This is a genomic window from Chryseobacterium sp. AG363, assembly GCF_003610675.1.
Taxonomy (GTDB): Bacteria; Bacteroidota; Bacteroidia; order Flavobacteriales; family Weeksellaceae; genus Chryseobacterium; species Chryseobacterium cucumeris.
Genome location: NZ_RAQF01000002.1, coordinates 2,402,256 through 2,517,598, shown reverse-complemented (window position 1 = coordinate 2,517,598; position 115,343 = coordinate 2,402,256). Strand labels below are relative to the sequence as shown.

95 protein-coding genes, 2 tRNA genes and 1 pseudogene (2 of these 98 cut by a window edge) are annotated in these 115,343 nt (G+C 36.1%); 69 read left to right on the top strand and 29 right to left on the bottom strand.

Features of this window, described 5'->3' with window-relative positions; translation table 11 throughout:
• Both DEU39_RS11395 and DEU39_RS11390 read left to right on the top strand, forming a co-directional pair.
• Nucleotides 1-1,693: the 3' portion of a TonB-dependent receptor plug domain-containing protein gene (locus tag DEU39_RS11395; RefSeq protein WP_120231998.1), read on the top strand. Its footprint begins 134 nt before the window's first position; 1,693 of the gene's 1,827 nt are visible here — the last part of the coding sequence; its start codon lies beyond the left edge, outside the window; it ends in the stop codon at nucleotides 1,691-1,693.
• Between the two features lie 19 nt (nucleotides 1,694-1,712).
• On the top strand, nucleotides 1,713-2,768 hold the full coding sequence (locus DEU39_RS11390; RefSeq protein ID WP_062674200.1) for a DUF5074 domain-containing protein: 1,056 nt from the start codon (nucleotides 1,713-1,715) through the stop codon (nucleotides 2,766-2,768).
• Between the two features lie 158 nt (nucleotides 2,769-2,926).
• Here the strand turns inward: DEU39_RS11390 and DEU39_RS11385 are convergent, their stop codons facing one another.
• From DEU39_RS11385 to DEU39_RS11335, 11 genes are all read right to left on the bottom strand, one after another.
• Nucleotides 2,927-4,345 (bottom strand): CCA tRNA nucleotidyltransferase, encoded by a 1,419-nt coding sequence (locus DEU39_RS11385; RefSeq protein ID WP_120231997.1) that lies wholly within the window; start codon nucleotides 4,343-4,345, stop codon nucleotides 2,927-2,929.
• 37 nt (nucleotides 4,346-4,382) lie between these two features.
• Nucleotides 4,383-4,727 carry a nuclear transport factor 2 family protein gene (locus DEU39_RS11380; RefSeq protein ID WP_120231996.1) on the bottom strand — a complete coding sequence of 115 codons (345 nt, stop codon included), beginning with the start codon at nucleotides 4,725-4,727 and terminating at the stop codon, nucleotides 4,383-4,385.
• A gap of 107 nt (nucleotides 4,728-4,834) precedes the next feature.
• A complete protein-coding gene (locus DEU39_RS11375) occupies nucleotides 4,835-5,383 on the bottom strand; it encodes an L-threonylcarbamoyladenylate synthase (RefSeq protein ID WP_047378653.1) in 549 nt (182 codons plus the stop codon).
• Between the two features lie 295 nt (nucleotides 5,384-5,678).
• Nucleotides 5,679-6,110, bottom strand: a complete 432-nt coding sequence (gene tnpA, locus DEU39_RS11370; RefSeq protein WP_228436745.1) for an IS200/IS605 family transposase — start codon at nucleotides 6,108-6,110, stop codon at nucleotides 5,679-5,681.
• A 241-nt stretch (nucleotides 6,111-6,351) separates the two neighbouring features.
• Complete coding sequence (locus DEU39_RS11365; RefSeq protein WP_062674210.1) at nucleotides 6,352-6,864, bottom strand: DinB family protein; 513 nt, start codon at nucleotides 6,862-6,864, stop codon at nucleotides 6,352-6,354.
• A gap of 77 nt (nucleotides 6,865-6,941) precedes the next feature.
• Nucleotides 6,942-7,394 carry a GNAT family N-acetyltransferase gene (locus DEU39_RS11360; RefSeq protein WP_120231995.1) on the bottom strand — a complete coding sequence of 151 codons (453 nt, stop codon included), beginning with the start codon at nucleotides 7,392-7,394 and terminating at the stop codon, nucleotides 6,942-6,944.
• A 67-nt stretch (nucleotides 7,395-7,461) separates the two neighbouring features.
• Entirely contained in the window at nucleotides 7,462-8,601 is a 1,140-nt protein-coding gene (locus DEU39_RS11355) for a cystathionine gamma-synthase (RefSeq protein ID WP_062674213.1), read from the bottom strand.
• A gap of 129 nt (nucleotides 8,602-8,730) precedes the next feature.
• Entirely contained in the window at nucleotides 8,731-9,054 is a 324-nt protein-coding gene (gldC, locus tag DEU39_RS11350; protein ID WP_034695059.1) for a gliding motility protein GldC, read from the bottom strand.
• 31 nt (nucleotides 9,055-9,085) lie between these two features.
• Nucleotides 9,086-11,287 carry a thioredoxin-like domain-containing protein gene (locus DEU39_RS11345; RefSeq protein WP_120231994.1) on the bottom strand — a complete coding sequence of 734 codons (2,202 nt, stop codon included), beginning with the start codon at nucleotides 11,285-11,287 and terminating at the stop codon, nucleotides 9,086-9,088.
• A gap of 9 nt (nucleotides 11,288-11,296) precedes the next feature.
• The gene (locus DEU39_RS11340; protein ID WP_062674217.1) at nucleotides 11,297-12,199 is read right to left on the bottom strand and encodes an ABC transporter ATP-binding protein; all 903 of its coding nucleotides are present in this window, start codon (nucleotides 12,197-12,199) and stop codon (nucleotides 11,297-11,299) included.
• Nucleotides 12,200-12,332: 133 nt separating this feature from the next.
• Nucleotides 12,333-13,316, bottom strand: a complete 984-nt coding sequence (locus DEU39_RS11335) for a gliding motility protein GldB (RefSeq protein ID WP_183037404.1) — start codon at nucleotides 13,314-13,316, stop codon at nucleotides 12,333-12,335.
• Between the two features lie 52 nt (nucleotides 13,317-13,368).
• On the opposite strand from DEU39_RS11335, the gene DEU39_RS11330 reads away from it, so the two are divergent.
• From DEU39_RS11330 to DEU39_RS11300, 7 genes are read left to right on the top strand one after another with little or no spacing between them, the layout of a single operon-like run.
• The gene (locus DEU39_RS11330; protein WP_120231992.1) at nucleotides 13,369-14,007 is read left to right on the top strand and encodes a leucine-rich repeat domain-containing protein; all 639 of its coding nucleotides are present in this window, start codon (nucleotides 13,369-13,371) and stop codon (nucleotides 14,005-14,007) included.
• 10 nt (nucleotides 14,008-14,017) lie between these two features.
• Nucleotides 14,018-14,545, top strand: coding sequence for a GNAT family N-acetyltransferase (locus DEU39_RS11325; protein ID WP_183037403.1), 528 nt, complete (start codon nucleotides 14,018-14,020; stop codon nucleotides 14,543-14,545).
• Nucleotides 14,542-15,075: a GNAT family N-acetyltransferase gene (locus tag DEU39_RS11320; protein WP_120231991.1), complete on the top strand. Its 534-nt coding sequence runs from the start codon at nucleotides 14,542-14,544 to the stop codon at nucleotides 15,073-15,075. The genes DEU39_RS11325 and DEU39_RS11320 overlap by 4 nt, the downstream gene beginning before the upstream one ends.
• A gap of 12 nt (nucleotides 15,076-15,087) precedes the next feature.
• Nucleotides 15,088-15,879 carry an NAD(+) synthase gene (gene nadE, locus DEU39_RS11315; RefSeq protein WP_062674224.1) on the top strand — a complete coding sequence of 264 codons (792 nt, stop codon included), beginning with the start codon at nucleotides 15,088-15,090 and terminating at the stop codon, nucleotides 15,877-15,879.
• A gap of 25 nt (nucleotides 15,880-15,904) precedes the next feature.
• On the top strand, nucleotides 15,905-16,408 hold the full coding sequence (locus DEU39_RS11310; protein ID WP_062674226.1) for a ribonuclease domain-containing protein: 504 nt from the start codon (nucleotides 15,905-15,907) through the stop codon (nucleotides 16,406-16,408).
• Between the two features lie 41 nt (nucleotides 16,409-16,449).
• The gene (locus tag DEU39_RS11305) at nucleotides 16,450-17,073 is read left to right on the top strand and encodes a Zn-dependent protease (RefSeq protein WP_228436743.1); all 624 of its coding nucleotides are present in this window, start codon (nucleotides 16,450-16,452) and stop codon (nucleotides 17,071-17,073) included.
• Nucleotides 17,070-17,378: a barstar family protein gene (locus DEU39_RS11300; RefSeq protein WP_062674228.1), complete on the top strand. Its 309-nt coding sequence runs from the start codon at nucleotides 17,070-17,072 to the stop codon at nucleotides 17,376-17,378. Before DEU39_RS11305 ends, DEU39_RS11300 begins: the two co-directional genes overlap by 4 nt.
• A gap of 220 nt (nucleotides 17,379-17,598) precedes the next feature.
• On the opposite strand, the gene DEU39_RS11295 is transcribed toward DEU39_RS11300, so the two are convergent.
• Entirely contained in the window at nucleotides 17,599-18,081 is a 483-nt protein-coding gene (locus DEU39_RS11295; protein ID WP_120231990.1) for a cytidine deaminase, read from the bottom strand.
• 100 nt (nucleotides 18,082-18,181) lie between these two features.
• On the opposite strand from DEU39_RS11295, the gene namA reads away from it, so the two are divergent.
• The 17 genes from namA (at nucleotide 18,182) to DEU39_RS11215 (ending at nucleotide 34,032) form a co-directional block, all read left to right on the top strand.
• On the top strand, nucleotides 18,182-19,234 hold the full coding sequence (gene namA, locus DEU39_RS11290; protein ID WP_062674232.1) for an NADPH dehydrogenase NamA: 1,053 nt from the start codon (nucleotides 18,182-18,184) through the stop codon (nucleotides 19,232-19,234).
• Nucleotides 19,235-19,264: 30 nt separating this feature from the next.
• Nucleotides 19,265-19,543 carry a DUF2752 domain-containing protein gene (locus DEU39_RS11285; protein WP_120231989.1) on the top strand — a complete coding sequence of 93 codons (279 nt, stop codon included), beginning with the start codon at nucleotides 19,265-19,267 and terminating at the stop codon, nucleotides 19,541-19,543.
• Between the two features lie 290 nt (nucleotides 19,544-19,833).
• Nucleotides 19,834-20,238, top strand: a complete 405-nt coding sequence (gene tssD, locus DEU39_RS11280; RefSeq protein WP_002977458.1) for a type VI secretion system tube protein TssD — start codon at nucleotides 19,834-19,836, stop codon at nucleotides 20,236-20,238.
• 147 nt (nucleotides 20,239-20,385) lie between these two features.
• A complete protein-coding gene (locus tag DEU39_RS11275) occupies nucleotides 20,386-22,317 on the top strand; it encodes a type VI secretion system Vgr family protein (RefSeq protein ID WP_120231988.1) in 1,932 nt (643 codons plus the stop codon).
• A 1-nt stretch (nucleotide 22,318) separates the two neighbouring features.
• Complete coding sequence (locus tag DEU39_RS24395; RefSeq protein ID WP_156106421.1) at nucleotides 22,319-22,489, top strand: hypothetical protein; 171 nt, start codon at nucleotides 22,319-22,321, stop codon at nucleotides 22,487-22,489.
• Nucleotides 22,490-22,550: 61 nt separating this feature from the next.
• A complete protein-coding gene (locus DEU39_RS11270; RefSeq protein WP_262696570.1) occupies nucleotides 22,551-23,525 on the top strand; it encodes a DUF2931 family protein in 975 nt (324 codons plus the stop codon).
• 34 nt (nucleotides 23,526-23,559) lie between these two features.
• Nucleotides 23,560-24,972 (top strand): T6SS phospholipase effector Tle1-like catalytic domain-containing protein, encoded by a 1,413-nt coding sequence (locus DEU39_RS11265; RefSeq protein WP_062674240.1) that lies wholly within the window; start codon nucleotides 23,560-23,562, stop codon nucleotides 24,970-24,972.
• A 53-nt stretch (nucleotides 24,973-25,025) separates the two neighbouring features.
• Nucleotides 25,026-26,069 carry a hypothetical protein gene (locus tag DEU39_RS11260; RefSeq protein WP_120231986.1) on the top strand — a complete coding sequence of 348 codons (1,044 nt, stop codon included), beginning with the start codon at nucleotides 25,026-25,028 and terminating at the stop codon, nucleotides 26,067-26,069.
• 29 nt (nucleotides 26,070-26,098) lie between these two features.
• Nucleotides 26,099-26,587 (top strand): DUF4280 domain-containing protein, encoded by a 489-nt coding sequence (locus DEU39_RS11255; protein WP_062674244.1) that lies wholly within the window; start codon nucleotides 26,099-26,101, stop codon nucleotides 26,585-26,587.
• Between the two features lie 11 nt (nucleotides 26,588-26,598).
• Nucleotides 26,599-29,391: an OmpA family protein gene (locus DEU39_RS11250; protein WP_120231985.1), complete on the top strand. Its 2,793-nt coding sequence runs from the start codon at nucleotides 26,599-26,601 to the stop codon at nucleotides 29,389-29,391.
• A gap of 10 nt (nucleotides 29,392-29,401) precedes the next feature.
• The gene (locus tag DEU39_RS11245) at nucleotides 29,402-29,989 is read left to right on the top strand and encodes a hypothetical protein (protein ID WP_131797511.1); all 588 of its coding nucleotides are present in this window, start codon (nucleotides 29,402-29,404) and stop codon (nucleotides 29,987-29,989) included.
• 3 nt (nucleotides 29,990-29,992) lie between these two features.
• The gene (locus tag DEU39_RS11240; protein ID WP_062674251.1) at nucleotides 29,993-30,763 is read left to right on the top strand and encodes a hypothetical protein; all 771 of its coding nucleotides are present in this window, start codon (nucleotides 29,993-29,995) and stop codon (nucleotides 30,761-30,763) included.
• Between the two features lie 68 nt (nucleotides 30,764-30,831).
• The gene (locus DEU39_RS11235) at nucleotides 30,832-31,614 is read left to right on the top strand and encodes a hypothetical protein (RefSeq protein WP_120231984.1); all 783 of its coding nucleotides are present in this window, start codon (nucleotides 30,832-30,834) and stop codon (nucleotides 31,612-31,614) included.
• Nucleotides 31,614-32,174, top strand: a complete 561-nt coding sequence (locus DEU39_RS11230) for a LemA family protein (protein WP_120231983.1) — start codon at nucleotides 31,614-31,616, stop codon at nucleotides 32,172-32,174. The genes DEU39_RS11235 and DEU39_RS11230 overlap by 1 nt, the downstream gene beginning before the upstream one ends.
• Nucleotides 32,155-32,535: a hypothetical protein gene (locus DEU39_RS11225; RefSeq protein WP_076596124.1), complete on the top strand. Its 381-nt coding sequence runs from the start codon at nucleotides 32,155-32,157 to the stop codon at nucleotides 32,533-32,535. Before DEU39_RS11230 ends, DEU39_RS11225 begins: the two co-directional genes overlap by 20 nt.
• A gap of 17 nt (nucleotides 32,536-32,552) precedes the next feature.
• The gene (locus DEU39_RS11220; RefSeq protein WP_120231982.1) at nucleotides 32,553-33,206 is read left to right on the top strand and encodes a hypothetical protein; all 654 of its coding nucleotides are present in this window, start codon (nucleotides 32,553-32,555) and stop codon (nucleotides 33,204-33,206) included.
• A gap of 106 nt (nucleotides 33,207-33,312) precedes the next feature.
• A complete protein-coding gene (locus DEU39_RS11215) occupies nucleotides 33,313-34,032 on the top strand; it encodes a hypothetical protein (protein WP_123279365.1) in 720 nt (239 codons plus the stop codon).
• Nucleotides 34,033-34,232: 200 nt separating this feature from the next.
• Here DEU39_RS11215 and DEU39_RS11210 read toward each other — a convergent pair whose 3' ends face one another.
• The 3 genes from DEU39_RS11210 to DEU39_RS11200 form a co-directional block, all read right to left on the bottom strand.
• Nucleotides 34,233-36,023 (bottom strand): endonuclease, encoded by a 1,791-nt coding sequence (locus DEU39_RS11210; protein ID WP_120231981.1) that lies wholly within the window; start codon nucleotides 36,021-36,023, stop codon nucleotides 34,233-34,235.
• Nucleotides 36,024-36,308: 285 nt separating this feature from the next.
• The gene (locus DEU39_RS11205) at nucleotides 36,309-36,836 is read right to left on the bottom strand and encodes a DUF4136 domain-containing protein (protein ID WP_047434230.1); all 528 of its coding nucleotides are present in this window, start codon (nucleotides 36,834-36,836) and stop codon (nucleotides 36,309-36,311) included.
• Nucleotide 36,837: 1 nt separating this feature from the next.
• Complete coding sequence (locus DEU39_RS11200) at nucleotides 36,838-37,020, bottom strand: DUF5522 domain-containing protein (RefSeq protein WP_047434227.1); 183 nt, start codon at nucleotides 37,018-37,020, stop codon at nucleotides 36,838-36,840.
• A gap of 40 nt (nucleotides 37,021-37,060) precedes the next feature.
• Between DEU39_RS11200 and DEU39_RS11195 the strand changes: the two genes are divergently transcribed.
• Nucleotides 37,061-37,387, top strand: coding sequence for a hypothetical protein (locus DEU39_RS11195; protein ID WP_120231980.1), 327 nt, complete (start codon nucleotides 37,061-37,063; stop codon nucleotides 37,385-37,387).
• Here DEU39_RS11195 and DEU39_RS24390 read toward each other — a convergent pair.
• Complete coding sequence (locus DEU39_RS24390; protein ID WP_183037402.1) at nucleotides 37,384-37,524, bottom strand: hypothetical protein; 141 nt, start codon at nucleotides 37,522-37,524, stop codon at nucleotides 37,384-37,386. The genes DEU39_RS11195 and DEU39_RS24390 overlap by 4 nt on opposite strands.
• 216 nt (nucleotides 37,525-37,740) lie before the next feature.
• Here DEU39_RS24390 and DEU39_RS11185 point away from each other — a divergent pair, with 216 nt between their 5' ends.
• From DEU39_RS11185 to DEU39_RS11155, 7 genes are all read left to right on the top strand, one after another.
• Nucleotides 37,741-38,649 (top strand): 1-aminocyclopropane-1-carboxylate deaminase/D-cysteine desulfhydrase, encoded by a 909-nt coding sequence (locus tag DEU39_RS11185; protein WP_062674270.1) that lies wholly within the window; start codon nucleotides 37,741-37,743, stop codon nucleotides 38,647-38,649.
• Nucleotides 38,650-38,715: 66 nt separating this feature from the next.
• A complete protein-coding gene (locus DEU39_RS11180) occupies nucleotides 38,716-39,774 on the top strand; it encodes a glucosaminidase domain-containing protein (protein WP_120231978.1) in 1,059 nt (352 codons plus the stop codon).
• A 16-nt stretch (nucleotides 39,775-39,790) separates the two neighbouring features.
• The gene (locus DEU39_RS11175; protein ID WP_147367584.1) at nucleotides 39,791-40,759 is read left to right on the top strand and encodes a hypothetical protein; all 969 of its coding nucleotides are present in this window, start codon (nucleotides 39,791-39,793) and stop codon (nucleotides 40,757-40,759) included.
• Nucleotides 40,760-40,778: 19 nt separating this feature from the next.
• Nucleotides 40,779-42,068, top strand: coding sequence for a glutamate-1-semialdehyde 2,1-aminomutase (gene hemL / locus DEU39_RS11170; protein ID WP_062674274.1), 1,290 nt, complete (start codon nucleotides 40,779-40,781; stop codon nucleotides 42,066-42,068).
• 299 nt (nucleotides 42,069-42,367) lie between these two features.
• Complete coding sequence (locus DEU39_RS11165; RefSeq protein ID WP_120231976.1) at nucleotides 42,368-43,699, top strand: amidohydrolase; 1,332 nt, start codon at nucleotides 42,368-42,370, stop codon at nucleotides 43,697-43,699.
• Between the two features lie 200 nt (nucleotides 43,700-43,899).
• On the top strand, nucleotides 43,900-44,745 hold the full coding sequence (locus DEU39_RS11160; protein ID WP_120231975.1) for an AraC family transcriptional regulator: 846 nt from the start codon (nucleotides 43,900-43,902) through the stop codon (nucleotides 44,743-44,745).
• A 79-nt stretch (nucleotides 44,746-44,824) separates the two neighbouring features.
• Nucleotides 44,825-46,063, top strand: coding sequence for an amidohydrolase (locus DEU39_RS11155; protein ID WP_120231974.1), 1,239 nt, complete (start codon nucleotides 44,825-44,827; stop codon nucleotides 46,061-46,063).
• Nucleotides 46,064-46,998: 935 nt separating this feature from the next.
• Here the strand turns inward: DEU39_RS11155 and DEU39_RS11145 are convergent.
• A complete protein-coding gene (locus DEU39_RS11145) occupies nucleotides 46,999-48,408 on the bottom strand; it encodes a hypothetical protein (RefSeq protein ID WP_062674285.1) in 1,410 nt (469 codons plus the stop codon).
• Between the two features lie 44 nt (nucleotides 48,409-48,452).
• Complete coding sequence (locus DEU39_RS11140; protein ID WP_062674286.1) at nucleotides 48,453-51,242, bottom strand: TonB-dependent receptor; 2,790 nt, start codon at nucleotides 51,240-51,242, stop codon at nucleotides 48,453-48,455.
• A 325-nt stretch (nucleotides 51,243-51,567) separates the two neighbouring features.
• On the opposite strand from DEU39_RS11140, the gene DEU39_RS11135 reads away from it, so the two are divergent.
• The 11 genes from DEU39_RS11135 to DEU39_RS11085 all read left to right on the top strand — a co-directional run bounded on the left by DEU39_RS11135 (nucleotide 51,568) and on the right by DEU39_RS11085 (nucleotide 66,427).
• Complete coding sequence (locus tag DEU39_RS11135; protein WP_002977493.1) at nucleotides 51,568-52,242, top strand: response regulator; 675 nt, start codon at nucleotides 51,568-51,570, stop codon at nucleotides 52,240-52,242.
• Between the two features lie 48 nt (nucleotides 52,243-52,290).
• Nucleotides 52,291-53,322, top strand: coding sequence for a sensor histidine kinase (locus DEU39_RS11130; RefSeq protein WP_047434197.1), 1,032 nt, complete (start codon nucleotides 52,291-52,293; stop codon nucleotides 53,320-53,322).
• 134 nt (nucleotides 53,323-53,456) lie between these two features.
• Nucleotides 53,457-54,056 carry an IS1096 element passenger TnpR family protein gene (locus tag DEU39_RS11125; protein ID WP_062674287.1) on the top strand — a complete coding sequence of 200 codons (600 nt, stop codon included), beginning with the start codon at nucleotides 53,457-53,459 and terminating at the stop codon, nucleotides 54,054-54,056.
• Between the two features lie 140 nt (nucleotides 54,057-54,196).
• Nucleotides 54,197-55,546 carry an alpha-amylase family glycosyl hydrolase gene (locus tag DEU39_RS11120; RefSeq protein ID WP_120231973.1) on the top strand — a complete coding sequence of 450 codons (1,350 nt, stop codon included), beginning with the start codon at nucleotides 54,197-54,199 and terminating at the stop codon, nucleotides 55,544-55,546.
• A 150-nt stretch (nucleotides 55,547-55,696) separates the two neighbouring features.
• Nucleotides 55,697-56,137, top strand: a complete 441-nt coding sequence (locus DEU39_RS11115; RefSeq protein ID WP_062674289.1) for a hypothetical protein — start codon at nucleotides 55,697-55,699, stop codon at nucleotides 56,135-56,137.
• 135 nt (nucleotides 56,138-56,272) lie between these two features.
• Nucleotides 56,273-57,067 carry a thymidylate synthase gene (locus DEU39_RS11110; protein ID WP_062674291.1) on the top strand — a complete coding sequence of 265 codons (795 nt, stop codon included), beginning with the start codon at nucleotides 56,273-56,275 and terminating at the stop codon, nucleotides 57,065-57,067.
• A 230-nt stretch (nucleotides 57,068-57,297) separates the two neighbouring features.
• A complete protein-coding gene (locus DEU39_RS11105) occupies nucleotides 57,298-57,516 on the top strand; it encodes a hypothetical protein (RefSeq protein ID WP_062674294.1) in 219 nt (72 codons plus the stop codon).
• A gap of 12 nt (nucleotides 57,517-57,528) precedes the next feature.
• The gene (locus DEU39_RS11100; RefSeq protein WP_120231972.1) at nucleotides 57,529-60,039 is read left to right on the top strand and encodes a M1 family metallopeptidase; all 2,511 of its coding nucleotides are present in this window, start codon (nucleotides 57,529-57,531) and stop codon (nucleotides 60,037-60,039) included.
• Nucleotides 60,040-60,206: 167 nt separating this feature from the next.
• A complete protein-coding gene (locus tag DEU39_RS11095) occupies nucleotides 60,207-61,535 on the top strand; it encodes a hydroxymethylglutaryl-CoA synthase family protein (protein ID WP_120231971.1) in 1,329 nt (442 codons plus the stop codon).
• A gap of 621 nt (nucleotides 61,536-62,156) precedes the next feature.
• Nucleotides 62,157-64,952 (top strand): SusC/RagA family TonB-linked outer membrane protein, encoded by a 2,796-nt coding sequence (locus DEU39_RS11090; protein ID WP_062674300.1) that lies wholly within the window; start codon nucleotides 62,157-62,159, stop codon nucleotides 64,950-64,952.
• A gap of 14 nt (nucleotides 64,953-64,966) precedes the next feature.
• Nucleotides 64,967-66,427: a RagB/SusD family nutrient uptake outer membrane protein gene (locus DEU39_RS11085; RefSeq protein ID WP_062674302.1), complete on the top strand. Its 1,461-nt coding sequence runs from the start codon at nucleotides 64,967-64,969 to the stop codon at nucleotides 66,425-66,427.
• Nucleotides 66,428-66,501: 74 nt separating this feature from the next.
• Here DEU39_RS11085 and DEU39_RS11080 read toward each other — a convergent pair whose 3' ends face one another.
• On the bottom strand, nucleotides 66,502-67,425 hold the full coding sequence (locus DEU39_RS11080; protein ID WP_120231970.1) for a helix-turn-helix domain-containing protein: 924 nt from the start codon (nucleotides 67,423-67,425) through the stop codon (nucleotides 66,502-66,504).
• Between the two features lie 183 nt (nucleotides 67,426-67,608).
• Here DEU39_RS11080 and DEU39_RS11075 point away from each other — a divergent pair, with 183 nt between their 5' ends.
• From DEU39_RS11075 to DEU39_RS11065, 3 genes are all read left to right on the top strand, one after another.
• Complete coding sequence (locus DEU39_RS11075; RefSeq protein WP_120231969.1) at nucleotides 67,609-69,138, top strand: aldehyde dehydrogenase family protein; 1,530 nt, start codon at nucleotides 67,609-67,611, stop codon at nucleotides 69,136-69,138.
• 208 nt (nucleotides 69,139-69,346) lie between these two features.
• The gene (adhP, locus tag DEU39_RS11070) at nucleotides 69,347-70,381 is read left to right on the top strand and encodes an alcohol dehydrogenase AdhP (protein WP_076596100.1); all 1,035 of its coding nucleotides are present in this window, start codon (nucleotides 69,347-69,349) and stop codon (nucleotides 70,379-70,381) included.
• Between the two features lie 89 nt (nucleotides 70,382-70,470).
• On the top strand, nucleotides 70,471-70,854 hold the full coding sequence (locus DEU39_RS11065; RefSeq protein WP_120231968.1) for a DUF779 domain-containing protein: 384 nt from the start codon (nucleotides 70,471-70,473) through the stop codon (nucleotides 70,852-70,854).
• Nucleotides 70,855-70,874: 20 nt separating this feature from the next.
• Here DEU39_RS11065 and DEU39_RS11060 read toward each other — a convergent pair whose 3' ends face one another.
• The gene (locus tag DEU39_RS11060; RefSeq protein WP_120231967.1) at nucleotides 70,875-72,074 is read right to left on the bottom strand and encodes a dicarboxylate/amino acid:cation symporter; all 1,200 of its coding nucleotides are present in this window, start codon (nucleotides 72,072-72,074) and stop codon (nucleotides 70,875-70,877) included.
• 93 nt (nucleotides 72,075-72,167) lie between these two features.
• On the opposite strand from DEU39_RS11060, the gene DEU39_RS11055 reads away from it, so the two are divergent.
• The 3 genes from DEU39_RS11055 to DEU39_RS11045 are packed head-to-tail and all read left to right on the top strand — an operon-like array spanning nucleotide 72,168 to nucleotide 73,956.
• A complete protein-coding gene (locus DEU39_RS11055; RefSeq protein WP_120231966.1) occupies nucleotides 72,168-73,082 on the top strand; it encodes a DnaJ C-terminal domain-containing protein in 915 nt (304 codons plus the stop codon).
• 3 nt (nucleotides 73,083-73,085) lie between these two features.
• Nucleotides 73,086-73,388: a chaperone modulator CbpM gene (locus tag DEU39_RS11050; RefSeq protein WP_120231965.1), complete on the top strand. Its 303-nt coding sequence runs from the start codon at nucleotides 73,086-73,088 to the stop codon at nucleotides 73,386-73,388.
• A gap of 37 nt (nucleotides 73,389-73,425) precedes the next feature.
• Nucleotides 73,426-73,956, top strand: coding sequence for a hypothetical protein (locus DEU39_RS11045; protein WP_062674319.1), 531 nt, complete (start codon nucleotides 73,426-73,428; stop codon nucleotides 73,954-73,956).
• Nucleotides 73,957-74,014: 58 nt separating this feature from the next.
• Here the strand turns inward: DEU39_RS11045 and DEU39_RS11040 are convergent, their stop codons facing one another.
• Both DEU39_RS11040 and DEU39_RS11035 read right to left on the bottom strand, forming a co-directional pair.
• Nucleotides 74,015-75,007: a PLP-dependent cysteine synthase family protein gene (locus DEU39_RS11040; protein WP_062674320.1), complete on the bottom strand. Its 993-nt coding sequence runs from the start codon at nucleotides 75,005-75,007 to the stop codon at nucleotides 74,015-74,017.
• A 209-nt stretch (nucleotides 75,008-75,216) separates the two neighbouring features.
• Nucleotides 75,217-76,446: an ABC transporter permease gene (locus DEU39_RS11035; RefSeq protein WP_062674322.1), complete on the bottom strand. Its 1,230-nt coding sequence runs from the start codon at nucleotides 76,444-76,446 to the stop codon at nucleotides 75,217-75,219.
• A gap of 4 nt (nucleotides 76,447-76,450) precedes the next feature.
• On the opposite strand from DEU39_RS11035, the gene DEU39_RS11030 reads away from it, so the two are divergent.
• Complete coding sequence (locus DEU39_RS11030; protein WP_120232237.1) at nucleotides 76,451-77,647, top strand: exo-beta-N-acetylmuramidase NamZ domain-containing protein; 1,197 nt, start codon at nucleotides 76,451-76,453, stop codon at nucleotides 77,645-77,647.
• Here DEU39_RS11030 and DEU39_RS11025 read toward each other — a convergent pair whose 3' ends face one another.
• Genes DEU39_RS11025 through DEU39_RS11015 form a run of 3 tightly spaced genes read right to left on the bottom strand, consistent with a single transcriptional unit; the run spans nucleotide 77,648 to nucleotide 79,681 of the window.
• Nucleotides 77,648-77,854 carry a hypothetical protein gene (locus DEU39_RS11025; RefSeq protein ID WP_062674325.1) on the bottom strand — a complete coding sequence of 69 codons (207 nt, stop codon included), beginning with the start codon at nucleotides 77,852-77,854 and terminating at the stop codon, nucleotides 77,648-77,650.
• A 4-nt stretch (nucleotides 77,855-77,858) separates the two neighbouring features.
• Nucleotides 77,859-78,491, bottom strand: coding sequence for a DUF3575 domain-containing protein (locus tag DEU39_RS11020; protein WP_120231964.1), 633 nt, complete (start codon nucleotides 78,489-78,491; stop codon nucleotides 77,859-77,861).
• Nucleotides 78,492-78,505: 14 nt separating this feature from the next.
• A complete protein-coding gene (locus tag DEU39_RS11015; RefSeq protein ID WP_120231963.1) occupies nucleotides 78,506-79,681 on the bottom strand; it encodes a thioredoxin family protein in 1,176 nt (391 codons plus the stop codon).
• 228 nt (nucleotides 79,682-79,909) lie between these two features.
• Between DEU39_RS11015 and DEU39_RS11010 the strand changes: the two genes are divergently transcribed.
• The 10 genes from DEU39_RS11010 to DEU39_RS10965 all read left to right on the top strand — a co-directional run bounded on the left by DEU39_RS11010 (nucleotide 79,910) and on the right by DEU39_RS10965 (nucleotide 102,714).
• Nucleotides 79,910-81,493, top strand: coding sequence for a histidine kinase (locus tag DEU39_RS11010; protein WP_120231962.1), 1,584 nt, complete (start codon nucleotides 79,910-79,912; stop codon nucleotides 81,491-81,493).
• Nucleotides 81,494-81,622: 129 nt separating this feature from the next.
• Nucleotides 81,623-84,196, top strand: coding sequence for a zinc-dependent metalloprotease (locus DEU39_RS11005; protein ID WP_228436741.1), 2,574 nt, complete (start codon nucleotides 81,623-81,625; stop codon nucleotides 84,194-84,196).
• Nucleotides 84,197-84,202: 6 nt separating this feature from the next.
• Nucleotides 84,203-87,532 (top strand): SusC/RagA family TonB-linked outer membrane protein, encoded by a 3,330-nt coding sequence (locus tag DEU39_RS11000; RefSeq protein ID WP_120232236.1) that lies wholly within the window; start codon nucleotides 84,203-84,205, stop codon nucleotides 87,530-87,532.
• Nucleotides 87,533-87,544: 12 nt separating this feature from the next.
• Entirely contained in the window at nucleotides 87,545-88,864 is a 1,320-nt protein-coding gene (locus tag DEU39_RS10995; RefSeq protein WP_120231960.1) for a RagB/SusD family nutrient uptake outer membrane protein, read from the top strand.
• A gap of 79 nt (nucleotides 88,865-88,943) precedes the next feature.
• Complete coding sequence (locus DEU39_RS10990) at nucleotides 88,944-89,705, top strand: LytR/AlgR family response regulator transcription factor (RefSeq protein WP_062674338.1); 762 nt, start codon at nucleotides 88,944-88,946, stop codon at nucleotides 89,703-89,705.
• A 663-nt stretch (nucleotides 89,706-90,368) separates the two neighbouring features.
• Complete coding sequence (locus DEU39_RS10985) at nucleotides 90,369-91,286, top strand: NDP-sugar synthase (RefSeq protein ID WP_120231959.1); 918 nt, start codon at nucleotides 90,369-90,371, stop codon at nucleotides 91,284-91,286.
• Nucleotides 91,287-91,389: 103 nt separating this feature from the next.
• Nucleotides 91,390-93,318 (top strand): glucosamine-6-phosphate deaminase, encoded by a 1,929-nt coding sequence (nagB, locus tag DEU39_RS10980; protein WP_120231958.1) that lies wholly within the window; start codon nucleotides 91,390-91,392, stop codon nucleotides 93,316-93,318.
• A 907-nt stretch (nucleotides 93,319-94,225) separates the two neighbouring features.
• Nucleotides 94,226-97,117, top strand: a complete 2,892-nt coding sequence (locus DEU39_RS10975; protein WP_120231957.1) for a SusC/RagA family TonB-linked outer membrane protein — start codon at nucleotides 94,226-94,228, stop codon at nucleotides 97,115-97,117.
• Between the two features lie 22 nt (nucleotides 97,118-97,139).
• Nucleotides 97,140-98,792 (top strand): RagB/SusD family nutrient uptake outer membrane protein, encoded by a 1,653-nt coding sequence (locus DEU39_RS10970; protein ID WP_120231956.1) that lies wholly within the window; start codon nucleotides 97,140-97,142, stop codon nucleotides 98,790-98,792.
• A 109-nt stretch (nucleotides 98,793-98,901) separates the two neighbouring features.
• The gene (locus DEU39_RS10965) at nucleotides 98,902-102,714 is read left to right on the top strand and encodes a TIM-barrel domain-containing protein (protein WP_120231955.1); all 3,813 of its coding nucleotides are present in this window, start codon (nucleotides 98,902-98,904) and stop codon (nucleotides 102,712-102,714) included.
• Nucleotides 102,715-102,779: 65 nt separating this feature from the next.
• Here DEU39_RS10965 and DEU39_RS10960 read toward each other — a convergent pair whose 3' ends face one another.
• On the bottom strand, nucleotides 102,780-103,778 hold the full coding sequence (locus DEU39_RS10960) for a GntR family transcriptional regulator (RefSeq protein WP_120231954.1): 999 nt from the start codon (nucleotides 103,776-103,778) through the stop codon (nucleotides 102,780-102,782).
• A 244-nt stretch (nucleotides 103,779-104,022) separates the two neighbouring features.
• Between DEU39_RS10960 and DEU39_RS10955 the strand changes: the two genes are divergently transcribed.
• The 5 genes from DEU39_RS10955 to DEU39_RS10935 all read left to right on the top strand — a co-directional run bounded on the left by DEU39_RS10955 (nucleotide 104,023) and on the right by DEU39_RS10935 (nucleotide 111,276).
• Complete coding sequence (locus tag DEU39_RS10955) at nucleotides 104,023-105,750, top strand: sodium:solute symporter family transporter (RefSeq protein ID WP_120231953.1); 1,728 nt, start codon at nucleotides 104,023-104,025, stop codon at nucleotides 105,748-105,750.
• 177 nt (nucleotides 105,751-105,927) lie between these two features.
• Nucleotides 105,928-107,811 carry a beta-galactosidase gene (locus DEU39_RS10950; protein ID WP_120231952.1) on the top strand — a complete coding sequence of 628 codons (1,884 nt, stop codon included), beginning with the start codon at nucleotides 105,928-105,930 and terminating at the stop codon, nucleotides 107,809-107,811.
• Nucleotides 107,812-107,830: 19 nt separating this feature from the next.
• Nucleotides 107,831-108,889, top strand: coding sequence for a UDP-glucose--hexose-1-phosphate uridylyltransferase (locus tag DEU39_RS10945; protein ID WP_062674359.1), 1,059 nt, complete (start codon nucleotides 107,831-107,833; stop codon nucleotides 108,887-108,889).
• 48 nt (nucleotides 108,890-108,937) lie between these two features.
• Nucleotides 108,938-110,221, top strand: coding sequence for a galactokinase (locus tag DEU39_RS10940; RefSeq protein WP_120231951.1), 1,284 nt, complete (start codon nucleotides 108,938-108,940; stop codon nucleotides 110,219-110,221).
• A gap of 2 nt (nucleotides 110,222-110,223) precedes the next feature.
• Entirely contained in the window at nucleotides 110,224-111,276 is a 1,053-nt protein-coding gene (locus DEU39_RS10935; RefSeq protein ID WP_120231950.1) for an aldose epimerase family protein, read from the top strand.
• A 118-nt stretch (nucleotides 111,277-111,394) separates the two neighbouring features.
• On the opposite strand, the gene DEU39_RS10930 is transcribed toward DEU39_RS10935, so the two are convergent.
• Nucleotides 111,395-111,467, bottom strand: a tRNA-Phe gene (locus tag DEU39_RS10930).
• Between the two features lie 541 nt (nucleotides 111,468-112,008).
• Between DEU39_RS10930 and tssD (DEU39_RS10925) the strand changes: the two genes are divergently transcribed.
• Both tssD (DEU39_RS10925) and DEU39_RS10920 read left to right on the top strand, forming a co-directional pair.
• Entirely contained in the window at nucleotides 112,009-112,413 is a 405-nt protein-coding gene (gene tssD, locus DEU39_RS10925; protein WP_034695169.1) for a type VI secretion system tube protein TssD, read from the top strand.
• Between the two features lie 126 nt (nucleotides 112,414-112,539).
• A pseudogene (locus tag DEU39_RS10920) lies at nucleotides 112,540-112,930 on the top strand (hypothetical protein); the annotation flags it as partial.
• 588 nt (nucleotides 112,931-113,518) lie between these two features.
• Here DEU39_RS10920 and DEU39_RS10915 read toward each other — a convergent pair.
• Both DEU39_RS10915 and DEU39_RS10910 read right to left on the bottom strand, forming a co-directional pair.
• A tRNA-Phe gene (locus DEU39_RS10915) sits at nucleotides 113,519-113,591 on the bottom strand.
• 109 nt (nucleotides 113,592-113,700) lie between these two features.
• Nucleotides 113,701-115,343: the 3' portion of a lysophospholipid acyltransferase family protein gene (locus DEU39_RS10910; protein WP_062674365.1), read on the bottom strand. Its footprint extends 199 nt past the window's final position; only the last 1,643 of its 1,842 coding nucleotides appear in the window; its start codon lies off the right edge, out of view — the gene reads right to left on this strand; it ends in the stop codon at nucleotides 113,701-113,703.

Here is a 115,343-nt window from a genome sequence, read left to right as displayed (position 1 = left end):
AATAATTTCGGCAGAAGATGCTGAGAAAAACTCCAGTAATCTTTCTGAACTTCTGAGATTTCAGTCACAGGTTTTTATCAAAGAAAATGGCCGTGGTGCCGTTTCTTCACCTTCTTTCAGGGGAACTACCGCTCAGCAGACTGCTTTTGTGTGGAATGGAATTAATATCAATTCTAATTTTCTGGGACAGGGAGATATTAATAATATTGCTTTGTTCGGCTATGATCAGATTGGTATAAAAGCTGGTGGTGGAAGTGTAGTATATGGGAGTGGTGCCATCGGGGGAAGTATTCACCTGAATAATACCCTGGATTTTAATAAAGGCTTCCATGGTTCTTTATTTTCTGAAGTGGCTTCTTTTAATACCTATAATAACTTTATAAAAGGTTCTTACAGCAATGATAAGTTCAGTTTTAAGGCTTCTGGAAATTATTCTGTAAGTGAAAATGATTATAAGGTAAGTGACCTGAACTATATCAACAGAAACGGAAGTTATTACAATACAACGTTCAATGTAGGAGCATCCTATAAAATCACAAACGATCATAAAATTTCGTGGCAGAGCCAGTTTTTTGATTCTTCACAACGCTTTCCTGTATATGAAGAAACGGGAACAAAAACGAAATATAAAACTCAAAGTGTAAGAAGCCTTCTTTCCTGGGACTGGAACAAAACAAAGTTCAGTAATTCCCTTAAAGCAGCTTATACGGAAGAGAATTTTCAATTTTTTGGTTCGTTAAATCAGCCTAAATCAAGTAGTGGAACCGGGAAAAATTATATCTTTAAAAATGACTTTAATTATTTCCTGAATTCAAAGTGGAATTTTAATATCATAGGAGAGTTTCAGGTTAATAAAGGAGAAGGATACCAAAACGGAATATCCAGCGTCAGCAGAAATATTGGTTCTGTTTCAGGATTGTTAAGATATTTTGCAACAAAAGATCTGCGTTTTGAGGGTGGATTCAAGAAAGATTTCGTGGAAGATGTGAAGTCACCGTTGATGTATTCGTTCTCCGGAAAATGGAGTGCAGCAAAATGGTATGATGTAAGCCTTAATGTATCAAAAAACTTCAGATTTCCATCCTTTAATGATATTTATTATGAACCGGGAGGAAATAAAGACCTGAGACCGGAAACCTCTACCCAGCTCGATATGACGAATGTGTTTAAAGCAGGAGATTTCAGACTTACTTTGTCTCCATACTATATGAACATCACAGATCTTATTGCATGGCTTCCAACGGCTAAAGGATACTGGCAGGCATTCAATGTCAATAAAGTTGAATCCTATGGATTAGAATCCCAGCTGTCCTTTAGCAAACAATGGGGTAATCATAAAATCCGGGCCAATGCAGGATACTATTATGCAAAGTCTATTGATAAAGAAACGAAAATGCAGAGACCTTACGTTCCTATGCACAGAGGAAATGCCAATATAGATTACGAATATGGTTTCTTTAAACTTTTCGCACAGGGGCAGCTGAATGGCGTTACGTATACTACAAGTGACGAAAAAAGGTCAGATGCCATAGATCCTTATTTTCTTTTAAATATGGGAATCTCTGCAACTTTAGCCAAAAAATATACCTTAGGGTTCAAAGTGAATAATCTAACCAATACATACTACAAAACGGTTTCTTTCTATCCTTTACCCAAAAGAAATTATAGTGTGTATGCAGCAATAAATTTTTAAAAATTAAAATTGAGTAAATATGAAAATAACTAAACTTTTAACTGTATTATTTGCAGTAGTGTTATTGTTTAACATTTCTTCATGTTCAAGTAGTTCTGACGAGATTGAAGTTTCTCCAATCACTTATCAGAACGGATATTTTATCTCTAATGAAGGAAACTATAACAGTCAGGGAGCTAAGGTAACATTTGTGACAAGAAATTTAAGCCTGAAGCAAGACGATGTATATGGTTATAACAACAACAAAGAGATTCTTGGTGATGTTCTTCAGACGATTGGTCTTAACGAAAACAAAGCTTATCTTGTTTTGAATAACTCTAATAAAATTGTAGTAGTAGACCGTTATACATTCAAAAAGTTAGGAGTAATTACAGATCAGCTTGATAACCCAAGAGGAATTACTTTTGCTAACAACTTCATCTATGTTGCTAATACCAACTTTACTGCACATACTCAAAGTATAACGAAATATAAAGCTTCTGACTATTCATTTGTAAGTAAAATCAATATGACTGAAGTTTCTGATAAAACAGTAGAGGCAGGAGGAAATGTTTTTGTACAGAATGCTTCATCAGGGTACGGAAATAAGATTACTTATATCAATACTTCTAACGATGCTAAAACTGAAATTACCGTTCCAAATGGTCAGATTGGAAATACAGTATCGTACAAATCTAATGTTTATACAATTTCTTCAACAGCTACAGATTCTTATATCTATAAAATTTCAAGTACCGGAGCGCTTACACCGGTAATTACTTTGACAGGAATTCCTAATGCTACGAACCTTCAGATTGATAACGATAAAATCTACTTCAGCTCTGCCAATAAAGTATATACAACGAGTTTGGCTATACCTGCAATTCCTGCAACTCCATTATTAACAGCTGCAGATGGCGGTCCTTACTTTACACTGTATGGATTTAATGTTATTGATGGAAGGATTTTTGCATCAGACGTTAAGCAGTTCACACAGGATAGTGAAATGGTAGTATATTCAGCAGTTACAGGTGCTCAGATCAGTTCTTTTAAAACAGGAGGTATCGGTGCTAGTGGAACATACCTGAATCCATAATGTGTGATAACATATAAAGAAATAATTTTTTATTTTTTCATCATTTGTGTTTTTTTCCGGCCGGTTTCGAAGAAACCGGCCGGCTTTGTTTTCCTAGGAAAACAAAAAAACCTGCGGGATGGAACATCCCGCAGGTTTTATATTTTATATCAGTTGAATTATAGGGTTAACCCCAGTTTTTCAGCCTCAGCAATCACAAATTTTGTTGCTTCTTCTTTTTCATTAGGAATTTCACCCTCAAGAATAGCCTCTTTCACCTTCTCTTTTAGAATTCCGATTTCACGGCCTGGCTTAAGGTGAAACATTTCCATAATCTCTTCACCGGTAATAGGAGGTTGAAAGTTTCTTACCTGATCTTTTTCCTCTACTTCTTTGATCTTTACGGCTACATATTCAAAGTTTCTTTTGAATTTCTCCTGCTTTTTAGAGTTTTTAGTGGTAATGTCTGCCTTGCAAAGCGTGAAAAGATCTTCAAGATTTTCTCCGGCATCAAATAAAAGTCTTCTCAATGCAGAATCTGAAGCATCATCCGTGATCAGCGCGATAGGTCTTGACGAAAGTTTCACCATCTTCTGAACATATTTCATGTCACTTCCCAAAGGCAGTTTTAATCTTTGAAAAAGTGTTTTTACCATTTTTGAGCCCAAAAATTCATGTCCGTGAAATGTCCATCCTGTTCCTTCTACAAACTTTTTTGTTGGAGCTTTTCCAATGTCATGAAGAAGGGCAGACCAGCGAAGCCAAAGATTATCGGTATTCACCGAAATATTATCCACTACTTCCAGCGTATGATAAAAATTATCTTTGTGAGTTTGTCCTTCCACTTCTTCCACTCCTTTCAGTTCGATCAGCTCTGGAATAATCAGCTTCATAAGACCGGTTTGTTCCATTAGTCTTAATCCGATAGACGGTTTTTCAGACAACATTATTTTGTTGAACTCTACCATGATTCTTTCCATAGAAACGATCTTGATTCTTTCTGCTTCCTGCTGGATCGCTTTCAAAGAGTTTTCCTCAATTTTAAAATTTAAAGTTGAAGCAAAACGTACTGCCCTCATCATTCTTAATGGGTCATCAGAATAAGTTTGAGCAGGTTCTAACGGTGTTCTTAAAATTCCTTTTTCAAGATCTTCGATTCCATTGAACGGATCAATCAGTTCTCCGAAGTTTTCTTTATTTAAAGAAATAGCCATCGCATTGATGGTAAAATCTCTTCTTTTCTGGTCATCTTCCAGGCTTCCGCCCTCCACTTCCGGCTTTCGGCTGTTTTCTGTATAGCTTTCCTTTCTTGCTCCCACAAATTCAAGTTCAAGTTCTTTGTACTTGATCATCGCGGTTCCATACGTTTTGAATACAGAAACCTTTAATTTAGGATCTATATCCTGAGCTACATTCTGAGCAAGCTCAATACCGCTTTGTTCCGTTACAAAGTCTATATCTGTAGAAGCTTTTCTGTTCATCAGCAGATCTCGTACATAACCGCCCACAATGTATATGGACTGGTTATTCCTTTCTGCTGCTTCAGAAATGATTTTAAATAGTTTTAAATTCTTATTTTGATTAAGATTAATTTTCATCGTTGATAATAGTGACAATTTCTACGTATGTTACCCATTAGTCATAATGAGCATACATTCTACTAATTTTTTCCTCTTCATTAAAAAACATAACTTCAACAGCATGTTTATCCATAATCGACTTATAAAATAATGCTACAGAATCTACTCCTGCTGTGGAATGTTTCAGATCAAAATGAAGGTCCGGAAACTTATCCAATGCCTTTTTCCAGTATTCACGGACAGATTCTTTTCCTTTTAAAGAACTTTCTTTACCTTCAGTAGCCAGAGCGATCATAGGAGTGGTGATCTCAATATCATCCGAATAATGAGAAAGTATATCCTCCAGATCATGAGAATTCCACGCATTGATCCACATTTGAGCAAATTCGTGATGATTCATAGCAAATAGTTTATGAGTTGAGTTTGCAAAGATAGAATTAAAAAAAAGAAATCCTGCCGATATGAACTGACAAGACTCTAAAAAGTAAACATAAAAGTTCAGAATTCTTATTCTCTAAGAACTTTTATTCTGTTGTCATTCCATATTTTGATCACCGAAGAACCTGAGTATTTTGAAACTTTTTCTCTGTCTTCTTCCACTGCATAATCTACAAGGCTGATCATCTCCTCAGAAATATCAGAGAATTTTAACGGACTTTTTTCACCACTGAAGTTGGCAGAGGTAGATACCAGAGGTCTGTTCAGCTTTGTTATAAGTTTTTTACAGAAATCATTTTTTACAAGACGAATTCCGATGCTTCCGTCTTCTGCAAGAAGTTCTTTAGGCAAACCTCTTGGGTTTTCATAAACAATTGTTACCGGTTTTTCGCTAAGATCAATAATTTCCCACGCCATTTCAGGAACATCCACAAGATCCTGAAGCCTTTTCTCAGATTCCACAAGAATGATCATGGATTTGTTTTTCTCGCGCTTTTTAATGTCAAAAATTTTATTGACCGCTTCTATATTGGTGGCATCACAACCAATTCCCCAGATAGTATCTGTAGGGTAAAGAATTGTTCCGCCGGATTTTAATATTTCGATAATATGTTCCATAATTGTATGTGAGTTCAAAGAGTGGATAAAGGTAAAAAATATAAGGATTTTGGGCAAAAAAATGGGGTGTAAATATGGTCTTGTTGATCGGTTTTGGCTAAAGCCAATGGAATTTATATAATTTGAAAACGGGCTAAAGCCGATTACTATTATTGATTGTAGTATGTTTAGAGTTAAATAGGATTATTGATTTAATTAAAAAAATAATACGATGAATTTTAGAGATCTAATTCAATAGAAATGGGCTTTAGCCCATTTAAATAAAAGAAATAAATCCTTCGGCTTTAGCCAAAACCTACTTAGTATTTAAAATTATATCTTTCAATAAATTCCTTATATTCCTCTCCAAAGCTTTTTTCTGATGATGCTTTTCCTGATTTTTAATATAATTTCTTACGCTTTCTACCATAGACTCAGAAACTGATACAGCAAAATATTCATCTTGCCATGAGAATTTTCCTAAAGTAAGTTTATTTTTATTGATCCAATGTGAAGATTCACCTTTTAATAATTGTACAATTTTTTCTATATTCTGATCAGATCCCAGAGAAATAAGACAATGACAATGGTCAGAATATCCATTAATCATATCTAAGAATATACCTTTTTCTATAGCATATTCTTTAATATGTTTCCGGACTTTGAGAGGTATGTCGAATGTATTGAGAAAAGAATCTCTGTTTTTTGTAGAGAAGACAAGGTGAATGTAGATTTTGATAAAAGCCATTTGTGTTGTTTTATCAAAAATAATATTTTTTAGGTTTCGGCTAAAGCCAAAGGAATGGTATATAATATCAAAACGGGCTAAAGCCCGTTCCTATTGATTCTTATAGCGTTATTAAAGATAATGTGATGAATTTTAGGGATATTATTCAATAGAAATGAGCTTTAGCCCATTTAATCCTGAGATGAAAATCATCTGGCTTTAGCCAAAACCTAATTCAAACGTATTTTTTAATTTCTTTCTACTACATCCATCCTAATTTTGATAAATACCTTTCCTCAATAATATTCAGATGGTGGTAATTGTGGCCTACAATTAGTTTTCCGATGGTTTCTACAGTAATTTCATGACCATTGGCGGTACCTGTATTCTGTAAAGCTGAAGGGTGAAGTGTTTCTAATAGAATCTGGGAAGACTTCCTTACCAGTTTGTATTCTTCCAAAAGGGATTCAAGTGTTCTTTCGTTTGCAAAAGATTGGTCTGCATATCCGTTTTCATCAAATCCGGGAAGGTTGTTTTTCTCTCCTCTGGCGAAAGCCAATATTCTGTATTGGAAAACTCTTTCGGTATCAGATAAGTGGAGTAGAAGACCTTTCAAAGTCCATTTTCCTTCGGCATAAGCGAAATTTGATTGTTCTTCAGTAAGATTGGAATAAATTCCGATGGTTTTGTCTGCTGATATCTGCAGCTCGTTGATCCAGTTTCCTGATGGAATCTGATCTAAATATCTTTGAATGTATTTTTGAAAATCGGTCATATTATTTTTTGTTTGGGTTACGGGATTCGGGATTTGAGATAGTGAGTGTAATGTATTAATTACTCAGTACCCATTGCTCATTGCTCATGATTAGTCCACTCGTAGAAATTCACAGAGTCATACAGCTTAAAGCCACAGGCAGGATAGAGTTGATTTCCGATGTCATTGCTTTTTCCTGTTTCTAAGAGGATACCACATGCTTTTGAGGAACGGCAGTGTTCTTTGGATTCTTCAATTAATTCTTTAGAAAAGCCTTTTCCTCTATGGTTGTCATTAACATACAGATCATTTAGCAGCCAGTAGCGCTGCATTCTTGTTGATGAAAATATGGGGTATAATTGTACGAAGCCTGTCAGTTTTCCATTTTCTTCCGCAACAAAAATTTCAGAATCTTGATTTTCAATCCTTTCAGAAAGAAAATTTGTTGCTGCAGGAATATCTGATGCTTTATGGTAAAATATCCTGTACTGATCAAACAATTCCGCCAATTGCGGTAAGTCGGAAAGAACTGCTTTTCTTGTATTTTTCATAGTATTAGTGGTGTTATAATAAAATGAGAAAGATTAGATAATCCTTCTCATTTTATACTTATTAAAATTAAGAAAAAGCTTTCTCTAAATCTGCAATAAGATCTTCAGCATCCTCAATACCTACACTTAAACGAACAAGATCGTCAGTGATTCCCAATTCAGCACGTTTTTCTGCAGGAATTGAAGCGTGTGTCATCAAAGCAGGGTGGTTAGCCAAAGATTCTACTCCTCCTAAAGATTCTGCGAGCGTGAAAACTCTTACTTTTTCTAAGAATTTGATAGCATCTTCTTTCTTTCCAGATTTAAAGGTGAATGAAACCATTCCTCCCGATTCCTTCATCTGAGATTTTGCCAGTGCATATTGAGGGTGAGATTCCAATCCTGGATAAATTACTTTATCTACCGCCGGATGAGTTTCCAAATATTTTGCTACTGCAAGACCGTTATCAGAGTGTCTCTGCATTCTTAATGCCAATGTTTTGATTCCTCTCAATACCAGGTAAGAATCGTGTGGTCCTAAAATACCACCACTCGCAAACTGAATGAAGTGAAGCTTATCTCCTAACTCAGCATCTTTAGCAATAAGCGCTCCGGCAATCACATCAGAGTGTCCTCCTAAATATTTTGTAGCAGAGTGCATTACAATATCAGCTCCCAAATCAATGGGTCTCTGGATATAAGGTGTTGCAAAAGTATTGTCTACCGCCACTAGAATATCTTTCCCTTTAGCAATGTCTACAACAGCTTTGATATCAACTAACTTCATCAATGGGTTAGTTGGAGTTTCTACCCAGATCAGTTTTGTTTTATCCGTAATAACATCAGCAATTTTAGAAGCATCATCAAAATTCACGAAAGTAAACTTCAGTTGATATTTTTCGAAAAGTCTTGTAAACATTCTGTAAGTACCTCCGTAAAGATCATCTACAGCAATTACTTCATCACCTGGGTTTAATAATTTTAAAACACAGTCGATGGCAGCAAGACCAGAACCGAAAGCTAAACCTCTCGCTCCGTTTTCAATACTTGCCAAAGAATCCTCTAATGCCTGTCTTGTAGGGTTAGCGGCTCTTGAATATTCATATCCGGAATGTACTCCCGGGCTTTTCTGTGCAAATGTAGAGGTTAAAAATACAGGTACATTTACAGAACCTGTTGCAGACTCGTGGTGCTGCCCTCCGTGAATTACTTTTGTATTAAAATTCATAATTTTTTGCTTTAAGCTGGAACATTAAGCATATGAGTTTAATGTTCATTGTTTTTTATTAAAAGTTGCTCTAGCTGAGTACAAAAAGCTTACCGCTTACTGCCTTCAGCTTATTGCAATTGTATTTTTTTACTTAATGGCAGATTTTACCGCAAATTCTTCGGCAATTTCTTCCATCCACTGCGCTACATCCTCTTCACCTGTCGCTCTCTGGTATGTGCTTCCTAAAGATATTAAAATCTGGTGGATAAACATCTTCATCTGGTCTACAGGCATTTCTTTGGTCCAAAGATCAATTCTTAACGCTTCTCTTGTCTTATCATCCCATACAGAAATCATGGTTGCTTTTGTATCTTGTTTGTCAATACCTCCATCCTGAGCGTTCCAAGTAATATTTTCCGGTACGTGATTTTCATCAAGCTCTACATCTATCGTAATCTGAGTCTTTCTCATAACTTTCTTTTGTTTCTAATTTTGTGCAAAGTTAATACTTCTTCAGCTTATCTAAGGCTTCTACAAAATTATCTTCATCAGGAAATGGACTATTAAAGTTAAAAATTTTACCTTCAGGATCTATAATGATAAATCTTGGAATAGATTGTATTTTGTACTTATTCATAAACTGCTCTGCATTTTCAAGCCAGTATTGTGGAATATTGGATGGTTTTGTCTTGAGATAATTCAGCCATTTTGATTTTTCCTGATCTAAGCTGATTGAAATAAACTGGATATTTTTATCATTTCTATATTGATAACTTCTTGTTTCAAATACAGGACGAATTTGCTTGCATGGACCACACCAACTTGCCCAAAAATCTATTACAATATATTTTCCTTTGTATTTTGAAAGATTTTGAGAACTTCCATTATCCTGCAGAAGTTTCAGCTCTGGGAAAGGTGATCCTTTCTGTGAAATATTGATCTGTTCAAGCTTTGAATAGAGCATTTTTTTATAATCAGTACCGTTTACTTTGCTAATCTCAGCTGCAAAAAGCTTGTTTCTGAATGCACTGTCTGTTTGTATTTCAATACTTTTTAATAGATGTTTTGATAATAGCTGATCTTTAGTTTTTCCTTGAGGAAGCAAATTGATTTTAGCAAATAAAATACTGTCCGTATTAGAACGTTGATCATCATATGTAAGCATCTGATCCAGTTTATATTGCAGATAATCATCATTTTTACTTAAAAGCGGAGTGGGTTTCAAAATATTTTCATTGAGTTCATTCAGAAATAGTTTTGGAGGAGCAAATTTAGGATCAGACCATGAGGTCATTCTTCTGTAATTATTAATTTCATTAAGGTACTGAACTGCCATCAGCTGTTTTCTATATGCCTTATAATCTTCTGAAAGACCATTGTTTTCTGCATCTGCATAATGATCTAATTTTTTTTTATTGTCATCCCAGTCAGATAGGGCTAATTCATAAAATTTTTCAGGGTTATTATTTAAATTCTGATTTTCCAGTGCGAGCCAAAAGTCTATTCCGAAAGAACTCTCAGTTTTATTATAAACCTGATCAGATTTTCTGTTAGATTTTAAGTTAAATGTTATTTTGGTGTTATTTAATTTAATGTCAAAATCAAACCAGTCACCATTTCCCATCACAACCTCAAGTTTTTTATTGCCAATTTCAAGAATGTACTCATCTAAAGAAAGATTTTGAGAGGTAGACCAGTTGAAAGTATTATTTTTAACAGCAACCACTCCAATTTTTTTATGAAATTCCTTTGAAACAATTTTCACAGAATCAATTTTAAGATCCGTTTCCAGTGTTCCTGAAATAGAAGTTTCTGATCCAACGCTTGTATAAGGTTTTGGTTTTTGTATAAAATAGAGTAGACCTGTTCCTGCAATTAACAGAACCGTTGAAATGACAATTTGTTTTTTATTTTTAAGAAAAGCATTTTTAAACCCTTTTTTACTGTACCAGAAATATCCGATAACCAGGAAAACAGCCATCCAGAAAAAGCTTATATACTCTGAGTGAGAAATAAAATAATTCAGATCCCTTATTTCAGGAGCATTCCAGAATGTATATAACGAACTGTATGGATTAAAGAAAAAACTCTTTTTTTCCACTATTGAATATATATTGGAGCCCAATCCTAATATACCAATAAGAAATGACCATATAAACCCCTGGAAAACTACAGAGAAGCATAACTGTAATGCCGCAATTCCCAGGATAGCAGCGAAAATTCTTATCCAGGTCTTAAGCGTCCATAATACATCAAAGGTTAATAACTTTGCAGGATTTGGATGAATATAATATTCTGCGAGTGATAAAATTATATTAAAACTAAAATAGGAGAAAATACAAATGAAGCTCAGGGATAGTAAAATAACATATTTCGAAATATAAAGCTGAAATTTATTGACAGGCTGTGTCTCCATCAGTTGCCATCCGTTATTTTTATGATCCGTTTGAGCAATTCTGTTTGCTGCAATGATCAGAAATAAAAGCAGAATGAAAAATGTAAAATATTTCAAAGGGCTTCCACTTATGGATTCTTCAAAAATGGAATATTTAAGTGATTCTTTAGCAATGGGATCCGGACTTAACAAAGACGGAATAAAATTGATGAAAGGTATTAAAGCTCCTAAGATAATAGCCGTATAAATTAGCCCTAAACCTTTTATTTTTAGCCATTCTATATTGATAGCTGTGATTAATTTTTTCATTTGTGTAATTTAATTTTTTGTAATTTCCATAAACCATTCTTCCAAACCTGCGCTGCTTTTGATTTCAAAAATCTCGGCATGGTTTAAAACCAGTTTTTTCACAAGGTCAATAATATCCTCCTTTGATTTGGACGTAATTTCTATCGTATTCTCATCAATTAATTTTGGGGAATAATTCTTCGGAATTTCATTCATATGCTTATGGGCATGATTCAATCCGATTTTGATGTGATTGTATCGGTACAACTCATTCAATTCTTTTATGCTTCCTATAAATTTTATTTCTCCATGCGAAATAATAGCAAGATGAGTAATCATTTTTTCAATTTCCTGCAATAAATGGCTTGAGATCAATATCGTTACACCTTCTTCTTGGTTAAGCTTTATCAATAATTCACGGATTTCCAACATTCCATTAGGGTCCAGGCCATTTACCGGTTCATCCAGAATCAGGAGTTCTGGTTTCCCCAAAAGAGTCATTGCAATGGAAAGCCTTTGTTTCATTCCTAAAGAATATTTCTTCATTTTCAGATTTCTGTTTTCCCATAAATCAACCAGATGCAATACCCTTTCACATTCTGTTTTCGGAAGATTTCTTAATTTAGAAATGATGATCAGATTTTCCCAGCCGGACAAATGGTCATAAAATGCTGCACTGTCAATAAGACTTCCGATTTTACCAAACCCATTCGGATAAAACCCGGAAAGGTTTTTACCAAAAATCTGTATACTGTTTGTTTCATCGGGTATCCCTCCAATAAGCAACTTCATTGTTGTGGATTTTCCTGCTCCGTTGGCACCCAGGAAACCAAAGATGCTACCCTTGGGTATAGAAATGCTGAGATTTTTCAGAATTTTCTTATCCTTTGAAAATCCATAATTTAAGTTTCGAATTTCAATAATGTTTTTCATATGTGATTGTATTTGAAACAAAAGTATGCAATAAAATAGTAGTATGCAATACAAAGTAGTATTTATAATTAAATTCTACTTAAAAAAATCCTTTAGCTTACACTAAAGGATTTAAATATTTGATTTTATAGAATTATTTTAACTTTGGTTTATATCCTGATTGATTAAAAATCGTGGTAGCATCCATTTTCAGGAACTCCGTTAATTTTGTTTCAGGTTTTTCCTTAAGATATGCCTTGCAGATCTGCCATCCCGTAAAAATTCCGATTTGTGGGGAAGATTCATTGTCTATTTCTGTATAAAACTTCGAGAATGGGCCTGGGGAAATAAAACGTTCTCCCAGTCTCGGATCATCTCCGAAGATCAGATTACTTTCTACAAAATAATTCCAGATATTGGCCTCATTACTTGTTGCCCACTCATACTGCTTTTGAGTATAATTCATTTTCAGATAATCAGGTATATCCGGAAGAAAAGCATCCTGAAGAATCATTACTTTTCCGTTCAGAATAATCTGATCAATAAATTTCTGGTGATCAGGAGATTCGGTGACAATATTTTCTGCAAAAAGCTGTGATACTTTCGGAACAATATTCTGTGGGTTCATCGACTTTTGGAAATATAATTCCAATCCTTTATAATTAGCATTTCCGTCTCCCATAAAACCGGTAACATCTATGAATAAAAGATTACCCTTTTCATCATAAAATATGGGGTCCTGAACCATCTGTAAGGCAGATGAGAATAAATATACTTTGGGATTTTTAAACTGCGGAAAGTAATATTTAATATGCGAAAATAGGCTTTGTAGCTCTTTTTGCAGCTTTGCCTGATCTATTTTTCCAATAGCTTCCTTGTAGATTTTGATCTCTTCGGCATCAGCTCTTCTTTTTCCGAAATCGGCATCAGAAACACTTCCCTGAAACCATGGAAATTGAGTTTTAAACTGATCCAATGGAATATTCGGATTGTAGAATTCTTTGGAAATATCTGTGATGTCAACTTTTTCGGCAGTTTGTTTAACTTCTACCTTCCATTGATTTTCAGGTTCTTTTTTGCAGGAAATAATTCCGGCAGCCAGAAGAGAAGAAAGTGCAATATATCTAAAAATCTTCATTATTTTTACATGGAATTTAAGTTGACAAAAATAAGGATTAAATACACAATTCATGATGAAAATTAAAATATTTACAGTTATCTTTATTATTTTGGGACTTTCTCTTCTCTTCGGACAAAAGTTTGAGTTTAATGACAAAAACTTTGAAAAAGCAGTACTGGAAAATTTTGATCTGAATAAAAACGGAATACTTGAATCTCAGGAAGCCGTAATGGTCACCAATCTGTTCCTTGTTCAGAAAGGAATTACTTCCACGGAAGATCTGCGCCTTTTTAAAAATGTAAAAATGATTATTTTGGATGATAATACGATTTCTAATATTGTCATAAATGATCTAGATCAGCTAGAATTGTTTTCGTGTACAGGATGCAAAATCTCTTCATTCAAAGCAGAGAATCTTAAGAATTTAACGGCGTTATATCTGGATAATAATGTACTGCAAAACATTTCGCTGGCAGGAATTCCAAAAATTGACCAATTAACATTATCTTTAAATCAATTAAAAGAAATAAACCTGCTTCAGTTGAAAACAGTAAGAAAACTGAATCTGGAACATAACAAGCTTCAAAAAATTGATATTTCCGGTAACCTGGCCTTACAAACCCTTAATATAATGGGAAATAAGATAAGAGAAACAGATATAAAGAAGGGTGCTAAAACTAACGTAACCATTTTTGGAGCTGAAGAATAAACTAATAATTATGATGATAGAAACAGAACGACTGGTTTTAAGAAAACTTGAAGAAACAGATTTTGAACGTATGTTTCTGATGGATTCCGATCCTGAAGTAATGAAATATCTGGGTGAACCTGTGGCAACAAAGGAAGAATCAAAAGAAGTAATTAAGATGATTCAGAAGCAGTATGAAGAAAATGGAGTTGGAAGGCTTGCTGTTATTGAAAAAGTAAGTGGCTTGCTGATAGGATGGTGTGGCTTAAAATTAATGACAAAACCTATCAATGGCTACATTAATACCCTTGATCTTGGATACCGTTTTATTCCCGAGTTCTGGGGAAAAGGATATGCCACTGAAGCAGCTAAAAGAATGCTGGAATATGGTTTTAATGAACTCAATGCCAATGTGATTTATGCTTATGCTGATTTCGGAAATACAGGCTCAAAGTATATTCTTGAAAAGCTTGGTTTTGAAAATACGGGAAAGTTTGAAGAAGATGGAATATTGTGCTTCTGGTACGAACTGAAGCGTGAAAAATACAGTAAAAAATGATAACAATACGGCAGGAAGAAAAAAAAGACCATCAACAGGTTTTTCAGCTTACGGAAGAGGCTTTCAGAGAAATGGAACACAGTGATCATCAGGAACAGTTTCTGGTAGAAAAGCTAAGAGAGTCTAAAGCTTTTATCCCTGAATTATCTTTGGTGGCAGAAGATGAAAAGGGTACAATTGCCGGACATATTCTGTTTACTAAAATTAAAATTGTCAACGAAGAAAAATCGTTTGCTTCTCTTGCCTTGGCACCTGTTTCAGTAAAACCGGAGTTTCAGAATCAGGGAATCGGAGCGAAACTGATTCTTGAGGGACATCGTATTGCGGAAGAATTGGGATATGAATCGGTGATATTGATCGGGCACGAAAAATATTATCCTCGCTTTGGTTACAAAAAAACAAGTAATTTTGGAATTTCTTTTCCATTTGATATTCCGGAAGAAAACGGAATGGCTGTAGAATTGGTAAAAGACGGATTAAAAGATAGAAAAGGAGTGGTAAAATACCCTCATGAATTTGGAATAGACTAAAAAATATAAACAATGCAGACACAAAAAGTAATAGATCACATTGTAAGCTGGTTAAAGGATTATGCTACAAATGCTAAAGTAAACGGATATGTAATTGGAGTTTCCGGAGGAGTAGATTCCGGAGTAGTTTCTACTTTAGCAGCAATGACAGGCATGAAAACACTACTGATTGGAATGCCGATCCGCCAGAAAGCTGATCAGGTAGATCGTGCACAGGATCATATGAATGACCTTAAATCCAGATTTCCCAATGTAGAAACAATATCCGTCAATCTTACGCCGGCTTTTGAAGAGATCTATAAAACCTTCCATGTAAACGATGAGGTATATCCCAATGAGAATTTGACTTTTGCCAACACAAGAGCACGTCTTAGAATGCTTACACTTTATTATTACGGACAGCTGAACGGGCTTCTTGTTTGTGGAACAGGAAATAAAGTAGAAGATTTCGGAATTGGATTTTATACGAAATATGGAGATGGCGGGGTAGATGTTTCACCTATTGCAGATCTCTATAAAACTGAAGTATACGAACTTGCTAAAGGATTGAATCTTATCAAAAGCATTCAGGAGGCTATTCCTACCGATGGCCTTTGGGATACGGAAAGAACAGATGAACAGCAGATTGGTGCTACGTATCCGGAACTGGAAAAAATCCAGAAAGAATATGGAACGAAAACAGCTGACGATTACGAAGGCAGAGATAAGGAAGTTTTCCAGATCTTCGACAGAATGCATAAGGCTGCGAAACATAAAATGGATCCTATTCCGGTTTGCGATATTCCTGAAGAATGGAGAGCATAGAATAGCATTACAATAAATAACAGGTATGAACGGTAAAATAAGATCTGTATTTTTTATATGTCTGGGGCTTCTTTTCGGAATGTCTGTGATGTACGTCTACAGGAACTTTATTGAAGATAAAAAAGAACAGTCAGGTTCTGCAAAAAAGGAAACGCTGAGTTATGGCAGTACTTCTTCGGATGGTAATTCCTCTGTCCAGGTTTCTATAGACCAGCTTACAGAAGAGAAAACGGTAATCAGCTATGTAAAGCAAAATCATAAGCTTCCGGATTATTATATCACTAAAAAGGAAGCAAGAAAAAAGGGTTGGAATCCTTCTCAAGGAAATCTTTGTGATGTACTTCCCGGAAAAGCTATTGGCGGAGATCATTTCGGAAACAGAGAAGGACGTTTGCCGGATGGAGAACGATACTTTGAAGCAGATGTAAACTATCATTGTGGTGGAAGAAATGCTGACCGTATCATCTACACTCAAAATGGTGATGTATATCTTACCAAAAACCACTATAAAAGTTTTGAAAAGCAATGACCATTGTATAATTTACATTGTAATTATTATAAATCTTAATTTTGAAAAATTATAGACTTTTTTACTTTATTATTCTTTTGATTCTGACCTACTCATGTTCAGAAAAGAAAAATATGATAGCGGAAAAAGCAGCAAAACCAGCCGTAACAATACTCATACAGCCATTTAAAGATATTAAACCGGAAACTGTAGCAAAAGTAGCCGAAGGAATAAGAAATATATACCCGAATGTTAAAGTTCTGGATGCGATAGAATTTCCTGAAAATACTTATTATAAAGAGAGAAACCGATATAGAGCCGATTCAATCATTAAGTTTTTGAATAAAGAAACAAAAGAAGGTTTTGTCACAATTGGTCTGACAGCGAAGGATATCAGTGCTACCAGAGGAAAGATCAGAGACTTTGGAATCATGGGGTTGGGGTATAGACCAGGAAAAGCTTGCGTGGCTTCAAGTTTCAGACTGAGTAAAGAAAACCGGGATGAGCAGTTTTACAAAATAGCCATTCATGAGTTGGGCCATACACAAGGGCTGCCACATTGCCCGGAAAAAATGTGTTTTATGAGAGATGCAGAAGGTAAGAATCCTACCAATGAAGAAACGGATTTTTGCAAAAAATGCAAAACTTTTTTAATCAATAAAAATTGGAAATTTAATTCAATATGAAGACAGTATATATAGATTTTACGGACATAGGTGACTATGAAGATTTTTACGCCCAGCTAAAGGAGAAAATTCAGCTTCCTGAGCAGTTTGGTGATAATCTTGATGCACTTTTTGATACGATCACCGGAGATATGGAAATGCCGCTCCATTTAGAATTCGTCAACATGACTGTAGATCAGCTTGAGATTTTTGAAGACTTGCTGACTACCTTGGAAGATGCTGAAGAAGAAGTGGAAGATTTTAGTTTCAGCTATTATCTGGAGCAGTACGAAGACGAAGATGACGATGTAGAATCTGAAGAATAAAAAAAGAAAGGCTGTTCCTTACAGGAGACAGTCTTTTTTATGCTGATTCTTGGCTTCTATAGTATTCAATTCTTTATTCTTTACCGTACAAACCTAACAGGTTTTGGAAACCTGTTAGGTTTATTATATCCTTTAACTGTAACCCTCATTTACGACTAATCAATGCGAAGTGTCAATGATTCAAACCTTGGCAAGGAGCTAAAAATCAGGTTTCACTTGGTTACAAAAACGTAGAATCAAAATAGAAAGGAAGAAGATCCTTCACTGCATGCACTTTTACAACCTCTTCATTCATACTCGAAAAATAAAGGTCGATATTTTCATTCTGCTTGGTCTCATATTCAATCAGACTCTGACGGCATGCTCCACAAGGGGGAATTGGAGGGTTTTTCTCATGGAATTCTTTCGGTCCGCCCACAACGAAAATCTTTTTTATTTTCACATCCGGAAAATTGGCTGCTACCCAAAAAAGAGTAGTCCTTTCGGCACAGAGTCCGGATGGGTAGGCTGCGTTCTCCTGATTGTTTCCGGAATAGATCTCTCCGTTTTCCAGTAATACGGAACATCCTACCAAAAATTGAGAATACGGTGCATATGCATTCTCACGAGCCACTTTGGCCCTTTCAAATAATGTATTTTCTATATCGCTCAGCTCACTGCTATTTTTAAAATATTCGTAACTGATCTGTATGTCTTTTTTCATATATTGTCAACTAAAAAAGGGGGGTAAAATTAGTTCTTTTTAATGAAGTGGGCAATATTTTATTCTCCTGGGGAAAAGTTCAATTTTTTTAAGACTAAAAATGTTATACACACCAATAAAATTTAGGAATATAGAGTTAAAAAACAGATGGGTAATGTCACCTATGTGTATGTATTCATGTGAAAACGGAGAAGCTAACGATTTCCATTTTGTACACTACGGAAGCAGATCGCAGGGCGGTACAGGTCTTTTGATGGTAGAAGCTACAGGAGTAGAACCCAAAGGAAGAATTACCAATCACTGCATGGGAATCTGGAATGATGAACAGACGGACAAATTACAGAGAATTGTTGATTTTGTACACAAAAATTCAGAAAGTAAAATAGGAATTCAGCTGGCCCATGCCGGACGAAAAGGGTCAACATGGAATAATATACAGATTCCTGTGGAAGAAGGTTGGGAAACGGTGGCACCAAGCCCTATTCCTTATCACCCTACAGAAAGAATTCCGCATGTATTGAGTACGGATGAGGTGAAGGATATCATTCAAAATTTTAAGAAAGCAGCCCGAAGAGCTGTGAAAGCAGGTTTTGATATTATCGAAATTCATGGAGCTCACGGATATCTGATCCACCAGTTCTTATCACCGCTTTCCAATATCAGAACAGATGAATATGGGGGAAGCTTTGAAAACAGAATCAGGTTTCTGATCGAAATTGTAGATGCTGTTAACGAAGAGCTGGATGAAAATACAGCCCTTTTTGTAAGAATTTCAGGAACGGAATATGCTGAAAATGGCTGGGATATTCATAGCAGTGTAGAACTGGCGAAAATTCTAAAAGAACATTCCGTAGACCTTGTAGATGTATCCAGTGGTGGAAATATTCATGGAGCGAAAATTTCAGTTTTCGAGGGGTATCAGGTTCCTTTTTCTTCGCAGGTGAGAAATGAGGCTGAAGTGAAGACAGGAGCTGTAGGACTGATTACCAAGGTAGAACAAGCCGAAGAAATTCTTCAGAAAGGGGATGCCGATCTTATTTTCGTAGCAAGAGAGATTCTGAGAAATCCATATATTGCTGTTCAGGGATCTTTTGAAATGAAAGAAGACTGCTTTTTCCCACACCAGTATACCAGAGCCAAAATCTCTACTTAAAGATCGTAATAGTCTGTAAAAACAACAGAAATGGATATCAATGATTTTATGCTTATCTGTCCCAGTAAGAAGTTTTTAGGGGTAGAATGTCTCGGTTGTGGTGCGCAGAGAGCAATCGTATTGGTATTTGAAGGAAAATTTTCAGAAGCTTTTCAAATGTATCCGGCGGTATACACCTTATTGTTATTCTTTTTGATCCTTGGCGTGAGTTTCATCGATAAAAAAAGAAAATATGGTAATATTTTAATGATTTTAGTGATCATTAATCTTATTATTATGGTAGTTGGGTATATATATAAACATTATTAACCATGAAAAGATAAGAGTTTAAGTGTTTGGTTGTGAGTGTTTTTTTTGTTTTGATCCTTCTGCCTTGTATTGATTAATGGGAGTTTGTGTAGAAAAATTTTAACATAAAGCATAATTTAATAGATTAAAATTCCTGTATTATTTTGTTGGATAGAATTTTAAAATGTCGTAGAACTACTACAATTTCTTAAACAGTGGCCTAAAAACTTTTTAAATTAGAACATGAACTCTATCTTTGTTATATAAATCCTATATCAGGGAAGAGTCGTTAATGATTAAAATTTAAGAATATGGCAGGAAATTCAAGAGGAATCTTAAAATTCAATGGAGGTGAAGGTCAGAAGTTGTTAAAGCTTAACTATAGCGTGTCAAGATCTACAGATGTTTCAGGACGTGTAGCATCTGATCCGTCAAACGCATTGATCAAAGTAACAATTGAAGCAACAGAAAAATCTGATGTGTTAGAAAGCTTATTAAACAGTAAATATAAACCAACAAGCGGAGAAATCAACTTTAATAAATCTCACGAAGAAGGAACATTGATCTCTTTGAAGTGGGAAAACGGATATGTAATCCAGCATGAAGTAGACTTCGATGCCATTGATAGTAATAATATGCTGATCAGCTTCGTAGTAAGTGCTGAAAGCATTACCTATGGAAATTCATCTTATGACGGACTTTGGCCAATGAGCTAAGTCTTTCATGAGCAAGAAATAAAAGACTGTCCTTACAAGACGGTCTTTTTTTACCTAAGACTATATTCTGCAGGATCTTTTGTTTTTATTTTTAAATTCTCTTTCTGTTGAATAATCGTTTAGAAAACTAATCAAATCACTAAAAATATGTCAAATACACCTGGAAACTCACAAGCGACGTCTTTTCGTCCGACGCAGAATGCAGATGGTATTTCCGAAAACCATCACACAGGTATCAACCGTCTGGTAAAACTTTCTCTTGTCATAGAAGGGAAAATTATCAAGTACTACAAGCATTTCAAGCTTAAGCAAAGTACCAGACGTCATCACGAATTTACGCTGACTTTGGCACACGATACTCTGGGAGACAGACAGACCCATTCATTGGAAGAAGCCAATAAATTCCTTGGAAAGCGACTTACAGCCGTTATTTCCTATAAAGATATTGACAACAGTCCGGAAAGAACCTTTGTAGGAGTAATTACCGGAGTGGGATTCAGTCAGGAACATATGAGTTTAGGAAATATTGTGCTTACAGGTTACAGCCCTACCATCCTTCTTGACGGTGCACCGCATATTCAGAGTTTTGGAGGAAACCAGCCTGTGAATGTAGGAATCATTGCTGAAGAGGTAATCAAGCAGGGAATTGATAAAAGCAGATTTGATGTCAGAGTAGATGCCAATAACTTCTCTCAGATTATCTATAGCAGCCAGTATGATGAAACCCATTATAACTATCTGGCAAGGATGGCAGAAGCTTATGGTGAACAGTTTTACTATGATGGTGAAGTTTTACATTTCGGAAAACTGCCTGCTCAGAATAAACCCATTACGCTTACCTATGGAAGCAGTGCCAATGAAATAAAAGTTGAGCTGAAAGCAGTACATACAAAACCTCAATTTTACGGTTACAACAGTAATAAAAATGAAAAGCTGACGTCCGGGTCTACACCCATTAAACATGTAAGTGATCTTGCAAAAACAGCATACAGTCATAACGAAACTATTTATAAGACTCCGGCTCTGCAGATAGCTCCCATCAAAGCAACTACACACTTAGACGTGGAGTATTCTCAGAAAAGTGCAGCTGGAAGCGAAGCGGTAAATGTTTTTTCTGTTTCAGGAAATACAACAGTTCCTTTCCTTCATCCGGGTTGCGTAGCAGATGTCCAGATGCGTAAACAGGATTCTAATGAAACCTCTTATTTCACAAGGATAATGATTACGGAATCAGAACATGAGATTGACACAATAGGTCATTACAAAGGAAGCTTCGTAGGAATAGCAGCAGATACAGGATTTCTTCCAAAACCTGAGTACACCATTCCGAAAGCTGAGCCACAAACTGCCACCGTAATTTCCAATACGGATCCCGAAGGACAGGGAAGAATACAGGTAAGATTTGACTGGCAGACCAATGATACCACTCATTTTATCCGTATGATGAGCCCAGATGCCGGAGGAACCGATCAAATTACCCAAAACCGTGGGTATGTAGCGATTCCGGAAGTGGGGGATCAGGTGATGGTCAACTTTGTGCACAGCCATCCGGACAGACCTTTCGTAATGGGAGGAATGTTCCATGGAGGCGTAGCGTTGGGAGGTGGCGTTAACAATCATCTTAAGTCTATACAGACCAGAAGTGGAATCAGGATTCTCATGAATGACGAAGAAGGCAGTGTAACCATTCTTGATCCGAGTGGTAATACCTATTACATGGACGGACAGGGTAATATCAGCATGAAAGCACCTAAAAACTTTACTTTAAATGCAGGCGACAATATCAATATCACTGCAGGAAAAGAAATTTCAATAGGAGCAGGAGCAAGTATTACCAGTACAGCAAACGATAATATTGTTTCCATCGCAGGAAAAGATATGAAATTAACCGCTTCGGGAGATATTACGGAAACCTCCGACACCAGAACGGAAATGATTGAAAAAGAATTCAAGAGACAATCTGAAACATCCAATGAAATAGCAGGGGAAATTTCCATGTTCAGCGAACTGGAAAATATGACCATGCAGAGCGGAAAGATTGTAGAGTTCAACAGTGCTGAAAAATCAAAACTTTTCTGATATGGCGATCATCAAAACAGCAACCAACCTGCGCATAACAGTTAAGGATTCTTACCATCTGAGTGTAGGAAAAAAGGTTGAGAAAATAGCAAAGAAAATCAATGTGGAAGCACACAGAGATAACCTGGTTTTAGCAAGTAACAAGAAGATTATGTCCCATGGCCATAAGTAAGTACAACCTGCTGATTCTTTTTATATGGTGTTTTTCATTAACGAATTGTCAGAATAAAAAAATGGAAGAAAAATACAGTTGGCTGGGAACCGTTTCTGCACCGCAGGAATACCCGATGGAAGTGTATGAAGGTGCTATTGTTGCCGATGATTTTACTTACGGCTTTGACGCCATCTGGGGAACACAGAATACAGGATGGGGAAAAGAAGGAGGCACCATGAACGTCAATACTGAAAGAATGGATGCGCCTCATGAACTGGAATTCACATGGTATTCTCTGGTAGAAAATAAATTCTACACCGGAAAATGGAATCTGGATAAAGAAAAGATTAAAAGCCTTTTTAATGAAGGATTTGTAGATCAGGATACGAAAAAGAAAGCTACCTACAACTCCTTTGTGGTGGGACTAGCTCCCCAGGGAAGAGTAGTGCTTTGGATGAAAGGCCCGGGAAACCAGAAAGAAGTAGGTGCTTTTCAGGCTCATGATACCATTATCACCAAAGAAAAAGCATACGATAATGCTCAGTATATGTTGAAGGAAGGCTTTGCAGAAAGAATGTTGAAAGATCCGTCTTATAAGACATTCAAGCCGGAAGTTCGTGAGAAAATTGAAAAAGAAGGCTATCCTGCAGCAGATATTTATAACGTATACAGAGAGAAATACAACTGGAAACCTGTTGTGATTCTTCCTGAAGGAGCCACATGGATCGATTTTGGTTTTACCAATTATAATGGAGAGCAGGAAAATCTTTTTGACCAAAGTTTAAAAGATAATACTTACAAAAGCAGAGCTATACCAAAATTCTGTGGTTTTTACTGGAAAGATAAAAATAACAACAGGTATGCAGTATGGATAGACGCTTTTGATGACAAAGAAATATTTGATCTGTTTCAGAAATCAGGAAAAGACAAAAACATTGATCTGACCATTAAAGTCAACGAAGATAATACCAAAGTTTTAGTGTCTTTAGAATCTGAAAAAGAAAAGCTGGCCGTTACCAAAGCAAAAATCAGGGTATCCCGAAAGATAGAATAATAGCATTCAATCAGTCAATTTAAAAACAAGAACGATGCACAACAATCAATTTGGAAGTTATACACCATCTGTATCCAAAGAGGAAGTACTGGATATTACCATTGGGATTTTTTTTGACGGAACCCTGAATAATAAAACCAATACAGACGAAAGAAAAAAGGGAACAGATGCCCATAAAAAACATGGAGGAGGAGCTAAAGACAATACCAGTTATAACAATGACTGGAGTAATGTAGCCCGCATGTGGGATAACTATGATAAAAACTTTGGTATTTATATAGAAGGAATTGGTACAGAAGATAAGAAAGGAGATGCTACCTTGGGATATGCTTTCGGAACAGGGGAAACCGGAATCAGATCAAAAGTGAGAAAGGGCTGTGAAGAGATTGTAAAAAAGGTGAAAACCCTTAAAGCTGAAAAGAAAGCTGATAAAATTGCGGTACTTACTTTCGATGTATTCGGATTCAGCCGTGGAGCTGCTGCCGCACGTAATTTTGTATACGAAATAGGAAAGGCAAAATATAAAGCCAGTTCACGCACCGTCGCAAACGAAGCTGTTTCAGTAACCACCTATTCAGATGATGACGGGAAAAGTGTTGATTCTGAAGAACTTCCAAAATGGGGGCACCTTGGCCTCAAGCTCGAAGAAGCAGGATTAAAGGTAGATGTCTTAAAAGTAAGATTTCTGGGAATCTACGATACTGTTTCTTCCTATTCAAAATATCTGTCACCAGTACCCAATTTCAGCAATGACGTAGAAGAATTAAGCCTGAATGAAATTGGAAAAGCCCAGACTGTAGTTCACTTCATTGCAGCCGATGAACACAGAGAAAACTTTGACCTGACAAGAGTACATATCGGAACTGAAAAAACATTCCCTGGTGTACACTGTGACGTAGGCGGAGCTTATGAAAACGGAAATGAAACATGGGAAGAAGTTGAAACATCATGGACTACCAGCAGCAAATTAGAAGCACTAAAGACAGAGCTTGAAAATGAAGGATGGTATCATAAAGGTGAGCTCACCATTACCCCCGGATTCTATTTGTCGTTAAGAGGTTCACGTGATCTTGTAAAGACTTTTAGTTATATCCCTTTGCATTTTATGGCAGAATACGGCATTGATAAAAATCTTCCTATCACCTTAAAAAAGATGACAGATGATAAATATTCCATTTTGAATGATCAGTTTTTAATAGGAATAAAAGACCGTCTTAGAACTTACGTCATGGGAGACGGTAAACCTTATTCTTTCAGACATTACAAAGAGCTTAGGGATGCCTATGGAGGAAATGAAATCCCGGAACACCGTCAGGCAGCGTATCAGAAAGAAGTAAAGGAACAGGACGATTTAAGAAAGCTTCGTCATGAGTACCTTCATTGGTCTGCAAGAAGAGAAAAAATAGGAATGGATCCGAGACCCAACAGAACAAGGGTTATCCATTAAACATTTAAATAAGAGTATTATACCAAAAAAGAATTTGAAGCAGGAACATTTTTATGCAGAAATATAATATACATACCGTTCAGAAAGATGAAACTTTAAAAAGTATAGCCTCACTGTACGGGCTTGATAAAGATGCATTAAAACTCTTCCATAATAACCACTGCGCTGTTAAGGATATGATCCTGATTAACCTTAACGGGCAGAAAGAGCTTTTTGTTCCGAGAACTGCTGTTGCAGATAAAAACATTTTAGTCAAATTTGGAAGAGGAAACAGCCTTACTCTTCAGCCGGAAACTTCAGTGCGAAGATATAGCGTAGTTATTACCATTGAAAAAGGAGAACATAAAAGTGAATTAAAATATGAAGTATCCGTTCGGTGGCTGAAAACAGAAAAAGGACATCATTTTTTTGAGATAGACAGAACATCAAAGCTTTATCTCAATGAAGAAGAAGTGAATGAAATTGCAGATCTGCTGGCTTACAGAACTTCTAAAGTTTTATACCCTTTACACATCAGTACGGATGAACATGGTCAATTTGAAGGAGTAGAAAATGCTGAGGCTTTTTCAAAAAGATGGCCAGCTATAAAAGAAGAGCTCTATAAAGAATTTGAAGGCAAAACGGTAAGCGACTACTGTGAAAAGATTGAAAAAGTAATCAGCCAGCCTGAGGCGATCAGTCTTTACCTGAAAAATGATTACTTCGTCCGTGCTTTATTTTTTGGAATATATCAAAGTTTTGGAAAGGAATTTAAAACAGAGATGACAACAACCTTTCCTGTAGTAGACAATGCAATTGAACCCAGCTACAAATTGACACTGGAAACAGATCCGGTGAAAGGAGAAACAGGCCTGATTACCATAGAAGGGTCAGGAAAATTATATGAAGAAAGAAATATTGATGATTTTATAAGAAGATCACCTTTTTCATTGATTATAGAAGACGACCCTGTGATGAATGAAGAAGGACATTTCAGACTCATAAGCTATCTGAAAGGAGAAACTTCACTCCCGGAATCTCTTTACCTCGAATGCAGTATCATGCTGCAGGAAGAGAAAAAGATTTCAGTATCAGTTTCAGGAATTGATGAAAACTAAATTACCACTTCACTAAAGATAAAATTAATATGGCAGAAAAACATATTGTAGTACAGGGCGCCCTATGCAAATGCCAGTTCGGGCAGGTTCCGGACAAGCTGAAAGTACTTACACATCAAAAAGAATATGCCAATGATAAAAGCGCTTCCAAAAAACTGATTGTCACCACGAAAGAAATTGGAGCCGCCACATTTGAAAAAAATACATTCGGAAACTGTACCAAAATGGGAGTGCCGCCGCCGCCGTGCAAAATTATGGTTACAGAATGGCAGAAATTTTATGATAAAGTACAACTCAGCAATGGCGGATATATTATTGTGGAAGACAGCAAAGCCGTATGTGCTGTTGCAGGAACGCCTTGCATCGAGATTATAGACCACGGGCAAAGAGCGGAAGCCAGCCAGCAGAACTTTAAAAATGCCGATAAAGATGTTCAGCAGCAGATCAATCCGTTGGTAGATTCTGAAGAAATGTATAACGAACAGCCTTCAGGAGGAGGGCAGGATGGTGCAATCTAAATGATAAGAAAATGGCAAAAGGCGTAAAAAAAATAAAAGTTGTAAGCGGATTGTATTACCCAAAAATGTCTGTATTAGGGCAAAGAATTACCATAAAACCGGATCAGTGGGTGCAGTTCGGTGTGGACGAATGGCTGCCGGGCACTACAGATGCAGACAAAAAGAAACCGCTGACCTGGATGAGACAGAACAGCAGCAAAAAAATTATCATCAATCAGATCACCTCTGCTACCGGATATAAATTTTTAATTGGTAAGCAGTACTGCGGAAGCTATCAGTTTTATATTGAAGCCAGTCTTTCAGGAGTAAGAGATCCCAAAAATGATACAGGAATATATGTAAAAGGCTGGTGTGACCCTAAAATTGTGAGCAGCAAATGGTCTACGCAGAAAAACAGCAAAAGTATCAAAAACAATAAAAAAGTTGATTACATTTCCTATGGACATATTGTTCACCTGAACCTCGTGACAGAAGGGCTTAATGGAAATACAGTCAGTATCGAACTCTGGAATCAGCAGACAGCCAAGGCAGATAAACTGGTACATACCTACAACAATGTACAGGTAATAGATGGTGAAGTCAATCTGAAAATAGAAAACACCTTTGCCTGGATGGCCTTTGTAGACAATATCCAGAATGTAGAGGAATTCTATGTTAAAGTGAAAGATGTTGCTTCCAAACAATATATCAAAGATAAATTGGGTGATGATCTTCATGCCATCTATCTGAATGTTAAAAATAAAGTAGCCACTACCAATACCAACGGTGCTCAGAACCAGACACCAACCAAAGTATATAAGCCGGATGTAAACTCTGTCAGACTTGAGCCCTGCAAATTTGAAGTGATCAAGATTACTGAAAATGAAACTAAGGACGGAAAAGCCAGCAATACAACTGTTAAGGTTTTTGACAATGGGAATGGTGTTAAACTGATAAAATCTGCTGCATTACAGGAACATATTCAGAGAACAATCTATTATAAATTTGATTCCACAGTCATTGATAAAGATGGGGTTGCTATTCTTAATAATGTACTCAAATTCCTTTTGGAACATAAAGATGCCACCATGAATCTCAGCGGCTATGCCTGTGTGATAGGAAAAGAAAATTATAATAAAGGACTTTCCCAAAGAAGAGCAGACGTTGTCAAAAAATTCTTTGCTGATGGTGGATTAGATCCCAGAAGAATAATATCCGTAGGAAAAGGAGAAGTAGATCCTACCGATGATAAAATGGGAAGAGACAATATCAAATACAAAAATGAGAAAGACTATGAAAATAACCGCAGAGTAGATATCTCATTTGTTTTCAATGCTCATGATGCACAAACTATTCATTATGAAGTAACAGCACCAGATGTCTCTACAAAGAAAAACCTCATCATTGATGTCACAGGTTTTCAAACCAATGAGTGTTTCAGGGATAGTAAAGGAAAACATAAAAAACAGATTCAGGTTGTAGATGTAGGACAGGCAATCGATAAAGGAGATACGGTAAAAACATTTACCACACCTACCTTTACTTATGGAGTATATTCAGATTTATCTCAATTTAATGCTCTTCCTATACAATATATCTGGCCTGCAGGGACAAATCCGAATCAGTTTCATCTGCATGTTCATACCTGCAGATATTATAGCAATGAGAAAAGGACGACAGTATTGATAAAAGCCTATCCGGATATCAACTGGACATTGAGTTTTACGCTGAACCTTACCAATGATCTCAGTGTAAAGTGGATGAATATGGATCCCCATGAGCATAAAGAACTGCAGAAAAGAGCAGGTAAAATGGGAGCAGAAAAAAGATGGAAGCAAAAGGATGCCTCACTTGCATTCAGTTTAAAGGCAAAATGGAACAATGATAAGCAGGAAAAAGAATTAAAATATCAGTACGAAACCAAGTTTAAAAAAATATATGATACATTTGCTGCCATAGGAGCATTGTCAGATGGAGTTCTTAATCAGGCCAAAGGAAAAGTACGCTCCATTTCTCCTAAAGGGATTCCAGTAAGCTTTGCTGTGAAACCTCCTAATATGGAATTGTCAGGTAACTGGCTTTTAAAGCATCCTAAGGATAATAATGCCATTATTGGTACAGATGTAGCTATAGGTTTGAAAGCAAATCCGCTGATTGGTCTGGAAATGACAGTTGATCTTCTGGGAGCCCTGGTATTTGGTATTTCCGGAGCGGTAAGCGGAGGAACAGCTGCGCCGGGAGTCACAAGGCTGTATCAGGAAATTCAGGGAAAACTGAAATCCGGAATAGATGTAGGGAATGATAATGCAGGCTTCAAGGCATCTGTTGATATCTTTATGGATCTTATTATTTCCAGTACGATAGAAGTGGAATCCGAATTTAAATTTAATACGGCAGGAAAACTCAAAGATTCCGAATTTAAAGTCTCAAGTAAGAGTAAACTTAAATTGGAATTGAAAGTAGGAGTGAAAATTCAGGGAGAAGTTTCACTGGCTGTTATAAAAGCAGAAGCTTATTTTGAAGCATCAGCATCCGGAAGTGCTTCCATAACCTATGGACATGGTATCAACTATGATGAAAAAGGACTTTATTACCGTCCTGTTCTCGGATTTGACGGCCTTGATGCCCAATATGTAGTTACAATAAGTGTAGGTCTTGCTATTAAAATTGCAAAAAATAAACATAAAGTGGAGGAAAGCAGAAATGGAAAATATGAAATTGCCAAAGGGGATTTTAAAAATGTAATTCCTCCTTTTGATGTGATAAAAGAATTAGAGTCCTTATTTGGAATGAGTGCAAATATTCCGTTGATTAAAAATGATTAATATTCATACAATGAAAAATCTTATCTTATTATTTAGCTTTTTGGCTATTGTGTCCTGCAACGGACAAACCGATCTGGAATCTTTAAAATTTGATGAAAAAGTATCGGATAATATTACGAAGGGAGAAAAAGAAACAGAAGCCAATTACGGATTATTATCATATAAACAGGCCGATGTTAAAAACTATAAGCTGGGAACTGTATCATTTTCTGAATATACCGTACCCAAAGGATATGATTATTCCAACAACAACCTTGCGCTTTTTGTAAACTCTTACCAGAATAATCAATACCTCGGATTTATACTGAACCTTGCTAAAGAAGACGAAGGGAAAAAGCTGATTGATTATTTGACTAAAACATATGGTAACCCGGAAAAAAGATCCACTGATAAAACAGGAGCTGCTTACTTCTGGGATGCATCAGCTAAAAATAAATGGATATTTTTAACCCAAACTCAGGAACTGACACAGGACAATACAAAATATACCAATACCAAACTGATTGTAGTAAAGAAAGGAACCAGAGTGGAGAATTCTTCAGATGCCGGCACTTTCTCCATCTTAGACAGTTTTACCCTTGCTTATCCTAAAAAATAAAAAATGAAACCTTATTACGAAATAGATTTTAGTGCGGTAATGTGTTCATTTCAGATCAAAATTAATGATGTGGAATTAATTTCATTGAGTATTGAGGGACAGACCAGATCAGATTTTCCCATCAATCATCTTATTCTGGAAGGAGGTAAACAAACGATTGAAGTGAAAGGTCTTCCCATGGACGGGCATCAGGAGTTACACGAAGATTCTTACATAAGATACAGAGTGAATCTCTATGATATGGCTTCCGGAGAATATGCTTTTGTAAAACAGTTTGATGAATATTTTACCAAAAAGCCCGATAAAAACATACCTTTTATAGGACACGCAAGTACATTTGAAGCAGATGTACCTTATAAATTGGAGGCATGGCAGAACGGAATGAACCTTAAAGACGCTAAGTTCGACGTTAAACAAAAACTAATCAGAAAGTATAACGAAATTATAAAGCTGATTAATGGCGGCAATTACAGTTCGTTCATAGCACAATATCAAAAAAGAGAAAATAATAACGCTGTAGCCATGTATCTTAGCAAAAGCCAGGCAGAAGGCAGGATGCAGAGTATCATTTCGGATATGCAGAATGGATACAAAGCGCAGAGCCTTCCGGATGATATTCAGGTAGAATATTCAGCATTTGGAAAGTTGGCCGCGTTAAAATGTACAGATATGATGTCTGCATTACGCCTTGAAAATCCGGAAAGTGAGGAGGAATTAGTTCTGCCCATAACATTTTATATCCCAGAAGGGAAGGATGAGTTTGAGATTATATAGCAATATTTAAAAGAAAGAAATACTGAAGCAAAATTCAGATATTTCCACCAGATTTTAGAACAAAATAGATGGAAGTAAAAAAAGGAAAACCATACATTGCATATAGTATTTTAGGAATAATAGCTGCAGGCTTTATTTACTTTATTCTGTGGATTATTTTCAAAGATAGAATGCCGCTGCATGAATATGCTTCTGAAATTTCCAATAACTATGACAGTTACGCAGAGAAAGCGATCGTTTTTTTTCCTTTACTTTTTTTTGTTTTCATCTTTATTGTTTTAATGAAGCCTACTGCTTCAAAACGTTTTTTACGCCTGCAATCCTCACTGCCTACCTCTAAGATCCATTCTGTAGCAAAAGGACTGGCAGAGATTGAAGGAACTTTAAAGATGATGAATCCTTTATTTTCACCAGTAAATAATGAAGCCTGCATCGGATATTATTATACCATTGAAGATATTGACAGAGATTCAGACGGAAAAGAAAGTTACAGAACCATTCACAGGGAAACGAAATGCAATATTTTCCGGGTTAAAGATGACACAGGAATCATAGAAGTAGAACCGGAAGGAATAGAGCTGGTTTTATTAGAAGAAACCAATGTAAGCAGCTACGGCGGTAAAAGGTACAAAGAAACTCTTTTAAAAGATGGTCAGAAGATGCTGCTGGTAGGCTATGCCGATTCTAAAAACGGAGTACCTTTCATCAGAAAAGACGATTATTATAAAATACTCGGTATTACTTCTTCCTCAGGAATCACAGTCTGGAACAAATACCAGCCCTTGCTGAGGTCATTTATGTTTACCTGTTCCATCATCCTTTTAATAATTATTTATATACTAACACAATAATGAATCAGACGGTCGCTATCATATTACTTATCCTGCTTGGGGTAGTTATTATAAGTTTTCTGATCAATCTGTACAACAAATTGGTCATGCTCAAATTTAACGTTGACAAAGCATACGGCAATATTGATGTGGTGCTGAAACAACGTGCGGATGAAATTCCCAATTTGGTCACCGTTGCCAAACACTTTATGAACTACGAAGAAAAGCTGCTTACCCGCCTTACAGAGCTCAGAACTTTTTACAATAACAGTACTGATGCCAATAAGAGAACCGAGATTGCCAATGAAACCTCAAAAGCGCTTTCTTCATTCTTTGCGGTTTCAGAAAACTATCCGGAACTGAAATCTAATAATAATTTTCTTGAACTGCAGAAAAGAATTTCCGATCTGGAGAACAAAATAGCAGACAGAAGAGAATTTTTCAATGACAGTGTAAACCTTTATAATATTGGAATTCATGAATTTCCCAATGTGATGCTGGCAAAAATGTTAGGCTATAAAGACAAAACGTTACTGGAAATTACAAACGAAGAAAAACAGTATGACGGGGTTCAGTTTTAATACTTTTTTCGGATTAGAAGGCAAAATAGCTGCTTACCCGGAAGCAACCATTTTCGGAGCGATGTTAGTACCCATTTTGCTGCTCATTCCGATAGCAGTGATAGGATGGATCTTTAGAAAACTGAAATTCAATATGTACATCATTCATGTATTGATGTATACTTTGCTTTTTACATTTATAATAGGAACACTGACCATATTTATCCTTTTCTTTATTACCGATAAAAATGGAGTGAAACTGGCCTATTGCTGGCTTACGATACTTACGGGAATGTTTGTTTTCAGTTTAATCAATGCCAATACTATTACCAAAATGTTTAGTGATTGGTCTAAAATAATTAAGGAAAGACAAAATCAGTAATTTTAGAAAAATATAGCATGATGAAAAAAGCAAGAGTGCTGGTATTGATTTTTGTAGTATTGATCAATATCTGTTGTGGAAATCAATCATTTGACCTGTCATCAGTTTCATTAGGGGAGGATGCAAAGAAGTATGATTTTGAAAACAAAGACTTATTTCTGAAAGATGGAGCAAAAGCTGATATCATTCAATATTATGCTGATGAAAACAAAGGAATAACCTACGGAAATATACCATTAGATAATAGCATGGGTACAAGGATTACAGTATACAAAGGAGAAGTAGGAGCTCTCGACACCAATGCTGCCGAAAAATCTTCTCTGGAATTTGTAGAAAAAATAGTAAAAAAGAATGGTAATCCTACTGCTTCTATTACAGATAAAGCCACGGTAGATCCCAAACTGGTAAAACCTATTTTTGAAAAGCTTAAAAAACTTTCTCCGGAAAAAGTGTCATGGAATCAAAATGAAAAAAATTTCTTTACATATCCTACTTCTTTCTTCTGGGATGACGGGAAAAATTATTCCATATTAAGTATCTCCATTGAAGATGATGGGAAAATAAGAAATAAGTACATTTCTGTGACAAAAGAAGCTTACCGTAATAACGCAGTTTTTGGGTTGAAATATCCAACACCTCCTGCGTCTCCATGGTATAAGTATATGAACTAAATATAGGGCTTAAAAATAGAAAGCAATAAATAAAAAAGCATCTCCGGATACTTCAATTACTTTTTTTCTGTTCTATTATTGATAACTGCATACTAACACTAACATTATGAAAAGATTGAAATATATAGTAATACCAATAGTCTGTTTGGCAATTGCTTCATGCGGACATCAGAAAAATAAAGAGACTGAGTCTTTTGTTGAAACACAGGGAAGTACTCAGACAGAGCCCTTCAATCTTGCTAAAATTGCTGTAGGACAAAATATCAATGAAATTTTAAAATCTGCCGGAGCAACGGCTAAGGATGCTGTACGTACCACTGACGTTACGCTGATCGGAAATGAAAAGCTGGCTTTTTCATCAAAAGAATTATTACATTTCAACGGGATAGATTTAGAAGGAAAAAATAATAAAAATACCAATAAAGTCCTTCTGCATTTTGGAAAAGTAGATCAGGAAATCGGCCCGCTTGCTAATGAAAAAGAAGATGAATTGGGAATGTATCAGCTTGATATCTATACAGAACACGAAAAAACAGCACTTCTGGATAATCTGAATAAAACACTTCAGAAACCTAGCTTTGATACCATCCGCGAAGGTTTTGAATCTGAGGTTAAAGACAATGAAATCATTCAGACTCATAATAAATTCAGACAGGAAGTTGCCATCTGGAGAAACAGAGATATGCTCTATTACTACTGTGAAACCAAAATAGATAATAAACCGGACGAATACCGTTGTAATCTCTTCGTATTCAAAAATAAAGAATGGAAAGACCTTCTGAAAGGGTCCGGATATCCTGACCTGGATAAAATCTCCCTGAACTAAAAGAATATAGCAAAGAAATTAAACCATTTGCTTAGCCAGATCAGCTTGCTGATTCCTCTTTGTCCTCTAAAATAAAACATTAGAAAAATAAAATCTCTGCGTTACAAAGATCTGCTCAATCAGTAAAATCTGCGAGAGTTAAAAAAAATAAATGCCGGTCCAAAAAGAACCGGCATTTTTATATCAAATCAGTATTTGAATTATTTTACTAAGAACTGCATCGTTACCTGATCCAGCTTCAAAATATAAACTCCCTGACCAAGATTTCTTGTTTTAATAGAGTTTCCATTTCTGAAAGGCTGATCAATCGTCTGAAGAGTTTTCCCCTGAAGGTTATAAATCTCCGCTTTTCTTACCTTCTGAAGATCTCCTTTTACAAAGATTTCCTGATTGGTGATAGGGTTAGGAGAGATTTTAAAACTGTTAGAAGTAGTTTCAGTAGCTTTACTTTGAGCCATTCTTGCACTTGATCCGGAATAACATGTCCATGCAAGATCATCAATAGCCACTCTGTTGCTTGATGAAGTATTAACCAGACTTACCACTACATTTCCTGAAATGTTGATATTGTTAATGGTCGTCGTTGTAACTGAAGTACTGTAAGGAATAGTTCCTACGGTAGTTCCGTTTACTTTTACATCAAAAGTACCGTTGGTTCCTGAGAATTTAAGCTGCGTAGTTACCGTTAAAGATCCAATACCGTTTGCAGAGCTTCCGGAAGTTAAAGAACCGTTTCTTACCGTAATCGCTTTATTGTTAATAGTTTGGTCTGTTCTTGCATCCGTTGCTGTCCAGGAAGTACCTCCGTTGCTCCACGTTCTCGTTGTATAGGTAGAGCTGGCTGCAGGAATGGTTTCAAAATTTTCATTGGCACAGCTGGTACCCGGAGTAGTACCGCCAGAATTAGTAGTGCCGGAAATTGTTGAGCTGTTTGATGATGAATTTCCTGCGGCATCCTTCGCTACTACATAAAAACTGTAAGTTGTAGAAGGAGTGAGCCCTGAAATGGTTGTTGAAGTCGAACTTGTCGTAGTTTGCAGACTTCCGTTCATATAAACATTATAAGCTTTTACGCCTACGTTATCGGTAGAAGCATTCCATGCAAGAGAAATACTGCTGGAAGTTGTTCCTGAAACATTCAGACCTGTTGCCGCAGTAGGTGCCTGAGTGTCACCTGAGGGCTGTTGAGAACCCCAGATAAGGTTAACATAATTTGGATTGTCGATAAACGGGTTTCTGTTTCCCTGGAAAGTATATGAAGCATTATTTCTTTTGATCTCAGCCTGAGAAACAGGATCCTGATTATGCCATGCCAGTAGAACATTAAGTTCCCAGGTCTGTAGTCCCGGAAAAGTAGAGCTTCCTAACATATTTCCTGATGAAAATGTTGAAAGTTTGCTTTGGTAACGGGTTACAAAATAGAAAATCATACGGGCCACATCTCCTTTAAACTCATCAATCGGTTCAAATACAGTTCCTGAATATCCTGAAGAAGCAGAAGTTCCAAGCTTCGAGCCATTCAGTGAAGTAAATGAAGCACTTCCCACCTTTCCGAAAGGATAATTACTTCTCATTCCATTTACTTTCCCGTCTGTAGCTCTGATAAAGTGAATATCCGCAACCATTGGCGAAGCTTGATTGAATAGGCTTTGAGGAACAATATGCTCTCTGTTATAACAATTTCCTTCAGTAGAATACGTTCCACACTGATCAGATCCCGGAGTATAAGTATAAGGATCACTACCTGCTGGTCTTTCAGAATAAATATCAAGGATGGTTCCGTCATTTTCATAGTCCTTATCGATATCAGTGGTTTTATAAGCTGTCCAAAGCCCACTGTACCCTTTATCCATATGTCCGTTGGTGATAATGCTGCTTAATTCAGTTTTCAGTGCTGCACCACTCAGTCCGTTGGCAGAATTGTAGTATCCTGCAGGAGCCTGGGCGTGGGCAAGTCCCGCAAATACAGAAAATAAAATGATTTTTTTCATAATTAATATTTAGTTTAAAGTTTCAGCAAGAATACCACAATTTTTGTGAATAAAAAATTACAAAATTGTTAATTTTAAATGCACTGTATGCGATACATAATGAGTGATGAATAATAAGTGATAAGTGATAAATGATGAATGATGAATGATGAATGATGTTGTGGTTAAATATCTGTATCTGTATTCAATAGAGGTGGGCTTTATCCAAAACTTAAAACTTAATAATTTTATCCATAAAAAAAGCCGATACAAAACGTACCGGCTATATAATGGATGACATTAATGTTATTTTCTTTGTGGCGGATAATTTTTCATAATCTCAGCCATAATCTCCGGGATTTGTCTCTGTTTCGCTTTTGGAGAATCTACAGAAATTCCGCTTCCGATACCCTGCCAAACCAATTTGTTGCTTTTTGCATCAATAAGGTCAACAATCAGTGCACCTTCATTATAATTGGTTGTCCATGTTCTGCTCATGCCGACACCCCATCCGAATGGTCCGCCCCATCCCCACATTCCGTAAGGAGAAGAGGAATTGATATCCGTGATTTTTTTATGATTTGCTTTTACGTTGATAATCAGATCAGGGTTTTCTCCGGACTGAAGTCCTTTGCTCTGAAGCTGTCTCGACAGTTCATTCAGGACTCTGTCTTTATCAATATCATTCAGTTTCAGATCATCAATTCTTATTTTATATGTTTTATAAGAATTGAAATTGGCGGTTTCAGCATAATCTGAACGTACCTGAAAAGGGCTACAAGAAGTTAAACCTAATGTAGCAGATGCCAACAAAATAAAAATATATTTTTTCATTTTATTTATTTTTTTTATCACTTTTAATGAATGTATCAGTCTTTTTATCGTACCCGTAAGGACAGTGTCTGCAGCCGCTTTTACAGCAGTATCCTCTTTTCAGATGGAATTTTTCTGTAAAAACCTTGTACCCCTGTTCATTATAGTAGAAGTCTTCACCTTCTTTGATGTCATAATGGGCCATAAGTTAAATGCTAGTCAAAAAACTTTTTATATTTGTTACTATGATAATTGTATGCCAAAAGCCTTTAAAAAAATTAAAAATTAATGGCATCGCTCTCTTTCCCTTTATCTTCATTAGGAAACCCGAAGATAAGGAAAATAATGTATTGATCAATCACGAAAAAATTCATTTACGCCAGCAACTGGAAATGCTCATCATTTTCTTCTATATTTTCTATGGTATTGAATACTATTACTGGTTTTTTAAACTCAAAGACGGATATCTGGCCTACAGAAGAATTTCCTTTGAAAGAGAAGCCTATGCTAATGAAAACAACCTGAATTATCTCAAAAAAAGAAAATTCTGGAACTTCAGGAAATATCTTTAGAATAAGGGCATGATGCATTGGAGTTCCGGGTTACGAGATTCGGGTTCAGGCTTCTGGCTTCTGGCTTCCGATTTATTCTTTGTAATGACAGAAGTATTAAGATCTTTCACATCAAGATAACCGGAATATTTTGGCATTGCAGTACTGTATAATTCAATAGGAATGAGCTTTAGCCCTTTTATCAAAAAAATCAAAATTCATCTGGCTTTAGCCAAAACTTAAAAAAGTATCAAACAACCATCTGTAGAAATCCGTGTTATCTGTGGTAAAAAAACAATAAAAACAACAAATTGTCACAACACTAAATCTTTTCCTACTTTTGTAAAGAATAAACTCTGATTCGTAAAACTGAAATGCTATTAAAACTTCCCACAGAACCTGTTTCCATCAAGGAAATTCCAATTCATAAAAACGTAAAGCTTTTCATTAAAAGGGAAGATCAGATTCATCCGTTAATTTCAGGGAATAAATACTGGAAACTCTTTCACAATGTTAATCATTATCTGGGAAGAAATCCAGATAATCCTTATATCATCACTTTTGGAGGTGCTTTTTCCAATCACATTGCAGCGGTTTCCGCAGTAGGCAGTATGGCTGGCATTCCAACACTAGGAATCATCAGAGGAGAAGAACTGCAGCATAAATGGCGGGACAATCCAACTTTACTTTTTGCCAAAAGAAATGGAATGAACCTGAAATTTGTCACCCGCGAAGAATACCGTCACAAAGAAAAACTCACGGAATTCCTTCAACAGGAGTTTCCTGAGGCATTGATAGTTCCTGAAGGAGGTACCAATAAAGAGGCTGTGGAAGGGGTAAAAATGATGCTCAACGAACAAACAAAAGATTTTGACTATCTTTGCACCGCAGTTGGAACCGGAGGTACTATTGCTGGAATTTCAAAATTTTGTGAAGAGAATCAGAAAGTTATAGGATTTAAAGCTGTTGACGATGCTTCTCTGGAAAATAAAATTTTTGAATTAACTTTGAGACAGAATTTTAATCTAATAAATTCATGTTTTGGAGGTTATGGTAAAATAAGTGATGGAAACGTCCGTTTTATCAATGATTTCAAGGAGAGATACGGTATTCCTCTGGAACCGATTTATACAGGGAAAATGATGGAGAAGATTTTTGAACTGATAGAAGAAGAATATTTTCCTGAAAACAGTAAGATTTTGTGCTTTCACACTGGTGGATTACAGGGAATTGAAGGAGCTAATCTGCTGTTGGAAAAACAGAATAGAAATTTAATTATATAAGTAAAATTGAAAAACATGAAACACTTAGTGTTCCATCTTTCATTTTAAAACAATAAAAAATATAAGATGAAAAGACTTTTTCTATCCATAAGCCTTTTAGTTTTATCAAAATTTTCAGCCCAGACTTGGGCAACCGAAGATCAGTATATTCAGAAGTTTGCTAAATATGCAGTAGAAGAAATGGAAAAATACAAAATTCCGGCTTCTATCACTCTTGCCCAGGGATTACTGGAAACCGGAGGCGGGCAGAGCAGACTGGCACAGGAAGGTAAAAACCACTTCGGTATAAAATGTAAAGAAGACTGGACCGGTAGAACGATGAAACATACCGATGATGCACCTAACGAATGCTTCCGTGTGTACGACGATCCAAGACAGTCTTATGAAGACCATTCTATATTTTTATCCACAAGAAAATATTACGCTAACCTTTTCAAATTGGATATGAAAGATTACAGAGCGTGGGCAACCGGCTTAAAAAAAGCAGGATATGCTACCAACCCGCGCTATGCTTCCATTCTTATCTCCAAAATTGAAAAGTATAAATTATATGAATACGACAATACCAATTCTAATGAAGTATTGTACGCTGTTCTTAAAATGTATCCGGATCTGAAAGACGACAGAACTTTCATGGCGCAGCTGGAACCTTCAAAAGCAACCAGAAAAGTGAAAGAACCAGTTACCGTTGAAGTTCCTTACAAACAGACTTCTTATGCACAACAGCAAAAAAGAGTAGAAAGAATCAAAACGAAAGCTGAAATTCTTAATTCTATTCTTATCAAAAGTCACCCGAATGACGGGCTGAAATATATTATCATTCCTGAAGATACCGATGTGAAATTCATTGCCAACAAATTCAAAGTAAGCGAAAGCAGGCTGATGAAATGGAATGAACTGGAAAATGAGTCTTTAAAGAAAAATGATATCGTTTTCCTTGAATCAAAAAACTCTACAGGAAATATCGCAACCTATAAAGCGGTGTCTGGAGAAGATATGCATGATATTGCACAGAAATTCGGAATCAAGTTAAATAAATTATATGCTAAAAACAGAATGGATGAAGGGCAGCAACCTTCAGCAGGACAGCTGATTTATTTAATAGACAAAAAACCGCGAAACTAATAACGATTCCAAAGCCATGAGAATATTAAATGTGAAATCTAAATATCTGTCGATATTTCTGATATTCATGTCGTGTACAATATTTTCACAGGATCAAAATTATATTCCTTACAGAAAAGGAAAGTTGTGGGGATTGTGTGATGTTAATAAATTTATAGCTGTACAGCCGCAATATAGCAGTATAAGCAGCTATGATGAATCCATAGGAGGATTTCATGCAGAACAAAATGGAAGATTTGGTATCGTAGATCGAAATGCTGTTATCATCATGCCATTTATTTCCAATACACCCATATCTGTAGAACGAGATAAATATCTGGTTTTTGATGGATGGGATTATTATTACTATTCCATCAAGACCAAAATGCGTCTTGACAAATATATTAAGCAAGAAAGTTATCCTGTAAGAGACAGTGGTTGGGAAAATTATAGTCCGCTTAACAGAAATAACGCAAAATTGATATTAAGCAGGGAAGATCTTGATGATGATGATCTGGATATGCTGGAGTCATATGATAATGATGGTTATCAATGGAATTACAAAGCTGATTTTCTGGAGATCATGGACGGAAATACCTATGTCGGGATGTATGTCCCTAAACTTAAGAAAGTATTTCTCAATACACAGGATATAGCATACGTAGGATGGCAGTTTTATAAAGGTAAACCTTATATTTTGACAACCAACGTTTCAGGTTTTTTGGGTTTAGCAGATGAAAATTTGCGGGAGGTTTATCCTATACGATATGAAACAATCAATCTGATAGATGACAGCCATTTAGTTGTTCTTTCAGAACCTGATCCGAATAACAGAAATAATGTGATTTTTAAGACAATTCTTCCCAATAATAAGGTTTTATACGGAAAATTTGAGCCAGCTATGATCGTTTTGAAAAATGGCAATCCTTTTCAGATATATTACATGATAAGTAATGGGCAGAAAAATTATGCAGGAGAAGATGGAACCCTTTACTTTGAGGGTTAAATAATAAAATAAAAGAAAAATGAAGTATCAAAGAAGTTCGGCTTTATTTGATGAAGCCTACAAATACATTCCGGGAGGTGTAAACTCTCCGGTAAGAGCATTCAAATCCGTAGGAGGAGTGCCCGTTTTCATGAAATCGGCAAAAGGAGCTTACCTTACCGATGCAGATGACAATACTTACATCGATTATATTAACTCATGGGGCCCAGCCATTTTAGGACATACACATCCTGAAGTATTGGAAGAACTGAAAATACAGGCAGAGAAAGGATTCTCTTTCGGTGCACCTACAGAGCTGGAAACAGAAATTGCAAAATTCATCATTGAAAATGTTCCTAATATTGACCAGATCAGAATGGTTTCTTCAGGAACAGAAGCATGTATGAGCGCCATAAGACTGGCAAGAGGATATACAGGAAGAGATAAGATTGTAAAATTTGAAGGCTGCTACCATGGGCATTCGGATTCATTCCTGATCAAGGCAGGAAGTGGTGCTGCTACATTTGGAAACCCAAATTCTCCGGGAGTAACTGCCGGAACTGCAAAAGATACTTTGCTAGCCCGTTATAATGATTTCGAACAGGTTGAGGATTTATTCCGTCACAATCAGGGAGAAATTGCAGCGGTAATTATAGAGCCGGTTGCAGGAAATATGGGCTGTGTATTGCCAGAAAATGATTTCTTACAGAATCTGAGAAAAATCTGTGACGAAAACGGAACTTTATTAATTTTTGATGAAGTAATGACAGGTTTCAGATTAGCTTTCGGAGGAGCGCAGGAACTTTTCAATGTAAAAGCAGACCTGGTGACTTACGGTAAAGTAATCGGAGGAGGGCTTCCGGTAGGAGCTTTCGCTGGCAGAAATGAAATCATGGATCATCTTGCACCAAAAGGTGGTGTTTATCAGGCGGGAACATTAAGTGGAAATCCTTTAGCAATGAGAGCCGGATTAAAAACCCTTCAGCTTATTAAAAATGACCCTGAATTTTTCAGCAGATTGGAGAAAACAACAGAAACATTGGATTTTGAAATAGGGAAAATTCTGAATGAAAAAGGAATCGCTCACAGAATCAACCGAAAAGGTTCTATGATGTCGGTATTTTTCCACATCAGCAGTGTTTCCAACTTTGATGAAGCGCAGGAAGCTAATCATTCATTGTTCAATAATTTCTTCCACCAGATGCTTCAGAATGGAGTATACCTTCCGCCAAGCGGTTACGAAACATATTTCATCAGTGATGCCATCAAGGATAAAGAGATTGATATGACACTGGAAGCTGTGAGAAAATTTGAATATTCAAATAAATAAAAATAAATGAAACCGGATTTTAGATCCGGTTTTTTTATGGAAAAGAAAATTGATTTGATGAGTTTAGATTGAAAAAAATCAACGCAATCTTTGTCACTGCGGTAGAAGAGTAAAAACAGCATAATCTGGATTTTTATGGAATGACAAGCGTTGTGGGATACTCTTAGTTGTAGTGTAGAAAGATAAACTGAGTATTTCAGCAGGGAATTACCACAAAGTATAAATCATACAGATTTTGTAATAAACCATACACTTCGTTCAAGGTACTTCTTTTTAATTTTGTATTAAATAGATTGGAAATGAAGACCTCAGACAATAATATCTCTCGTAAAGATTTCATCCGAAACTCAGCGTTGGCTGTAGCGGGACTCACCTTAATACCCAATATCATGACTGCATCGCCTTTCGATGAGAAAAATCTTTCAGTAAAAGGAAAAATGAGCCTTAAGAATGTTCGTCTGGAAACAGGATTTGAATACCAGGATGGGGAAGTGTCTTCTACCAAAACGGATCTATTTTATGTTGAAGTTGAGAACGGAAAAATTATAAAGATTTCACCCAATCAACCGAATGCTAAAGCGGTAGATGCAAAAGGACTGTTGATGCTTCCTGCATTTAAGGATATGCACATCCATTTGGATAAAACCTTTTATGGTGATCAATGGCAGGCTGTGAGAAAGAGAACCGGAGGGATAAAAGGAATGATAGAACTGGAGCAGAAAATGCTTCCTGAGATGCTGAAGAATTCAACTTTCAAAGCCGAAAAACTGATTGAGTTATTACAGTCTAAGGGAACTTCCTTTGCAAGAAGTCACGTGAATATTGAACCCACTTCAAAACTTCAGTCATTAAAAAATCTTCAGAAAGCTTTAGAAAACAAAAAGAAAGGCTTTGGAGCTGAGCTGGTGGCTTTTCCACAGCACGGTGTGTTCTATACGGATTCCGTACCTTATTTGAAAGAAGCGGCGAAGATGGATATTGATTTTATCGGTGGAGTAGATCCGTTCAACATCGACGGAGATATCGAAAAAGTGATCGATTTCACGGTTCAGCTTGCTTTAGACAATAAAAAAGGAATAGATATTCACTTACACGAAACCGGAGACTCGGGATTGAGAACGGTAGAATATCTGATTAAAAAAGTGACTGAAAACCCTGCTCTGAAAGGGAAAACTTATTTAAGCCACTGTTTTGTTCTTGGAAAATTAGAAGCCGCAAAACAGGAAGAAATTGCTGAGAAATTGGGCGACGCACAGATCGGAATTGTCTCTACAATACCTTTCGGAAGGTTGATTATGCCTATTCCAACGCTTTACAAACATAACGTAACTGTCCTTACCGGGAATGACAGCATTGTAGACCACTGGAATACCTTCGGAACCGGAAGTGTCCTTCAGAAAGCCAATTTAATGGCTCAATTGTATGGATATTCAACAGAGTTTTTATTGTCAAGAAGTTTAAAACTGGCAACAGGAAATATTCTTCCGCTTGATGATAAAGGAACTCAGCAATGGCCAAAGTCAGGTGATAAAGCAAATTTTGTATTGATCAACGCAAGCTGTTCTGCAGAAGTAGTATCAAGAATTTCAGAGGTAGAGTCTTTAGTTCACGATGGAAACGTTGTTTTTTAATTTAGAATAAAAGGATTAAATAAATTAATATATAATCTAGTTGTGTTTTTTCAACCATAAAGGGGATGCAAGTTTACGAAAGTCACGAACGAAGATGAAAAATGAAGATAGCGTGATACAATAAAGCTTTTGTTCCTTTTGTGGTTGTTTTAGTTTTTTCTCTCGTAAATTTTAGTAATTTTAGGAGAAAATCAGGCAGAGTGGCTTACCATACAGATCATTTTCCTATTTTGGGAATTCAGGAATTTAGTGATAATCAGTTGAAAAGCTGTAATCTGCTGTTCAATGAACTTTCCGGAGCGCGCTCCATCGATGATCCGCACAAACATGATTTTTTTATCATCAATCTTTTTGAGAAGGGAGTAGGTTCGCATACCATAGATTTTACAGAATATCAGGTTAAAGACCATCAGATTCATCTTGTTTTTCCCGATCAGGTACACCAATGGGTGATTGAAAAAGAAACCATCGGGTATCAGCTGATGATCAGCAGAGATTGGTTTGAAAGTTTTCTGCCCTCATTACGGTTTTCTGCCTCGTATTATCAGAACCATCCAGTGATCAATCTTTCCAAAGAAGTTTTTGAAACTTTTCTGTATGAATTTCAGGCTATCCAGAAAGAATTGAATGGGGAAAAAGTCTTTTGGGAATTGATTCAAAAAAGAAGTGAATTGATTGGTTTGCTGGTGAGCCAATCTGTGGAGGGTGCTTTCAAAGATTTTGAAATTTACAATTCTAATCCTATTATTTCAAAGTTTCTCCATCTTATTGATGAATATTTCAAAACAGAAAGATCCGTTTCTTTTTATGCAGATAAACTGAATATTTCCGCCAATTATCTGAATATTGTCTGCAAGAAAAACCTCAATGCTTCAGCTTCATCCCTTATTCAGGACCGTATTTTACTGGAAGCCAAAAGACTGTTGAAAGTTTCCGAAATGTCAGTGAAAGACATTGTCTATGATCTCGGGTTCTATGATCATGCCAGCTTTTCCAAATTCTTTAAAGCCCAAACGGGAATGACACCTTCCCAGTTTAAAGAATAATCTGTACAAAACAAGACATAATTGATACACCGGTTTTAGCTTGAACATGGGTTAATTTTGTATTGTTAAAATTTAAATCATGCAATTTCCCTATCAATTAACTGCAAAAGGAAACTATTCCCTTAAAAATGTCCGCCTGGAGACTGGCTTTGAATACGAAAATGAAGAGGTTATCGGAACAAAAACAGGCCTTTTCAGTATTGAAATTGAAGACGGAAAAATAAAAACAGTAAAAGCTAATGATCCTGCTTCCAAAGCAATTGATGCAAAAGGTTATCTGATGCTTCCTGCTTTCAGAGACATGCATATTCATCTCGATAAAACCCTGTATGGTCTTCCATGGCAGGCACTTTCTCCGAAAAGAAGAACCGTGAAGGATATGATTGCCTATGAACAGGAAATCATTCCTGAATTGCTGAAAACTTCGGTAAGCAGAGCAGAACAGCTGATCAGTTTGCAGCAGCATTACGGAACTCATTTTGCGAGAACCCATTTTAATATTGATCCTACCTCTGGATTGAAATCTCTGGAACATCTTGAGCAGGCTCTTGAAAATAAAAGAGATTCTTTCAAAGCCGAGCTGGTTGCTTTTCCACAGCATGGAGTGTATTATACGGAATCTGCTCCGTTGATGAAAGAAGCAGCACAGTTGAAAAGTGTAGAATTCATTGGTGGGCTGGATCCTTTAAGTATTGATGGAAGTATTGAGAAAGTAATGGATTTTACCGTTCAGCTGGCTTTAGATCACAACAAAGGAATTGATATTCACCTGCACGAAGCAGGAGAGTCTGGAATGAAAACCATCAGTTGTCTGATTGATAAAGCGATGGAAAACCCTGCACTTCAGGGAAAAACGTTTGTAAGCCATGCATTTGCTTTAGCCCATCTTTCACCCAAAGAAACAGAGCAGATTGCAGAAAGACTGGCTGCCGGAAAAGTGGGAATTGCTTCTTCCGTACCTTTTAAAGGAAAAATAATGCCTATTCCAACGCTGAAAAAATATGGGGTTAATGTATTGATCGGAAATGATAATGTGCAGGACTACTGGAGTACCTTCGGATCCGGAAATATGCTGCAGAAAGCAAATCTTATTGCAGAGCTGTATGGTTATGCTACGGAATATGCCTTATCAAGAGCCTTGCAGTTTGCTACTCAAAGCACTCTTCCTCTGGATGAAAAAGGAAAGCAGCAATGGCCAAAAGCCGGTGATGAAGCAGCAATTGTTCTGACAGATGCTTCATGCTCTGCAGAAGCTGTTTCCAGAATGTCTGAAATAAAAGCCCTAATGAATGACGGGAATTTATTTTGGAGAAATTAATGTGAAGTATATATATTTTTATACACTTGTTTTTTGTAACTGCCATCGGAAGTTTTTCTGGTGGCTTTTTTTGAATGGGGTGCGGGTTTCGGGTTTCGGGTTTTGAGATTTGTGATTCGAGTTTTGAGTTTTGAGTTTGGGGATTTTGATTGTGAACTTAGAACTTTTTATATTCAATAGGAACGGGCTTTAGCCCGTTTGAAATTAGTTAAAAAATCCTCTGGCTTTAGCCAAAACCTACTAAGAATCTGTGATAATCTGTGAAAATTTGTGGTCAGCCAAAAGAAATAACTGTTGAAATGACCAACTTCAGATTTTTTAATGTGAACGCCCCGTAATATTGAAGTATGCAGAATTCTGTAAAAGCAGAGAATAATGATGAAAAAGGGGCATCTGGTTTTGAAATAGCCCTTTTTTATTTTCAATTATTAATGATTATTTTAATTTTGCTTTATGACTTTTTTGTCAGTAAAATACATAATTGCTCCTATTATAGGGAATCCAAACTGTAACCAGACATAATTATTTTTTTGTCGTTTACTTAGATTTTTATTTTTCAAAATATCTCTAATTGTATAGATGTTTAATATTGCAAACAGTAAAAATGCAATTAACAGTATTTCGGGATTTTCAATAAGCATAATATTAATGTTTTAAGATATTGATGATTTTAAAATTGTGAAATAAATGTAAAAAGATATTTTAAAATCACTATTACGGGAATCCGTATTTGCTAAAACTTTATTACTATGTAGAATATATATCAAGTGAAAAAGGTTTTTAACTTCACAAAATTCTTTGATTGTGTTAATTCGCTTTTCAAGAGAACTTAAAATGTTTGGATTAATACCATTTTTAACAATAAAAAAAGCCCTCAGAAAATATTTCCGAAGGCCTTTTATTTGAAATTAAATCTAGGTACTTATATGATGATGTTATAAGTTAAAGTTAGTCCATCCTGCATACCAAGTATCAGTGGCATCTTTTACAGCACCTCTGTAAGTAACCTGTGTAAACCAGGTTGCTAATTTAGGGTTTGTAAACGCTCCACCTGTTAACAATGGAGAACCTGCATTAGGAGTAAAGTTTGGTGTAGTTCCTGCAGGAGCCCATGCACCAGCAAGTTTTACATCAGCTGTAGAAGCAAGAATTGTATTTCCTTTAGCATTAAACCAAGTCGTAAGATCGTTTAATGTATATGTTGTCGGAGTAGATGTAGATGGTCCGAATTTTAAAGGAGTTGTATTTCCTGCTAAAACGTTGTTTTCAAAGAATAATTTGTTACCTACGATGTTGTTATCCGTTGGAGATCCTTTAGTAGCATCAATGAATAAACCAACCGGGAATCCTGTAAATACAGAGTTGAATACAGAGATAGAAGAGTTTCTTCTGATCTGTAATGCATTCTGGAACAACGCATTGATTGATCCCGGAGCAGCAGAGTTGATTGGCCCGATAATCGTCATGTTAGAGAATGTAGCTGAAGTCTGAGGCGTTAAAGTAGAACCGTTGGCATCATTATCAGATTCAAATGCGTTAGAACCGGAAACGTCAGCTACCTGAGAATCTCTTACTGCGATACCAAACTGTACATTTCCTGAATACCCGTTGTCAGTATCGAAATCGTCATCAAGACCTTTATAAGAAATAAGGTGAGAACAGTTTACTGTTCCTCCGAACCACTCAAAACTGTCATCGTTAGCATAAGCAACTTCTACATAATCCACTGTAGTTCCGCTACCTACACCACCGAATGTAAGTCCGTTGATCTCTTTATCTGGTAAGAATGCATATCCTGCATATTCTATTCTTACATATTTTAATACTCCACTGTTGTCAGCAGCATTATTTCCTCCATAAAGTCCAAGACCTTCAGAGTTGTTAATACCTCCTTCAATTTCTCCAACGCCGTTTGTTCCTCCGAAAGATGCATTAGTAGGAGCATTTCCTAAAATTACTACACCTGCCCAGTCTCCTCTTTTAGGACTTGCTTTCTCTGAAGTGAAGATAATAGGATTGGCAGCAGTTCCTTCTGCCATTATTTTGCTTCCTCTTGTAATGATTAAAGCTCCGTTTTTATCAGCTTCACCTACAATCTTTGTACCTGGCTCGATCGTTAAAGTAGCTCCGTTAGTTACATATACCAGTCCTCTCAGCTTATAGATTTTATTGGCTTTAAGTGTAGTATTGGAAGTGATTTTTCCTGAAAGAATAAGGTTTTCAGTGTCTCCGTTTCCATTACCTCCATTTTGAATAATGGTAGGTCCATCTTCTTCTATATTTCTACATGCGGTAGTTGATACTAGAGCGCCAAGCATTAAAGAATATAAAACGAACTTTTTCATGTTATAAAGAATTAAATTATTTATTAGATTATTTGTTGAGTGAATTAAAAATTGTATCCCAGTGTTAAACTGATATTGGTTCCTGTAAGTCTTTCAATAGCAAGAGCATCTTTGCTGTCATACTTGCCATTGTCATTCAGGTCATGGTAGAATTTAGCACGACGGTTCAGGATATCTGAAACATTCAGCTTGATCTCTCCCTTGTTGCTCCATAGTTTTTTAGCAAGCTGGAAATCCAGAAGAGGTCTAGGTGCTTCCCAGATTGGTGGAACCTGATCGTTTCCTACGTAAAGGATTCTTCTTCCGATCATGTTGAATAATAGCGTTGAAGACCATCCTGATTTTTCAGTGTCATACTGAAGACTTAGGTTAACAGTATATGGAGATTGTCCCTGCATTGGTCTGTCAATATTGGTAGCTTCGTCTGTTACTCTGTTTTTGATTAATGCTACGTTTCCACCAAGGGTAAAGTTTTTAAGAGCACTTACAAAATCCAGTTTTTTTCTGGCTTCAACTTCCAATCCATAAGCATCCGCTTTATCTACGTTAAGGTAGTTGAAAGTGTTACTTGTTCCTACTCCTGATTGGTTGAAGTATAGTTCGATCGGTTTTTTGAAGTTTTTATAGAAACCTGCCACGGATATAATTTCCCCGTTTCTTGGGTAGAATTCCCAACGAAGATCGGCACTCGTTATTTTAGTTCTTTCGATAGATTTGTTACCGATTACAGTTGCTCCAAGGTCAAAATCATAATATGCCAAAGGAGAAACCTCTCTGAATTCCGGTCTTACAACAGTTTGTGAACCCGCAAGACGGATATTCATTTTAGGATTTACCTTGAATGTCAAGTTAACAGCAGGTAAAAAGTCTGTAACGCGTGTATTTACAAAACGGTCATCACTCTTTTTTGTGCTACCTACCAACTGGTCAAAGTTCTCCACTCTTAATCCCCAGACAGCTCTTAACCATGGTGTGAAGTTATTGTCAAACTGTAAATACCCTGCGTTAAGAATCGTGTTAGCAATATATCTGTACTGGTTTCCAGCAATTTCATCAAATGTAAATCCTCCGTTAGTTCCGAAATTACCAGGATTGAAGATGGTTTCAAAAGGCTGGGAAAGTAATCCCTGATTGAAGTTTTCAAGTCTTACAGAGAATGGTCTTGAGTTGTATATTCTGTCTTTAACCTGGAATAAATAACCTCCTTTGATCGTTTGTTTTTGTCCGAACATCGTAAACGTCTTGGATACGTCACCTCCTGCATTATACAGATAGTCGCTCAGAGTAGAGTAGAATACACTTCCTGATTTTTGGGAAAGACCGTTGGAAATCAAAGCTAAATAAGGACTTCCCGGCATATTTGTATATTGGTTATACTGTAAACGCTGCAGCAAAGGAATGTATTGATCAAGGATTCCGAAACTTCCGTACCAGTTTACGGTCAATCCGCCAAGAACATCAATTTTATGATTACCGGAAAGGGTAGAGTTATAGAAAGTAGTTTCTTTAAATCCAATTTCCCTTGCCATGATATTGGTACCGTTAATCGGATCAAATTCAAAGTCCTTTCCTGTTCTGAAGGACATGTGGTTTACTGTATTATTAGTAATGATATTCTTCAGGGAAATTTTGTTGTTGTTGTTCAGCTTTAAAGAAAGGTTCAGCATCCCTCCTAAAATAATATCATTGCTGTATTTTTCTGTAAAATAATCGAAGTTGGTATCAGCAAGCTGGTTGTTGATGGTAAAGAAACGGTTGGTAGACTCTGTTCTTCTTTTGTTGTTACTATAGTTTAAAACAGCAATTACTCCTAAATCTTTTCCGAATAATTTCGTATTGAAACCTCCGTCAAGTTGTAAACTTAAGTTTTCAGGATAACCGATACTGTTGTATCCAAGATTCTTTGTATATCCTTTACCAATCTCTGTTTTCTGTGCTTCAGTCAGAATACTGAAAGCATTTTTTGCAGGCATATTGGTAGGAAGTTTTCTGTAACCGTCATCGATTCCTAAAAAGTCCCACTTTCCTCCTTTCTGCATATGGAATTCCTGTCCCATAGTAGCGGTGTTTCCACCTACACCTACCTGTACATTGAAGAAATTTTTATTAGGAATGTCTTTCGTATTTACCTGAATCAATGCACCGCCCCATTCACCTGTATATTCAGGAATGAACGTTTTGTTGATAACAAGGGTTTCGATAACATTCGCAGGGAAAAGGTCAAAAGAGAAAGTCTTTCTGTCAGGCTCCGTGCTGGATAACTGAATACCATTCAGCATCGCCTGGTTATAACGGTCTGATAAACCTCTTACTACAATATATTTTCCGTCAAATAAACTCACTCCGGAAACTCTTTTCAGAACTTCACCTGTGTTCCTGTCCGGACTTCTTTTGATCGCTTCAACACCAATAACCTGAGAAACTACACCTGCGTTCTTTTGTAAACCGATGGTAGAGGCTATGGTTTCTTTTCTTGCATTTGATTTTATGACAACTCCCTCAATTTCTTTTTCTTTGGTAGATGGTTTATCCAGAACGATGTCAAGATGAGTATTACCTTCATTCTTTATAATAACCTCACTGATCTCTTTTCTGTTATACCCGTTGGAACTTACCGTTACGATGTAATTGGCTCCGGGAGAAAGGTTGATAGAGTAGTATCCGGAAATGTCAGTAGTTACTTCCTGGCCATTTACTTTTACTTTTACCCCTTCTATAGGAGAATTGTCTTTCTCGTCCAATACCCTACCTTCCAAAATCTGACTTTGTGCAAAAGCATAGCCAGCAGAAAACAAGGCAAGTAGCATGATGCTCTTGTGGAGTTGTTTTTTCATTATTACTTCTTTTACTTCTTTTTCAAGGGCAAAATAAAGGCTAAGTTTTTAAGAAAACTTTAGGAGAATCTTAATTAATTATGAAGTTTGTATTAACAGGACCGTGACTTTTATACTTATCGATGTTTAATTTATATAATTATAATTTTTGTTTTAATGTTAATTATTATTCCTTATATTTGATTTGTGTGTAATTATTTGTTAGTTTTTTTATTGATTTTGTAATTACTGTTTAAAATGTTGTTTTTTAATAATTAGTTAACATTTGGCAGATAGATGAAATCAATTGAAATAATTAATTTTGTGGGAATTCTTAAACTAGAAGATGAGCAAAAAAATTCTTTTAATAGACGATGAACTGGACATTTTAGAGATTCTGTCTTACAATTTGGAAAAGGAAGGGTATGATATCTATACCGCTACCAATGGTAACGAAGGTATAGAAAAAGCGAAGGAAATTGTTCCGGATCTTATCTTATTAGATGTCATGATGCCTGAAAAAGATGGTATAGAAACCTGTCAGGAACTTCGTAAAGTGAAAGAACTGCAAAAAACACTTATTGTGTTCCTTTCTGCAAGAAGCGAAGAGTTTTCTCAATTAGCAGGTTTTCAGGCAGGAGCCAATGATTACATTGTAAAACTGATCAAGCCGAAAATCCTTATTTCTAAAGTGAATGCATTATTACAGCTAACCTCTCAGGTGTCTGACAATGCAAAACTTATTGAAATCGGTGACCTTGTTATCGATAAAGATAACTTCAGAGTTTCCAAAAGCGGACAGCAATTTCTTCTTCCCAAAAAAGAATTTGATTTGCTTTACCTTTTGGCTTCCAATACTGAAAAAGTTTTCAAAAGAGAAGAGATTCTGGAGAAAGTTTGGGGTAATGATGTGATTGTAGGGGAAAGAACTATTGATGTTCACATCAGAAGACTAAGAGAAAAACTAGGAATCAATACGATTCAGACATTAAAAGGGATTGGATATAAACTGATCGTTTAATTATTTAAAAATCTTAACTTTACGTTCAATCATTAAAACGTTGTAAAATTGAAATTTTACAGACTTACCCTCGTTGCCTCGTGTCTGCTGACACTGGTAATGCTCCTTTTAGGGGTCGTATTCGATTCGCTGAAAGATATCTATTATGAGACCCCTTTGTTCAAAACGGGTCTTTTCATCTGTATTATTCTGATCTTCCTGATCAACTGTGTAGTACTGGAACTCCTTTTCAATTACTACAGCAGAAAACAGGTTAAAGGCCTTTCCGGATTTCTGCCGCAGGAAATAGTGCAGAATCACGACGAAAATATCACCATCAAAGAATTAGGCGAAAGATTCTCAGATCTGAATCAACAGCAGGTATCAGAAATTGATATGATGAAAGAGATGGAAAGTTATCGTAAAGAATACATCGGAAATGTTTCTCATGAGCTTAAAACTCCATTATTTTCTATTCAGGGATATGTAGAGACTTTAAGAGATGGCGGAGTGGATAATCTTACCATCCGCGACAAATATCTCGAAAGAATTGATAAATCGGTAGAAAGACTGATCGCTATTGTGACAGATCTTGATATGATCAACAGGCTGGAAGCCGGTGAAATCAATCTTACTGTTTCAAAATTTGATGTCAACCTTCTGATCAAGGAAATCTTCGACTTACTTGATCTTGAAGCCGAAAAAAGAAATACAACATTACAGATTCAGACTCTTCATCCACAGATCTTTGTAGAAGCCGATAAACAGAAAATTTCTCAGGTTTTTATTAATCTGATCTCCAATGCCATTCATTATGCCAACAGACAGGAAGCGAAAGTGATCGTAAAAACCAGCATTCTGAAAAATAAGGTGCTGATAGAGGTGATAGATAACGGAATGGGAATAAAATCTGAAATTCTTCCAAGAATCTTCGAAAGATTTTATCGTGTGGAAACCAGCAGAAGCAGAAGAGAAGGCGGTTCAGGACTTGGATTGGCCATTGTAAAGCACATCCTTGAAGCACACAATGAAAACATTACCGTAGAAAGTGTTTACCTTGAAGGGACGAAGTTCAGTTTTATGCTCGAAAAAAGTAAATAATTCCGGCAAAATGTAAGAAAAAAAAATATTTTAAAAAATCCTGAAATATTTTTTTGTCACATGTCATTTATTATATATTTGCAACAGAGATTTATCATAATTATAAAGGCAAAAAAGTAATTTAAGAAACTGATATGGTTTACAAAATCCGCGTAATATTAGATGCGAAAGAGGATATTTTCCGTGATGTCGAAGTTAAGGGAAAACAAACGTTATGGAACTTACATTTAGGAATTAAAAGTGCATTCAGTCTGCAGGGAGATGAGCTTTCTACTTTTAATCTGTTAGAAGATGACGGAACAATCGTAAAAAGTGTCCCATTGGAAGATATGAGTGATGATGGTGATGGTGAGATCATGTCAGATGTTTATATAGATGAAGCTTTTGAAAACGTAGGCGACAAAGCACAGTTCCAGTATGGGCTTCTTGATCTTTGGGAGTTCTTCTGCGAGCTTGTAGAAGTTATTGAAGAAACAAAAGGAGTTAATTATCCTATTACCGTATACAGATTCGGAAACGTTCCTTTAAAGGCTCCTAGCAAAAACGGAGGTGCCGGAGGTGGCAAAAAGAAATCAGCAATGCCGTTGGTAGATGATGAGTTTGGTTTTGATGACGATTTCGTAGCGGGTGGAAACTTTTCGGATGAAGATGATGACAGCTTTGATGATGAGGAAGAAGAAGATTACAATGACGATGTCTTTGATGATGAGGATGACAATGATGATGAAAGATAATCATACAATATACTGGCCCTGGATTTAGATCCAGGGCTTTTTTATGCTAAATAAAGCAAATTACCATTCTGCTTTTAACGATTTTGCCTTTTTACCCTTTTACCCCAAAAACAATCCTTATTTTTGTTAAAAATAGTTTAATGAAAAAATTAATTTTGTTAGCTGTAATTGGTCTGGGAATTGTTTCCTGTACCACTCAAAAAAATATCAGGAAGATGACAGAACTGCCAAAAGATTGGAAACATACTACAAATATCTACGAAGTAAACATACGACAATATACTCAGGAAGGAACTTTCAGAGCATTTGCAAAAGAAATGCCCCGCCTGAAATCTATGGGAATAAAAACCCTTTGGTTTATGCCGATCACACCAATTGCCCAACAGAATAAAAAAGGAAGTATGGGCAGTCCTTATGCGGCTTCAGATTATACTTCCATTAATCCTGAATTCGGAACACTGCAGGATTTTAAAGATATGGTGAATGAGGCACACAGACTGGGATTCAAAGTAATCATTGACTGGGTAGCCAATCATACTGGCTGGGATCATGTTTGGACCAAAACACACCCTGAATTTTATCTTAAAGACCCCGACGGAAAATTCCATATTGCTTCCGGAATGGATGATATTATTGAATTGGATTATAAAAATCAGGAAATGCGTCTGGCCATGATAGATGCCATGAAATATTGGGTACAAGAAACCAATATTGATGGTTTCAGATGTGATCTTGCTTCATGGGTAGAAGTCGATTTCTGGGAACAGGCACGTCCTGAAGTGGAAAAAATAAAACCTCTTTTCTGGCTGGGAGAGTTCGATGAACTGGAAAGCCCGGAATATGGTAAAGTTTTCGACGCAAGTTATTCCTGGAAATGGATGCACAAATCTGCCGATTATTATAAAAAGAATGAACCTCTTCAGGAATTAAAAGATCTTTTGAGACAATATTCTAATATCGGAGATACATCGATGAGAGCCTGGTTTACCACAAATCATGATGAAAACTCGTGGAACGGAACAGAATATGAAAAATATGGAGTGATTACAAAGCCTATGGCAGTATTCTCTGCAACATGGAATGGTGTGCCATTATTATATTCCGGACAGGAACTTCCGAACATGAAGAGACTGGAATTTTTCGAGAAAGATGTTATTAAGTGGACCAATGCGTATCAGGTTGCTGATTTCTATAAAACACTATTGGATTTAAAAGCTGTCAACCCTGCTTTAAGAGGTGGAGATCCTAATGTAACTACCTATCTGCTGAATACCACAGCGAACGATAAAATTCTTGCTTATGTAAGGAAAAATGGAAAAGATGAATTACTGGTAGTTTTGAATATGTCAAAAGAACCTGTTAGCTTTTCTGTTGAAGACGAACACTTATCAGGAATATTCAGAAATGTTTTTGATAAAACGAAAAGAGATTTCAGTAATGGAAAAGACTTTAGTTTCAAAGTTTCTGATTATGCCGTATTTGAAAAGTAAGCAATAAAAACCTCTGAACTTCCGGTTGAAGCACTAATTATTAACAATTAGTCTTTTAGCGTACTCATTTCCCCTCCTCTGGAGGGGTGTCAAAATCACAGATTTTGACGGGGTGGTTTATCTGCCCTACAATAAAAATCCACCATTACAATGAACAAACAGGAAATAATCAATATCATCAAAGCAAAAGCTGCTGACAAAATCCAATACTTTGAAAACCTTATTGCAGAAACACGGGCTTCCAATAACGACACCAAAAGCTCAATGGGTGATAAATATGAAACCGGAAGAGAAATGCTTCAGCAGGAAATCAATAATTTGCAGAGACAGCTCAATGAAGTGCTGAATCAGCAGGCTGTTTTGCAGAAAATAACTTCTGATCCTTCGGAAAAAGTTCAGAACGGAGCTTTGGTAAAAACCGATAAAGGACTATTTTACGTAGCAGTTTCTATGGGAGAAATTATTTTTGAAAATCAGAAAATCATGACGGTTTCTGCAGAATCTCCTTTGGTGAAAATCATGTATAATAAAAAAGCAGGAGAAAATTTCATTGTCAACACCATTTATCAGACTATTGAAAATATATGGTAAAATTACGATCTGTTAGATTGCAGATATACAGTTGTTTAATAGAAAATAATCATTGTCTCTATAAAAAGCATTCATAAAAGTGGGTACTTTTTTTATTGGTTTTTACTAAATTTGGAACTTAAAATCTCATTCAAAATGCAAAACTACCTGGATCTTTTACAGCATATTTTAGACAACGGAACGGATAAAACTGATAGAACCGGCACTGGAACAAGAAGTGTTTTCGGCTATCAGCTGAGATATGATCTGTCAAAAGGATTTCCTTTGGTAACCACAAAAAAAGTGCATTTGAAATCCATTATCTATGAGTTACTTTGGTTTCTGAAAGGAGATACCAATATTAAATATCTTAAAGATAACGGAGTAAGTATCTGGGATGAATGGGCCAATGAAAATGGAGATCTTGGACCTGTTTATGGGGCGCAGTGGAGAAGCTGGAGTGGTGCAGACGGGAAAGTGGTAGATCAGATTACAGAAGTAATTGACCAGATTAAAAAAAATCCGGATTCCAGAAGACTTATCGTATCAGCATGGAATGTTGCAGAAATTCCTAACATGGCTTTGGCTCCTTGTCATGCCTTGTTCCAGTTCTACGTAGCTGATGGTAAATTATCGCTGCAGCTTTATCAGAGAAGTGCCGATGTTTTCCTTGGTGTACCGTTTAATATTGCAAGTTATGCATTGCTGCTGATGATGGTAGCGCAGGTATGTGATCTTGAAGTAGGGGATTATGTTCACAGCTTTGGAGATGTTCATATTTATAACAATCATTTTGAACAGGTAAACAGACAACTTGGAAGAGAGCCAAAAGCACTTCCGACTATGAAATTGAATCCTGACGTTAAAAATATCTTTGATTTCGATTTCGAAGACTTTATTTTAGAAAATTATGATCCGCATCCGGGGATCAAAGCTCCTGTAGCCATTTAATATTCTTACATCACTTTATTTTTTTTATTTACGTCTATTATTTTAACATGAGTAGACGGCATTATCTGTATCCATAAGTTGGAAATCAGAATATAAATACTTTAGCACACTTTCTTTTGGTAATTGTTTCTTACATTTGAAAGAACAACTCCGCTTCTTTGAATTCCTTTTTGCAGGGCCATTCACTGGCTGGTAGTAAATCATAAATTTGAAATGCTTAAAAATAAATTATGAAGTATTTAAAAATTAATATTGAAGAAAATGCAGATATTGAAGCACTGAAGAATGCAGTACTTCAGCTGAAAGGTGTGGCATCCGCAGAAATAGTGGATGACGAAAATCCTGAAAGTGAACTCAAAAAAGCTTTTGCAAAAACGAAGGAACAGCTTAAAACGGGTGACTATGAAACCCTAGTTAATGACATTTTCGATATAATCATAAAAAAATAATAAAGCAGACCGATGAGAAAGGCCATTTTATCAATCGCTATACTTGGAATTTTATGTTCCGCCAATGTATCAGCACAAACCGAAACTTCAGGAAGAGAAAAAGTGTACAGAGCTACCCACACGAAAGTAACGGAGCTTAAGCACACAAAACTGAAAGTGAATTTTGATTATCAGAAAGAACAGATGAATGGGGAAGAATGGCTTACCGCTTCACCTTACTTCTATGCCACCAATGAGCTTACCCTTGATGCAAAAGGAATGCTGATTCATGAAGTGGCTCTTGATAACAACGGCAAAATGTCTCCTTTAAAATACGAATATAAAGACGATATTCTAAAAATTACACTGGATAAAACCTATCAGAGAAATCAGGATTATACAGTTTACATCAAATATACCTCCCGCCCGAATGAAGTGAAACAACAGGGGAGCATGGCAATCAATGATGAGAAAGGGCTGTATTTCATAAACGCTCAGGGAAAAGATCCCAACACACCAACACAAATCTGGACACAGGGAGAAACAGAATCTTCTTCAGCATGGTTTCCTACTATTGATAAACCCAACCAAAAGACAACACAGGAAATCTATATGACAGTTCCTGATAAATATGTAACGCTTTCAAACGGTCTCATGAAAGATTCTAAAAAAGAATCCAATGGACTTAGAACCGATCATTGGGTGATGGACAAGAGACATTCTACTTATCTTTTCTTTATGGGCGTAGGAGAATATGCTGTTGTAAAAGACAAATGGAAAAACATTCCTGTTGATTATTATATTGAAAAGGAATACGAGCCTTATGCTAAACAGATCTACGGAAATACTCCGGAAATGATCGACTTTTTCTCCAAAAAACTGAATTATGACTATCCATGGGCGAAATATGCCCAGATTTCCGGAAGAGATTATGTAAGTGGTGCGATGGAAAATACCACAGCCACTCTTCATGGAAGTGATATCCTGCAGAAACCGGGGCAGCTTATCGATGAAAATACATGGGAAGATACCATTGCCCATGAACTGTTCCATCATTGGTTTGGAGATCTTGTTACAGCAGAAAGCTGGAGTAATCTTACCGTCAATGAATCCTTTGCTAACTATTCCGAATACCTTTGGAATGAATACAAATACGGAAAAGATCAGGCAGATTATCACCTGATGACAGATGTGAATAATTATCTTCACAACCCAACCGACTTTAATAAGAATCTGGTTAGGTTCAATTATGAATCCCGTGAAGACGTTTTTGACCTGGTAACCTATCAGAAGGGAGGAGGTATTTTAAATATGCTGAGAAACTATCTTGGAGATGATGCCTTCTTTGCCGGAATGAATGATTATCTGAAAACCAACGAATATCAGAATGCAGAAGCTCATCAATTAAGGCTTTCTTTTGAAAAAGTATCCGGTAAAGACCTGAACTGGTTCTTTAATCAATGGTATTTCGGAAACGGAAATCCGAAGATCAATTACACCTCCACATTTGAGCCCGTGAAAAAGCAGGTTGCTGTTACAATTAATCAAACACAGGAAAAACCATTTGAATTTCCTCTGGCGATTGATGTATATGACAACGGAAAACCTAAAAGATATAATGTTTGGGTAAATGCGGAATCAAAAAATACATTTAGTTTTGATGTTTCTAAAGCTCCTGATCTGGTAAATATTAATGCAGATGGTGTTTTATTAGCCGAAATCACCGATACTAAAACTCCGGAACAAAATCTGATGCAGTTTACCAATTCTAAAGAGTTCAAAAGCAGATATCTTGCTTTAAACGGAATTAAAGATCAGGCTGGGAAAAGTCCTGCTGTTGTAAAATTACTGGCTGCTGCATTAAAAGATCCTTTCTTCAGAGTAAGAATAAAAGCATTAAACTTAATAGACCTTACTAATCCTGAACAAATGAAAGCATTGGGTGCTGAAGTTGAAAAACTGGCTTCCAATGATCCGAAAACATTGACTCAAGCTGCAGCTATTACGGCTTTAGGAAAAACAAAAGATAAAAAATACCTTCCTTTATTTGAAAAAGGAGTGAATGCTGTTTCCAATGCAGTAAAAGGAAGTTCTTTGAGTGCGCTTCTTTCTATTGACCCGTCAAAAGCCAGCAATCTGGCTGATAAAATTGATATGAAAGGAGCATCAGACGAACTCAGAGCACAATTACTTCCGATTATTGTTAAAAACAAAATTACCTCTCAGATAGAAAATATTGCGCCTCTGGCTACTTTTTACCCCTTCATTAAATTCCAGAATCCGGAATTGGGAAAAGCGGCGGAAGACGGTTTCAACTGGATCATGACTTCCGATAACCTGAAAGCAACGGAAAGCATTACGAAAATAGCAGGATATGCCAAAAATCAGATGGCAGATAATCCACAAGCTAAAATGATGATGGTTCAGATGCTGAAAGATGGTTTGAGCAAAAAAATGGAACTGCTGAAACAGAATCCACAAAATGCAGCAAGTATCAACAAACAGATCGATGTCATCAATAAAGCCATCGAAAATTATAAATAAAAAGAAAGCCGGCAGATTTGCCGGCTTTCTTTTTATCGTTACGTGTACCTACATTGTCGGATTTTATTTTTAAATACATTGGTTTTTAACGATGTTGTAAAAATTAGCATTTTTTACGACTGTTTTTTGCATTATCTTTCATAAATTCGTTTAAAATTTGGACAATTATGAGTTTTGGAATTGAAGCAGCGGGTTATTATGTGCCTGGTTTATATTTGGAAATTAAGGATTTAGCAGAAAAAAGAGGAATAGAACCAGCAAAATTGGAAAAAGGCTTAGGTCTTCATAAAATGGGACTTTCTGATGTTCACGAAGATGCTGCCACCTTTGCAGCAGAAGCATTACTAAAGCTTATAAAAGACTATCAAATCAATCCTAAAGAAATAGCAAGAGTATACCTTGGTACAGAAAGCGCAGTGGACGCTGCAAAGCCTACAGCTTCCTATGCTGTACAAATGGTAGAAAAAGTATTGGAAGAAGAATTTGGAACAAGATGTTTCAGAAACTGTGACGTACTTGATATGACTTTTGCTTGTGTAGGAGGAGTAGATGCATTGCATAACGCGCTAGACTTTGTAAAAGTAAACCCTGATAAAAAAGCAGTCGTGATTGCCAGTGATTATGCAAAATATGAATTGGCTTCATCAGGAGAATATACACAAGGAGGTGGTGCTGTTGCTCTTTTGATTTCCTCAAAACCAGATCTTCTTGTAATAGAAAATAATTGGGGAGTTGCTTCAGAAAGTGTCTTTGATTTTTTCAAACCGAGAAGATCATATAATAAAGAAGACTTGAGTGGAGCTCCGGAAGCCTATCCCGAAAAGATTGAAATTTTCACGGATGAACCTGTTTTTGACGGACAATATTCTAACCAGTGCTATCAGGATAGAATAAAAGAAGCTTATTATCACTATAAAGAGCTAACAGGGCAGGATAAACCATATGAAAACTGGAAGTACATTATCTTTCATCTTCCTTATGCCTTCCATGGAAAAAGAGTTTTCACAGAAATATATAGTCTGGAGAATGGTCTTTCTTATGAAACTGTGGACGAACAGAAAGCAATTGCTAAGTCAGAAAATTATCTGAAACTAATTAATGATAAGATAGAAAAGACCCAGAGAGCTTCTTCTGAGATCGGAAATATGTACACGGCTTCTATTTTTATGGCATTTCTTTCCGCATTACAAACATCTTTTAATGAAAATGAAGAACTTACAGGAAAAGAAATTGGTTTTGTAGGTTATGGAAGTGGTTCAAAATCAAAGGTTTTTGCAGGAAAAGTGTCTGAAGGCTGGAGAAAAGTAGTAGAGAAATGGAATTTATTCGAAAAACTAAACCAAAGAACTTCTGTTGATTTTGATACCTATGAGAAACTTCACAGAAAACAATTGAAGGAATCTGTAAATAATCAATATAAAGGTTTTGGACTTGTTTCTATTGAGGCTGAAAATCCGGTTTTAATTGGAGCTAGGTATTATAGTTATCAGAAGTAAGATTATCTTCTATTAAATCATATAAAGCATCTCATATTTTGAGATGCTTTTCTTTTTTATCAATGGAAAAAAGCCTGTTGGTTTTCATGATTTTTATGCTTGGATTATTTTTAATTTTATGAGTGAAATGGTTAAAAAAATACAGGTAACATGTAGGTATACTTCTTATGTATTAACTAAATTCTGTAAATATTAAATTAACAGTTTTTAAATTTTAATCTCAGCGACCCTCTTTTAAAACAGGGTTCTGCGGATATAAAGGGGTGTTTTTTATATAAAATTTAAGAAAATAAGCCGTTTTTTTCTCTATTTTACTAAAAATTTAAAACTGATTTAATTCAAATTTTTAATCAAAAATTATTTTTGAGTTTATTTTTTTAATTTAATGTTTATTCTTTTAGTAAATTGATTTTAATTTTCAAATTTATTAAAATTCCGTTAATATATAAATTGACTTATTTTTTGTTAATTTTTTAAATGTAATTAAAATAATTCTCCATCATTTTTTAAGTATGAGTGTGAATCTCTCCTTTCTGGAAGCCTGTTTTCAGTGTTTAATGAATTGATGGTATAGATATTTATCTACATATTTGTCCCTTGAATATATTAAAATCTGTTAATATGAATGTGAAGTTACATGTATTAAGTGCAGGAGCTTTGTTTTTTTTAGGACAAGCTGCTTTTGCGCAAAAATCTAAGAATGATTCTGTTCTGAAGGAGAATAAGATCGATGAGGTAATCGTTACTGGATACCAGAAGAAAAAAGCAGATGAAATTACCCAGGCTCAGGCTGTTGTTGGGGGTGACGAAATCAGAAGAAACTCTCCTACAACATCTATTGGTAACTCTTTACAGGGTAGAGCATCAGGGGTATTTGTACAAAGTACTACCGGACAGCCAGGTGCTGCTGCTACCATTCAGGTAAGAGGTATTGCCGGTGTTGGTGGTTCTTCAGAGCCTACTTATGTAGTAAATGGTATGTATATGACTGCAAGACAGTTCAGTGCAATCAACCCTGCAGACGTAGAATCTATTTCAATTCTTAAAGATGCTGCTGCTACAGCACAGTATGGTGCGAGAGGTGCAAATGGGGTGGTTGTAGTAACTACTAAAGCCGGAAAAGCTGGGAAAACTCACTATTCATTCGAGACTAAGTTTGGTTTCAGTGAAAAGTTGAGAGACAAGAACTATACCATGATGAATTCCAGGGAGTTGATGGATTTCCAGAATCAATTAGGGTACCTTGGATTTAAACCAAGGACTCAACAAGAAATGGATGCACTTGCTGCCTATGATCACAACTGGCAAAAAGATCTGTTAAAGCCTTCAAGCATTCAATCTTACTTATTCAGTGCCCAGGGAGGATCTAGAGAAAGTACTTTCTATTACTCTTTAGGATATGATTCTGATAACGGGATTATCAGAGATATCGACGGACTTAAGAGATATACAGGTAACTTTGGATTTACCAATAAACTGAGTGAAAAACTAAACGTAGGGATTAACCTAGGTGTTCAGTATCAGGAAACTCAGAATTTCAGAGACAGAAACAATACGCAGAACCCATTTGGAGCAATGTATAAATATGCTCCATATGAGCCGGTTTATAACGCCGATGGAAGTTATAATCAGACAATGAGAGCTGGTTCTAACGTTGTTGAGCAGATCCGTAACTATAGATTAGATGATCAGAGACTGAGAATTCCGGTTACTTTATTCGCAGAATATAAAATTATCGATGGTCTGAAGTTTAAAACAAACTTTAACGGACTTTTTGATTGGTACATGGGAACTCAGTGGTTGAAAAAAGGTTCAAACCTGGATATTACAGTGAACAAAGTTCCAACAGGTTCATTGAACAAAAATTCATTCTATACCTTTAACTACACTTGGAATAACTCCATTAACTATAAAAAATCATATGGAGGCCACAACTTTGATTTCTTAGGATTTATCGAATATAACGATAACTACAATGAAACAATGAATGGCGGGGCTTACGGATTGAAATCTCCGGTAATCAATGTTCCATCTATTACAACACCTTCTGATAGAAATACATTTACCGGAGTTAAGGTAAGAAATACTTTATTCAGTTTAGCAGGTTTACTAAACTATGATTATGAAGGAAGATATTTGGTAACAGGGTCATTGAGAAGAGATGCTTCATCAAGATTTGGTGCCAATAACCAAAGTGGTATTTTCTGGTCTGCAAGTGCTGCCTGGAATATCGCGAAGGAAGACTTCATGAAAGGTGGGTTTATTAATGATTTAAAGCTTAGAGGATCTTACGGTACAACAGGTAACGATGGTACTTTGCCTGATTACTATAATGTCAATAATATCAGCTACGGTTTATATGGTACTAACGGTACTTCATATCCTAGTACGCTTTCACAAGGTAATTTTATTATTGGGAACAGTAATCTTAAATGGGAATCTAATGCGATTACCAACTTAGGGGTTGATTTCACAATGTGGAACAGAAGAGTTCGTGGATCCGTAGAAGTATATCAGAACAAGAGAAAAGATTTCGTACAGCTTGTGCCTTTGGATAAACAGGAAGGTGGATACTACCAGTATATTAATGCAGGAGATATGTCTCAGAAAGGTCTTGAAGTTGAACTTAGTGTAGATGTAATCAAGCAGAAAGATTTCCAATGGAATCTACATGCTAATATTTCTTTCCAGAAGTCTGTTCTTGACAAGTTAGCAGATGGCCAGTCGGAAAGAAATTTAGGAGATACTTATCTTAAAGTGGGAGAAACTCCATATGTATTCTATAATGTTAGATTTGCCGGAGTAGATCCAAGCAATGGAAAAGCATTATATTATGATAAAGCAGGAAATGTTACTGATGTTTACAGTGCTTCCAATGCAGTTCCTCTTACCGATAAATCTCCATTCCCAAAAAGTTTTGGTGGATTCGGAACTACAGTTCAATATAAAGGACTTGATTTCAGCGCTGATTTCGCATTTAAGCTAGGTGGATATACTTATAACAACATGTATGCTGCTGCTGTGGATCCAACGTTGGCTGTTGCAGGTAGAAATATGGCTCAGGCTGCTGCTCAGGTTTGGCAAAACCCTGGAGATACAGGAGTATTCCAGAAAGTTGACTCAAACGGTATGCGTGATTCTGATCAGTGGATTGAAAAATCAGATTACTTAAGATTAAGATCACTTACATTAGGATATACATTTGATAAAGCATTCCTTGGAGAAGGATCACCAATCAATAAGCTTAGAGCTTATGTACAGGGACAAAACTTATTTACAGTGACTAAATTCCACGGAGAACCTGAGGTTTCAGTAGGATCTGGTGAATCTACAGCATTGTTTGTTCCAGGAGCATATAACCTTTATACTTACCCTGCTGTAAGAACAATCTTGGTAGGACTGCAATTAGAATTTTAATATTGAATAGCTTTATGAAAAAGAATATAATAAAAATAAGTTTAGCTGCGTTAACCATGTTTGTTACGTTAACGTCTTGCGACAGAAATCTAGATCAAATCTCGTCAATCAATGAAGATCAGGAGCAGGCAATGACCAGACCTGAGACCTTCAGACAGGCTATGGATGGAGCCTATGCAGCTCTTAAAGGAGCTGGATATTATACCAGCGATACAGGAAACCAGCTTATCATGGGTGATCTTACCACTGATAATCTTGTTCGTACCACTACAGGAAGAAATACCAACTTTGCAGCATCAAACTTCGAATTCTCATCAGATAATTCACAGACAACAGGGTTGTATACTGCTGCTTATCTTGTGATCAGCAGAGCTAACTTTGTTTTGAAATACATCAATAACGGAGTATTATCTGGAACACAGAAAACAAATTTGGAAGCTGAAGCAAGAGCATTAAGAGCAATAGCTCATTTTGATATTGTAAGAGCATATTCTCAAATCCCAACTCAATCTGCAGGTGCTAAGAATACAATTGGAATTTATTATTCAGAGACCTATTCTCCTCTAAATAATACATCATCAAGAAATCTTACTGTTGATCAGGTATATGATAAAGTGATAGCAGATTTATTATTTGCGGCTGATAATATTACCCAAAATGATTTGGATAAAGGAAGATTGAGCAAAGCTGCCATCTACGGATTATTATCAAGAGTAAACCTTTACAGAGGAGACTATGCTAACACTATTAAATATGGTGAATTGGCATTAGGAATTTCTTCAAGTATTACTCTAAAATCTAATTTCTATAAGATTTGGAAAGAAAAAGAAGGAGATGTTAATGATGGAGTTTTATTCCAGGTATCAAATTCTGCAGCTGAGCAAAATACAGTAGGTGTTGCTTACAATCAAGCTGTTCCAGCTTTAAGATCAGAGTTTGTTGTAGATTATGACTTATATACTGCATATACAAATAATGATGTAAGAAAATCTGCTTATTTTACTACTGATGTATATAGTAAACAAAAGTATAATCATGTTACAAAATATGCAGGTATTACTGGTTTACCATCTAATATCGTTCCTGTAAGATATTTAAGAGGAGCAGAAGTGTTGCTAAACGTTGCTGAAGCATATTACAGAACAGGTAATGGAGCACAGGCTTTAGTTCTTTTAAATAAATTAAGAGCTGAAAGATATACTGTATTTACTCCTGGTACAGAAACAGGACAGGCTCTTTTAGATGCGATCCTGAAAGAAAGAAGATTGGAGCTTGCATTTGAAAATGACAGATGGTATACATTGAAGAGATTAAACCTTCCTGTTCAGAGATCAGGTAAAGGAGATCTTTTTGACGGTACAGGTACTCCTGCTGTTGCACAGACTCTTGCAGCTGGAAGCTTCAAGTGGCAGTGGCCAATTCCTATTTCTGCTATTCAGGCAAACCCGAACATTAAGCAGAATGATCAGTATTAAAATTTAATTTTTAATAATATAGACGAAGAGCCCTATTCAATAGGGCTCTTTTTTATTGATATTTTATAAATAAGTTATCTCATGACCATACGATCCTGGTAACTTTTCGGAGTGACTCCTTCCAGTTGCTTAAATACCCTTGTAAAATAATTGGTATCAGAAAAACCTGTCTGAAAAGCGGTTTCCTTGATACTGGTCTGGCTGGCTAATAATTCCTTTGCTCTGGTAATTCTCTCCTGCAGAATAAAATCATTAGGAGAAGTACCCAGTTCGTCTTTGAACATTTTAAAGAAATTAGACTTGCTTACATAAGCCAGTTTGGCAATACTGTCAATAGACAATTTCTGGTGCAGATTTCTTTTAATATAATCTACCACAAATCCAATTCTCGATTTATTTTTAACAATATTCTTTTCCACCATGCCTCTTGCCTGAGTCTGCATCAATCTTATCAGAAGTTCTTTCAGTGCAAAATCTGCCATGATATCCTTTTGTGAGTTATCATCCATGGCAATTCTCATGATATTGTTGGTAGCAGAAGCCAGCGATTTATTATTAAACAGAAAATACTCATCCAGCTGAATATTCCATTGCGAAGTTTCATCCACCTTTGGAAGATGATAATTGAGATAATTAAGAGAATCCTCAATAAAATCAGGATTGAGACTTAAAGAAATACACTGTGTAGGCGTTTCATCCGCTTCCGGAAAATCAATCACCATCGTTTCTCCCGGTGCTACCAGAATACTTTCCCCCGGATAGTAATCAAAATAATTGGTCTTCTTATCCAGTTTCATATGTTTTTTACCTCTCAGCATTGCTGTAAATGCAATATTTTCAAAATGAAGTTTTACATTAAAAGCAGCCTTATGAGTCTCATAAATACTAAACTCACAATTATTTAGATTGAATTTCGTCTGGTTTTCAACAAGACTCAATAGTTGGTTTTCCTTACGTAATTCAGGAGTATTTAATAAAATCTTACTATTGTTATTCATTTCTAAATTTTTTTGAATCGGAGGTAACTCAAATATAGAAAATTTGAGAGTATGTTGCTGTTAATAAAATACTAAAATTGAACTCCTTGCACTATTTTCCACTTTTTTTATACGATTGTGCTATACTCTTTTTGGCTTCTCAGTGTAATTTGGCGTTATCGAAAAAATAAAAACAATACTAATATGAGCACTATTACAGAACCAAGATCAACCACACTTTTACAGCGTCCGGAATTTAAAAACAGATACGATAACTATATTGACGGGAAATTCACTCCACCTGTTAAAGGACAATATTTTGACGTAGTTTCTCCGGTTGATGGGAAAAAATTTACTCAGGTAGCCCATTCGTCCAAAGAAGATTTGGAGCTAGCGGTAGATGCCGCTGAAAAAGCATTTCAGACATGGAAGAATACTTCCTCCACAGAAAGAAGCATCATTCTGAATAAAATTGCAGACAGAATAGAACAAAACTTAGAATATCTGGCTACAGTAGAAACAATAGATAACGGAAAAGCAGTAAGGGAAACATTGGCAGCGGATTTACCTTTAGCCATTGATCATTTCAGATACTTTGCTTCAGTAATCCGTGCTGATGAAGGATCGCATAACGAGCTGGACAAAGACACTGTTTCCTTAATTGTTCACGAACCTCTTGGAGTGATTGCTCAGATCATTCCATGGAACTTCCCGATACTGATGGCAGTATGGAAACTGGCTCCCGCATTGGCTGCAGGAAACTGCGTCGTGTTGAAACCGGCAGAAAGTACACCTGTTTCCATTATGGTTTTAATGGAATTCATCGGTGACCTTTTACCGGCAGGAGTTATTAATATTGTTAACGGATTTGGAGCAGAACTTGGAAGAGCTCTCGTTACTAATCCGAAAGTAGCAAAAGCAGCATTTACCGGTTCTACCGCTACAGGAAGACTTGTAATGCAATATGCTACAGAAAATATTATTCCGGTAACGTTGGAATTGGGAGGAAAATCCCCTAACGTTTTTTTCAATTCAGTAATGGATGCAGATGATGAATTTTTAGATAAAGCCATAGAAGGAGCCGTTCTTTTTGCCCTGAATCAGGGAGAGATCTGTACATGTCCTTCAAGACTTCTTGTTCAGGAAGGAATTGCAGATGCCTTTATCGAAAGAGTAATCGAAAGAGTAAAAGCCATCAAAGTAGGAAACCCACTGGATAAAACCGTGATGATGGGAGCACAGGCTTCACAGATTCAGAAAGATAAAATCCTCTCTTACATTCAATTGGGAATAGAAGAAGGAGCAGAAGTGCTTGTAGGAGGAGCTGTAAACAACCTGGGTGAAGATCTTGAAGGCGGCTACTACATCCAGCCTACGATTTTCAAAGGAAACAACAAAATGAGAATCTTCCAGGAAGAAATTTTCGGCCCGGTGCTGGCATTTACCACTTTCAAAGATGAAGAAGAAGCTGTAAAAATTGCCAATGATACCATCTACGGTCTTGGAGCCGGAGTCTGGACGAGAGATGCTCACCAGTTGTACAATATTCCACGCCAGATTGAAGCAGGAAGAGTATGGGTAAACCAATATCACTCTTATCCGGCCGGAGCACCTTTCGGGGGTTATAAACAATCAGGAATTGGAAGAGAAAACCATAAAATGATGCTTGATCACTACCGTCAAACCAAAAACATGCTGATTTCTTATAACAAGAATAAGCTAGGTTTCTTTTAATATTATTTAGGACGTGCCCGATTGCCTTGGCTTTTTCCAGGGCAACACGGTCGGGCTATCCAGGGCTGCACTTCGTTTCGGTGCTCCATTGCATTTCGCACCGGCTCGTTCCTCGCCGCCCTTCCTATCCCTCACGCAGGGAAATTACCTGTTCAGAAGTGGAGATAAAAACAAATAACCCCAAATAACTCAATCCAAAAAATAAGATATGATTCCAAAAACAATGAAAGCGGCAGTAGTTCAGGGCTATGGCCAACCTTTGAAAATAGAAGAAGTACCTGTAAGAGAACCCGGAAGATATGAAGTCCTTGTTAAAGTAATAGCCTGTGGAGTCTGCCATACAGATTTACATGCGGTAGATGGCGATTGGCCTGCAAAACCCAAAATGCCTCTTATTCCGGGACATGAAGGAGTTGGTATCGTAGTAGCCTGCGGACCGGAAGCTTTTGTGAAAGAAGGAGATGCTGTAGGTGTTCCATGGCTGTACAGTGCTTGCGGATGCTGTGATTATTGTATTACAGGGTGGGAAACCCTTTGTGAAGCACAGAAAAATGGCGGTTACAGTGTCGATGGTGGATTTGCAGAATACGTCATTGCAGACTCAAGATATGTGGGACATTTGAAATCTGATGTTAACTTTTTGGAAATTGCCCCTATTTTATGTGCCGGAGTCACAGTTTACAAAGGATTGAAAGAAACAGAAACAAAACCCGGAGAATGGGTAGCCATTTCAGGAATCGGAGGACTGGGGCATGTAGCCGTTCAGTACGCCAAAGCAATGGGAATGCACGTAGCCGCTATTGATGTAGCAGACGATAAGCTTGAGCTTGCAAAAAAATTAGGAGCAGACCTTGTAGTCAATGCAAAAAACACAGATCCCGGAGAATATTTGCATAAAGAAGTCGGTGGAATGCACGGTGCCTTAATTACTGCAGTTTCACCTATTGCTTTCAAGCAGGGAATCGATGTGTTGAGAAGAAAAGGAACAATTGCTCTCAATGGCCTTCCTCCCGGATCTTTTGAACTTCCGATTTTCGAAACGGTTTTAAAAAGAATTACCGTAAGAGGTTCTATTGTAGGAACAAGAAAAGACCTGCAGGAAGCACTGGATTTTGCCAATGAAGGATTGGTAAAAGCTACCGTTACTGCAGCAAAGCTGGAAGATATCAATGATGTATTTGATAAAATGAAAAAAGGACAGATTGACGGCAGAATCGTTTTAGATATTGCCGGCTCAAATTAATTTGATGATGTGTTGCTGATCCCGGTTAGAATGTATTTTACCGGGATCTTTTATCAATATAAGGTTTGGATTAAACCAAAATAAAAACAATGGAAACAAAAATATCAAGACTTTCCGCAACAGAACAAGCGCTTGAAGTAATTGACAAGCTGGAAGAGCAATATGGCCCTCTGATGTTTTATCAGGCAGGCGGATGCTGTGAAGGAACCCAGCCACAATGCTTCGAAAAAGGAGGATTCTTTCCCAGAATGAATGATGCCATGATTGGTACTATTAACGGGCATGAGTTCTGGATAGACCGCGACCTTTTTGAATACTGGAAATATTCACATTTTACCCTTGATGTTACAGACGGTTTCGGACCCGGAGGATTCTCTCTGGAAACTCCTTTGGGTAAAACATTTAAAGTTCATTACAGGCTTTTCACTCCTGAAGAATATGAAAATCTGGAAACGGTAAAACGTAGTGAATAGTGTGATTTAACAAAAATAAGTCAGACTTTCACAAACCGGTTGACAAACATGGCAGCTACAATATCTCCTACAGCATTCAGCACTGTTGCTAAAGGATCTACCAACGTTCCAATAATCATCACCGCAGGAATCGCTTCCTGAGGCAGTTTATAAACAGAAATCATCAGCATCTCACCAATGTACCCGCCGTTAGGAATTCCACCCGCTACAATACTCACAAAAACAGTAATCCCCAAAGCTAAAAGCAGATTGGCAGGATCAAAAAAATCCTTTCCAATAATTAAAAAGGCTACATAAATCTTGATAATAGATGACATGGAAGATCCGTTTTTATGCAGTGTAGTCCCGATAGGAATCACCAGATTGGCAATAGAATTCGGAATCCCGATTTTGGAAGCCGCCTGTAAATTAGCAGGCATTGTTGCAAAACTGCTGCATGTGCTTATGGCGGTCAAAGTAGGGTAGATCGCATTTGTCCAAAAGCTTTTCACTCCTTTTTGCCCATTCGCCATGAATGCATAGATAGAAAAGAACACAAGGAAATAAATAACTCCTGCAATATAATATAACCCTAAAGGTTTAGCATAAAATCCAAAAAGCTGTGGTCCTAAAGTCGCTACCTGATAAGCAAAATAGGCTCCCAGACCAATAGGTGCCAATTTCATCACCAGCAAAAGAAGTTCTTTCATCACTTCATATCCAGAAGCAATAAAAACTCTGAAAGGCTGTCCTTTTTCTCCTGTCTTTCGGGCTGCAAATCCTGTCAGAAAAGCAAATACCAAAAGTGCCAGCATATTTCTTCTTGAGAAAAGCTCCGTGAATTCTCCTACGGTAAAGAAACTTACAATCCTGTTACCCCATGTGTCTTCATTAGCTGCTTCTGCAATCATCTCAGAACTTCCTGAGACCCCGGAAACAGGGAAAAGATATACTGCACATATTGTAAACACTGCTGCCGTGAGAATAAAGAACAGAAAGGTAAGTGCCATCACAAGAATGATCTTACCGAATTTTGATTGCTGCTCCAGAGAAGCAATAGAATTGGAAACAGCAAAAAATACCAATGGTACTACACTCACAAAAAGAAGATTAAGGAAAATATCTCCCAAAGGTTTAATGTATTCCACAAAACCGGGAGCAACAATTCCTATGATGCTTCCAAAAATGATTCCCAAAAGTAAAAATATGATTCCGGAGTAGTTTTTCAATACATCTTTCATGTATAGCTTTTTATCAAAGATAGGTTTATTTTTAACATTCTGTTATACAATTTTCAGACCTAAAATTCATAAATTTGGGTAAACCACATTTCTATGGCTTATATAGATTACTATAAAATTTTAGGCGTAGATAAAAACGCAACACAGGATGATATCAAAAAAGCCTATCGAAAACAGGCTAGAAAACATCATCCCGATCTCAACCCCGGAGACAAAGAAGCAGAAAAGAAATTCAAAGAACTGAATGAAGCGAATGAAGTGCTGAGTAATCCGGAAAACAGATCAAAATATGACAAGTACGGAGAACACTGGAAGCACGGCGAAGAATACGAAAAAGCCCAGCAGCAACAGCAAAGACAGTATCAACAGCAAAGTTATAACGGAGGATATTCCGGTGCAGATTTTGGTGGAGGTGAAGATTTCTCAGATTTCTTCCAGGATATGTTTGGCGGTGCAGGCGGTGGATTTGGCAGAAGTTCAAGAGGAAGAGCCTCCGGTAAATTCAAAGGACAGGATATCACTGCCGAATTGAATCTCAATTTAAGAGACGCCGCAACCACGCATCCGCAAACTTTTGAAATCAATGGAAAGAAAGTAAGAATCACCATTCCTGCAGGAGTGTATGACGGACAGCAGATTAAATTAAAAGGACATGGAAATCCCGGAGTAAACGGTGGGCCAAACGGAGATTTATATATCACCTTCAATATCCCTGCTGATCCGGATTTTGAAAGAATAGGTGATGACCTGAAAACCAAAGTAACCATTGATCTGTACACAGCCGTTTTAGGTGGCGAAGTAAAAGTACATACGCTGAATGGAAGTGTAAACCTTAAAGTAAAACCGGAAACCCAAACCGGAATGACAGTAAGGCTTAAAGGAAAAGGTTTCCCTGTCTATAAAAAAGAAGGAGAACACGGTGATCTTTTTGTAACCTATGAAGTGAAACTGCCAACCAACCTTACCGAAAAGCAGAAAGAACTTTTTGAACAACTAAAAAATTCCTAAGCTATGAGTGAAAGAATATCACGGGAAGAACTCGTAAAAATCTATAATATAGAAATCACTTTTTTTGATGATCTTGTAGACTATGGGCTGCTGAATATTCAGATTGAGAATAATATTCATTATCTGATGTATGAAGATCTGCCCGATCTGGAAAAATTTGCCAACTGGCATTATGATCTCGAAATTAACCTGCCCGGCCTTGAAGTGATTCATAATATGCTGAAAAAACTGGATGCTCTGAACCGCAGAAACAGAGAACTGATGAATAAACTTTCTGCTATAAGTGATCAATATGAAGATATTTAGTTTAGTTTTGTAGCTTTTTAAAGCAAACTCTATAATTATGAATGAAGAAAAGGTGATTACACTAAAGCCGGACAGGAAGATTTTTGAAGATATTTATTTTAGCGGTAATCAGGGAAGTCTGCTTTTTTCACCTACTACAAAAAGTAAAACTATCGTTACCATAGTTGCTGCAGTGATTGTTTTCATCGTTTTTCTATTAAAAGACTTTATGAGTAAAGAAAATGCAGGCGTTTTATACTTCCTGAGTTTTATATTTTTGCTTTGTGCTGTTTTTTTATCAGTCAGCGTTAATAAAGTTTCAAGATGGAAAAAACAGGTGAATCATTATCTGAGCACGCTTGAAAGATGTAAAGTATACGAAATAAGATTTGATAATAACTTTTTCACAGTCAATATTGATGGCGAAAAAGAGACCAGCGAATGGAAAGATTTTGAATACTTTGACAGCACTCATGAATTTATTTCTGTTGAAGGAAAATACAGTTATATGTTTCCCAGAAAATCAATGAATGAGAAAGAATACAGTTTTCTCAAGAATATATTGAAAGAGAAAATTAAAATCGATTAATAAAAACAAAAACGGAGCAAAATTATTTTGCTCCGTTTTTTATTATATACAAGTTAGCTTATTTGTTCTCTTCCAACCAGCCCATTTCCTTCATCCACTCGTCATTGTAGATTTTTCCTACATATCTTGAGCCATGGTCATGAAGTAAAACAACAATGACATCATCTTTTGTGAACTGATCTTTCATCTGAATCAAAGATGCAATAGCACTTCCGGCAGAATATCCACAGAAAATACCTTCCTCTTTCGCCAGTTTTCTGGCATAGATAGCACCGTCTTTATCCGTTACTTTTTCAAAATGATCAATTACAGACATATCATAGTTTTCAGGAATGATATCTTCCCCGATTCCTTCTGTGATATAAGTGTAAGCGTGATCATAATGAAGCTCACCTGTTTCGTGGAATTCTTTCAGAATAGAGCCATAAGTATCCACTCCGATTACTTTGATGTCCGGATTTTTTTCTTTGAAAAATGTTCCGCACCCGGTGATTGTACCTCCTGTTCCGGCTCCTACTACAAAATGAGTCAGTTTTCCTTCTGTCTGTTCCCAGATCTCCGGAGCCGTGGATTCATAATGAGCAGCTCTGTTGGACAGGTTATCATATTGGTTGACATACCATCCGTTTTCCGTCTCTTTTGCCAGTCTTTTGGAAACTGAATAATAAGAACGTGGATCGGTAGGTTTTACGTCAGTAGGGCAAACAATTACTTCGGCTCCTACAGCACGAAGAATATCACATTTTTCTTTTGACTGTTTTGAATTGGTTACAAAGATACATTTGTAACCTTTGATGATGGCAGCCAATGCCAGTCCCATTCCTGTATTTCCGGAAGTTCCTTCAATAATGGTTCCTCCAGGTTTTAATCTGCCGTCTTTTTCGGCATCCTCTATCATTTTAAGAGCCATTCTGTCCTTCACTGAGTTTCCGGGATTGAAGGTCTCTACTTTTGCTAATACCAATGCCGGAAAATCTTCACCTAATACTTTGTTAAGCTTTACCAGCGGTGTGTTACCTATCGTTTCAAGGATATTTTTTGCGTATTTCATAAATGTTTTATAAGCGGCACAAAGATAAGGCTTTTAAAATTATCTGCGCTGTGGATAACGTGTGGATAAGTTGTGGATAACACTGAAATCAACTGATACACAATCAATAACTTTCAATTATCAATTATCAATTATCAATTATCAATTATCAATTATCAATTATCAATTATCAATTATCAATTATCAATTATCAATTATCAATTATCAGGTTAGTTGTACTTAATCGCTTTCACCGGAGAAATCTTACTGATCAGGTAGCTCGGAATAATCAAGGCCAGCCCTGAGATAATAAGAATTCCTACTGAGATAGAAATAATGGCAATTGGGTTAAGATCAACCGGAACAGTACTTACGTAGTAATTTTCAGGATTAAGTTTGATGATTCCAAAGAATTTCTGGATTAAAATCAGTCCTAATCCGATAGCATTTCCGTACAAAAGCCCCGGGATCATAATAATCAGGGTATAATTGATGAAAGTAGCTCTTATCTGTGAATTGCTTGCTCCTAATGTTTTAAGAAGGCCAATAGAATTGGTTCGTTCGATAATAAGAATCAGAAGAACCATAATGATATTGATCACCACTACAATCAGCATGATGATAATGATTAAAGCAATATTGGTATCAAAAATACTGATCCAGTCAGTGATTTGTGGGAATTTTTCTGTCGCTTTTTCAGCATAGTTTTTATATCCGATCAGTTTTTCGATGTCAGGAAAATCTTTGTCGATATCATTCACATTCTTCAGGAAAATATCTATTCCGCCAATTTCATCTGGTTTCATATCCTGAATCTTTCTTGCATGATTGATTCCTCCGATAACAAATTGTTCGTCAATTAGTTTAATGTCAGTTCTGTAAATTCCGATAACTCTGAATTTACGGTAAAGCGGTTTTTGATCTGCTTTTAAAAATACAGTAACAATGCTGTCATTTACTTTAAGATGAAGATCATTGGCCACTTTCTGTGAAATCGCAACATCACTATTGAATCCTTTTTCTGTTACCTTCGGAGTTGTTCCGGCTATAAGGAATTTTTTAAATCTTAGACTGTCAAAATCCTTACCGATTCCCTTAAATATAATGCCTGCGAAATTGTGCTCATTACGCATAATTCCGGTAACCGTTACATATTTTTGGGTACTTTCCACATCGGGAAGTTCTTTTATCTTGGCAATATTGAGTCCCTGATTGTCCAGTACAGAAGTATTGTATGAAGAATTGGATCGTGTAGACCTTACGGTAATATGTCCGCTGAAATCAGCCAGCCTTTCTTTAATAGCTTTTTTTGAACCAAAACCAGTGGCTACGGTAATGAGGGAAACGATAATTCCCAATGCTACGGAAAGCCTGCCAATGAAGATGATAACCCTTGAAAGGTTATTTTTGTTATCTTTGGAAAATGCTATTTTTCTAGAGAAATATAAAGGAAATTTCAAGCTTATGAATTTAGATTTCAAAATTAAAAATTTACTTCTGATTTGCCTAATTTTTTTAGGAGTATTCAACCAATATTATTCTCAGACTCAAGTTCAACCGGATTTTAAAACGGGTGCCGACCAGCCTGAAATTTACCTGCCACTGTTAAAAAATAAAACGATCGGGGTGGTGACCAATCAGACAGGTTTAATGAGTGATAAAACCCATCTGGTTGATTTTCTTGTAAAAAACGGAATTAAAATCAAATCTATTTTCGCACCTGAACATGGCTTCAGAGGTGATGCTGATGCAGGGGCAAAAGTGAAAAACGGAGTAGATGTAAAGACCGGAATTCCCATTGTTTCACTATATGGAAATAATAAAAAGCCAAAGCCGGAGCAACTTTCAGGAATTGACATCGTTGTTTTTGATATTCAGGATGTAGGAGTAAGGTTTTACACCTATATTTCCACTTTGTCTTATCTGATGGAAGCCGGAGCTGAGAATAATGTGGAGATCATGGTTTTGGATCGTCCCAATCCACATGACGGATACACTGACGGACCTGTCCTGAGAAAAAAATGGTCAAGTTTTGTTGGACTTCACGAAGTTCCCGTAGTATATGGGCTGACAATAGGAGAGTATGGAAAAATGGTGAACGGAGAGAAATGGCTGAAGAATCAAGTTCAGGCTAAATATACGCTTGTTCCGATGAAGAATTATCATAAAAAGCAGCGTTATCCGATACTTGATAAACCTTCTCCTAATTTACCCAATGATAAAGCAATTAATTTATATCCAAGCCTTTGCTTTTTTGAAGGTACTCAGGTTTCTGTAGGAAGAGGAACAGATCTTCCTTTCCAGATTTATGGTTCTCCATGGACGGAAAACCTTCCTTATCAGTTTACGCCAAAACCAAGCTACGGAGCTAAAGATCCATTCCTGAACGGGAAGCTGTGTTATGGTGAAAACCTTTCCAGTTATCCCAAGGATCTAAGAGAATTGAATCTTGAATGGGTAATAAGAGCCTATCAGCATTATAAAAACCCCCAGCAGGATTTCTTCCTGAAAAATCTGTGGTTTGATACTTTATCCGGAACTGATGAATTGAGAAAACAGATCATCGCAGGAAAATCAATTCCGGAAATTAAAGCTTCATGGAAAAAAGATCTGGAAAGTTTCGAAAAGATCAGAACCAGATATGTGATATACGAAGATTAATTAATCAAAATTTTGGGGCGGATTTTTATCATTTCTGCCCTTATTTAGTATAAAAAGTCCCACAGTCAGTCCAACAACTCCTGCAAAAGCCGTCATTAAGGCTCTCTGTAATTTATCTGGTAAATCATTTCCGATATAATTCATTAAAAAAAGAATCACAAAAGTGATGACTGAAATGATAATATGATTTCTTCCGAATGGTTTCATTGTATTATTTTAATTTATAAGAAATCATGACCCCTCCTCTGTATGGGATGATTTCACCGCTTTTATTAAATTCTTGTGCGGAATCATAGCGTCTTCCCGTAGTACGGTCATATCCTTTATAAAACCCCTGTGATGTTCCTACAGTAGCATACAGATCAAGATTCCATCGTTCGGATAATTGGAATTGATACCCTGCTGTTACTCCCAGCATAAAAGAAAACCCTCTCTGATACAGATTAGAGTTGGTAAGGATTTCCCCATTCCAGTTTTCAAAACTATCATCATTCCAGTAATTCCATTTTGAAGCATTGTAGGCCGCAAAACTAATGTTGGCTCCTATATACCAGTGTTTGAAAGCTTCAGTAAAATAGTATCTTCCTTCCGCAGATACGGAATAAAACTGTAGTTCATGTCCTGCGAAAGATTTCCATGGTGAAATGAAAACATCTCCCTGAAGGGTATATTTTGGACTAATCTGTTTTTCTATTCCTAAGTTTAAAATTCCTATCGGAGCAAATAAAGCGTTCCCTTTTATGTATAAACTTTTATCCTGTCCTCCTTGTTCCTGTTCCTGAGCGTTCAACATAGTTGCCGACAGGAAGGCTAATATGCCTGCTGCTAATAATTTATATTTCATCCGGTTTATAATGTTTATTTTATTTGCTTTAATAGTTCATCTGCCAGTTGAGAATCCTTATTGCCCTGAACTGCTAAATTTTTAGACATTTCAGCATAGTTTTTTGCCATCTCTTTATTTCCCGTAAGGTGATAAAGTTTGGCAAGAATATAAGTGTTTTCCGAAGTTTCGCTTCTCATAACAGATTTTTCTGCCCATTCTGTAGCTTTCTTTAATGAAGAAGGAGTTTTCACATGATCTGCAAATATCCATGCTGCTCTCAGGAGTTCATTCGGATCAAAAGCATCAGAATTTTTATAATAATCTAAAGCCGCTTTCTCATATTCAGAAAAATTACTGTTCTGTTCATAATAGCTGAGTTTAGTCTGATTCAGCTTTTTAACAGCAGCTTCTTTCCCTACCAATGGTTCGGCAGCTTTCATGAAGTAGTCGTCATTGATTTTTTTATTTTTATCATCAATAGACTGTTCTACTATTTTTCCTAACTTCAGCTGAGCATCAAATTCGGTATAAGTTTCTTCAGGAAGATATTTAATAATCTCTGCTTTTCTGGATGCAAAAACAGGATAGTTGGTATCTTCCGATGATTTTACGAAGTAAAGAAGAAATCCGATTTCATCCTTTGTAAGCTCTTCAGTTTTCTTTTTATTCTGAAAATATCTTTCGGAAGCTTTTTTGGCAAATTCATAATCTGAGTTAGCGTTAAGCTTCATAATGTTGATCAGGAATTCCGGGTCTTTTTCACCGCCGGCAAAACGGTCTTTAAGAGAGCCTTTTTTATTTCCGGGTGAATTGATGTCCTGTGCCATTGCCACAAACAGACTTTCTTCCATATAACCGGTATTTCTGGAAACAAGTTCTCCTTCACCGTTCAGGAAAAGATAAGTAGGATAGGAACGTACTCCGAATTTTGAAGCGATATCTCTGCCTTCTCCCTTCTCCATGTCAAATCTTGCATTAATGAAGTTGGTGTTGTAGTAGTCACTTACTGCTTTCTGTGTGAATACATTTTTTTCCATCATTTTGCATGGGCCACACCAGGAAGCATAGGCATCAATAAAAACCAATTTCTTTTCCTTCTTGGCTTTTGCAATAATATCTTTGAATGGCAGCTCCTGAAACTGTATGGCTTCCTGAGCAGAGATCGCGATGGCACAAAAAATAGATAACCCGGAGATGATCTTCTTCATTTTCAAATAAGATTTGTAGGCGAAGATAATTAATTTTCAAAATATAGCGTGATGAATAGGTGGTCTCAATGACGATATTAACGAACTTTAAGACTTAAGCGTATCTGATTTTTGTTTTTTAATTTAAAATATGAAATCTAAATTTAATTCACTTTATGGTCCTAAAATCTTTGTTATATCTTTGCAAACGAATAATTTATACGTAGAGGAATCCATAATTTAGAAAATTTGATTATTAATTTTAAGCACGCCTTATCCAAAAAATCCATTTATATTACTGCTTTATCTGCCTGCCTGATCGCAGTGGCAGCATTTGCTGTTTTGAGTCTTTTGATCACAGAAGACAGCCGTAAGAATACCGATGATTTTGCGAAGAAAACATTCTTCAGAAAGTATGAATCGATAGAACACGAGTTCAGGAATATTGAGGATTATCAGTATCTGCTTCGCGCACTGATTCAAAAGGACGGACTGAAGAATTACAAGGATTATTCTTCGGTTTTAAATGATTTAAATAAAAAAAGAAATCTGCTGCCCTATAGCTGGTATTATTATGAAAACACCACTTCAGGAAAAACAGATAGTAATAATCCTTTATCCGGTATTTTCAGGAAGACAGATCGTAAAGAGAATTCTATTGTGATAAAGAATAACGGACCGGGACATTTTAAAGACCTTTTGCTTACCAAAAAGGACAGCATGTATTGGATTAGTTACGATTCTTTGATACTACCTGATAAAAACAAATTGTACTATGGCTCTACCGTAAGCCTGGATGATCTTCATCAATATTTTATTAATGTCGATAAAAGTTCCAATACCTACGCTTATGTCTTTACCAAAGAAGGAATCTGTATTACCCATCCTGAGAAAAAATATATAGGAAAAAATATCTTCGATTTTACAGATATTAAACCTAATGACACGTTAACCAGCAAAACTGAAGTGGGATATACCAAAGGGACAGCGGTTTCAGAATATCTGGGAGTTGAGGTTACCCGTTTCATAAAACCATTGAAGACTGATAATTTTGACGGATATACAGTAGTGAATCATGTGAACTTTATCATCGATGAAAACCTCAATAAGATAAAAGCCTATACCGTTTATATTTTCCTGGCGGCACTTTTTCTTATTGTAACGGTCTTTATGTTGTTCCAGAGAGCAACCGGTCTGGCTTATCGGGAAAAGGAGAAAATACAGTCGGAAAAGAATTTGCTGTTGATAGAGAACGAAAAGATGCACAAAGCAGAAGTGATCAATCAGCTTCAGCAGCTTAAAAATAATATCAATCCCCATTTTCTTTTCAACTCATTGAATTCCCTTTATATGCTGATCGGGATTAATAAAGAAAATGCACAGAAGTTTACCATGAACCTCTCGAAGATTTACAGGTATCTTATAGTGCCTCCAAAAGATAATATGGTTCCTGTTTCGCAGGAAATTAAATTTATACAGCAGTATATGGAACTTCTGAAAAGCAGGTTTGATGAAGAACTGAAATTTGAATTGATTATTAATGCTCCTGAAAGTCTGGAAAAAAGAATTCCCTATTTATCTCTTCAGATTGTCACGGAAAATGCAACCAAACACAATATTGCAACCATAGATCAGCCTCTGGAAATCATCATTACCGTTGATGAGGATGGGATCACAGTAAAGAATACCTGGCAGCCTAAGGAAGAAACGGTGCAGGGAGAAAAATTCGGAATTGAGTATTTGAATCAGGTTTATGGATATTTTAAGAATAATCTTCTTCATATTTCTGTAGATGGTGAATATTTCGTATGTTTTTTGCCTTTAATGGAGTAAAATAAAAATCCATTCACTCCCGAATTAGCACCATTCACTCCCTAATATTATATATATGATTCATGATACCTATAGCTTTGCTGGCTGAAACTAAGATATTTACTATTTGGAATGAATCGGACTATTTTAATGAAGAATTACAGGCTGGCACTGTATCTCGGTCTTGCTATGGCCTCACCAATGGCACTGGCACAGAAAAAAGATAAAGATACGGTAAAGGTCAACAAAGAAAAAACGGATAAGACAGAGACCTCTTCCTCAAAGAAAACCAAAAAAATTGAAGATCTGATCAAAAAGGGAACCTATAAAAAAGGACTCTTTAATACCATTCAGGTAAAGACGGATATTTATTTTGAAATACCTGACAGTTTGATGGGACGTCAGTTTTTGGTGGTTAATAAACTTTCTCAGGTACCTATGCAGGTGAATGAGGCAGGTTTAAACAAAGGAATGAACTATGAGAATAAGGTCATCTCTTTTTACCGTGATCCTGTAGCTAAAAAAGTATGGGTAAAAACGGTGGTTCCTAAAGTGTCATCCCCTAAAAATGACGCCATTACAAAATCTGTGAAAGATAACTTTTCAGAATCTGTGATTGAAGTCTTTGATATTGAAGCACAAAACAACGACTCTACGGCTGTAGCCATTAAAGTGAATAAAGTTTTTGATGGAAATCAGAAAAGTTTTAATGATGTTTTGGCTAATGTAGGATTGGGAGGATCTGTGAAGTCAAGTCTTTCTTACATAGAAGGAGTGAAAACATTTCCCAAGAACCTTGTGGTGAAGTCTCAATTGTCTACTTCTGTCAATGAAGGTGGTGTGGATCTTCCGGTAACTTTAGGCGTTACAACCAATCTGGTTCTGCTTTCTAAAATACCGATGAAACCAAGAGTATCGGATTCAAGAGTAGGATTTTTCTCCGAAAAACACTGGTCGTTTAATGACAACCAGCAAAAAATGGATGAGAAATTCTTTATTACCAAATGGAATCTTGAACCGAAGGACGAGGACAAAGAAAAATATTTAAAAGGAGAGCTGGTAGAGCCTAAGAAACCGATTGTTTATTATATCGATCCGGCAACTCCAAAACAATGGCGTGAGAAAATCATTGCCGGAGTACATGACTGGCAGGCGGCGTTTGAGCAGGCAGGATTCAAAAATGCAGTGATTGCGAAAATGCCGGATGAGAAAGATGAAGATTTTGATATTGATGATGTAAGATATTCTGTGATTACTTACGCCGCTTCGCCAAAGTCAAATGCAATGGGACCTTCTGTAGTAGACCCGAGAAGTGGGGAAATTATCGAAGCGGATATCATCTGGTGGCACAATGTAATGACTTCTCTTCATGACTGGATGAGAATTCAGACAGGGCCTATTGATCCTAAAGCAAGAGGAAATAAATTCAGTGATGAACATATGGGGGAAGCCATCCGTTTTGTTTCATCCCATGAAGTAGGACACACTTTCGGACTGAAGCACAATATGGGAGCATCCTTTGCATTCCCGGTAGAGTCGCTTCGTTCCAAAGAATTTACAGACAAAATGGGTGGTACGGCACCTTCCATTATGGATTATGCCCGTTACAATTATGTAGCTCAGCCGGAAGATGGCGTTACAGCAATCACTCCGAAAATCGGTCTTTACGATAAATATGCTATCGAGTGGGGGTACCGTTGGTATCCGGATGAATTCGTAGAGAAAAAAGCACTGAAAAACTTAATTGAAAAACATGAAGATGACCCGATGTACTTCTATGGAGAGCAGCAGAGCTACCTGGAAACCATTGATCCGCGTTCGCAGTCTGAAGATTTAGGTGATGATGCGATGAAAGCCAGCGAGTACGGAATCAAAAACCTGAAAGTGGTAATTAACAACCTCCTGAAATGGACGTATGAAGATGGTAAAGAATACACAGATGCCGGAAAACTTTATCTGGGCGTGATCGGGCAGTGGGATTTGTATACAGGTCATGTGATGGCAAATGTAGGAGGAATTTACCTGAACAATACTGTTTTTGGTAACAAGAAGAAAGCCTATGAAGCTGTTCCTGCAGAAATTCAGAGAAGAGCAGTTGATTATCTTGTTAAAAATGCCATCAACCTTCCGGAATGGTTATTCTTTAATCCGATTACAGAAAAAACGTATCCGGTTAAGGATTCACCAATGGGACCATTCGAGCAGACACCATATACCATGGCAAGAGGAATGCAGTATGCAAATATCTATTCTTTGTTTATGGATGACAGATTGTTGAGGTTACTTGAAAATGAGCTGAAACATCAGATGTCTGGCTCTAAAGAAGAAATCTATACGGTTGAAAATTTATTTGATCAGGTTAGAACTGCCATTTTCAGTAAAAAAGGAAGCCTTACGATGCTTGAGAAAATGACTCAGAAAAATTATGTTGATGCTTTGATTGTCTCTGTGAACAAATTATTTGAAAAAACAGCAGTGAAAGGATTGAAAGTAGATGATACTTTGAATATGCCTACCATCTGTAATTTTCATGAAGATGATCATGGTTTGAGGAATATCAATTATTCATCCATGAAAAGAGTATCTGAAGTGACAACTTACAAGAGAGCAGAACTTCAGAAAGTTCTGGATTTACTGAACAGAACAAGGTACAGAGGTGATGATGCTTCCAGAGCACATTACACAGATTTAATCATTCGTATACAAGAGGCTTTAAACAAATAAATGGCAATGAAAAAAACTCTAATACTTTTACCTCTTTTGGCTGCTAATATAGCAATGGCCCAGCAAAAGAAAACCATCACCGGGAAAATAGAAGACGGAAATACGTCTCAGGTTATCACCGGTGCATCTATAAAAATCGAGACCCAATCGGTGTCTACAAAAACGGAGTTGGAAGGAATTATCGAAAGCGTATCAGTAGGTACGGTGACAGATAAGGACGGAAAATTTATATTGGAAATCCCTACTGATACAAAAACGGTATTGGTAAGTTATCCTGGGTATGAATCCAGAGTCATTCAGCTGAATGAAGGACAGACCAACTATACCATCAGACTGACTTCTGAGATTTCGGATAAAAATAAAATCCAGGAAGTTATTATCACAGGGTATCAGAAAATTGAAAAGCGTAAGCAGACCTCAGCGGTTTCTACCGTGAAAATGGACAACATCAGCCAGGCTGGTGTTGCCAGTGTAGACCAGATGCTGGCAGGGCAGATTGCCGGTGTGGCAGTAACTCCTGAAACGGGAGCTCCGGGAAGTCCGGCGAAGATCAGAATCAGAGGGACAGCTTCCCTTTCCGGTCCCCAGGATCCGCTATGGGTCATTGACGGTCTTCCGTTAGAAGGAAATGATGTTCCTAATTTTACGGATAAAGACAATATTGATCAGCTCCAGAACTTCTCTATCGCAGGCTTAAACCCTAACGATATTGAAGATATTACCATCCTTAAAGATGCAGCGGCAACAGCTATTTATGGAGCAAGAGCAGCCAACGGAGTTATCTCTATCACCACCAAAAAAGGAAAGAAAGGAAGTCTGAAACTGAACTTCTCAGCAGACACTTTCGTTACCTCTCGTCCTGATTTTGATAAATTAAATCTTTTAAATGCTTCTGAAAAAGTAGATCTGGAACTGATGCTTGCCAAGCGCGCAGATCTTACGTACCGTGCCGATAAAGGAGAAGTAATGAGAATCCTGACTCAGAATAACCAGCTTGATGCTTTCAGAAACGGAGGGTTTGATGCTTTGAACTCATTCACACGCCAACAAATTAACGGTTTAAGAAATAACAATACAGACTGGGGCAAACTGTTATACAGAAATGCCATCAACAAACAATACGGATTAAGTGTTTCAGGAGGAAGTGATCGCGCAGATTACTATTTCTCCCTGGGATATTATGATGAAGAGGGAACAACTATCGGGACAGGTTTTAAGCGTTATAACCTTACTTTAAAAAACAATTATAAACTAAGCGATAAGTTAAATGCAGGAATCTCTATTTTCGGAACGCAGAGCGAACGTACATCTTTTGTAACAGATGCTGATGCTTCAATCAACCCCGTGAATTATTCAAGAAATGCCAATCCTTACATGAAGCCATTCAATGCGGATGGAAGCTACAATTATGATAGAGATATGGATGGTTTTGAAGATCGTTATATTCCTTTTAACTTCCTTGAAGAAAGAGAAAATACCAACTATTCACTGAAAAATAACTCTTTGAAAGCAATTTTAGATTTAGAATATAAAGCTTCAAAAAGTTTAAGATTTACTTCTCAGTTGGGACTTCAGTATGATGCTAATAAAACAGAGAAATTTGCAGCGGAGAATACCTATTTTACCAGAAAAATGAAAGAAAATACCCGTTACTACAAAGACGGTAAATACAATTACTTTCTGCCGGCTGGTGCGGTAAAACAAAACTGGGATAATGATTTCTTCCAGTACAACTGGAAATTACAGGCGGCATATAGCACGAAGATCAATAAGCATGAAATTGATTTGATGGCAGGAACAGAAATCCGTAAAACAGAGGATAATACAACCATCACGAGAGCTTTCGGGTACGATCCTGCGACAAGAAGAGCCACAGCAATCGTTTTCCCGAATTCAAGTTTTGCAGCTGATAAAAGATATGAAACCTACCGTGAAGCAGCTCCTATAGAGAATGCCTATGCATCTATGTTTGCTACAGCTTCTTATACGTATGATCAGAAATATACATTCTTTGGAAGTGTGAGATATGACGGTACTAACCTGTTTGGAGTTAACAAAAAGTATAAATACCTTCCGATATGGGCCGTTTCAGGATCATGGCTGGTAACGAAGGAAGACTTTATGAAAAATATTTCTGCTGTATCTAACCTTAGATTGAGAGCATCTTACGGTCTTCAGGGAAATATCGACAGAAACACCTCACCATTCTTTATCGGTGAATATAATGATGCCACCATTCTTCCTGGAGGAAAAGAATCCATTATCAATGTTCTCAGCCCTCCTAACGATAAACTGAGATGGGAAAAAACAACCAATACCAACTTAGGTCTTGATTTGGGATTGTTTAATAACCGTGTAAGCCTTACCGCTGATGTCTACAGCAGAAAAGGTACGGATATGATCAGTATGAAAGAAACTCCTTTGGAAACAGGATTCGAATATACGATGATGAACTGGGGAAGCCTGACTAACAAAGGTTTTGAACTGGCGATATCTACCAGAAATGTCAATCATGATAATTTCAAATGGACGACTACCATTAACTTTGCCCACAACAAGAGCAGAGTATTGAGTGAGCAGCCGCGTGATAATGCATTGCTTCCATCAAGAGAAGGACTTCCGGTAAATGCTGTCTTTGCTTTGAAAACTGCAGGAATGGATGAACAGGGAAACCCATTATTCTGGAAAGGAGATCAGAAGATTTCAGCAGCAGAATTCTTTAAGTTATATGATGTGTATGCAGATTTCCTGCCAGGGCAGCTTGTTGATACCAAACTTTCAAATGCTGAGCTGAGAAGCCTGTTTACTTATGTAGGAGACAGAGATCCGAAATTTACCGGAGGGATTATCAACACCTTTAAAGTAAGTAATTTTGACCTTACCATCTCTGCAACATTTAACCTGAAGCAGACAGTAATGAGAACGCCTTCTTACCGAGGTATGGAGTTAGACAGAGGAAGAAACTACACAAGAGATATTTATGAAGCTGGAGGTTCGCTTCCGGGAATTACAAGTCCTGATATGGAAGCTAACCCGGACGGATGGATGGCCAATAAATGGTTTACAGGAAACCGTTCCAATGCCTACAGCTTACTGGATGTATGGGCAAAAGAGATCAGCTATATCAGAATTAGCAGCATCCGTTTAGGGTATACACTTCCTAAAGAATTTACAAATCCGATGGGGATCACAAGTTTGAGACTGAGTGTTGAAGGGCGTAACCTGTTTGTATTCAGCAACGGATACAAAGGATATTTCGATCCGGAAACGTATGGTAATATTTATGCACAGCCTATCACCAAGTCGGTGACCGTAGGATTTAATGTTTCTTTTTAAAACTTGAGAAAAATGAGAAAAATTACAGCAATCATAGCTCTTGCAGCAATCAGCTTTATCAATATCGGATGTGACAGGTTTCTGGATATTCAGCCTGAGGGAAAAGTTATTCCTACCACAGTTGAAGATTACAGAAAAGTACTTACATCTGCCTATTCAAAATATCCTGTTCATAAATCTCTGGTAGCCCTTCGTACCGATGAGGTGAATATTGATGATAATTCAACGGATTTTATTTCCTATCGTGAAATTGCGATGTGGAAAGACGCTAATAATGATCAGGCATCTACAGAATTTCCATGGGTAAGCTTTTATTCCGTGAACTTTTATCTGAATCAGATTATCAATGAAGGAAGTAAAACCATGCAGGATTCTCCTGAAAAGAATCAGATTTTAGCAGAGGCGTATGCTCTTCGTGCTTACCTGTATTTTGATATGGTGAATTTATATGGAAAACCGTACAATAGTGCTACAGCTTCTACCGACAGAGGCGTTCCGATCAGTCTTGAAATCGATCTTGAGCAGGTATTAAAACCATCTTCAGTACAGGAGGTGTACAATCAGGTTCATGCAGATCTTAAAAAAGCAGAAGATCTGATGGTAGAACAGAAACAAGCAACAGGATTGAACTACAGATTTTCAAAAGTTGCATTGCTGGCTTTTGAAGCAAGGGCAGCCCTATATGAAAGAGACTGGAATAAGGCTTTAAACTATGCAGATCAGGTATTGGCAGTAAAAGGAGATCTGAGCAATTTAAATACGGTAAACACACCACCTAACCATTATGCTTCCCCGGAATCGATCATGGCTTTGGATAATACATGGGATAATTCTATAAAAAACTTGTCTTTTGCATCTCCGGAATTGATTTCTTCATACAATACTACGGCAGATAAAAGGTTTGGCATGTGTTTTGAAAAAAATGGTAGTAAGTATAAAGTCACCAAAGGAGGAAGTTTAGAATTCAAAGTGTCTTTCAGAACAGCAGAGCAGTATTTTATAAAATCTGAAGCATTGTTAAAATTGAACAAGCTTGCAGAGGCTAAAGAAACACTTCTGAAAGTAATGAAAAACAGATATACTCCGGATGGATATACTTCAGTACAAAATGCGGTGAACTCAATGGATTCCACAGCATTTATGAACTTTATCCTGGATGAGAGATTCAGAGAATTTGCTCTGGAAGGCCAAAGATGGTTCGACTTAAGAAGAGCAAATCAGAAAAAAATAAGCCACACCATTAGTGGTAATGAGTATATTCTTCAGCAGAATGATCCGCGATATACCATTGAATATCCAATGAGTGCGAAGAAGAATAACCCTAATTTATAGAACTTCATATCAAATTCAATACAGAGGAAACCGCTTGAACTTAATTGTTTCAGCGGTTTTTTTGTACTTTTGCATCGTTATGAAAATTGCCATTATAGAAGATGAACTGCTGGCTGTGAATTATCTGAAAAATCTTTTGGATACACAGAGCATAGTCCCTGTTACAGAGACGGTTATTCTTCGTTCCAAAAAACAGGCAATTGAGTTCTTTGAGAAAGATTCTGCTGATCTTATTTTTATGGATATTCATCTTGGAGATGGAATGAGCCTTGAAATTTTTGAACAGATAGAGCTTTTTAGCCCAATTATTTTCATTACCGCATTTGACGAATATGCCATGAGGGTTTTCAGGCATTTCACCATTGATTACCTTCTGAAGCCTTTCGAGGAAGAAGATTTGCATAAAGCTTTACAGAAATTTATTTCTATAAGAAATAATTTTGATCCTGAACCGGTTCTTAAATCTATTTCATCACTGCGACAGGCAGAAGATGAGGTAATGAAACGCTTCATGGTAAGAGAAGGAAATAAACTAAAATCAATAGACGAGCATAACACTGCCTATTTTTTTGCCTCCGGGAAGTACCTTTTCCTGACCACAAAAGATCATCAGACCTATATTTATGATGATACCATTAAAGATATTATTCAGAAGCTGAACCCTGAAATTTTCTTTAAGATCAACAGGAAATTTATCATTAATAAAGATGCGGTTTCCGAAATTATCAAGCATTCCAGCCAGAAAGTAGAGCTTAGACTTTCACCGGAACCGGAAGTGAATACTGAAATTTTTATCAGTAAAATGCAAATCGCTGAATGTTTAAGCTGGTTGAATAAGTAATTTTATTTTTCATTTACAGAAATAATCTATCATTTTATTAAAGATTTATCTTGAAGCCAAAAATTCCTCGAAAGATTCTTTTTTCATCATTTAATCTTTTTCTGAGCAATCATTTTCAAATGTGAAAATTATTAACCAAAATAATAAAAAAAAAATCTACTACACCGATACTACATGATTTGTTTTTGTTTTCAATATGTTGTTATTCAGTAATTTGTATAACATGTATCAATTGAATATAATACACTTATTAATGAATTAATAATGATTTTGTAGTAAAATTTTTATTTGCAGCTTCCGCTCTTGTTTTTAAAATTTCACCCACTGTGAACAACCCATAACTTTAAATTAAACCTTATCACATCTTATTATTTTACAAAATTCTGTGATTTTCTGGTCATAAAGAATTGGAACAAATTCATTGTTATCATCATACTTATTTATTTTTATAATATTAAGTGATTGTAAATCAATTGTATATTGTTGTAGTGTATCTTTGTAGTACCTGTTCTTTTTGTTTTTTATTGAAAATATATAAGTTTTGTATAAGGTTTCATCTTATGAATTTGTAGTAATTTTTGTATGAAACTTAAAGTTTGCTTAGAAAATCCCCGAATGTAGATTATAATTTTCAAGATACTTATCCAAAATTTATTAAAGAAAATGAATACAAATCACCACCATCCTACACTTATCATTTTAGCAGCCGGAATGGGCAGCAGATATGGAGGTCTTAAACAGTTAGATATATTTACTCCACAGGGAGATACCATTATAGATTTTTCTTTATATGATGCATTGCAGGCTGGTTTTAAGAAGTTTGTTTTCATTATTCGTGAAAGTTTTGAAAATGAGTTTAAGTCATTAATAGAAAAAAAAATAAAAGGAAAAGCCGAAATAGAGTACGTGTATCAGGAGATTGATCGTGTCCCTCAGGAATATCTAAATGCAGAACGTACCAAACCCTGGGGAACAGGACATGCCTTACTGCTTACCAAAGATGTGGTACACGAAAACTTCGCCATTATTAATGCTGATGATTTTTATGGGAGAGATGCCTTTATGGTGATGTATGATTTTCTAAAAAAAACAGATATCAACTCTTATCATTTTAGTATGATAGGCTATTTACTGAAGAATACGGTTTCAGACCATGGCTATGTTTCCCGGGGTGTATGTGAGGTAGATTGTAATGGAAACTTATTAAATGTAACAGAAAGAACATATATAGAGAAAAGCGAAAACGGGCTAAGGTACAAAGAAGAAGATGAGAGTTTTACAACAATTGAAGAGGAGGTAACAGTATCTATGAATTTTTGGGGTTTCACACCCAGGTGTTTTGAATTTGGCAATGATTCTTTTAAGCGTTTTTTAGAGAAAAACAAAGGGAGTTTGAAAGCAGAATACTATTTACCCACTTTGGTTGCCGACAGTATAGCATCCGGAAAAGTTAACGTAAAATTACTGAAATCTAATGACAGGTGGTTTGGAGTTACCTACCCTGAAGATAAAGAAATTGTACAAAAAAGGATTTCAGAACTAAGAATGAAGAAGCTGTATCCTGAGAATTTATGGGAATAAGCTGGCATTACAATTTTAATGTAAGCATTCAACAGCAGATTCTTACAGGTTTCAACAATTAGGTATAAATTTAATTTTAGCACTTCCCAAAAACCAAATTAATATGTTAAAAAGCACAATAGATTCCTCTACAGGATTCGAGAAAAGATTTGAAAAGATAGAAACAGTTATTTTCACGGATTCGCTTTCAGCTTCAAAATCTGTAGCAAAAGAAATTTCTGATCTTATACGCGTCAAGCAGTCCCAGAAACAACCTTGTATTTTAGGGCTAGCTACAGGGTCTTCGCCCAAGAGCTTATACGCAGAATTGGTACGAATGCACAGAGAAGAAGGTCTGAGCTTCAAAAACGTAATTACTTTCAACCTTGACGAATATTATCCTATGGAACCAGATTCCGTACATAGTTATGTTCGTTTTATGAAAGAGTTATTGTTTGATAAAGTAGATATTCTTTCTGAAAATTATCACATTCCTGACGGAACATTATCCAAAGAAGAAATAGCAGATTATTGTACAGAATACGAACTTAAAATAGAAGCCTTAGGCGGGATAGATTTGCAGGTTCTGGGTATTGGTGGTAATGGTCATATCGGATTTAATGAATCGGGTTCCCTGCAAAATTCCAAAACCCGTCTTGTAGCTTTAGATCATATCACAAGAGTAGCAGCAAGCAATGAGTTTTTAGGACTGTCGAATACTCCCAGAACAGCTATTACATTGGGAGTGAAGAAAATAATGGAAGCGAAAAGAGTAATACTCCTGGCGTGGGGTGAATCTAAATCAAATATTATAAAAGAGTCTGTAGAAGGCCCTGTTACCAATCTAGTACCAGCCTCTTATCTGCAGGAACACAAAAATGCCACTTTTGTGTTAGATCAGGCAGCTGCTCATAAGCTTACCCGAATTAATACTCCATGGCTGGTAGAAAAAATAGAATGGACTGATGCATTAATCCGAAAAGCAGTTTTGGGATTAGCCCAAAAAATAAAAAAACCAATATTGATGCTTACCGATTCGGATTATATAGAAAACGGAATGAGCGATCTGTTGGCAGATAAAGGGCCAGCCTACAATATCAATATTCAAATTTTCAATAAATTACAGCACACCATAACGGGATGGCCGGGAGGTAAACCAGGAGCAGATGATAGTAATAGACCAGAAAGGAAAACTCCGGCCAAGAAAAGAGTTCTTATATTCAGTCCGCATCCGGATGATGATATTATTAGTATGGGCGGAACTTTCATAAGGCTACACCAGCAGGGGCATGAGGTTCACGTTGCTTATCAAACTTCCGGAAATATAGCCGTAGCAGATTCTGAAGCATTGCGGTTTGCCAATTTTGTTTGTGACTACAACGAAATGTTTGGTATAGAAAATAATGCGGCACAAAAGATTTTTGACAAAGCAACCAAATTTTTACAAAATAAAAAAAATAGTGATATAGACATTCCTGAGGTAAGGCATATCAAGGGCTTAATAAGGAAAGGAGAAGCAAAATCCACTTGCTATTATGTGGGAATACCAGACAGTCAGATTCATTTTTTAGAAATGCCTTTCTATGAGACAGGCAGAATAGAAAAAAAACCATTAAGTACAGAAGATATAAAAATTGTAACAGATATAATAGACAAAGTAAAACCACATCAGATATACGCAGCTGGTGACTTAGCAGATCCTCATGGAACACACAAAGTATGTTTAGATGCTGTTTTTGAATCTGTTAAGAATTTAAAATCGAAGGAATACATGAAAGATTGTTGGCTATGGCTATACAGAGGAGCATGGAAAGAATGGTCTATAGAAGAAATAGAAATGGCAGTTCCCCTAAGCCCGGACCAGATTTTGGAGAAACGCTATGGAATTTTCAAGCATCAATCTCAAAAAGATGGAGTCGTATTCCAGGGAACGGATATGAGAGAATTCTGGCAAAGAGCAGAAGAAAGAAACAGAGAAACAGCTGAAACCTATCATAAAATGGGGCTTGCTACTTATGCTGCCATGGAAGCTTTTGTAAGATGGAGATTCTAAAAAATTAAAATTCAATAAACAGGGTAAACAATAATACAAGTTCTGGTAAAGGCCGTAAATGATGTAGAACAAATTTTAAAGGTTAATTAAAGGGCATTATGCCTATATTTTAAGGATATATTGCAGAAATTTTAAAGATTTTGCAAAGTATTTGGGTAGTTGTACTCGAAATTCTTTGCACTTTATTCCATGCTTTGATAAGAAGTAATTCTTCACTAATGCAAAATCTTATCAATCTAATTTAGGTACACCTTATTGTACATCTTTTTGAATTAATTAATGATGGTTTGGGAAGCCTTTCTAAACTTATTCACAATTCTTTTTCTTTCAATCCAAAAAAAGTTGTAAAGCCAAAGATATTGAAGATATCTTTCAATGCTCTTTGGCTTATTATTCATTATTAAAAAAACACAAAACAGAAGCGGGTAAAACATACTTTTTGCGTGAGAAATGTTGCTATGGAACGGTAAAAAGGTTACCTGAAACATTTTGAAAATGAACTCTAAACTTGCTTACTGAAGATTTTTTTAACCTTTAAAAAACTAACCTTAATATTTAATTGTTGATCTATTGGAATAAAGTTAAAGCGCTGATATATTAAATGTTATCGGTGTTTTTGTGTTGTTCTTATTAAAAGTAAGAATTAAGTCTGTCAACCATTATCAATTTACAGGAGGCTTTTTAATAAGGCATATTCTAATCTTTTTCAAACTGGTGGTAAAGGGATAAAAACTGGTGGTTACCAGTATGCAGGTGTGAAGTAAAAATATACATTTGATTAACAAACAGTTAATGTTTTAGTAATAGCCAGTTCCCTCTCAGGCAAAGGAAAAAATAAGAAAAGAGATTAGTAAGAAAGCAACTACTCTTAGGTAAAATAATATCCAATAATAAAATTAATAAAAGCATGAAGAAAAAAAAGATTATTTTGAGTGCAGTTCTAATGTCCTCTATACCATTTGTGTATGCACAGGAAACTAAAAACAAACCTTCGGACACCCTCATGAAGAAAGTAAAAAATGTGGAAGAAATTGTTTTAGTAGGATACGGAAAACAGAAAAAAGGAACTGTTTCCGGATCTATAGCTTCTGTTGACAAAAGGATACTACAGGATCGCCCAACAACAAGTTTAACCGCCAGTATACAAGGTGCTTTACCCGGGGTTACAATTAAATCTTCTTTAAAAGATGTAGGTTCTGTACCTGATTTAAATATAAGGGGAAGGAGTGTTGCAGGTAATTCCCCACTTTATATTATTGATGGAATTCTCTCAAGTGCTGCAGATTTTTCCAGGCTAAGCCCAGCCGATGTTGAAAATATAAGTATATTAAAAGATGCTTCAGCAGCTATCTATGGTACAAGAGCTGGTTATGGTGTCATTCTTGTCGAGACCAAAAAAGGGGGTGGAGGTAAGATGAGTATCAATTATAATATGTATAATGCCTATCAGACGCCGACTTATTTGCCAAAATATGTAGATGCTGTTGAATATATGAAACTGAAAAATGAGGCATATTACAACGCTGATAATAGTGTTGGTCATTTTTCTCAATACAAGCAAGAACAAATAGATCTTACAGCTGCTGGGACAGATCCGGATAGATACCCTAACACAGACTGGTATAAAGCAACTTATAGGAAAATGGCCAATGTGCTTAATAATGAGATTAATGTATCAGGGGGAGATAAAACCCGTTATTTTGCAAGTTTAGGGTATTTGAAACAGGAGTCTCTATCACCCACAAAAGGGATGGACAGATATTCTTTCAGGACCAATACCTCCTCTAAATTAAGTGATAAACTTACCGTCAATTCTAATATATCGTTTATCAAACAGATGATCAATGATCAGGGAGACGATATTAATACTATAGAACTGGCAAGAATAACTCCTACTATGGCATTAAGGCAATCCAACGGATGGTGGGGATCTATGAATGCGGGTAAAGTAGATAATACATTTGCAAAAACCAATCCTGTAAGAAATAACATAGAGGGAGGAGATTCTAAGGTAAATGATCAGAAATTTATGGGGGCGTTATCCGCAAGCTATGCCCCTGTAAAAGGATTAAATATAGATGCCCAAATCAGCTATTCAAACTGGAACTATCGTTTGGGTGAATTTACAAATACACTCAACCCTGTATACAATTTTTTGACTCAAGCTCCTATTGGTGCAACTGCAAGAGCAGTTAATAACTATCATGAAAAATGGGAATCTGATGAATTGCTTAATACTCAGGTCTTTGTAAGTTATGAAAAGAAGATAGCATCACATTATTTTAAAGTGTTGGGAGGTGCTTCATATGAAAACTACACAGATAGAGTAATGGAGGGTAGAAAATCTAATATACCCAAAGATGGATTGCATTCTTTGAGTGCTCTTTCTACTCTTGACGGAACTTTAGATGAATTAAAGTCTAATACCCACCAATCTGCTGTCCAGTCTGCTTTTGCCCGTATTAATTATAATTACCAGGAAAAATATTTTTTAGAAGGTATTATAAGGGCAGATGCATCTTCACGTTTTGCTAAAGAAAACAGATGGGGCTATTTTCCTGCAATTATGGCTTCCTGGAGGCTGGATAAAGAGAATTTTATTAAAAACCTGAATTTTATCAATACCCTAAAGTTAAGAGGTTCTTATGGCAGCACGGGATCTGTCAATACCATTGGTTATTATGACAGCCAAACCTATATGGATAATAATTCTTCAGTTCTGGGGAATGCTATTGTTGGAGCAGTGGTGCCAGGTAAGCTTGGCTTTTCCGGTATTGGATGGGAAAAAATTATCACCAAAAATATAGGTTTGGATGGATCTTTATTCGGTAATACTTTCACATTCTCAGTAGATTTATATAACCGTCTTACTAAGGGTGCATTAATGAGCCATCAATTAGAATATGAAACAGGTGTAATCATGGACAGCGATCCAGTAAAAACCCAAACGCCGCCAATCAATGCTGGTGATGTCGAAAATAAAGGGATAGAAATTACTTTAGGATATAATAAAAATTTTAAAGATGGAGACTTTTATATCAATGCTAATTTTGCTAAAAACCAGAATAATATTCTTTCACTTATAAATAACAAGCCTTTATATGATAATAACTGGATAACACAGGTTGGAGGTTCAATTGGTGATTTCTATGGATACAAAACTGCCGGTCTCTTAACCCAGGAGGATATTAATAATAATTATCCTAAATTATATAACTCTTCTCAGCCTGGCGATATAAAGTATGTGGATATTAATGGGGATGGAGTTATTAATGAGAGCGATAGAACAGTCATAGGAAATGATGTCCCAAGTTTTACCTATGGTCTAAGCATGGGAGGTAGCTATAAAAATTTTGATCTTAGTGTAGTGGGGCAAGGGGTAGCTAATGTTCAGGTATATCTGGATAAAGAATCCTCTCAGGCATTCTTCAATGGTGCAGGGGTAAAACAATATGTTTTAGATAACAGATGGACTCCTGAAAACCCAAATCCAAACGCGTTATACCATAGGATGTTACCGTCTGGAGGAGGAACTCAGAATATAGAAGTTGCTTCAGATTTTTGGCTTTTTGATGCAAGTTACTTCAGAATTAAGTCTGTTACTTTGGGATATTCCCTTCCTCAGAAAACAATCAGTCATATAGGATTGAAAAAATTCAGAATATATGCAAATTTAGAAAATTACTTTACACTGAGAGGAGACAAAAGAGCGAAAGATTTTGATCCTGAAATGGCTAGCGCCCGTTCCACATATCCAAACTTAAAAACGATATCGTTTGGTATCAATGCAACTTTTTAACTTAAAATAAAAACATCTAAAAATGGAAAAAATAAAAATTATATTATTGTCAGTTTCCCTGGCTGTAGTTACTGGTTCTTGTAATTTAGATAGGTTTCCGGAAGACAAAATATCAGAAGAGACGTTTTGGAAAACTGAAAAAGACGCTACTTTAGCATTAAATGGTATTTATGCATACTTATCTGGTGCTGCGTATGAAAATATGTATAATGATAGTTATACCGATAATTCATATGCTCAGTATCCTTGGGAAACAAAGGCTGTAGCTGCTTCTACAGGGGACATACTTCCTTTTACAGATTTCGGATATGACTTTACTACAATTAGAAGGGTGAATACTTTTTTAGAGAATATTGATCAAATTCCCATGGACAAAAATCTTGCTAAAAGATATATAGCAGAAGCAAGATTTATTAGAGCTTTCAATTATTTTGATTTATCTCAGTACTTTGGAGCCCTTCCACTGGTGCAGAAATCAGGTAAATTAGATGAGACCTCTCTTACTCCTGTTTCTGAAGCTGAAATTGATAATTTTGTAACTAGTGAATTAAATGCTATAGAAAATGAATTACCAGCTTTCTACACCTCTGGTCAGGATAAAGGTAGAATAACAAAAGGTGCAGTATTGGCATTCAAAGCAAGGGTATATCTATACACAGGAAAATATAAAGAAGCTTATGAAGCTGCTCAATCCGTAATGAACTCTGGAATTTACGGGCTTTTCAATACAGCTTCGGTAGACACAAGTACAGACTATGACAGCTTTGTTACCTTTACTTCTGCCACAGATAAAGATAATTTTTACAAAGGCTTAAGTAATTATCAGGCGTTATTCTGGGCCAAAAATGAGGGCAGTACAGAATCAATTTTAGAAGCTCAATATGTACCGGATTCAAAAGGAATATACAGCAATTACATGACCCTTCTCCTATTGCCCAATGAAGAGAGTGGATGGAGCTCTATAACCCCAACCATTGATTTGGTAAATGCCTATTGGAAAAAAGATGGAACTGCATTTACACCCCCTTCTGATGCTACAAGAGCTTCAAACTATAATGACGGAAGTCCAAATGATACCTATCTGGACGAGTTTAAAAACAGAGATACCCGTTTATATGCAAGTATTATGCACCCCAATGGACCTTGGTCTTATCTGAAGGGTTTTGGAACAAGCCAGCTGTTCACATGGAGCAAAGGAGGAAACAATACATCGAAAATTGGCTATAACTACAAAAAAATGGCTGATTATAGTTCATTAGATGAAAACTTAATGGCAAGTAATAATTTTATGCTGATTCGCTATGCAGAGGTATTGCTTACTTATGCTGAAGCAAAAAATGAAATGTATGGGCCGGATGCCTCTATTTATGATGCACTAGACAAAATCAGAGGCAGAGTTGGGATGCCAGCAATCAGCAGAACACAGACAAAGGAAACTTTGAGGGATATTATTAGAAATGAAAGAAGAATAGAGTTAGCGAATGAAGGACACAGATTCTATGATATCAGAAGATGGAAAATTGCTCCCAATGTAATGAAAACAGTCTATGATATTACAAATACACAGGTTGCCAAAAGAGTATGGAATGATAAGTTTTACAGATTCCCTTACCCTCAGACTGCGGTGGATTTAAATCCAAAATTAAAAGAAGCCCAGGCAGCAAAAGGGTACTGATTTTTGAAAGTTTTAATATTACAAAAGATTATAGTTATTTTATCTGAAATATTTATCATATTTTCTTAGGGTAGTATAAAATGTAAATTAATAGATAAAGTCAACATACATGAATACAGTTTTAAATCCAAAAATTCAAAAGATTTTACTCCTGAGTTCTTTTCTTTTCCTCTCCATTGGAAAAGCCAAGGCTCAAAATATTGAGAATGTTTCTAAGAAAGGAGAAACTTCTGTAGAAGTTTTGCTTTCCGGCAACAAAAAAATGGTAATAGATTTTTATGGAGAAAATATTTTCAGATTATTTTTAGATCCCAAAGGTGGAGAAATAAGAAATCCGGAAGCGGTGCCTCCTGCTCAGATTTTGGCAGATCAGCCCAGAAAAAAAGTAAAAGGAATTGCTATTAATAATCTATCACAGACTGTTTCTGTCTCCACCAATAAAATTAAAATAGAAATTGAAAACGCTACTTCTTTATTTAAAGTATTTGACTTGAACCTTCACAAAGAGATCTTTACTTTTATAGCTCCCATTGAATTTAACTCTAAAGAAGTAGTACTGACTTTATCTCAGGGAAAAGATGAATATTTCTATGGAGGCGGTGTGCAGAATGGGAGATTCTCCCATAAAGGAAATACTATTTTTATTGTAAATCAAAATAACTGGACTGACGGTGGTGTAGCATCTCCCAATCCTTATTACTGGTCCACAAATGGATATGGTTTTATGTGGCATACTTTCAAAAAAGGATATTATGATTTTGGTAAACAAAATAAAAATGAAGTGAAACTGGCTCATGAGACTAATTATCTGGACGTTTTCTTTATGGTAGATGATCAGCCTAAATCTTTGTTGAATGATTTTTACCAGCTTACAGGAAACCCTGTACTTTTGCCCAAGTTCGGTTTTTATGAAGGACATCTTAATGCCTACAACAGAGATTATTGGAAGGAAGACGATAAAGGAATACCATTTGAAGACCGAAAAAGATATAAAGAGAGCCAAAAAGACAATGGAGGAGTTAAAGAATCGTTAAATGGTGAAAAAAACAATTATCAGTTTTCAGCCAGAGCAGTTATAGACCGTTATAAAAATGCAGATATGCCATTAGGATGGATATTGCCCAATGATGGGTATGGAGCTGGATATGGACAAACTGAAACTTTGGAAGGCAACGTCGCCAATTTAAAATCATTTGGAGCATATGCCAGAAAAAATGGCGTAGAAATAGGATTGTGGACACAGTCAGATTTACATCCAAAAGAAGGAGTAGCTGCTCTTTTGCAGAGAGATATTATAAAAGAAGTGGGGGATGCAGGCGTAAGAGTTTTAAAAACGGATGTCGCCTGGGTAGGTCCTGGCTACTCATTCGGGCTGAATGGTATTTCAGATGTAGCTCAAATAATGCCACGCTATGGTAATGGAAGTCGCCCTTTTATTATTTCGCTGGACGGATGGGCGGGTTCACAACGATATGCAGGTATCTGGACCGGCGATCAAACTGGCGGAGAGTGGGAATACATCAGATTTCATATTCCTACGTACATAGGTTCAGGCTTGTCTGGCCAGCCTAATATTACTTCGGATATGGATGGTATTTTTGGTGGGCAAAATCCGGTTATCAATACCAGAGATTTCCAATGGAAAACCTTCACTCCCATGCAGCTTAATATGGATGGCTGGGGAGCCAATGAAAAGTATCCTCACGCCTTGGGTGAACCAGTTACTTCTATCAACAGAAATTATTTAAAATTAAAGTCGAGCTTACTTCCTTATACTTATAGTGTGGCTAAGGAAGCTGTAGATGGATTGCCAATCATCAGAGCAATGTTTTTACAACAGGCTAATGATTATACCCTCGGAAAATCTACTCAGTACCAGTATCTGTATGGTCCCTATTTTTTAGTGGCTCCCATATATCAAGCCACAAAAATGGATAAAGAAGGGAATGATATCAGAAATAATATTTACCTCCCAAAAGGAAATTGGATTGATTACTTCACAGGACAAACGTATGAAGGAGGAATTATTTTAAATCATTTCGATGCACCCATTTGGAAGCTTCCTCTATTTGTGAAGCCAGGTGCTATTATTCCGATGGTAAATGCTAATAATAATGTTAGTCAAATCAATAAAAAATTAAGAATTTATGAAGTGTATCCTTCAGAAAAATCCAGTTTTACAGAATATGATGATGATGGCGTAACCGAAAATTATAAGAAAAACGAATCTGTAAGCACTCTTATAGAAAGTAATGTAGTTAAAAATACTGCGACAATAAGCATTTCTCCTGCTCAAGGTAATTTTAATGGTTTTGAAAAAGAAAAAATAACAGAATTTAGAATTAATGTTACTAAAAAACCATCCGGTGTAAAACTTTCTATTGGAGGAAAAAATATAAAGCTGAAAACAGTAAATACGTTAGATGAATTCAATAGTGCGACAAATGTATATTTTTACAATAGTCAACCGGAATTCAATAATTTCTCTACAAAAAATTCTGAATTTTCAAAGTTTTCAATTACCAGAAATCCACAACTTTGGGTAAAATCAGAAATCACCGATATCAGCAAAAACAAAGTAGAGCTTGTCATTAAAGATTACCAATTTACCAATTCCAATCAATTGAAAAATAATTCCGGGGTATTGGCAGAAACTTTAAAACCAGTCACTTCCGAAAATACAAACACTGCCTATTCAATATTGCCATCGTGGAATAAAATACCTAATGCTGATTATTACGAAATACTATATAATAATATGGTATACAGTAATATAAAAGATAGTTCTTTCTTGTTTGAAGGATTAGCTCCTGAAACAAAATATGATTTCAAAGTAAGAGCTGTAAATAAAACCAATACTTCTGCTTGGGTTTCTTTTTCATCCCAAACCAATAAAAATCCTTACGAATTTGCGATTAAAGGGATAAAAGCAACTGCTACAATTCCAAGTCAGGAAGGAGAAGGGATAGAAAATCTTTTTGATCAGGATGTGAGTACAGGCTGGCATTCAGATTATGAAAAGAGCAAGGTTCCTTTTGAAATGATTTTAGATTTAGGATCTGTGAATACAATAAGTAAATTGGAATACATCCCTAGGAGCAGCGGTTACAACGGAATATGGATGAAAGGTAAAGTTTCACATAGTGATAATAAAAAAGATTGGACAGAACTTGGCTCTTTTATCTGGGATAGAAATAACAAAACCAAATCTTTAGATTTTGCCACACATCCTACCACACGATTCATTAAAATTGAAGTCAGCAATGCCTTCAGAAACTTTAGTTCTGGAAATGAGCTATACGTTTTTAAAGTACCAGGTTCTGTAAGTTTGCTTCCTGGTGATATCAATAATGATCAGAAAATTGATAGGAATGACTTTACTTCATATATGAATTATACAGGTTTGAGAAAAGGAGATTCTGACTTTGAGGGATATATCAGTAATGGTGATATTAATAAGAACGGTTTCATTGATGCATTTGATATTTCTAACGTCGCTACAAAAATTGATGGAGGGATAAATGATGAAGAGTTGAAACCACTGCAAGGTAACATTACAGTCTCTGTCTCAAAACAGCAATATGCTAAGAATGATATTGTAGAAGTAGTGGTAAAAGGTAATAATCTGCAATCTGTAAATGCACTGAGTTTTGCCATTCCATATAACCAGCAGGAACTTGAATATATAGGTATTACACCATTACATATTGAACAAATGGAAAACCTCACTTATGATCGATTGCATACCAATAAAGAGAAAGTATTATATCCTACACTGGTTAATACAGGGCAAAAACAACCTTTAGAAGGCACAACAGATTTATTCATTCTTAAATTTAAAGCCAAGCGAAACGGATCATTTAATATAAAAGCTGTTAACGGATTACTGGTGGATAAAACACTGAATTCTATTGACTTTTAATGACGAAGTTTAAAGCTAAAAAATAAAGGCTCGGATTTTACAATCTGAGCCTTTGTTCAAAATAATTATAGAGAATTTCTTATGATTAAATTAGAAGCATTTTCAATTCTTCCTTCTTTGGAATTAAGAACCATTTCCGCCAAAATCTTTCCCATTTGCCAAAAATCCGTAGAAATTGTAGTAATGCCATTTTCTACAATACCTTTAAGAGGCGTTTCGTTGTAGGAGATAATTCCAAAATCCTTTCTGATCTTTAGCTTCTGCTTTTTAGATTGCTTAATGACATTGACCAAATGCTTATCATCTACAATAATAAATACGTCTCCATTCAGGATTTCTCTATCAGTAAAATTACAGATGATCTCATGCTTCATTTTATACTGCTCACAAAAACTGGTAAATCCTTTTACCATACCTACAGGCTCTTTTTGCCCGGGAAAAATAAGAATTAACCTTTGATAGGCTTCAAGCTTAGTTTTTGCTTTTAATAACCCATTGTGCATATCTTTTGCAAAATTCTGATGTACTGATGAATATTCCCTTAAAAATATATTGGTTTGATCCAATATATATACGTCTTTCTTAGGAAGCATCTTAATAACGGGAGCTGTATCATTCATATTCCCGGGCATAATGATATATTTTGTGTAGCTTCCATTGTTTTCTTCTATTAATTTCTTGAAGACATCAATATTGAAATAATGGAAAAATACATGTACATTCGCTCTTTGCTGTATCTCTTCCAAAAAGGAATAATAAAGATTTTCCTTAAAAGCATTCAGTTCATCAAACAGTAAAAAAATGCGCTCTTCAAAATTCCAATCAGTACTTTTTATATAGTATCCTTTGCCCAAAATAGCATTTACTATTCCTTTCTTTTTCAGTATCTCGTAGGCATAAAGAACAGTGTCTCTGGAAATACCGAATTCCATACACACTTTATTGATGGAAGGTAATTTGTCATTTTTTTTTAGTAGTTGTTGGGCAAGAGCTTGTTCAATGGAATTTATAATCTGTTGGTATTTAGGAATAACTGAATCGGGGATTATTTTAATAAGCTTCATAACATTGCCAATTTTTTAAACTAGTAGTAAATATACAAAAACCGGTAGGAACAAGTATGGTTGTGCTTTTCAAATTTATACATTTGATAATAGAAGGTTTTCTTTTGTGTGATTTTAGTGTGAAAGATTCAGAATTATTCTAAATGATCTATTAAGAGTGCTAAACTATTAAATACTTTATAGTACTTGAAAGTGCTGGAAAGTATAGAAATCTATGATAAACTTACTATAAAAATTTTTAAGCGTGGGAAAACTATCGACACTTGATTTTGTTATATTTCTAATGTATTTTTTTGTTGTAACAGTATATGGCCTATGGATATACAATCGGAAAAAATCAAAAACTACAGGAAGTAAAGATTATTTCCTTGCAGAGGGCTCATTGACATGGTGGGCAATTGGAGCGAGTTTGATTGCATCTAATATTTCAGCAGAACAATTTATTGGGATGAGTGGAGAAGGTTTTTTCACGGGAGTAGCTGTTGCTGCTTATGAATGGCTGGCTGCCATTGCACTGATAATTATTGCAGTATGGTTTATTCCTATTTACCTCAAAAATAAGATTTATACAATGCCTCAGTTTTTGGAAACACGATATAATAAGGCTGTTTCTCTTATTATGGCTGTTTTTTGGCTATTTTTATATGTAATTGTTAATCTTACTTCCATTCTTTATTTAGGAGCTGTAGCTATTGATTCATTGCTCGGTGGAGGGCATCTGCATATCATTATGGTTGCACTTTTACTAATGGCTTTGGTTATTGGATTGGGTGGAATGAAAGTCATTGGCTACACGGATGTTATTCAGGTGGCTGTTCTTATTATTGGTGGCTTTGCTACAGTTTATATGGCATTACAGGTTGTGGATCAAAGAATTAATGGTGCTGCTGTTGGAAATGCTTTAATGGGTTTAAATACTCTTTTGAAAGAAGCTCCGGGACATTTCAAACTCATTCTTGATAAACCACAAATTACCGCCACTACTTTATCAATGTCAGAAAATTTAGCGGTACGGAAATATATAGTTTTGCCGGGTTTAGCAATGTATCTTGCTGGACAATGGATTGTACAACTTAATTATTGGGGATGTAACCAATACATTACCCAAAGAGCATTAGGAGCAGATCTAAAAACAGCAAGAACGGGAATTTTATTTGCAGGATTTTTGAAACTTTTTATGCCTCTAATTGTTGTGCTTCCTGGTATTGCAGCTTATGTACTTTATACAAAAGGTCATTTGTCCAATTTTAATGGGGTGAAAGACAGTGCTTATTCTGCAATCCTGGGGCTGCTTCCATCCGGACTTAAAGGTCTTGCAGTGGCTGCTTTAACAGCTGCAATAGTAGCATCACTTGCTGGAAAAGTAAACAGTATATCCACCATTTTTACTTTAGATATTTATAAAAAATATTTAAAAACCAATACATCTGAATCGCAAATGGTAAGAACAGGACGTTTGACAATTATAGTGGCGATGCTTATTGCTTTGGTATTTACATGGACAGATATTTTGGGAATCGGTGGTGAAGGTGGTTTTACATTTATACAAAAATATACCGGTTTTATTAGTCCGGGTGTATTTGCTATGTTTATTTTAGGAATGTTTTGGAAAAGAACTACTGGAACTGCTGCTATAGTTGGAGTTATGCTCGGTTTTTTATTATCTATATTCTTTAACAGTTTTGCAGTTGAACTATTTGGAAAAGAAACATGGATGTATACAGCATTCACTTATGAAAAGTTGGAAAATGGCATGGTAAAATCCATTACAGAGATTCCTTTCCTGATCAATATGGGTTGGTCATTTTTCATTACTGTAGTGGTAATGGTACTCTTAAGTTTCTTTGGCCCAAAAATAAATCCAAAAGCTTTTGTTACAGACAAAAATATGTTCAATGTGGACAATAGAACATTATTCCTGATCGTCATTATTGTATTAATTCTCACTGCTATTTATGTTCGTTTTTGGTAACAGGAATAATTTGAGTTTTGCATTTGAAGAATTTTAACAAGTTTCATAATATTTAAATATTTTTTCAACTGGTGGTAAAGCTGCAAAAACCGGTGGTAACCAATATGGCAGCATCAGGTAAATTTATAAATTTGTTTTAATACATAATTAACTTTAATCGCTAATACAACATATACAATGAAGTTTATTAAAAACATAATTTTAGCCTTTTGTTTAGTGGGAGCAACTGTAATAAATGCCCAGCAAAAACCTCTTAAATATGAATCTTTCAAAATTGAAGATGGAGAATTTAAATTGAATGGACAGTCAATTAAATTGCATTCTGGTGAGATTCATTACGCCAGAATTCCCCAGGCTTATTGGAGACATCGGTTACAAATGGTTAAAGCTATGGGTTTAAATACGATAGCTACTTATGTTTTTTGGAATTATCATGAAATAGCTCCTGGAAAATGGGATTTTCAAACCGGAAATCGAAACTTAGCTGAATTTTTAAAAATAGCAAAAGAAGAAGGTTTAATGGTAATCCTTCGCCCAGGTCCTTATGTATGTGCAGAATGGGAATTCGGTGGTTATCCCTGGTTTTTACAAAACGACAAGGATATGAAAATCAGAGAATATAATACTCCATTTTTAAATTCAACAAAAGCTTATTTTACAGAGCTTTACAAGGTGGTAAAACCTTATTTGATTGTTAATGGAGGTCCTATTGTTATGGTGCAGGGAGAAAATGAATTCGGATCTTTTGTTAGTCAACGGGAGGACATTAAGTTGGAAGATCATAAAAAATACAGTTCTTCAGTATTTGATCAATTAAAAGAAGTTGGTTTCAAAGGAATGGAGTTTTTTACCTCAGATGGAGACTGGTTATTTGAAGGAGGTGCTTTGCCTGGCGCTTTACCAACGGCAAATGGAGATGAAGACCCGGAAAATATTAAGAAAGAGGTGAAAAAATACCATAATGGGAAAGGCCCTTTTATGGTAGCGGAATACTATCCGGGCTGGTTAGACCATTGGGCAGAACCTTTTCCCCGTAAAGCAGCAGAAAGAGTAAAAGGTCACATTGAAAAATTCATGAATAATGATATTTCTTTTAATATTTATATGGTACATGGAGGAACTAACTTCGGATTTACCTCTGGAGCTAATTACGATAAAGATCATGCTATACAGCCAAGTATGACCAGTTATGATTATGATGCACCTATTACTGAGGCAGGTTGGGAAACCGAAAAGTATATGAAATTAAGAGAATTATTAAAAAATTCCTCTACCCCTCCTGTTCCTTCTAGAATTCCAGTTATTAAGATTGCGGGTATTCAACTATCTCAGGCAATTGATTTAGAAGATTTAAAAAAGAATATAAAACCAGTAATTAATGATAATCCTTTGACTTTTGAGCAGTTAAATCAAGGGCATGGCTATGTTTGGTATAGCAAAAATTTTAATCAGCCCATTAAAGGAACTTTAAAACTAGATGGATTAAGAGATTATGCGATTGTATATGTGAATGGGGAAAAAGTAGGAGAGCTTAACCGTTATTATAAAAAATATGAATGTAATGTTAATATACCCTTCAATGGAAAATTAGACATTATAGTAGAAAACATGGGGAGAATTAATTACGGGTCTGAGATTAATAAGAATACAAAAGGAATTATTTCCCCTGTATTTATTAATGACCGAAAAATAACAGGAGATTGGGAAATGTACGGACTTCCTTTTGAAAAGGCTCCGGTAATTGATGCAAAACAAAAATCTGATGTGAAAGAGAACAGACCAGTTATCTATAAAGGGAATTTTAATGTATCGCAGGTGGGAGACACTTTTTTAGATATGCGGCCTTTCGGAAAAGGGATTGTATTTGTCAATGGAATTAATCTGGGAAGATATTGGTCGGTAGGACCACAACAGACTCTGTATTTACCGGGATGTTACTTAAAAAAGGGGAATAATGAGATTGTTATTTTTGAACAGAAAAATAATAAACTTCAAAAAGAATTAAACACATTATCCGAACCTATTTTGGACAAATTAAACCCTGAAAACGGGTCAAACTGATATAAATAATAAACTCAGTATGAGTAATTCATTTAACAGCAAAAATCATCCACATAGAAGATATAATCCTTTATTGGATGAATGGGTTTTGGTATCACCTCAAAGGGCTAAACGCCCATGGCAGGGACAAGAGGAAAAGCCCTTAACAAGCATTCAAAATCAATATGATCCAAAATGTTATTTATGTCCCGGAAATTCAAGAGCTAATGAGACCCAAAACCCCCATTATGAAGGTGTATATGTATTCGATAATGATTTTGGAGCTTTATTGAAAGAAGAAGTAACCACAGATAAAGCGGATGATGAAGAGGATGAGTTATTTAAAATGAAACCTGAAAGAGGAATTAACCGGGTCATCTGCTTTTCACATGACCATTCATTGACTCTTCCTGAAATGTCTGTAGAAGCAATTACAAAGGTGGTGTCCGTCTGGAAAGAAGAATATCAGAGTCTGGGGAAACTGGATTATATTAATTATGTTCAGATTTTTGAAAACAAAGGGGCAGTGATGGGTTGTAGTAATCCTCATCCTCATGGTCAGATTTGGGCACAGGCATCCATTCCTTCTCAAGTGGTCAGAACACAGCAAAATTTGAAAAGCTATTATGATAAACATGGAACAACTCTTTTGTATGATTATCTTCAAAAAGAAATTGAAAGTAAGGAGCGAATTATTTTAGAAAATAAAGGTTTTGTGGCTCTGGTTCCATTTTGGGCAACCTGGCCCTATGAAACAATGATCATTAGTAAGATACCTTTAAATAGTCTATCGGATTTTTCACATGAGGACCAGGCTTTATTTGCTCAGATATTGAAAGATCTGACCACGAAATACGATAATATTTTCTCAATTTCTTTCCCTTATTCTGCAGGAATACATCAGGCACCTACAGACTTGGAATCACATGAAGAATGGCATTTTCATATGCATTTTTATCCTCCTTTGCTTCGTTCAGCTAGTGTGAAAAAATTCATGGTAGGATACGAAATGTTAGCAGAAGCCCAAAGAGATATTACTCCCGAACAAAGTGCTGAGATTCTTAAAAAAAGCTCAACAATTCATTATAAAAATAAATAGAATAGCTCTTCATAAAAATAGACTGTTTTATAAATCAGATACCAATACATGTCAAATAATAAATATATTGATTCTTTAATTAGTGAAGGTGATATTCCTCAATTTAGAGAGTTGTACGGACAAAACTCAGAATTATTACATCAGCAAGCAATCCGGTATACCAAAACATTATCTCGTTTTAAAGAAATTTTTGGAGAAAAAGAGGTTTCTGTTTTTAGTTCACCGGGGCGAACCGAAATTGGAGGTAACCACACAGATCATAATCATGGTCGCGTATTAGCGAGTGCCATAAACTTAGATAATATAGCCGTTGCTGCTAAAAATAACTCCAATGTGATCCGGATTGAATCTTCAGGCTATCAGTCATTTGAAGTAGATTTGAACCACCTTATTCCCAATGAGAACGAATTTTTAACCTCTAATGCCCTTGTTCGTGGAATTAACGCCCGATTAAATGAATTGGGATATAAAATAGGAGGATTTGATGCTGTAATTGATGGATGCGTTCCTAAAGGTTCCGGATTAAGTTCATCAGCATCATTTGAGGTTTTAATTGGCGCAATTGTAAGTCATTTATTTAATGATGGTAACATAGATCCTATACTAAATGCCCGTATTGGACAATATGCAGAAAATGTTTTCTTTGGAAAACCTTGTGGATTAATGGATCAGGTAGCTTGTTCAGTGGGAGGATTGGTAATCATCGACTTTGCAGACGTAACCAATCCTGTTGTTAAAAAAGTAAATTTTGATTTTGAATCTACTGGTTTTTCTTTAGTGATCACAGATACCCAGGGCGATCACACTAATTTGAATGATGAATACGCTGTTTTACCTAAAGAAATGAAAGACGTTGCCGCCCATTTAGGATGTAGTGTGCTGAGAGAAACCACTCTGGAAAAAGTAATGGATATCGCCCCTTCTATCCGTAAGAAAGTAGGAGACCGGGCTATTTTAAGAGCCATTCATTTTGAATGTGAAAATGACCGGGTAGTAGACGAAGTGACTGCATTAGAGAATAATGATTTTAAAAAATTTTTACAATTGGTCATAGACTCGGGGCATAGTTCGTATATGTACAATCAAAATGTTTATGTAGCAAATAATATACGTGAACAAGCCGTGTCATTGGGATTAGCTTACAGCGAATTGGTACTAAAAGGTGCCGGAGCCTGGCGTGTGCATGGTGGAGGGTTTGCAGGAACAATACAGGCCTTTGTCCCTGAAAATTTGCTTGATAAATATACCACAACTTTAAATCATTTATTTGGAGCAGGTTCCTGTCATCCCTTATTCATCAGGCAAAAAGGAGTTGTTAAATTAGACTTTTAAAAATGGGTGTCATCAATGAAGTGACTTTTAATACAGTTCACAACCAACAAAAAGTCCGGTTATTTACTCTTAACAATCAAAATGGAATGATTGTACAGGTGACAAATTATGGGGCAATTATAGTGAGCATTAATGTGAAAGATAAAGACGGAAAACAGGCAGATGTGGTACAGGGATATGAAACAGCACAAGAATACATAGACAATAATGAATTTTATCAAGGTGCCATTTGTGGGAGATGCGCTAATCGTGTCAGGAAAGGAAAATTCATATTAAACAGAAAAGAATACTCATTAACAGTTAATAATGAAGATAATCATTTACATGGTGGTCTGAAGGGTTTTGATAAAAAATTATGGGATGTTAAAGAATCTTCTGCCTCGGAAGTGACTTTTCAATACACTTCTCCTGACGGGGAAGAGGGCTACCCTGGTACACTATCTGTAACGGTAACTTATTCCATTAATGAAAATAATGAATTAAGGTTAGATTATTCAGGGACAACAGACCAGGAAACCATACTCAATCTGGTAAACCATTCTTATTTTAATTTAGCAGGAGAGGGTAGTGGGACAATAAATAACCATCAATTGCAGATTGAGGCTGATTTTTACACTCCTCTTTCAAAAAATCTTGAACCTACAGGCGAGATTTTAACAGTAAAAAATACTCCGTTTGATTTTACCTCCTTAACAGGTATTGGAGACAGAATTAATACGGATCATGATCAACTTAAGATTGGAAATGGATATGATCATAATTTTGTTTTAAAGCACCCTATTCATCGTTTAGATTTAGCAGCTACTGTTATAGAGCCACGGTCCGGTAGAAAAATGGAAGTCTTTACCACTATGCCGGGTTTGCAGTTATATACTGCCAATTGGATAAAAAATGTAAAAGGAAAAGAAGATCACATCTACCAGGAAAGAGAAGCTTTTTGTTTAGAAACGCAAAATTTTCCCGACGCTATTAATCAATCTCATTTTCCATCACCTATACTAACTCCTAAAAATGTATATAAACATTCAACTATATACAAATTTTCAGTTTATTAATATCCAATTAGACTTAACAATTGATTAATTTTTTGATGTGGCTCAACTTTAGAGACCGCTGAAAAGAAGTTCCATATAAAAAACAAAAAACCTCTAAAATAAATTAGAGGTTTTGAAGTGGTTTCTCCAGGAATCGAACCAGGGACACATGGATTTTCAATCCATTGCTCTACCAACTGAGCTAAGAAACCATTTATGTTTTCGTTTATTACTTCGTTGTTTTAAAGTGATGCAAAAGTATAACATTTTATAATACCGCACAAGTTTTTCGGTTAATTTTTTTGAATAAATATGCTGGTATAACTGGATTATAGCTTTAATGTATTGTTCATCAGTCTTTTGGTATGTTTTATTTTTTTTCTGTTTTTTGAATATAATTCTCAAAGAGCCTTATTAAAAGATTTTCAGACCTGATATCTAGCGATTTTTTCCAAAAATATTGTACTTACAAAGGATGGAGGAGAAGATTTTTTCTGCTGGACTATTTTTGGAGTTAAATTGTTGCTTCTTCAAACAATGTTAAACACGCTATAAAATAATCCGATTTTTAATTGTGAAAAACAGTAAACACTTGATTTATAATACTTAATTCACCTAACAAGTGTTAGTCGTACTATTACTACATTTTTTTAAATTTAATAATAAACACTATTTGCTTTTTATAAATACATCTATATTTGGTGATATAGAAAGCAAACAATCACAATACATTAACCATTAAAATTTATAATCATGGCAGAAAGAAACTCAAGAGGAATTTTAAAATTCAACAACGGAGAAGGACAAAAGCTATTAAAACTTAATTATAGCGTATCAAGAGCTACAGATGTATCAGGACGTGTAGCATCAGATCCTTCCAATGCTCTTATCAAAATTACGGTGGAAGCTACGGATAAATCAGACATCCTGGAAAGTTTACTGAACGGAAAGTATAAGCCTACAGTAGGAGAGATTACTTTCAACAAATCTCACGAAGAAGGAACACTAACAACATTAAAGTGGAACAATGGTTATGTAATTCAGCATGAAGTAGATTTCGACGCTGTGGATGACAACAGTATGTATATTAGTTTTGTGGTAAGTGCAGAACAGATAGATCTGGGGAATTCTTCGTACTTTGGAGCATGGCCTTCTTAAGCATATTCAGAATTTAAATATCAGGCAGAATAGTACACCCGTTTCAAGGGACACTGTTCTGCCTTTTTTAACCTTATAGAACGACTGTTTATTCCAAATAAAGTTCTGAAAAAACACCTAATCACTATGAATAAAAATGCCTCAAATTCCGATAAGATTTCTGAGAATCATATTCCCGGAATCAACCGTGTGGTAAAACTGGATATTGTGATTGAAGGCAAAATAATCAAACACTTCAAGCATTTCCGCCTACAGCAGAGTGCGAGACGCCAGCACAATTTTGAACTTATTCTGGCCCATGATTCTCTTGGGAAAGCTCAATTGCAAGAACAGCCGAAGCTTACGGAGAACAGTTTTACTATGATGGTGAAGTACTTCATTTTGGCAAACTTCCGACTTCTGAAAACCGATCTCTCTTGTCTATGGAAGTAATGCGACAGATGTTCAGGTAGAACTGAATGCTGTTCATGCCAATCCTAAATTTTTGGGGTATAACAGCAGCAGTCATACTAAAATGGAAGGCTCAGTATGACAAAAGATTTGTTTAAGGATACGGAGAAAACTCTAAAATTGATGGGGAGGTTACGTTTCTTTTAGATCAGGAGGAAGTAAATATTTTACAGAAAAATAATTATTTTAACCTTCCTAAATTTAAAGAATGGTGGGACAATGCAGACCACGATGAATATTTTGCTGAAGAATGTGAGTATAACAGTACCTGCGGCCCAGATAACCAACCTATGAATATTACAGAATGGAGAAAACAGCATCCTAAAAAATAATATATAAAGCACATTTAAATCTAACTGTGCTTTTATTTAAAAAAAATGGTAGCTTATCTTGCAAATACCTATGATTTTTTGTTCAATAAAAAATCATAGGAATAGGGTGGCTGGGAATCTAGATAGAATATTTTAGGAGCGTATTTTGAAGATGATTCAAAAAGTAAGGTAAATGGCCTAAGTTGAAAGAAGAAATGCAGAAAAACAATTAGTATGGGCTGTCTGATTTAAAAGCTAGTTTGGTACGAGTTCAGGGAATTATGGAACATGAATAGGAATAAATAGAAAACAAAAAAACCTCTGACTAATCAGAGGTTTTAAAGTGGTTTCTCCAGGAATCGAACCAGGGACACATGGATTTTCAATCCATTGCTCTACCAACTGAGCTAAGAAACCATTGTATTTTTGTTTGACTTACTTCGTTGTTTTAAAGTGATGCAAAAGTAGTAAGTTTTAGTATACAAAGCAAGTATTCATCGTACTTTTTTTGAATAAAGTTAAAAACTTACTGATTATCAGCCGGATTATTTTCCTGCTCCTTTCTGATTTGCTCGCTCATCTCCTCCAATACCGGTTTGATCGTGTTTTCCGGAAGATCACTGATTCGGATGTACATCAATCCGTCAATGGCATCATTGAAGTTAGGGTCAACGTTGAAAGCAATTACTTTAGCATTTTGTTTGATGTATTTTTTGATCAGAACAGGAAGTCTCAATTCAGGTTCAAGATCATCAATAATCTTGTCCAGCTTATTCAAATCAGACTCCATTTCCTCAAAGAAAATGTTTTTATCTCTGTCACGAAGCTTTACTTTATATTCATTCCTTGGAGTGATATACTGAGCTACTGCGGAATCAAAATAATTGGAACGCATAAACTCAATCATCAGCGATTTTGAGAACTCAGAGAACTTGTTCGAAATACTCACGCCACCCATAAGGAATTTATGATCAGGATTTCTCAGACATACATGCACAATCCCTCTCCATAAAAGGAAGAGTGGAAGAGGTTTCTGCTGATATTCCTGGCAGATGTAAGCACGACCCATTTCAATCACTTTTTTGAAGAAAGGATGAATGTCCTGTTCAAACTCAAATAAAGAGCTTGTATAGAAGCCTTTGATACCATATTTCTTCATTACCTCTCTACCCAATGCCATTCTGTAAGCACCAGCCAGTTTTTTCTCACCGTTATCCCATAGGAAAAGATGGTGGTAATGTTTGTCATACTCATCAAGGTCAAATGGAAGATTACTTCCCTCACCTACTGCACGGAAAGTAAGCTCTCTCTGACGTCCGATTTCCCTCATAATAGAAGGGATTTCTTCGTAAGTCGTAAAGTAGATCTCATAATTTCCGTTACTGAAAAGCATTTTATCAGTTCCTCTCAGTTTATCAACATCTTTAATAATGTCTTCCAGAGGAGTTTCATCAATGATATTCTGAACAATGTTTTCTTCCTTCAATAAAGGAAACTTTACCGATAAATTCTGAAGATTGATGCTTTGAGCAAGAGATTTTCTCTTTTCATAGTAAGATTTCATCATATACACCTTACGTTTCAGAAACTCTCCCAATTCCTCAATCGTTTCCATATCATCCATTGCCTTTACGGTAATAGGACGTCCGATTCTGATTCTGATAGGTTTTTCCCTGTCATTCATCATTTCTGCTGGAAGCATCAGTGTCTGTAAATTCGGGTGAAGCTTAGCCACCTGATAAAAAAGTCGGCTGTTCTTAGCATGGAAATACATAGGAACTACCGGCACTTTAGCCATTCTGATCAGCTTAAGTGCCGTTTTTTCCCATTCCTTATCTAAAATTTCTCCATAAGGATTGTTTTTATTAGAAACTTCTCCTGCCGGGAATATACCTACACAGCCTCCGTTTTGCAAATGCTTGAGGGTTTCTCGCATTCCTGAAGAGCTGCTGTACGCTTCTTTTCTGTTTTCAAAAGGATTTACAGCGATTACATACGGTTCCATAGGTTTGATCTTTTCCAAAAGGAAATTCCCCATTACTTTGAAATCCGGACGAACCTCTGTCAGGACCTTGCACATCAGAATACCGTCAATAGCACCCAGCGGGTGATTGGAAACGAGAATAAACGGTCCCGTTTTCGGAATCTTTGCCAGATCCTCTTCAAAAG

What these genes read in the sequence shown, in the direction of transcription:
- tnpA (WP_228436745.1), bottom strand. Translation starts at nt 6,110, where the DNA reads ATGGCTTTTATCAAAATCTACATTCACCTTGTCTTCTCTACAAAAAAC.
- DEU39_RS10960 (WP_120231954.1), bottom strand. Translation starts at nt 103,778, where the DNA reads ATGAAGCTTATTAAAATAATCCCCGATTCAGTTATTCCTAAATACCAA.
- DEU39_RS11250 (WP_120231985.1), top strand. Translation starts at nt 26,599, where the DNA reads ATGGCAAAAGGCGTAAAAAAAATAAAAGTTGTAAGCGGATTGTATTAC.
- DEU39_RS11050 (WP_120231965.1), top strand. Translation starts at nt 73,086, where the DNA reads ATGAGTGAAAGAATATCACGGGAAGAACTCGTAAAAATCTATAATATA.
- DEU39_RS11365 (WP_062674210.1), bottom strand. Translation starts at nt 6,864, where the DNA reads ATGACCGATTTTCAAAAATACATTCAAAGATATTTAGATCAGATTCCA.
- DEU39_RS11360 (WP_120231995.1), bottom strand. Translation starts at nt 7,394, where the DNA reads ATGAAAAATACAAGAAAAGCAGTTCTTTCCGACTTACCGCAATTGGCG.
- tssD (WP_002977458.1), top strand. Translation starts at nt 19,834, where the DNA reads ATGGCAGGAAATTCAAGAGGAATCTTAAAATTCAATGGAGGTGAAGGT.
- adhP (WP_076596100.1), top strand. Translation starts at nt 69,347, where the DNA reads ATGATTCCAAAAACAATGAAAGCGGCAGTAGTTCAGGGCTATGGCCAA.
- DEU39_RS11355 (WP_062674213.1), bottom strand. Translation starts at nt 8,601, where the DNA reads ATGAATTTTAATACAAAAGTAATTCACGGAGGGCAGCACCACGAGTCT.
- DEU39_RS11145 (WP_062674285.1), bottom strand. Translation starts at nt 48,408, where the DNA reads ATGAAAAAGTTCGTTTTATATTCTTTAATGCTTGGCGCTCTAGTATCA.
- nadE (WP_062674224.1), top strand. Translation starts at nt 15,088, where the DNA reads ATGCAGACACAAAAAGTAATAGATCACATTGTAAGCTGGTTAAAGGAT.
- namA (WP_062674232.1), top strand. Translation starts at nt 18,182, where the DNA reads ATGTTATACACACCAATAAAATTTAGGAATATAGAGTTAAAAAACAGA.
- DEU39_RS11030 (WP_120232237.1), top strand. Translation starts at nt 76,451, where the DNA reads ATGAATTTAGATTTCAAAATTAAAAATTTACTTCTGATTTGCCTAATT.
- DEU39_RS11300 (WP_062674228.1), top strand. Translation starts at nt 17,070, where the DNA reads ATGAAGACAGTATATATAGATTTTACGGACATAGGTGACTATGAAGAT.
- DEU39_RS11245 (WP_131797511.1), top strand. Translation starts at nt 29,402, where the DNA reads ATGAAAAATCTTATCTTATTATTTAGCTTTTTGGCTATTGTGTCCTGC.
- DEU39_RS11060 (WP_120231967.1), bottom strand. Translation starts at nt 72,074, where the DNA reads ATGAAAGATGTATTGAAAAACTACTCCGGAATCATATTTTTACTTTTG.
- DEU39_RS11185 (WP_062674270.1), top strand. Translation starts at nt 37,741, where the DNA reads ATGCTATTAAAACTTCCCACAGAACCTGTTTCCATCAAGGAAATTCCA.
- DEU39_RS11125 (WP_062674287.1), top strand. Translation starts at nt 53,457, where the DNA reads ATGGTTTACAAAATCCGCGTAATATTAGATGCGAAAGAGGATATTTTC.
- DEU39_RS11005 (WP_228436741.1), top strand. Translation starts at nt 81,623, where the DNA reads ATGAAGAATTACAGGCTGGCACTGTATCTCGGTCTTGCTATGGCCTCA.
- DEU39_RS11310 (WP_062674226.1), top strand. Translation starts at nt 15,905, where the DNA reads ATGAACGGTAAAATAAGATCTGTATTTTTTATATGTCTGGGGCTTCTT.
- DEU39_RS11235 (WP_120231984.1), top strand. Translation starts at nt 30,832, where the DNA reads ATGGAAGTAAAAAAAGGAAAACCATACATTGCATATAGTATTTTAGGA.
- DEU39_RS11345 (WP_120231994.1), bottom strand. Translation starts at nt 11,287, where the DNA reads ATGAAAAAATTAATCACAGCTATCAATATAGAATGGCTAAAAATAAAA.
- tssD (WP_034695169.1), top strand. Translation starts at nt 112,009, where the DNA reads ATGGCAGAAAGAAACTCAAGAGGAATTTTAAAATTCAACAACGGAGAA.
- DEU39_RS11045 (WP_062674319.1), top strand. Translation starts at nt 73,426, where the DNA reads ATGAATGAAGAAAAGGTGATTACACTAAAGCCGGACAGGAAGATTTTT.
- DEU39_RS11000 (WP_120232236.1), top strand. Translation starts at nt 84,203, where the DNA reads ATGAAAAAAACTCTAATACTTTTACCTCTTTTGGCTGCTAATATAGCA.
- DEU39_RS11270 (WP_262696570.1), top strand. Translation starts at nt 22,551, where the DNA reads ATGGAAGAAAAATACAGTTGGCTGGGAACCGTTTCTGCACCGCAGGAA.
- DEU39_RS11215 (WP_123279365.1), top strand. Translation starts at nt 33,313, where the DNA reads ATGAAAAGATTGAAATATATAGTAATACCAATAGTCTGTTTGGCAATT.
- DEU39_RS11135 (WP_002977493.1), top strand. Translation starts at nt 51,568, where the DNA reads ATGAGCAAAAAAATTCTTTTAATAGACGATGAACTGGACATTTTAGAG.
- DEU39_RS11080 (WP_120231970.1), bottom strand. Translation starts at nt 67,425, where the DNA reads ATGAATAACAATAGTAAGATTTTATTAAATACTCCTGAATTACGTAAG.
- DEU39_RS10965 (WP_120231955.1), top strand. Translation starts at nt 98,902, where the DNA reads ATGAATACAGTTTTAAATCCAAAAATTCAAAAGATTTTACTCCTGAGT.
- DEU39_RS11180 (WP_120231978.1), top strand. Translation starts at nt 38,716, where the DNA reads ATGAAAAGACTTTTTCTATCCATAAGCCTTTTAGTTTTATCAAAATTT.
- DEU39_RS11140 (WP_062674286.1), bottom strand. Translation starts at nt 51,242, where the DNA reads ATGAAAAAACAACTCCACAAGAGCATCATGCTACTTGCCTTGTTTTCT.
- DEU39_RS11025 (WP_062674325.1), bottom strand. Translation starts at nt 77,854, where the DNA reads ATGAAACCATTCGGAAGAAATCATATTATCATTTCAGTCATCACTTTT.
- DEU39_RS11020 (WP_120231964.1), bottom strand. Translation starts at nt 78,491, where the DNA reads ATGAAATATAAATTATTAGCAGCAGGCATATTAGCCTTCCTGTCGGCA.
- DEU39_RS11230 (WP_120231983.1), top strand. Translation starts at nt 31,614, where the DNA reads ATGAATCAGACGGTCGCTATCATATTACTTATCCTGCTTGGGGTAGTT.
- DEU39_RS11110 (WP_062674291.1), top strand. Translation starts at nt 56,273, where the DNA reads ATGCAAAACTACCTGGATCTTTTACAGCATATTTTAGACAACGGAACG.
- DEU39_RS11195 (WP_120231980.1), top strand. Translation starts at nt 37,061, where the DNA reads ATGATAATTGTATGCCAAAAGCCTTTAAAAAAATTAAAAATTAATGGC.
- DEU39_RS11165 (WP_120231976.1), top strand. Translation starts at nt 42,368, where the DNA reads ATGAAGACCTCAGACAATAATATCTCTCGTAAAGATTTCATCCGAAAC.
- DEU39_RS11260 (WP_120231986.1), top strand. Translation starts at nt 25,026, where the DNA reads ATGCAGAAATATAATATACATACCGTTCAGAAAGATGAAACTTTAAAA.
- DEU39_RS11275 (WP_120231988.1), top strand. Translation starts at nt 20,386, where the DNA reads ATGTCAAATACACCTGGAAACTCACAAGCGACGTCTTTTCGTCCGACG.
- DEU39_RS11390 (WP_062674200.1), top strand. Translation starts at nt 1,713, where the DNA reads ATGAAAATAACTAAACTTTTAACTGTATTATTTGCAGTAGTGTTATTG.
- DEU39_RS11040 (WP_062674320.1), bottom strand. Translation starts at nt 75,007, where the DNA reads ATGAAATACGCAAAAAATATCCTTGAAACGATAGGTAACACACCGCTG.
- DEU39_RS11090 (WP_062674300.1), top strand. Translation starts at nt 62,157, where the DNA reads ATGAATGTGAAGTTACATGTATTAAGTGCAGGAGCTTTGTTTTTTTTA.
- DEU39_RS10940 (WP_120231951.1), top strand. Translation starts at nt 108,938, where the DNA reads ATGTCAAATAATAAATATATTGATTCTTTAATTAGTGAAGGTGATATT.
- DEU39_RS11225 (WP_076596124.1), top strand. Translation starts at nt 32,155, where the DNA reads ATGACGGGGTTCAGTTTTAATACTTTTTTCGGATTAGAAGGCAAAATA.
- DEU39_RS10935 (WP_120231950.1), top strand. Translation starts at nt 110,224, where the DNA reads ATGGGTGTCATCAATGAAGTGACTTTTAATACAGTTCACAACCAACAA.
- DEU39_RS11100 (WP_120231972.1), top strand. Translation starts at nt 57,529, where the DNA reads ATGAGAAAGGCCATTTTATCAATCGCTATACTTGGAATTTTATGTTCC.
- DEU39_RS11095 (WP_120231971.1), top strand. Translation starts at nt 60,207, where the DNA reads ATGAGTTTTGGAATTGAAGCAGCGGGTTATTATGTGCCTGGTTTATAT.
- DEU39_RS11295 (WP_120231990.1), bottom strand. Translation starts at nt 18,081, where the DNA reads ATGAAAAAAGACATACAGATCAGTTACGAATATTTTAAAAATAGCAGT.
- DEU39_RS11065 (WP_120231968.1), top strand. Translation starts at nt 70,471, where the DNA reads ATGGAAACAAAAATATCAAGACTTTCCGCAACAGAACAAGCGCTTGAA.
- DEU39_RS11255 (WP_062674244.1), top strand. Translation starts at nt 26,099, where the DNA reads ATGGCAGAAAAACATATTGTAGTACAGGGCGCCCTATGCAAATGCCAG.
- DEU39_RS11105 (WP_062674294.1), top strand. Translation starts at nt 57,298, where the DNA reads ATGAAGTATTTAAAAATTAATATTGAAGAAAATGCAGATATTGAAGCA.
- DEU39_RS11015 (WP_120231963.1), bottom strand. Translation starts at nt 79,681, where the DNA reads ATGAAGAAGATCATCTCCGGGTTATCTATTTTTTGTGCCATCGCGATC.
- DEU39_RS11325 (WP_183037403.1), top strand. Translation starts at nt 14,018, where the DNA reads ATGATGATAGAAACAGAACGACTGGTTTTAAGAAAACTTGAAGAAACA.
- DEU39_RS11155 (WP_120231974.1), top strand. Translation starts at nt 44,825, where the DNA reads ATGCAATTTCCCTATCAATTAACTGCAAAAGGAAACTATTCCCTTAAA.
- nagB (WP_120231958.1), top strand. Translation starts at nt 91,390, where the DNA reads ATGTTAAAAAGCACAATAGATTCCTCTACAGGATTCGAGAAAAGATTT.
- DEU39_RS11265 (WP_062674240.1), top strand. Translation starts at nt 23,560, where the DNA reads ATGCACAACAATCAATTTGGAAGTTATACACCATCTGTATCCAAAGAG.
- DEU39_RS11385 (WP_120231997.1), bottom strand. Translation starts at nt 4,345, where the DNA reads ATGAAAATTAATCTTAATCAAAATAAGAATTTAAAACTATTTAAAATC.
- DEU39_RS11330 (WP_120231992.1), top strand. Translation starts at nt 13,369, where the DNA reads ATGATGAAAATTAAAATATTTACAGTTATCTTTATTATTTTGGGACTT.
- DEU39_RS11335 (WP_183037404.1), bottom strand. Translation starts at nt 13,316, where the DNA reads ATGAAGATTTTTAGATATATTGCACTTTCTTCTCTTCTGGCTGCCGGA.
- DEU39_RS11320 (WP_120231991.1), top strand. Translation starts at nt 14,542, where the DNA reads ATGATAACAATACGGCAGGAAGAAAAAAAAGACCATCAACAGGTTTTT.
- DEU39_RS11340 (WP_062674217.1), bottom strand. Translation starts at nt 12,199, where the DNA reads ATGAAAAACATTATTGAAATTCGAAACTTAAATTATGGATTTTCAAAG.
- DEU39_RS11200 (WP_047434227.1), bottom strand. Translation starts at nt 37,020, where the DNA reads ATGGCCCATTATGACATCAAAGAAGGTGAAGACTTCTACTATAATGAA.
- DEU39_RS11375 (WP_047378653.1), bottom strand. Translation starts at nt 5,383, where the DNA reads ATGGAACATATTATCGAAATATTAAAATCCGGCGGAACAATTCTTTAC.
- DEU39_RS10945 (WP_062674359.1), top strand. Translation starts at nt 107,831, where the DNA reads ATGAGTAATTCATTTAACAGCAAAAATCATCCACATAGAAGATATAAT.
- DEU39_RS11075 (WP_120231969.1), top strand. Translation starts at nt 67,609, where the DNA reads ATGAGCACTATTACAGAACCAAGATCAACCACACTTTTACAGCGTCCG.
- DEU39_RS11210 (WP_120231981.1), bottom strand. Translation starts at nt 36,023, where the DNA reads ATGAAAAAAATCATTTTATTTTCTGTATTTGCGGGACTTGCCCACGCC.
- DEU39_RS10970 (WP_120231956.1), top strand. Translation starts at nt 97,140, where the DNA reads ATGGAAAAAATAAAAATTATATTATTGTCAGTTTCCCTGGCTGTAGTT.
- DEU39_RS11285 (WP_120231989.1), top strand. Translation starts at nt 19,265, where the DNA reads ATGGATATCAATGATTTTATGCTTATCTGTCCCAGTAAGAAGTTTTTA.
- DEU39_RS11205 (WP_047434230.1), bottom strand. Translation starts at nt 36,836, where the DNA reads ATGAAAAAATATATTTTTATTTTGTTGGCATCTGCTACATTAGGTTTA.
- DEU39_RS24395 (WP_156106421.1), top strand. Translation starts at nt 22,319, where the DNA reads ATGGCGATCATCAAAACAGCAACCAACCTGCGCATAACAGTTAAGGAT.
- gldC (WP_034695059.1), bottom strand. Translation starts at nt 9,054, where the DNA reads ATGAGAAAGACTCAGATTACGATAGATGTAGAGCTTGATGAAAATCAC.
- DEU39_RS11085 (WP_062674302.1), top strand. Translation starts at nt 64,967, where the DNA reads ATGAAAAAGAATATAATAAAAATAAGTTTAGCTGCGTTAACCATGTTT.
- DEU39_RS10975 (WP_120231957.1), top strand. Translation starts at nt 94,226, where the DNA reads ATGAAGAAAAAAAAGATTATTTTGAGTGCAGTTCTAATGTCCTCTATA.
- DEU39_RS11055 (WP_120231966.1), top strand. Translation starts at nt 72,168, where the DNA reads ATGGCTTATATAGATTACTATAAAATTTTAGGCGTAGATAAAAACGCA.
- DEU39_RS10990 (WP_062674338.1), top strand. Translation starts at nt 88,944, where the DNA reads ATGAAAATTGCCATTATAGAAGATGAACTGCTGGCTGTGAATTATCTG.
- DEU39_RS10995 (WP_120231960.1), top strand. Translation starts at nt 87,545, where the DNA reads ATGAGAAAAATTACAGCAATCATAGCTCTTGCAGCAATCAGCTTTATC.
- DEU39_RS10985 (WP_120231959.1), top strand. Translation starts at nt 90,369, where the DNA reads ATGAATACAAATCACCACCATCCTACACTTATCATTTTAGCAGCCGGA.
- DEU39_RS24390 (WP_183037402.1), bottom strand. Translation starts at nt 37,524, where the DNA reads ATGCCAAAATATTCCGGTTATCTTGATGTGAAAGATCTTAATACTTCT.
- DEU39_RS10950 (WP_120231952.1), top strand. Translation starts at nt 105,928, where the DNA reads ATGAAGTTTATTAAAAACATAATTTTAGCCTTTTGTTTAGTGGGAGCA.
- hemL (WP_062674274.1), top strand. Translation starts at nt 40,779, where the DNA reads ATGAAGTATCAAAGAAGTTCGGCTTTATTTGATGAAGCCTACAAATAC.
- DEU39_RS11175 (WP_147367584.1), top strand. Translation starts at nt 39,791, where the DNA reads ATGAGAATATTAAATGTGAAATCTAAATATCTGTCGATATTTCTGATA.
- DEU39_RS11120 (WP_120231973.1), top strand. Translation starts at nt 54,197, where the DNA reads ATGAAAAAATTAATTTTGTTAGCTGTAATTGGTCTGGGAATTGTTTCC.
- DEU39_RS11220 (WP_120231982.1), top strand. Translation starts at nt 32,553, where the DNA reads ATGATGAAAAAAGCAAGAGTGCTGGTATTGATTTTTGTAGTATTGATC.
- DEU39_RS11240 (WP_062674251.1), top strand. Translation starts at nt 29,993, where the DNA reads ATGAAACCTTATTACGAAATAGATTTTAGTGCGGTAATGTGTTCATTT.
- DEU39_RS11115 (WP_062674289.1), top strand. Translation starts at nt 55,697, where the DNA reads ATGAACAAACAGGAAATAATCAATATCATCAAAGCAAAAGCTGCTGAC.
- DEU39_RS11380 (WP_120231996.1), bottom strand. Translation starts at nt 4,727, where the DNA reads ATGAATCATCACGAATTTGCTCAAATGTGGATCAATGCGTGGAATTCT.